The 115,343-nt window shown below is 44.6% G+C and carries 102 protein-coding genes and 1 pseudogene (1 of these 103 running past the window's edge); 39 read left to right on the forward strand and 64 right to left on the reverse strand.

Going from position 1 to position 115,343, the window contains the following annotated elements; all coding sequences use genetic code 11:
* Positions 1-4,239 (forward strand): Ig-like domain-containing protein (locus OH463_RS20975; protein ID WP_269992505.1); only part of this gene is annotated, 4,239 nt, incomplete at its 5' end.
* Positions 4,240-4,338: 99 nt separating this feature from the next.
* Here OH463_RS20975 and OH463_RS20980 read toward each other — a convergent pair.
* Both OH463_RS20980 and OH463_RS20985 read right to left on the reverse strand, forming a co-directional pair.
* Complete coding sequence (locus OH463_RS20980) at positions 4,339-4,731, reverse strand: hypothetical protein (protein WP_017190126.1); 393 nt, start codon at positions 4,729-4,731, stop codon at positions 4,339-4,341.
* A 205-nt stretch (positions 4,732-4,936) separates the two neighbouring features.
* Positions 4,937-9,337: an SslE/AcfD family lipoprotein zinc metalloprotease gene (locus OH463_RS20985; protein ID WP_269992508.1), complete on the reverse strand. Its 4,401-nt coding sequence runs from the start codon at positions 9,335-9,337 to the stop codon at positions 4,937-4,939.
* Between the two features lie 315 nt (positions 9,338-9,652).
* On the opposite strand from OH463_RS20985, the gene OH463_RS20990 reads away from it, so the two are divergent.
* Positions 9,653-10,042 carry an ATP-binding protein gene (locus OH463_RS20990; RefSeq protein WP_029788494.1) on the forward strand — a complete coding sequence of 130 codons (390 nt, stop codon included), beginning with the start codon at positions 9,653-9,655 and terminating at the stop codon, positions 10,040-10,042.
* A 28-nt stretch (positions 10,043-10,070) separates the two neighbouring features.
* Here the strand turns inward: OH463_RS20990 and OH463_RS20995 are convergent, their stop codons facing one another.
* The 16 genes from OH463_RS20995 to OH463_RS21070 all read right to left on the reverse strand — a co-directional run bounded on the left by OH463_RS20995 (position 10,071) and on the right by OH463_RS21070 (position 28,434).
* Positions 10,071-10,709 (reverse strand): sugar transferase, encoded by a 639-nt coding sequence (locus OH463_RS20995; protein WP_009701686.1) that lies wholly within the window; start codon positions 10,707-10,709, stop codon positions 10,071-10,073.
* A gap of 10 nt (positions 10,710-10,719) precedes the next feature.
* Complete coding sequence (locus OH463_RS21000; protein WP_050934950.1) at positions 10,720-11,919, reverse strand: glycosyltransferase family 2 protein; 1,200 nt, start codon at positions 11,917-11,919, stop codon at positions 10,720-10,722.
* Positions 11,916-13,028: a glycosyltransferase gene (locus OH463_RS21005; protein ID WP_269992511.1), complete on the reverse strand. Its 1,113-nt coding sequence runs from the start codon at positions 13,026-13,028 to the stop codon at positions 11,916-11,918. Before OH463_RS21005 ends, OH463_RS21000 begins: the two co-directional genes overlap by 4 nt.
* A 259-nt stretch (positions 13,029-13,287) precedes the next feature.
* A complete protein-coding gene (locus tag OH463_RS21010; protein ID WP_269992512.1) occupies positions 13,288-14,715 on the reverse strand; it encodes a GumC family protein in 1,428 nt (475 codons plus the stop codon).
* Positions 14,712-15,836, reverse strand: a complete 1,125-nt coding sequence (locus tag OH463_RS21015) for a glycosyltransferase (RefSeq protein WP_269992514.1) — start codon at positions 15,834-15,836, stop codon at positions 14,712-14,714. Before OH463_RS21015 ends, OH463_RS21010 begins: the two co-directional genes overlap by 4 nt.
* A 96-nt stretch (positions 15,837-15,932) precedes the next feature.
* A complete protein-coding gene (locus OH463_RS21020) occupies positions 15,933-17,318 on the reverse strand; it encodes an O-antigen ligase family protein (protein ID WP_049536036.1) in 1,386 nt (461 codons plus the stop codon).
* Positions 17,315-18,736 (reverse strand): lipopolysaccharide biosynthesis protein, encoded by a 1,422-nt coding sequence (locus OH463_RS21025; RefSeq protein ID WP_269992519.1) that lies wholly within the window; start codon positions 18,734-18,736, stop codon positions 17,315-17,317. Before OH463_RS21025 ends, OH463_RS21020 begins: the two co-directional genes overlap by 4 nt.
* A complete protein-coding gene (locus OH463_RS21030; protein ID WP_017190135.1) occupies positions 18,729-19,901 on the reverse strand; it encodes a glycosyltransferase family 4 protein in 1,173 nt (390 codons plus the stop codon). Before OH463_RS21030 ends, OH463_RS21025 begins: the two co-directional genes overlap by 8 nt.
* Before the next feature lie 10 nt (positions 19,902-19,911).
* On the reverse strand, positions 19,912-21,096 hold the full coding sequence (locus OH463_RS21035; RefSeq protein ID WP_047517273.1) for a glycosyltransferase: 1,185 nt from the start codon (positions 21,094-21,096) through the stop codon (positions 19,912-19,914).
* 152 nt (positions 21,097-21,248) lie between these two features.
* Positions 21,249-22,325, reverse strand: a complete 1,077-nt coding sequence (locus tag OH463_RS21040) for a glycosyltransferase family 4 protein (protein WP_269992525.1) — start codon at positions 22,323-22,325, stop codon at positions 21,249-21,251.
* The gene (locus OH463_RS21045) at positions 22,300-23,841 is read right to left on the reverse strand and encodes a sigma-54-dependent transcriptional regulator (protein WP_017190138.1); all 1,542 of its coding nucleotides are present in this window, start codon (positions 23,839-23,841) and stop codon (positions 22,300-22,302) included. The genes OH463_RS21040 and OH463_RS21045 overlap by 26 nt, the downstream gene beginning before the upstream one ends.
* A 213-nt stretch (positions 23,842-24,054) precedes the next feature.
* Entirely contained in the window at positions 24,055-24,438 is a 384-nt protein-coding gene (locus OH463_RS21050) for an Hpt domain-containing protein (RefSeq protein ID WP_009697758.1), read from the reverse strand.
* 12 nt (positions 24,439-24,450) lie between these two features.
* Positions 24,451-25,140, reverse strand: coding sequence for an AAA family ATPase (locus OH463_RS21055; RefSeq protein ID WP_017817416.1), 690 nt, complete (start codon positions 25,138-25,140; stop codon positions 24,451-24,453).
* Positions 25,140-27,239, reverse strand: a complete 2,100-nt coding sequence (locus OH463_RS21060; RefSeq protein WP_009697760.1) for an SLBB domain-containing protein — start codon at positions 27,237-27,239, stop codon at positions 25,140-25,142. The genes OH463_RS21055 and OH463_RS21060 overlap by 1 nt, the downstream gene beginning before the upstream one ends.
* Complete coding sequence (locus OH463_RS21065; protein WP_269992529.1) at positions 27,236-28,084, reverse strand: OmpA family protein; 849 nt, start codon at positions 28,082-28,084, stop codon at positions 27,236-27,238. The genes OH463_RS21060 and OH463_RS21065 overlap by 4 nt, the downstream gene beginning before the upstream one ends.
* A gap of 29 nt (positions 28,085-28,113) precedes the next feature.
* A complete protein-coding gene (locus tag OH463_RS21070; RefSeq protein WP_005445863.1) occupies positions 28,114-28,434 on the reverse strand; it encodes an STAS domain-containing protein in 321 nt (106 codons plus the stop codon).
* 316 nt (positions 28,435-28,750) lie between these two features.
* On the opposite strand from OH463_RS21070, the gene OH463_RS21075 reads away from it, so the two are divergent.
* Positions 28,751-29,593 (forward strand): DNA ligase, encoded by an 843-nt coding sequence (locus OH463_RS21075; RefSeq protein ID WP_005445862.1) that lies wholly within the window; start codon positions 28,751-28,753, stop codon positions 29,591-29,593.
* A gap of 7 nt (positions 29,594-29,600) precedes the next feature.
* On the opposite strand, the gene OH463_RS21080 is transcribed toward OH463_RS21075, so the two are convergent.
* Together OH463_RS21080 and OH463_RS21085 are read right to left on the reverse strand one after the other, a co-directional pair.
* Complete coding sequence (locus OH463_RS21080; RefSeq protein ID WP_269992531.1) at positions 29,601-30,617, reverse strand: DUF3080 domain-containing protein; 1,017 nt, start codon at positions 30,615-30,617, stop codon at positions 29,601-29,603.
* Positions 30,618-30,723: 106 nt separating this feature from the next.
* Entirely contained in the window at positions 30,724-32,094 is a 1,371-nt protein-coding gene (locus tag OH463_RS21085; protein WP_005445850.1) for an MATE family efflux transporter, read from the reverse strand.
* Positions 32,095-32,375: 281 nt separating this feature from the next.
* Here OH463_RS21085 and OH463_RS21090 point away from each other — a divergent pair, with 281 nt between their 5' ends.
* Complete coding sequence (locus tag OH463_RS21090) at positions 32,376-32,987, forward strand: riboflavin synthase (protein WP_005445847.1); 612 nt, start codon at positions 32,376-32,378, stop codon at positions 32,985-32,987.
* A 116-nt stretch (positions 32,988-33,103) separates the two neighbouring features.
* Here the strand turns inward: OH463_RS21090 and OH463_RS21095 are convergent, their stop codons facing one another.
* Together OH463_RS21095 and OH463_RS21100 are read right to left on the reverse strand one after the other, a co-directional pair.
* On the reverse strand, positions 33,104-33,298 hold the full coding sequence (locus tag OH463_RS21095; RefSeq protein WP_005427574.1) for a CPXCG motif-containing cysteine-rich protein: 195 nt from the start codon (positions 33,296-33,298) through the stop codon (positions 33,104-33,106).
* Positions 33,299-33,550: 252 nt separating this feature from the next.
* Positions 33,551-34,417: a fructosamine kinase family protein gene (locus OH463_RS21100; RefSeq protein ID WP_049536028.1), complete on the reverse strand. Its 867-nt coding sequence runs from the start codon at positions 34,415-34,417 to the stop codon at positions 33,551-33,553.
* Positions 34,418-34,641: 224 nt separating this feature from the next.
* Here OH463_RS21100 and OH463_RS21105 point away from each other — a divergent pair, with 224 nt between their 5' ends.
* From OH463_RS21105 to OH463_RS21115, 3 genes are all read left to right on the forward strand, one after another.
* Positions 34,642-35,610 (forward strand): response regulator, encoded by a 969-nt coding sequence (locus OH463_RS21105; RefSeq protein WP_009697765.1) that lies wholly within the window; start codon positions 34,642-34,644, stop codon positions 35,608-35,610.
* Positions 35,610-36,572: a GGDEF domain-containing protein gene (locus OH463_RS21110; RefSeq protein ID WP_005445843.1), complete on the forward strand. Its 963-nt coding sequence runs from the start codon at positions 35,610-35,612 to the stop codon at positions 36,570-36,572. The genes OH463_RS21105 and OH463_RS21110 overlap by 1 nt, the downstream gene beginning before the upstream one ends.
* A 309-nt stretch (positions 36,573-36,881) precedes the next feature.
* Positions 36,882-37,226 (forward strand): DUF3802 family protein, encoded by a 345-nt coding sequence (locus tag OH463_RS21115; protein WP_005445842.1) that lies wholly within the window; start codon positions 36,882-36,884, stop codon positions 37,224-37,226.
* Between the two features lie 33 nt (positions 37,227-37,259).
* On the opposite strand, the gene OH463_RS21120 is transcribed toward OH463_RS21115, so the two are convergent.
* On the reverse strand, positions 37,260-37,748 hold the full coding sequence (locus OH463_RS21120; protein ID WP_045489279.1) for an NlpC/P60 family protein: 489 nt from the start codon (positions 37,746-37,748) through the stop codon (positions 37,260-37,262).
* Positions 37,749-37,889: 141 nt separating this feature from the next.
* On the opposite strand from OH463_RS21120, the gene OH463_RS21125 reads away from it, so the two are divergent.
* The 7 genes from OH463_RS21125 (at position 37,890) to OH463_RS21155 (ending at position 42,630) form a co-directional block, all read left to right on the forward strand.
* Positions 37,890-39,908 (forward strand): methyl-accepting chemotaxis protein, encoded by a 2,019-nt coding sequence (locus OH463_RS21125; protein ID WP_050903651.1) that lies wholly within the window; start codon positions 37,890-37,892, stop codon positions 39,906-39,908.
* Positions 39,909-40,110: 202 nt separating this feature from the next.
* On the forward strand, positions 40,111-40,524 hold the full coding sequence (locus tag OH463_RS21130; RefSeq protein WP_045489285.1) for an NUDIX hydrolase: 414 nt from the start codon (positions 40,111-40,113) through the stop codon (positions 40,522-40,524).
* The gene (locus tag OH463_RS21135) at positions 40,514-40,930 is read left to right on the forward strand and encodes an NUDIX hydrolase (protein ID WP_047517261.1); all 417 of its coding nucleotides are present in this window, start codon (positions 40,514-40,516) and stop codon (positions 40,928-40,930) included. Before OH463_RS21130 ends, OH463_RS21135 begins: the two co-directional genes overlap by 11 nt.
* Positions 40,927-41,397: a hypothetical protein gene (locus OH463_RS21140; protein ID WP_269992540.1), complete on the forward strand. Its 471-nt coding sequence runs from the start codon at positions 40,927-40,929 to the stop codon at positions 41,395-41,397. The genes OH463_RS21135 and OH463_RS21140 overlap by 4 nt, the downstream gene beginning before the upstream one ends.
* Positions 41,398-41,486: 89 nt before the next feature.
* Positions 41,487-41,942, forward strand: a complete 456-nt coding sequence (locus OH463_RS21145) for a hypothetical protein (RefSeq protein WP_234352399.1) — start codon at positions 41,487-41,489, stop codon at positions 41,940-41,942.
* A 51-nt stretch (positions 41,943-41,993) separates the two neighbouring features.
* Complete coding sequence (locus OH463_RS21150; protein WP_005445835.1) at positions 41,994-42,374, forward strand: hypothetical protein; 381 nt, start codon at positions 41,994-41,996, stop codon at positions 42,372-42,374.
* Positions 42,375-42,411: 37 nt separating this feature from the next.
* Positions 42,412-42,630: a hypothetical protein gene (locus OH463_RS21155; protein WP_005445834.1), complete on the forward strand. Its 219-nt coding sequence runs from the start codon at positions 42,412-42,414 to the stop codon at positions 42,628-42,630.
* 6 nt (positions 42,631-42,636) lie between these two features.
* On the opposite strand, the gene OH463_RS21160 is transcribed toward OH463_RS21155, so the two are convergent.
* A complete protein-coding gene (locus tag OH463_RS21160) occupies positions 42,637-42,861 on the reverse strand; it encodes a DUF7661 family protein (protein ID WP_049536023.1) in 225 nt (74 codons plus the stop codon).
* Positions 42,858-43,676 (reverse strand): sterol desaturase family protein, encoded by an 819-nt coding sequence (locus OH463_RS21165; RefSeq protein ID WP_009697773.1) that lies wholly within the window; start codon positions 43,674-43,676, stop codon positions 42,858-42,860. The genes OH463_RS21160 and OH463_RS21165 overlap by 4 nt, the downstream gene beginning before the upstream one ends.
* Positions 43,677-43,859: 183 nt before the next feature.
* Between OH463_RS21165 and OH463_RS21170 the strand changes: the two genes are divergently transcribed.
* Positions 43,860-44,609, forward strand: a complete 750-nt coding sequence (locus tag OH463_RS21170; RefSeq protein ID WP_045481144.1) for a tRNA-uridine aminocarboxypropyltransferase — start codon at positions 43,860-43,862, stop codon at positions 44,607-44,609.
* A 172-nt stretch (positions 44,610-44,781) separates the two neighbouring features.
* Positions 44,782-45,690 carry an N-acetylglucosamine kinase gene (nagK, locus tag OH463_RS21175; RefSeq protein WP_005445828.1) on the forward strand — a complete coding sequence of 303 codons (909 nt, stop codon included), beginning with the start codon at positions 44,782-44,784 and terminating at the stop codon, positions 45,688-45,690.
* Between the two features lie 165 nt (positions 45,691-45,855).
* On the opposite strand, the gene OH463_RS21180 is transcribed toward nagK, so the two are convergent.
* The 6 genes from OH463_RS21180 to OH463_RS21205 form a co-directional block, all read right to left on the reverse strand.
* Entirely contained in the window at positions 45,856-46,122 is a 267-nt protein-coding gene (locus tag OH463_RS21180) for a DUF2960 domain-containing protein (RefSeq protein WP_005377584.1), read from the reverse strand.
* Between the two features lie 74 nt (positions 46,123-46,196).
* Entirely contained in the window at positions 46,197-47,975 is a 1,779-nt protein-coding gene (locus OH463_RS21185; RefSeq protein ID WP_269992549.1) for a bifunctional molybdopterin-guanine dinucleotide biosynthesis adaptor protein MobB/molybdopterin molybdotransferase MoeA, read from the reverse strand.
* Entirely contained in the window at positions 47,972-48,559 is a 588-nt protein-coding gene (gene mobA, locus OH463_RS21190) for a molybdenum cofactor guanylyltransferase MobA (protein ID WP_017190153.1), read from the reverse strand. Before mobA ends, OH463_RS21185 begins: the two co-directional genes overlap by 4 nt.
* Positions 48,537-49,256, reverse strand: a complete 720-nt coding sequence (locus tag OH463_RS21195; RefSeq protein WP_005445824.1) for an energy-coupling factor ABC transporter ATP-binding protein — start codon at positions 49,254-49,256, stop codon at positions 48,537-48,539. Before OH463_RS21195 ends, mobA begins: the two co-directional genes overlap by 23 nt.
* Positions 49,257-49,299: 43 nt before the next feature.
* Positions 49,300-49,998, reverse strand: a complete 699-nt coding sequence (locus tag OH463_RS21200) for an ABC transporter permease (protein WP_005445822.1) — start codon at positions 49,996-49,998, stop codon at positions 49,300-49,302.
* Positions 49,999-50,004: 6 nt separating this feature from the next.
* Positions 50,005-50,823, reverse strand: coding sequence for a substrate-binding domain-containing protein (locus OH463_RS21205; RefSeq protein ID WP_005445821.1), 819 nt, complete (start codon positions 50,821-50,823; stop codon positions 50,005-50,007).
* Between the two features lie 343 nt (positions 50,824-51,166).
* Here OH463_RS21205 and OH463_RS21210 point away from each other — a divergent pair, with 343 nt between their 5' ends.
* Together OH463_RS21210 and OH463_RS21215 are read left to right on the forward strand one after the other, a co-directional pair.
* Complete coding sequence (locus OH463_RS21210; protein ID WP_005445819.1) at positions 51,167-52,618, forward strand: sigma-54-dependent transcriptional regulator; 1,452 nt, start codon at positions 51,167-51,169, stop codon at positions 52,616-52,618.
* Positions 52,608-54,650 carry a sensor histidine kinase gene (locus tag OH463_RS21215; protein ID WP_027726806.1) on the forward strand — a complete coding sequence of 681 codons (2,043 nt, stop codon included), beginning with the start codon at positions 52,608-52,610 and terminating at the stop codon, positions 54,648-54,650. The genes OH463_RS21210 and OH463_RS21215 overlap by 11 nt, the downstream gene beginning before the upstream one ends.
* Positions 54,651-54,750: 100 nt before the next feature.
* Here the strand turns inward: OH463_RS21215 and OH463_RS21220 are convergent, their stop codons facing one another.
* Together OH463_RS21220 and OH463_RS21225 are read right to left on the reverse strand one after the other, a co-directional pair.
* Entirely contained in the window at positions 54,751-55,629 is an 879-nt protein-coding gene (locus OH463_RS21220; protein ID WP_269992556.1) for a mechanosensitive ion channel family protein, read from the reverse strand.
* A 2-nt stretch (positions 55,630-55,631) separates the two neighbouring features.
* Positions 55,632-57,977 (reverse strand): ATP-binding protein, encoded by a 2,346-nt coding sequence (locus OH463_RS21225; protein WP_252045055.1) that lies wholly within the window; start codon positions 57,975-57,977, stop codon positions 55,632-55,634.
* 400 nt (positions 57,978-58,377) lie between these two features.
* On the opposite strand from OH463_RS21225, the gene OH463_RS21230 reads away from it, so the two are divergent.
* Positions 58,378-59,970, forward strand: coding sequence for an ABC-F family ATPase (locus tag OH463_RS21230; RefSeq protein WP_005427581.1), 1,593 nt, complete (start codon positions 58,378-58,380; stop codon positions 59,968-59,970).
* Positions 59,971-60,254: 284 nt separating this feature from the next.
* Here OH463_RS21230 and OH463_RS21235 read toward each other — a convergent pair whose 3' ends face one another.
* Positions 60,255-61,079, reverse strand: a complete 825-nt coding sequence (locus OH463_RS21235) for a formate dehydrogenase accessory sulfurtransferase FdhD (protein WP_269992560.1) — start codon at positions 61,077-61,079, stop codon at positions 60,255-60,257.
* A gap of 327 nt (positions 61,080-61,406) precedes the next feature.
* On the opposite strand from OH463_RS21235, the gene OH463_RS21240 reads away from it, so the two are divergent.
* The 9 genes from OH463_RS21240 to OH463_RS21280 all read left to right on the forward strand — a co-directional run bounded on the left by OH463_RS21240 (position 61,407) and on the right by OH463_RS21280 (position 70,312).
* Positions 61,407-61,859 (forward strand): DUF3305 domain-containing protein, encoded by a 453-nt coding sequence (locus OH463_RS21240; RefSeq protein ID WP_009697781.1) that lies wholly within the window; start codon positions 61,407-61,409, stop codon positions 61,857-61,859.
* A complete protein-coding gene (locus tag OH463_RS21245; RefSeq protein ID WP_114091949.1) occupies positions 61,849-62,472 on the forward strand; it encodes a DUF3306 domain-containing protein in 624 nt (207 codons plus the stop codon). Before OH463_RS21240 ends, OH463_RS21245 begins: the two co-directional genes overlap by 11 nt.
* Before the next feature lie 310 nt (positions 62,473-62,782).
* Positions 62,783-64,444, forward strand: coding sequence for a 4Fe-4S dicluster domain-containing protein (locus OH463_RS21250; protein ID WP_050936464.1), 1,662 nt, complete (start codon positions 62,783-62,785; stop codon positions 64,442-64,444).
* Between the two features lie 9 nt (positions 64,445-64,453).
* Positions 64,454-65,086, forward strand: a complete 633-nt coding sequence (locus tag OH463_RS21255) for a TorD/DmsD family molecular chaperone (protein ID WP_269992563.1) — start codon at positions 64,454-64,456, stop codon at positions 65,084-65,086.
* 73 nt (positions 65,087-65,159) lie between these two features.
* The gene (locus tag OH463_RS21260) at positions 65,160-65,360 is read left to right on the forward strand and encodes a twin-arginine translocation signal domain-containing protein (protein ID WP_005427585.1); all 201 of its coding nucleotides are present in this window, start codon (positions 65,160-65,162) and stop codon (positions 65,358-65,360) included.
* Between the two features lie 10 nt (positions 65,361-65,370).
* Positions 65,371-68,226: a formate dehydrogenase subunit alpha gene (locus OH463_RS21265; protein WP_050937638.1), complete on the forward strand. Its 2,856-nt coding sequence runs from the start codon at positions 65,371-65,373 to the stop codon at positions 68,224-68,226.
* Between the two features lie 11 nt (positions 68,227-68,237).
* Complete coding sequence (gene fdh3B, locus OH463_RS21270; protein WP_005427693.1) at positions 68,238-68,846, forward strand: formate dehydrogenase FDH3 subunit beta; 609 nt, start codon at positions 68,238-68,240, stop codon at positions 68,844-68,846.
* Positions 68,847-68,859: 13 nt separating this feature from the next.
* Positions 68,860-69,912, forward strand: coding sequence for a formate dehydrogenase subunit gamma (locus OH463_RS21275; RefSeq protein WP_269992565.1), 1,053 nt, complete (start codon positions 68,860-68,862; stop codon positions 69,910-69,912).
* Positions 69,896-70,312 carry a membrane protein gene (locus OH463_RS21280; protein ID WP_005427687.1) on the forward strand — a complete coding sequence of 139 codons (417 nt, stop codon included), beginning with the start codon at positions 69,896-69,898 and terminating at the stop codon, positions 70,310-70,312. The genes OH463_RS21275 and OH463_RS21280 overlap by 17 nt, the downstream gene beginning before the upstream one ends.
* A 109-nt stretch (positions 70,313-70,421) precedes the next feature.
* On the opposite strand, the gene OH463_RS21285 is transcribed toward OH463_RS21280, so the two are convergent.
* Complete coding sequence (locus OH463_RS21285; protein WP_005445797.1) at positions 70,422-70,604, reverse strand: hypothetical protein; 183 nt, start codon at positions 70,602-70,604, stop codon at positions 70,422-70,424.
* Between the two features lie 120 nt (positions 70,605-70,724).
* Between OH463_RS21285 and cobB the strand changes: the two genes are divergently transcribed.
* Positions 70,725-71,456 (forward strand): Sir2 family NAD+-dependent deacetylase, encoded by a 732-nt coding sequence (gene cobB, locus OH463_RS21290; protein WP_009697787.1) that lies wholly within the window; start codon positions 70,725-70,727, stop codon positions 71,454-71,456.
* A gap of 444 nt (positions 71,457-71,900) precedes the next feature.
* Here the strand turns inward: cobB and OH463_RS21295 are convergent, their stop codons facing one another.
* The 5 genes from OH463_RS21295 to potA all read right to left on the reverse strand — a co-directional run bounded on the left by OH463_RS21295 (position 71,901) and on the right by potA (position 77,054).
* Positions 71,901-72,938, reverse strand: a complete 1,038-nt coding sequence (locus OH463_RS21295) for an extracellular solute-binding protein (RefSeq protein WP_269992568.1) — start codon at positions 72,936-72,938, stop codon at positions 71,901-71,903.
* Between the two features lie 251 nt (positions 72,939-73,189).
* Positions 73,190-74,221, reverse strand: coding sequence for an extracellular solute-binding protein (locus OH463_RS21300; RefSeq protein ID WP_005445792.1), 1,032 nt, complete (start codon positions 74,219-74,221; stop codon positions 73,190-73,192).
* Between the two features lie 106 nt (positions 74,222-74,327).
* Positions 74,328-75,098 carry a spermidine/putrescine ABC transporter permease PotC gene (gene potC, locus OH463_RS21305; RefSeq protein WP_005389180.1) on the reverse strand — a complete coding sequence of 257 codons (771 nt, stop codon included), beginning with the start codon at positions 75,096-75,098 and terminating at the stop codon, positions 74,328-74,330.
* Complete coding sequence (potB, locus tag OH463_RS21310) at positions 75,098-75,958, reverse strand: spermidine/putrescine ABC transporter permease PotB (protein WP_005441590.1); 861 nt, start codon at positions 75,956-75,958, stop codon at positions 75,098-75,100. The genes potC and potB overlap by 1 nt, the downstream gene beginning before the upstream one ends.
* A complete protein-coding gene (gene potA, locus OH463_RS21315; protein WP_009697791.1) occupies positions 75,939-77,054 on the reverse strand; it encodes a spermidine/putrescine ABC transporter ATP-binding protein PotA in 1,116 nt (371 codons plus the stop codon). Before potA ends, potB begins: the two co-directional genes overlap by 20 nt.
* A 401-nt stretch (positions 77,055-77,455) precedes the next feature.
* Between potA and OH463_RS21320 the strand changes: the two genes are divergently transcribed.
* The 4 genes from OH463_RS21320 to ttcA all read left to right on the forward strand — a co-directional run bounded on the left by OH463_RS21320 (position 77,456) and on the right by ttcA (position 80,854).
* Complete coding sequence (locus tag OH463_RS21320) at positions 77,456-78,253, forward strand: hypothetical protein (RefSeq protein ID WP_009697792.1); 798 nt, start codon at positions 77,456-77,458, stop codon at positions 78,251-78,253.
* A complete protein-coding gene (locus tag OH463_RS21325) occupies positions 78,246-79,082 on the forward strand; it encodes a glucosaminidase domain-containing protein (RefSeq protein WP_017190160.1) in 837 nt (278 codons plus the stop codon). Before OH463_RS21320 ends, OH463_RS21325 begins: the two co-directional genes overlap by 8 nt.
* 17 nt (positions 79,083-79,099) lie before the next feature.
* Entirely contained in the window at positions 79,100-79,762 is a 663-nt protein-coding gene (locus tag OH463_RS21330) for a DUF2987 domain-containing protein (protein WP_005445785.1), read from the forward strand.
* A gap of 198 nt (positions 79,763-79,960) precedes the next feature.
* On the forward strand, positions 79,961-80,854 hold the full coding sequence (ttcA, locus tag OH463_RS21335; RefSeq protein ID WP_009697794.1) for a tRNA 2-thiocytidine(32) synthetase TtcA: 894 nt from the start codon (positions 79,961-79,963) through the stop codon (positions 80,852-80,854).
* Between the two features lie 111 nt (positions 80,855-80,965).
* Here ttcA and uspE read toward each other — a convergent pair whose 3' ends face one another.
* From uspE to ccoN, 10 genes are all read right to left on the reverse strand, one after another.
* The gene (uspE, locus tag OH463_RS21340; RefSeq protein WP_005445783.1) at positions 80,966-81,913 is read right to left on the reverse strand and encodes a universal stress protein UspE; all 948 of its coding nucleotides are present in this window, start codon (positions 81,911-81,913) and stop codon (positions 80,966-80,968) included.
* Positions 81,914-82,094: 181 nt separating this feature from the next.
* Entirely contained in the window at positions 82,095-82,841 is a 747-nt protein-coding gene (locus tag OH463_RS21345) for an FNR family transcription factor (protein ID WP_005445781.1), read from the reverse strand.
* A gap of 90 nt (positions 82,842-82,931) precedes the next feature.
* Entirely contained in the window at positions 82,932-83,609 is a 678-nt protein-coding gene (locus tag OH463_RS21350; RefSeq protein ID WP_005445779.1) for a sulfite exporter TauE/SafE family protein, read from the reverse strand.
* 9 nt (positions 83,610-83,618) lie between these two features.
* Positions 83,619-83,783 carry a cbb3-type cytochrome oxidase assembly protein CcoS gene (ccoS, locus tag OH463_RS21355; RefSeq protein ID WP_005429857.1) on the reverse strand — a complete coding sequence of 55 codons (165 nt, stop codon included), beginning with the start codon at positions 83,781-83,783 and terminating at the stop codon, positions 83,619-83,621.
* A gap of 14 nt (positions 83,784-83,797) precedes the next feature.
* Positions 83,798-86,161, reverse strand: coding sequence for a heavy metal translocating P-type ATPase (locus OH463_RS21360; RefSeq protein WP_269992573.1), 2,364 nt, complete (start codon positions 86,159-86,161; stop codon positions 83,798-83,800).
* Positions 86,162-86,165: 4 nt separating this feature from the next.
* Complete coding sequence (locus OH463_RS21365; protein ID WP_005445775.1) at positions 86,166-86,642, reverse strand: FixH family protein; 477 nt, start codon at positions 86,640-86,642, stop codon at positions 86,166-86,168.
* Positions 86,643-86,731: 89 nt separating this feature from the next.
* The gene (ccoP, locus tag OH463_RS21370) at positions 86,732-87,706 is read right to left on the reverse strand and encodes a cytochrome-c oxidase, cbb3-type subunit III (protein ID WP_005429865.1); all 975 of its coding nucleotides are present in this window, start codon (positions 87,704-87,706) and stop codon (positions 86,732-86,734) included.
* A complete protein-coding gene (locus OH463_RS21375) occupies positions 87,706-87,879 on the reverse strand; it encodes a cbb3-type cytochrome oxidase subunit 3 (protein WP_005429887.1) in 174 nt (57 codons plus the stop codon). The genes ccoP and OH463_RS21375 overlap by 1 nt, the downstream gene beginning before the upstream one ends.
* A gap of 9 nt (positions 87,880-87,888) precedes the next feature.
* The gene (ccoO, locus tag OH463_RS21380; protein ID WP_009697800.1) at positions 87,889-88,509 is read right to left on the reverse strand and encodes a cytochrome-c oxidase, cbb3-type subunit II; all 621 of its coding nucleotides are present in this window, start codon (positions 88,507-88,509) and stop codon (positions 87,889-87,891) included.
* 11 nt (positions 88,510-88,520) lie between these two features.
* Positions 88,521-89,948: a cytochrome-c oxidase, cbb3-type subunit I gene (gene ccoN, locus OH463_RS21385; protein WP_005445771.1), complete on the reverse strand. Its 1,428-nt coding sequence runs from the start codon at positions 89,946-89,948 to the stop codon at positions 88,521-88,523.
* A gap of 256 nt (positions 89,949-90,204) precedes the next feature.
* Here ccoN and OH463_RS21390 point away from each other — a divergent pair, with 256 nt between their 5' ends.
* The 4 genes and pseudogenes from OH463_RS21390 to OH463_RS21405 form a co-directional block, all read left to right on the forward strand.
* Positions 90,205-90,561, forward strand: coding sequence for a hypothetical protein (locus tag OH463_RS21390; protein ID WP_017817440.1), 357 nt, complete (start codon positions 90,205-90,207; stop codon positions 90,559-90,561).
* Positions 90,562-90,674: 113 nt separating this feature from the next.
* Entirely contained in the window at positions 90,675-91,862 is a 1,188-nt protein-coding gene (locus tag OH463_RS21395) for an FIST signal transduction protein (protein WP_017817441.1), read from the forward strand.
* The gene (locus OH463_RS21400; RefSeq protein WP_038898070.1) at positions 91,852-93,582 is read left to right on the forward strand and encodes a response regulator; all 1,731 of its coding nucleotides are present in this window, start codon (positions 91,852-91,854) and stop codon (positions 93,580-93,582) included. Before OH463_RS21395 ends, OH463_RS21400 begins: the two co-directional genes overlap by 11 nt.
* Positions 93,583-94,007: 425 nt before the next feature.
* Positions 94,008-94,473, forward strand: a pseudogene (locus tag OH463_RS21405) (ISNCY family transposase); the annotation flags it as partial.
* A 119-nt stretch (positions 94,474-94,592) separates the two neighbouring features.
* On the opposite strand, the gene OH463_RS21410 reads toward OH463_RS21405, so the two are convergent.
* The 4 genes from OH463_RS21410 to matP form a co-directional block, all read right to left on the reverse strand.
* Positions 94,593-95,807, reverse strand: a complete 1,215-nt coding sequence (locus OH463_RS21410; protein ID WP_009697843.1) for an HDOD domain-containing protein — start codon at positions 95,805-95,807, stop codon at positions 94,593-94,595.
* 131 nt (positions 95,808-95,938) lie between these two features.
* Positions 95,939-96,262, reverse strand: coding sequence for a hypothetical protein (locus OH463_RS21415; protein WP_009697844.1), 324 nt, complete (start codon positions 96,260-96,262; stop codon positions 95,939-95,941).
* A 115-nt stretch (positions 96,263-96,377) separates the two neighbouring features.
* Complete coding sequence (locus OH463_RS21420) at positions 96,378-96,689, reverse strand: DUF3634 family protein (RefSeq protein ID WP_005446826.1); 312 nt, start codon at positions 96,687-96,689, stop codon at positions 96,378-96,380.
* Between the two features lie 10 nt (positions 96,690-96,699).
* Positions 96,700-97,149 carry a macrodomain Ter protein MatP gene (gene matP / locus OH463_RS21425; RefSeq protein ID WP_005446823.1) on the reverse strand — a complete coding sequence of 150 codons (450 nt, stop codon included), beginning with the start codon at positions 97,147-97,149 and terminating at the stop codon, positions 96,700-96,702.
* 211 nt (positions 97,150-97,360) lie between these two features.
* Between matP and OH463_RS21430 the strand changes: the two genes are divergently transcribed.
* Both OH463_RS21430 and fabA read left to right on the forward strand, forming a co-directional pair.
* Positions 97,361-99,001 (forward strand): Lon protease family protein, encoded by a 1,641-nt coding sequence (locus OH463_RS21430; protein WP_269992583.1) that lies wholly within the window; start codon positions 97,361-97,363, stop codon positions 98,999-99,001.
* 70 nt (positions 99,002-99,071) lie between these two features.
* Positions 99,072-99,590, forward strand: coding sequence for a bifunctional 3-hydroxydecanoyl-ACP dehydratase/trans-2-decenoyl-ACP isomerase (gene fabA, locus OH463_RS21435; protein WP_005390081.1), 519 nt, complete (start codon positions 99,072-99,074; stop codon positions 99,588-99,590).
* A gap of 171 nt (positions 99,591-99,761) precedes the next feature.
* On the opposite strand, the gene rmf is transcribed toward fabA, so the two are convergent.
* The 10 genes from rmf to pepN form a co-directional block, all read right to left on the reverse strand.
* Positions 99,762-99,935 carry a ribosome modulation factor gene (rmf, locus tag OH463_RS21440; RefSeq protein ID WP_005446820.1) on the reverse strand — a complete coding sequence of 58 codons (174 nt, stop codon included), beginning with the start codon at positions 99,933-99,935 and terminating at the stop codon, positions 99,762-99,764.
* 171 nt (positions 99,936-100,106) lie between these two features.
* Positions 100,107-101,879: a DUF3466 family protein gene (locus OH463_RS21445; RefSeq protein ID WP_269992585.1), complete on the reverse strand. Its 1,773-nt coding sequence runs from the start codon at positions 101,877-101,879 to the stop codon at positions 100,107-100,109.
* A 7-nt stretch (positions 101,880-101,886) separates the two neighbouring features.
* A complete protein-coding gene (locus OH463_RS21450; protein WP_017190182.1) occupies positions 101,887-103,806 on the reverse strand; it encodes an ABC transporter ATP-binding protein in 1,920 nt (639 codons plus the stop codon).
* On the reverse strand, positions 103,784-104,035 hold the full coding sequence (locus tag OH463_RS21455; RefSeq protein WP_009702647.1) for a glutaredoxin family protein: 252 nt from the start codon (positions 104,033-104,035) through the stop codon (positions 103,784-103,786). Before OH463_RS21455 ends, OH463_RS21450 begins: the two co-directional genes overlap by 23 nt.
* Before the next feature lie 18 nt (positions 104,036-104,053).
* Entirely contained in the window at positions 104,054-106,177 is a 2,124-nt protein-coding gene (rlmKL, locus tag OH463_RS21460; RefSeq protein WP_017190183.1) for a bifunctional 23S rRNA (guanine(2069)-N(7))-methyltransferase RlmK/23S rRNA (guanine(2445)-N(2))-methyltransferase RlmL, read from the reverse strand.
* A gap of 511 nt (positions 106,178-106,688) precedes the next feature.
* Positions 106,689-107,231, reverse strand: a complete 543-nt coding sequence (locus OH463_RS21465; RefSeq protein WP_017190184.1) for a cell division protein ZapC — start codon at positions 107,229-107,231, stop codon at positions 106,689-106,691.
* A gap of 169 nt (positions 107,232-107,400) precedes the next feature.
* The gene (pyrD, locus tag OH463_RS21470) at positions 107,401-108,411 is read right to left on the reverse strand and encodes a quinone-dependent dihydroorotate dehydrogenase (protein ID WP_017190185.1); all 1,011 of its coding nucleotides are present in this window, start codon (positions 108,409-108,411) and stop codon (positions 107,401-107,403) included.
* Positions 108,412-108,715: 304 nt separating this feature from the next.
* Complete coding sequence (locus OH463_RS21475) at positions 108,716-113,557, reverse strand: NAD-glutamate dehydrogenase (protein ID WP_005446807.1); 4,842 nt, start codon at positions 113,555-113,557, stop codon at positions 108,716-108,718.
* A gap of 199 nt (positions 113,558-113,756) precedes the next feature.
* Positions 113,757-113,975 (reverse strand): DUF2835 domain-containing protein, encoded by a 219-nt coding sequence (locus OH463_RS21480; RefSeq protein WP_005446806.1) that lies wholly within the window; start codon positions 113,973-113,975, stop codon positions 113,757-113,759.
* A 66-nt stretch (positions 113,976-114,041) separates the two neighbouring features.
* Positions 114,042-115,343, reverse strand: the 3' end of a protein-coding gene (pepN, locus tag OH463_RS21485; protein WP_269992588.1) for an aminopeptidase N. The gene runs 1,305 nt beyond the window's last position; 1,302 of the gene's 2,607 nt are visible here — the last part of the coding sequence; the start codon falls outside the window, past its right edge; the stop codon is at positions 114,042-114,044.

Here is a 115,343-nt window from a genome sequence, read left to right on the forward strand (position 1 = left end):
GCAGAGCAAGGTACCGTTGCAATCGTAGATGGTAAGTTGGTGTTCACGCCAGCTGAAAACTTCAATGGCGACGCAACGATTAGCTACACCATCTCAGATGGTCAGCTAACAGACGATGCAACGGTTGCGGTTACCATTAATCCAGTGAATGACGCCCCAGAATCTACGCCAACAACTGTGACTATGAATGAAGATGCGCAGGGCGCAGATGTATTGCTTGATTGGGCATCTTTCGGTGTGACGGATGTGGATTCTGCAGACGCTTCACTATCGATTCAGATTACCTCGCTGCCGACTGATGGATTGCTTGAGTATAAAGACGCTCAGGGTGATTGGCAGGCTGTTCAAGCAGATCAAGTTCTCGATAAGTCGCAGTTTGACGCTGACAGTGTGAGATTTACTCCGGAGACAAACGAGTCTGGTGATAGTAGCTTTGGTGGTACCAATGTTGGTGACCAATCTGGTCATTATGCTCAAATTGGATTTAAACCAACAGATGGTCAGAACGAAGGTCAAGAATCGACGCTAACCATTGATGTTACCCCTGATGCTGATGCGCCAACCTTGAGCACCGTAACGCCAGGCTTGTCGGTACCTCTGCAAGAGTTCAATGTTACGTCTTGGAACAACGTCGTAGTGGGTTCTGGTAATGGGCTAGGTGTCACAGGTCAGGTTCTTATCAATGCAATTGATGCTCTTGATTCTGCTAACGGTAATCAATCCACAACTTCGAATGTGCAAGATACGTCGTCTTATGCGACAGCCGCAAATGAAGCAGTACTTGTGACAGGATTGGTTTACCTAGAAGCGGGTACAAGCTACGACTTCACTGGTCGCGCGGACGATAGCCTTGCAATCACAGTTGGTGGGTCATTGGTCGATGAAGCTCGTTGGGGTAATGCTCAAGGTACAATTACGGGTGGTGCATTCGTACCTACTGTTTCTGGATTCTACCCGCTAGAGATTTACCATCACAATCAAAGTGGTCCGGGTAACTTCAACGTCGATGTTTCTATAAATGGTCAAGCGCCAGTTAACCTAAGCAATAGTAACTTGGTTGTGGTTAGTGATGTTAACGCGTTAGACGCGACTGATATCAGAACCTCTGCACTACAAGAAGTGAATGGTGTTGAAGTCTACGAGACCTACCAAGTGAACGAAGGTCCTCAAGATACTGCGATTCCTCTATCTGAAATTAGAGCAAATCTAAATGATACTGACGGCTCAGAATCGCTTGAAGTGACATTGAAAGGTATTCCTGTAGGCGCAGTGATCTCGGATGGCACTAACTCAATTACTATTGCTAGCGCGGATGCGGTAGATGTAACCGGATGGGCGCTAGACGGACTGACGGTGACTCCTCCTGCAGGTTCTCATGATGATTTCACTATCACGGTAACTGCGACAGCAACAGAAGAGTCTAATGGTGATACTGCTGATTCTACGGCGACGATCAATGTAGTTGTGCATGAAAACTTGCCAACGAATACAGCAAGTGATGTTGTTACAACAGACGAAGATCAGCAGTTACAAGGTAACGTACTGCTGAATGATTCAGATGGCGATAACGTTCTACTGGTTGACCATATCACGGTTAACAACACTGATTATGCGGTTGGTCAGACGGTATCGCTGAGCAACGGCACGCTGGTTGTGAACCAAGATGGTAGTTACACGTTTGACCTAGTAAAAGATTGGTCAGGTGACGTACCGACAATTACGTACACGACAAATACTGGAGCGACAGAAACACTAGATATTGACGTCGTAGCGGTAGCAGATAAGCCAACAATCAGTATCTCTGTGGGTGATATGTCGAAAACCGACGCGGTTGAGTCTAATCACAGCTTGGTAACATCGGCAACAAACAATACGCCGGCTCAGAACAAAGTCATCGCAGATGCAATTGGTTTAGATGGCGTTCAACAAGGAGTGAATCCGGTCGCGAATGTAGCCTTGGGTAGTAACAATGACACTTCAGATACTGATTCGTTATTTGTCGGTACAAATTACAACGACACCTTCTATGGTGGCGCTGGTGATGATGTCTTTGTTGGTGGTCGTCAAAATGACTCTTTCTACGGTGACGATGGAAGATCTACAACGCAATATGATGGTAAAGACACGGTTTACCTAACTGGTAACTTCAGTGACTACCAGTTTACGTTTAAGAACAACCATAGTGGCCAAGTTCCGTATTGGATCTTCCTAGACAAGCGTTCAATCGATTCAGAAAATGACAATACGGGCTTTGAGGACCGTGGTGATCACCTGTACGAAATCGAGCGCGTTGTCTTTGCGGATAAGGTGATTGAGATAAATAAAGATGGCACTTACGAGGTTCTACAAGATCGTTGGGTGCCGATTGAAGTGGATGTTGACTTAGCTGACACTGATGGCAGCGAGTCATTAGCTCAAACAGTCCTTGTTGATGGTCTACCTGATGGTGTTGAGTTGTACGTCAATGGTCAAGCTGTTGCGGAAGAGCCAAGCGGTGGCTATATCGTGAACCTCGATGCTCAAGGTCAAGCTAACTTTGATGTAAAAGTACCGTACGATTTTGAAGGTAGCCTGGACTTCCCATTAAGTGTCACTGCAACATCGGTTGAGTCATCAAATAATGACCAAGCGACTGAGACCGAATCGGCTCGAGTTTCAGTTCGCGATTACGAATACGTTACCGGTACGCACGGTGATAACGATATTACCGGTACAGCTGATGACGACATTATTGTTGGTGATGTCCAAGGTCTGCAGATTGTTGAGGGCGAGGATTACAACATTGCTTTTGTTCTAGATACTTCAGGCAGTATGGGGTATGACGTAGGTAAAGCAGAGACTGAGATTCAAACGGTTCTTGATACCTTGATCAGCAGTGCTACCGGTTCTCATTCGGGTAAAGTGAATGTCTTGCTAACAACGTTTGCAACGAATGATAAGTTGCTGTTGGAAGTTGATTTGAGTGACCCAGACGCTTCAACGAAAATCGCGACTGCATTTGCAAACAATAGAGACAATGGCAGTGGTAACACAAACTATGAAGCTGCATTTGATTCAGTGCTAGATTGGTTTGCAGGTAAAGATAGTGATGCAAATAACGTCACATACTTTATCTCTGATGGTACGCCGAACCAAGCTGACCACAATAGCGCTTATGATTTGGCTTCGATGACTAATGTGGTGATTGGTGCTGAAAATGGCAAAATTATTACTTTGGGAGACGTGTTACCAAGCGATTATCAACGTGGTGATGTTGTGACTTACAACAACCAAACGGTTATTGCGAGCAACACAGAGGTTTATTCTTTGTCGACTGGCGACCGCCTTGGCTACATGTACAGCAACACGGGTTACTATGACTACAGCAATAGTGTTACCGCTCAAGCTGAGAATATGTACAAAGCATTGGAAGAGTTTAGTGAAGTGCATGCGATTGGTCTTGGTAACAACTTGGACGCAAGCACACTCGAAAACTACGACTCAGACAATACAGTGCGAACCAACATTGATGTTTCACAGTTGGCTGAAGTTATCCTTGGTAAGGAAGTCGCTTTGCTTCAAGGTAGAGATGACATCGATAGTCAAGCTGGTGACGATATTATCTTCGGTGATGCAATTCGATTTGGTTCTAGTGATGAACAAGGTGTATCTGCATTACAAGAGTATGTTGCTGGTCAATTAGGTAAAGATGTTGGTCTTGTTACCGAGAAAGATGTTCATAACTACATTACTGACAACCAAGCTGAATTTGAGCAATCTCGTTCAAGCGACCGAGCGGATAACCTGTCTGGAGGTGAAGGCAACGATATCCTATTCGGGCAAGGTGGCTCAGATACGCTGGACGGCGGTATAGGTGATGACATCCTGATCGGTGGTTTGGGTAACGATATCCTTACCGGTGGTGATGGTGCAGACATCTTCAAGTGGGTGGATGTTGCAAATGAGACAGATACAGTAAAAGACTTCAATGCAAACGAAGACTCTCTTGATTTCTCTGACTTGTTCGAGGATCTATCTAAGGATGAACTTGGTTCGTTACTGGATGATCTGAAGTCGGGCGATCACACTGGCGATGTTGGTAATTACCATGTGGAAGTTACGCAAGATGGAGCAACAGACTCTAACTTGAGTATCTCTAAAGGTGGAACGACATTAGATATCCATTTTGATGGAGCAAGTGTTGATGACGTCACTTCACACCTGATTGCAAGTCTGGATTCTCAACTTAAAGATATGTAATCAAACCAACTGAAGGTATGAAAAAAAGGTCTAGCGCAATGCTAGACCTTTTTTGTTTTCAGTCAGGTATATGCCTTTATTGGCGTTTTCTGTGTTTTACTACAAAGTGTAGATGTCATGCTCTCGAAGCAGGTACAACGCGAAGCAAGCTGCGAGCATTGGCCACGCAGCAAAGAACAGCAGGTTGTTAAATGGGTCTAGGTATTTAGCAAATGAAGAAAAGGTTGAGCCAGCATGTAAAACTAAAATGGCGAGGTAGGTTATATTTTTCCATAAGCCAGCGACAAAAATCCCAATAAATACTAATTGGGCAAGCCCCATCGCGACAGAGATTCCACTTGAAATGTCTAAACCATAAAAGCCGGCAAATACTTTCATTGCGTGTTCTGGAACAAAGACTTTATCTAGTGCCCACATAATAAACACCAAGGCGATACTTAATCGCAATGCTAATAATCCTAGTCCTAATTTAAGTGGCAGTGTTTCTTTCATTTGGAGTCCTTTAAAGAGTAACGAATAAGTTCTCAATGGCAGACCGCGGTTTTTCTTATCTGATTACAACGGGATATGTAAATATTCGTAAATTGGTTATCTTGAGAAGCAGTCCGTACAGGGTAATCCCGCTTGAGCACTAAAAGTGCGATGAACAAAAAAAACCGACAGAGTCGAATTCTGTCGGCTTTTGATTTACTGCGGTTTACTTAACGGACAAATACTCAGAAGGGGATTTGTCTGGTTTTGGTAGTTTCATTGCCGCTACGGCGTTGAAGCCTGCTTGTGTTAAGCCACCAGAGTAATCAACACTGCCATTTGGTAAGTTGGCTTTAGTTTCTGATGGGTTCCACTTGCGGAAGTAATCCGTCAAATCGTACTGGGTTAAATAAGACGTACACGCCATCAGCAAATCGCCTTGGCTTAACTGGCTGCTCTGCGTTGAACAGTAGTTAATGCCTTGGTCACCAACACTGTCACCACGAGCTTTGCGGTGAGCCAACTTGAAGAAGTTCCAACCCTGATCTTCACCAAAAATGCTTGGTTTAGATGCTTGATTAGAGTACCAAGTGTCGATGTTAAAGTGATCTTCTGCCCAAAGCTTCAACTGACCGAACATGGCTAAGCGCATACCGACATCTGCCTCACTCCAAGCGTGACCTTCAAAGCGGTCTAGCCATAGAGGTGACTTAGATAAGTCACTTGCGATGCGGTCCATGTATGGCTTCGCTTCGCGTTGCTCCTGCATGTATAACGCAAGAATGTTGTTGGTCACCTCGGTTGAGCCAGCTACCATAAATGGTGCTGATGCTAAGTTATGACCCACTTCGTGCCATAGCAACCAATCATTCGTTGGGTTCGTTGGAACCACTGTCCATGTCGGCCAGTAGCTGTTGCTTTGTACTGGGTAACCAGAGTGTGCTGCACCAATAGAGATTTGCACATCATTCACAAAGCGGTGTCGGTTCGCTAAGAGAGCATCATAGGTAAATCGACGATGCTTGCCATCTTCCGTCACCAGATCGCGTCCGTAAAAGTCGCTTGCATGATTTGCGAAGGCATTCAGTTCAACAGCGAATTTAGGTACATCAGTTTCCTGTATGTTGTTGACAGGAGTGGTGTAGATGAAATGACCAGAATCGATTTCGGCAAGTGGTACGTCAGCATTGATGTTGTTTACCCATTTGCCATCTTTCCACCAAGATGCTTGTAGTACGCCGTTAAAGTTGAATGTCACCACGTCACCTTGAGCTGTTTCAAGAGGCTGGATGTAAATCAAACCACCATAAGGGACTTTAAAGGTTAATTGCGCCCCGTCATATTGGAAGGTCTTCTGAACGCGAGGTGGACGTTTCAAACTCAACTCATGATTCGCGCGCCCTGTCAGATCATCAACTAACGCCACGTTAATCGAAGCTTTTACGCCCCCGGAAATCGTCACATTTTCAAGTTGTGGAGCCCACAAACCTGTCGATTGCATACTGCCAGCGGTGCCAATTACGGTTTTGTTGTTAGTGTGAATATCGACACTAGCCGAACTTCCAGATTGCAATGGTCGACCTGGGTAGCCTGTCGTATCAACACTGATGTCTAAATCCCAGTATGAGCGACCTAGCATCATGCGAGTTAACGGTTTTTCCATCCAGTTTAGTGGGTAAGAAGGGTTAAGTTCGCCTGATTCTGTAATCATTGACCATTTAGCTAACTGCTCTTGTGTCTCTTGCCCACATGCACTTCCGCCTTGGTGAGTGTTATTGGTGTAACAGTTCAGTATTTCGACTGCGCGTTTGAAGCCAAGCTCGTCTTGTACGTCCTGTTTATACTCGTACTGTTCGTCATTCCATAGCCAAACTGATAGGTTGTCGTAAGTTGATGTTAACTCCGCTTGCGACAAGCGTTCACCAATCTCACCTTTACTACGGTAGTAAAGCTCGTGAGAGAATAAGCGATCAATGTTTGCACCTAGGTTTGCAGCCTTGACCATACTATCGACGACTTCAGGATTCATTTCGTAGCGAGTGAAGTCAGGACGGTGGTGGTTACCTCGGCTCGGAATACCATGACCTTTACGTACTTCAATACAGTTAACTTCGTATTGGTATTCGTCCTTACACAATGGCACACCAGGGAAGTTCTTTTGCAGTTCCGCGATGGCTGTTTGTTTCTCTTGCTCAGATTTCACCATGTGGAAGGCATAGCGCTGTTGCTCTTGGTCGCCAACAGTTACCTTGTACAACGGAATCTCAAGCGTTGGCATGTCGATATTACCCGGCCATGTGACGGTGCCATTGTCATTGATTTCAATTTTTGTGGTATCGGCATAACGCTCATAAACCACAAGATCGAATTCCGCCACTGTGTGTAGGTTAGGGACGTTTGGACCCGATGTACTATGACACCAATAGCTATCTGAACAAAGAGACTGGAAAGTCTTCGCAACGTTTGCACCGCCTACAGAGATGCCAGCGGCATCAGCTAAACGAGCGATAGGCTCAGGATTACTTGCCTCTAGAGCATCAAAGAAGATGATGTTGCCGCCGTTGTTTACATATTCGATCAGCGCTGTGACGTCATCTGCATCCAACTTAGGCTGTTGAATATCAGAAACGACGGACTTAGTATCGTAGCCATCGGTTTTAATCTCATAAGATTGAAGCAGTAATAGCGGAGTCGTCGTTGCATCAAGAGTGCTGAATGAACCACTATTTAGCAATTCCATATCACCAAGTTGGTAGCTTGGGTTAACGAAGAAGTCGTAGATTTGACCCTCTTTGCGGTCCCAACGGAAAGCGTGCCCTTTGCTGATGTTCGTTGCAATGGCAATCGAATCCTGTGATGCGTTTGGTACTAGCCAATTGATCAAGTTGCCGAACATCTTTTGCATGCTGCCGTTGTCGGTACGAGTATCTGCGTCTTGAGCAACTTGGTTGTGTGGTGTGCTGTAGCGACATGTTTGTTTCTCGCTATCAATGCCCAAATCTGCGCCTGCCCAGTAGTTTTCTGGACACGAGAAAATAGAGGTGTACATCGCGTTACCCAAGAACACTACTTTACCTGAACCAATCATACCCGCGGTCATGGTTGGTAAATTGAAGGTCGCTGTTTGTTTCGAGATTTTTTCCGGACGCAGCATCTTGACCGTCGATGTCTCATCAATGGTCGTCGCATCTACGATGTAAGCTTTCTTGTCTTTACCTGAGCCACGTGTCCAAGCGGCCTCTTCACCAAAAGGAAGCCAGTAACTGTTGTCATTACGTGGCATTAGCACAGGGAATGCTTCATTGGTTAGGTTGAAGTTACGCATTGCACGCGTATAACCAGAACCGCCCCAACCATGGTTATCATGGAAGATGTGCACGCTATCCACGCCTGCATAAATTTGATGCAGAGATTGCGTTACATAATTGCTCCCTGTAGCGCGAACGGTACGCAACATAGGTGCCGCAAAGCCTGACCACTGTGGTGCTTGTTTCAACTGTCCATCGATGATCTGCGTTAAACCTTGGCTAAACTGTGCAGCAAACTCATTTGGCGTCGTGAAGTTAGTACCTTCAATCTTTGCGCCGTTTGGTAAGCTAAGGTTGATCAGTTCATTGATTACGTTAGGGTACTGCGCAAATACCTGACGAACGTTATCGTTGATCTCAATGTTGCTGTCAGTCTGAATACCATAACGATGAACAAACGCCTCTAGGTTTTGTTTTACCAACGGATTGTCACTTAAATCCGCAAGTTGGTAATTCACTTTATTGCCTTTAACTTGCCCGAGTGTGAAGGTATCGATACCAAAGATCAGGTTCTCGCCCCATAGGTATTCAAACTCGCCGTTTGCATCTGTCATACCACGGGCAGAGTGGCTGAAGAACTCAACACCGGCAAGGGGGTGGCCTTGCGAGTCCGTCAAGCGACTTGTCGTTAGTGGCTTGTTTGCAGCGCTTGGCTTGTATTCATAAGTTGCTTCGGCGTTGGCAGAAACAAACGACCCGGTTAAGTTGTTACTTGCACCTGGGGTGACTTCTGGCTGAAGCTCTGGATCAACGTGTGCGCTTGGTTGCTCACCCTCATTCGCGACACTTGGATTGAGAAACTCATCAATCGCCGCTTGATCTTCGCTTAGATACAGGTCTTGGATATCGTAGCTGTTGATTTCATCTAAACACACTTGTGTATCTTGAGTAGGGCATGTGTCGATCTTGTTTAACAGCTTAGTAGCATTACTTGCGTGTTTACCTAGCACATCTTTAAGATCATACGCTTGAGTTAACTCAGATGGTTGTGAACCTTCACGTGTTTGTTCTGGCACTAGGTAGTTGAACGTACCTAGAGTAATACCACCAAATTGACAGGTGAATGTGCCTTCAGAGGCGGTATAAGTGAAGTAGCCTGACTCACTGATATCCTGACCATCACACTCAAGATCACCGGTTAACTGTTTACTATGAATAAACAGTTTACCTTGATACGTGGTTACACCTATATCTGGTTGATCTGGCGGTAAATCAGGTTCAACAGTCGGTGGCGTGGTATTTGTTGAGTTGTTGCTTTCATCGCCACCGCAGCCAAACAGCAGCGAAGCGACAAGGATTGAAAGAAGACTTCGTTTCAAAGACTAAACCCTTATGAAGTGCCATCGTCATTTGGATGGCGAGTTGGTTGAGAGTTACTTTATTTTAAAGCTCAGAGCTATCGAGATTATGCTGTTAAGTAATTAACTTTTAGTAAGTTTTTAGGGCTCGATAAATGCGCGCGCATTCTAGTTTTAAAAGCGGCAGGAGGGAACAAAAAGATTAGCTTTGTATTGAACAAATTTTCACAACTGAGGGTGGGATTCACAGAATGAATAAGCCTAGTGGTTAGTTGGACTTTCTTTTCTGCAAAAATAGCGTACAGTTTGCTGGTTTTTCACTGAAATCATCCGATCATGACCAACGCAAAACTCCTTCTTATTCGTGGTTTACCAGGCTCTGGAAAGACAACGCTTGCTAAGAAATTGTCCAAACAGCTCAAAGCGAAACACTTTGAAGCTGACATGTATTTTGAGAATGAAATTGGAGAATACGTTTTTGATGGTACCAAGCTAGCGGATGCCCATGAATGGTGTTTTCAACAAACCCGTAAGTGGCTTAATAAAGGTAAGGTGGTGATTGTCAGCAATACCTTTGTTCGTCACTGGGAAATGAAGCGCTATCTAAAGTATTGTGAGAAAAAGCAAATTGAAGTGGAAGTACAGGTGTGTCGTGAGCAATATCAAAGCATTCATGATGTGCCATCAGCGACGATCGAAAACATGCGTCGCCAATGGCAAGAATAACGTTTTAACCTCTTTTGGTCTCAGAATACTACTGACCCCTGCCATCGATCATGACAACCAGTGTTTTGCTCATAATGGCGATGTCCATCGAAATCCACGAGTAAAATGAGCTTAGGCTCAATGCGTAGCTGTGGTCGAAGCCGACTTTACGGCGAACATCCTCAATACATGAGTCGTAGCCTTGATTGACTTGTGCTAACCCTGTGATGCCTGGTAGAACACCGTAAGTGCGTTCAACAAAGTAAGGAATCTCATCTTCTAGCTTTTGGTAAAAAGCAGGGCGCTCAGGACGAGGACCAATCAACGACATTTCACCTTTTAGCACATTGAATAACTGTGGCAGTTCATCTAAGCGTGTCTTACGTAAGAATCGACCGACAGGTGTGATTCTTGGATCATTCTCTGAAGCCCATACCGCGCCAGAACGTTGCTCCGCATCGACATACATAGTGCGAAACTTCATGATTTCAAACAGCTCCATCTTGTCTGGTGTACAACGACCCACACGAAGCTGACGATAAATGACAGGTCCTTTTGAGTTGATCGTGATTGCCATTGCAATGATTGGCATGGCTGGTAGGGATACAAGCAAAATAAGCATTGAAACCACAACATCGAAAGCGCGTTTTGCTAAATGAATATTTGAGTCATAACGTGAAGTCTTCATGATACTTTCCTTATTGATTAACGCGCTTCCAGCGACCATTTTCCATTCCTAGAAGATAGCGAAGCCCGCCTGCGAAGTTTGCTATGTGTCCGACTACTATGTAGTTGATCAACTTGAATGGCTTAAACAAATTGAACGCTGGGATTAAATAAGTGATGAGAGTGATTGAGTAAACGGCTAACTGCGCTACGAGTAGAGCTTGAAACGTAGGGTATTCCATCAACAATAACGAACTCACGAAACACATGATCATTAGGTAAGGAGTCGCAAGACGCAGTACCTTTCCTGATAAAAATGCAAATGCAGTGCCACGATAGCGGGGTAACAGCAGCTTTTTAAGTTTCAAGAACTGCTGCATATTGCCTGCAGAGATGCGTAGACGTCGTTTGAAGTCAGAGTTATCAGAGCTTTCTTCTAGCTCAAGAGCCAGCATCCTAGGTTCATAAATGGATGCATAACCTTGTAGTACGATACGCATTGGTAAAATGAAGTCATCGTTAATGATCTCAGGTTCGAGCGGCGTGAACAGTTTGGTTCTAAATGTATAGAACGCGCCGTGAGAACCAATGGTTGAGCCAATCAACGACTCTTTGTATTTCACATTAGATTGGTACTGCCAGTAAGCTGCTTCACCTTGGTTTTGTGTCGCCATGATTTGATAAGTCGCATTGACTACACCGATATTCTCATTTTGATAGTGTTGGCTCGCTAGCAGTAAGGAATCACAAGAGACTAGGGCAGAAACATCACTAAGGACGGTAATCTCAGTGGTTATGTTTTTCATTTCAGAGTTGATGAGCGTCACTTTGCCACGATTGATTGCGTGGTCTCGAATGATGAATAAAGTGTCAGCACAGATCGCTTCTTGAATGGTGTTCTGTGCTATCTCTGCTGTGTTGTCGGTGCATCCATCACAGGCAATGACAATCGTTAATTTATCTCTCGGATAGTCAAGGCTTGCAAGGTTTCGGATCTTTTCTGCGATCCATTGTTCTTCGTTGTAGGCAGGTACAACGATTGTCATCGTAGGTAAGATGCAGTCGTTTTTGGATGCTTTGTAACAACGCTCTTTTACCGTTGCTTTCTTCGCTACCTTGCGCTGTTCACTACGTGTTGAAAGCCAGTTCAGAACAAGAGGGTAGCCAACGTGATGGTAGACAATTAATAGCGCAGACAAAACGAAGCCAGTGGTCCAAAGTAAATCAATCATAAGTTCTCTCCTTGAGCTAACATCGCGTAGCGGTTAACCATATTGCGGATATCGAAATGCTTAAGAATATGGGCTCTAGGCGAACGCGGTATTTCTGATAAATGCTGTGATAATGCATCCGCTAGAACGGGAACTTTATTTGGCTCAACCAATGCGCTTGTTTGTGGGCATAGCGTCTCTTTTACCGCACCAACATCACTAGCAATGCAAGGGACGCCGCAGGCTTGTGCTTCTAAGGTTGAAAGTGGAAAACCCTCTTGAAGTGAAGGTAGACAAAAGACATTTAAGCTTTGGTAAAAGTGCGGCATGTCACTAACCAAGCCCAAGAACGTTACCCTGTCTTCCAGTCCCAAAGTGCGTACCTGTGCTTCTAATAGCTCTCTTTGGCTACCGCTTCCTGCAATAGCAAGGTGTGTATGTGTTGGTAGATGTGAGAAGGCTTTGATTAGGATCTCTTGCCCCTTAACGGCTTCTAAACGACCTGCTGTTCCGACAATGAACTTATCAGTGGGAAGCGAAAAGCGCTCACGGGCTTGGTTTTGATTACCATTGGTGAACTTTTCACAATCAATCCCATTATGAATGGTGCTGACTCGAAGATAGCCTAGCTTGTTGGTTATTTGGTCAGCGACAAACTCAGCGTCTGCAACAACTTGGGGGCGAAGACTCTTGAGTAATACTGTTTGTAATCTAGCTGCTTTTTGGTTGTTTAAGTGCCAAGCATCATGCTCCGTGTGGATTAAGGTTTTAATGCCTAGCAATCGTGTCGCAATCCCGCCATACAGCAAGGGACCGATATGGTGAGTATGAACGACATTTGCGTTGAGTCTTTTGAGTATATGTTTCAATGTTCGGAGTGTGGTTAGGCTAAAACCTGGCGCTTTATCGAGAAAGCAAAGTTGGTCTCGGTAATCCAACAACTTACTCCAATGACGAAGTGCAACCGTTTTGTTCCCCTCAAGACTAACCACAAAAACGGAGTCTTCTGCTTTAGCAAAACGAAGCATCTCTAGTACCAGAGTTTCTAATCCGCCGGGGGCGAGATGTTGGACGACGTGTACAATCACATTGCCGTTCTTGGTTGAGGTTCGAGTGTCTGAGTTTTCCATTCCTGAGTCCTCGATATATTTGTTTTTCTACATGTTGACTTGTGCACGCTATGTGCCAAAAATTAAAGTAATTAAAAACAACAAGTTAATGATTTGGACGTGCTGAACATCAAAATGAGAAAAGAATATTCTCATTTTGAAATTCAGAATTAACGGATGAAAGAAATTTCCAGCTAATTGCTTGATTTAATGGGAATGGGGATGAGAAAGCACTCAACGAACGAGTGCCTTCACATGATGCTGAAATTTAAAATTCTGGCTAGAAGATTACTTTAGGGATAGTGGTAATCACGGGGACGCCCAAGTGTTGTTCAAGGGATTTTCGTGAGCGAATCGAGTTATCTGCCAGTTCCGCAATGGTTGCTAATCCGATACCTAATCCAGCACCACCAATGAACCCTAAGATAACGAACATAAAAGCGGGTAAATTAGCTGGAATTGTGGGAGTGTAAGGCTCATCAATGACTTTCACGCGTTTATTTTCTTCAAATACACCCAAAGAACCGGTGAGTTGGGCCATTTCATAACGTTCAACCAGTTCTTCGTACAATTGGCGTTTGACTGTCACATCTCTTGCCAGTCGATTGATTTCAGTTGCGGTGCTACCAAATCGATTCGCATTGGTTTCTAACTCTTGAATCATGCTTTGCAGACTCGCTGTCTCTTCTTGAAGCGATTCATATCGACCGCGCATGATTTGCAATTGATGGAGCTGAGAAACAAGCAGAGGTTGCGCATCACCAATATTGCTTACCGTTGCGGTGCTGGCGATATCCCAAAGCTGGTTACTGTTCATCTCAGGTTGTTTTGAGTTGAGTAGAACGGCGCGCTCTTGTTCTAGGCGATTCAATTCTCGCAATTTACCTTGGACCATACTGTGCGCTTCTGTGTACTTGGCACGAAGTAGGGTTAGTTCACTGCGGATCTCGATGATTTGCTCTTCAATTTTACCAATCACTGGGTTGGTCTTAGAAAGTTGTTGGTCCAAGCTGCCCAAGCTGCGTTTTACACCAGCCAGTTCGGCTTCTTTCTCTGCCAATGTCTGCTTTAGGCTCGCTAAACGAGTCAGGCTTTGTGCCTGCATCTCTGGTGTTGCGTGCGAATAGGCGTTTTTGTATTCGGCAAAGGCTCGCTCGGCTTTATCCAGTTCTTCACGACGTTTATCAATATGCATGGTAAGAAAGTGGCTTGAGTCTTTAATCGAAGATCGCTCTGGGGCAAGCAGTTGTTCTACAAAATGATCGCTGACGGAGCCAAGTATATCTTCCATACCTTCAGACTTACTGCTGGTTAACTGGATTTGAATGAAGTCTTTACCAAGCTGTTGCACCGTGAGGCGATTGGCAAGCTCTTTAATGATGGACTCTTGTTCTTTCGGTCCCATGGTGTCATCAATCAAGCCTTGTTCTTGAGCAACCGAATACAGCACATGGCGGCTTTTCAATAGGGTACTTAACGCGCTCAAGCGATCTTTCAGCATGGTTGAGACGGCAAGATCTTCGAGGAATGGATTCATCTTGGCTGTTTCTTGAATCAGCATACTAGTGTGCGCCACATATTTCGTTGGCATCATTTTACTGACGACAAAGCCTAAGATAGGCAATACCAACATAGGAATAACAATCAGATAGCGGCGTCGCCATGCACCATGCAGTAATAAGGTGATGTTGTCTCTTAAATCGTTCATAACGCCCTCACTAATCGCTCAACTTGACGTGCTCTTGATTGCCAACTTTGTTGTTGGATGATCGAGAGTGACCCCTCTGGTGGTGGGAGTAAGTGATTCAAGCTCGCACGAACATCATCCACATCCGCCACAACATGCAGCATGTGTTGGTAGGGCTTAAGTGCCGGGAAAGCCGTACTGATGACCGGTGTTCCTGTGGCGAGGTATTCCAATAGTTTAAGTGGATTACAGGCTTGAATCTGTGCGTTATCGACGAACGGCAGCCAACTCGCATCCCAATGTTGTGAGTAGCTAGGTAAATCTTGATGTGCTCGCGGACCTAGGTAATGGATATTGTTTCGTTGTGGCAACGGGTTGTGAGGAAATTCATTTGGACCAATAAAGACCAAATCCCAATCCAGGGCTTGATCGGCGACTTGTTCTATTAAACGGTAATCCAACCATTCTGATAGGCTGCCGTAAAAACCCAGTACCTTACGACTATTGCTTGGCATATCTTGCGCTTTCGCCGTTGGCTCTGAAAACAAACTGAAGTCCACACCATGCGGTAGAGTCACGGTTTTCTCTTGCGGAAGCTCCGCGGCAAGCTTATCGCTGGCAGCCAAAATAAGGTCTGCGTTCTCAATCAAGTCAGCTTCATGTTCCAAAATGGTTCGATGATCGACACCCGCGAGTGCGCCAAAGTCATCACCACAGTAATAAACAATGCCTTTGGTACTCATTTCTCGACAAATATCCACAGCGGTAGGCAGTGACGTCCAAAAAACGGCATGTTGAAAGCCGAGCTCATTCAGTTTTTTGCTCAGTTGATGTTTCATCATTTTCGTCGCGACGTTACGTGCCCATTTAGATTTGGGAGCAGGGATCGTCAGCAAAGTGATGGTGTGGATGTTTGAGACATCCTCTTGGCCGAAAGGCGTTTGAACCTTGTCTTGTTGTTTGAATGATCCAGTCAGTTTGGTGACGAGGCGTTTAGCGTCTTTTGGTGTGAACTTTGGTTGTCTCAAGCCGATCGAGTTGACCCAAAGAATACGATGGTTGTTCGCTAGGTGCTTTATCAGATGTTGAGTGGAAGATGGCAAGCCGCCGAAGTCTTCTCCAAATACTACGATATCTGTCATCGTTCTCTCCTTGAGCCAATTGATTCGTTGTTGTTACTCAAAGACGTATCATGATGCGTGCCAAGGGGCTAAGTTTCATTAAAACAATAGGTTAGGTTATTTCTTGATTTGAGAGGGTGACGGTTTCTCATTTTGACAATCAGTTTGAACGATGCGATTTATCACTATGGTTAGCGCGGCAAGTATATAAATCGGCCAAGTAAATCCTTGGGTGAGAAAGGTCCCCGACACTATGGTGCCAATAAGTCCGCTCAATACGGCGTTTGCACCTACAGAAAGCGTGAAGTGGGACTTTTCAGTCAGAAGTGAGATTGAACTTAATGACGTTTTGACCAGAGAAACAATCAGAGTAATGAAAACCGCTAAACCAACAAAACCGGTTTCAGCCAGTACACCAAACCAAGTACTGTGCACCGCGTGGTTAATGCCATCCCAATGCGGGCTATAGAAGAAGTAGTTGTAGTAGAAGTTCTCTAAACCAACGCCGGTTATCGGATTGTCGAGTGCCATTTTGAAAGCCGCTTCCCAAGCGTACAAACGTCCCATAGCAGAGGCATCAATACCGGCTTCTGCAGCACCCCCCGATGCTCGCCCGGAGATCCCTGCAACAGCATAAAGAATCAAAGCTGCGACCAAACCTAGAAAGACAACCAATGCCTTACTCTTGATGTGTTTGAACGCGAAATAGGCGAAGACTGAGAGTGCTCCCAATAAGCCACCGCGGCTTTGTGTCTCAAGGATCGACATAAACAGGATGATACAAGTGAGCAGTGCAAAACCTCGCAACCACATCGACGATCGTTTCTCGACCAATTGGCTCACCGTAAAGGCGAGGGGGAACATCAAAACCAGCGCTAAGTCATTGGGGTCACCTAATACCGAGCCAAACGAACGACCAATCGACACACGCGTTCCTTCGACAATATCAATACCGTTGGTGGCGTTATAAAGAGCAACGAGTCCGACCAACAACCCAGCAACGATAATTGCTTTTGACATTTGTGCGAGCTGTTTGGGTGTGGTGATAAGCCAAGTGATCGCCAGTGTCATCACAATGATCTTCCAATACGTATTCTTAAATACGGTAATCGCGATGTCGCGCGCAGAGGCGAACACAATACCGATGATGACTAACGCCCAAAAGATGAACAGCCACTTTAAAGAAGGGTGCCAAAAGACCGATAGCTGACGACTGATCAATAGATGAAAAGATAACGCGCCAAGTGCGCCTAAAGACAACAACAATGGGATTTTGAAGTTGTAGATAACGGGAAACGCTTCGTGGATTCGAAAGAAAGAGAAGATGACGAACAGAGTCACCAGCCAAAAGGTTTGGTTGAGGACAAACAAGATGGCAAGCGGAGCAAAACAAATTGCGACAATTAAAATTGGATGCGGTATCACTAACCACGCTAAAGCGATGACCACAGTAACGGTTGTCGCAGCGATGATTTGGGTTGGTCTCACATCCGTGGCATTCATAACGTCACTCTTTTCGCTTCCGTTCTTAACCTCATCATAAGGTTATTGCGTGTTTCCTTAGACATGTATCGGAAGGCGATGCCAGCAAATAGTGTGCATGTCAGAATGCAAATCACAATCGCACTTCCGATGGATTGAGTAGAGTAAAGCAGGAACAGTGCCACTCCTGAGATGATTTGTAATGCGACCATCAAACTTAGGTGGAAAGGAAGGTACATGCACTGTTGTCCAATCACGAACGTCATCGCCAGTTTGGTGAGTTGGGCATAGTAAAGCGCGATGAATACGCCATAGATACCAAGGGAAGAAAGCGCAAACAGAAGAGCAATTGCAACACCAGCGGCAACGACGTTAATTCCTAATAACCAACGAGTGCGACGTTTGTAAAGAATCGCAATGTTCAGCAGTTCACTCCATTCTTTTATCATGGCGATTGGTAGAAGGAATAATGTGTAAAGCGCAGCTTCTTGGTATGTTTCTGGTAAAAACTGGCTGATCATAATGAAGGCAAGGGTTGCGACCAACACCGTGAGTGCCGCAATATAAATCATACCGAAGTGAGAAATCCGAACGGCTTCTTTACCACGATTACGCTCCAGATACGCGAAGCGACGTGGCATCCACCACATACCGAATGGCTGAACCAAAATACACATGCCAATGGCAAATTTAACCGCAATTGCGTACACCCCAAGTGTTGCCAGTGAAGCATTAGCGCCGATGAACCAACGCTCAGCACCGTTCAAGCAAAACGCAACTAGCGCAGACATCATGACAGGGATACAGTAATGCAGGTGTTGTTTCGCGAGCGCTATGTCAGGCATAGCGACTTTGTATTTATTGATAATGTGCAACCACGTAAATTGGATTACGGCAGCAAGCAGACCACCAAGCAACACAGAAATGACGTGTGGGTGAATCAATAAAGCGGCAACAATGAACACCACTTGAAGAACGGTGACGGTCACCATCACGCTGAGAAGAGTTTTTGCTTTATCATCTTGCATGCGCAGCCAAGCAGTACCGATACCAATCGCGCCTTCCAAGATAATTGCGAACATTAGCACGATAAATTCAAGCTGAGAAAACGGGCTAGGAATCGGGGCAGCTAAAATCGCAACCAGTAGAACTAAGCCAATCGCCGCCGCAATCCAAACGGAAAGCGAGTAGATCTGGTTGAGCATGGTCACTTTCTTCTTGCTGTCTTTCTCCACGCCGACAAAGCGGTATAGCGCTTCGTGCATTGCCATGCTCGCCAGTAGCGCAGTAACGACACCAAAAGAGGTCAGTAACTCGAGTTTGCCCATTTGTTCTGGCGAGAGAAACTGAGGAAGCACTGGCAGCATAATTAAGCTGATGCTTTTGTTGATCACCAACGCAATGGCGAACAACGACATGTTGGTCATGGCTTTAGACATGGTCATATCCTTTGACGTTGTCACGCTTCTTTGCGTTTTGTTGTTCTTTGCTTGATGGATCTTTGCAAAGCTGCTGGGTAATAGAGAAGTAACAACGTTCCGCTGTATATAAGCGAGCAACGTGCAGTGCCTCTAACCCCATGGTCACTTTCAACCATGGCGATTCATTCAACAGGACAATTGCATTGTGCAGAGATGCGGCGTCTTTTGGTGTGTACTTGATGCAGTTTTTCCCGTGAGTTAGTACTCGATCCCAATAACTGTCATCATGAGGAATCACGACACACATACCAGCGGCTAACGCCTCTAAAATTGATAACCCAAACGGTTCGTTCTCACTGGTCGACACAAACACACCACACTGTGCTCGTAGCTCGTCAAGGTTGTCTGGCGATTCGTGCCATTCAATGTTTGCCTGAGTGAAATTTGGCTGTGAGCATTCAACGCCTTCGATGTTGGGTTTGATGTAGCAAATGGTTGCATTTAGGTGGCATGAGTCGTCCAGTTTCATCGCATCGAGCAATAAATCCACATTTTTCCATTTCAATAGACTTGCGGCCCAAAATACGCGATTAGAAATTGGGTTTGCTTGCTTTGGTGAGCGCTTTGAAGAAAGACCATTGACGAATGATGCAGTATTTAGAGTTGTCCAGTAGCGTTCAACGGCTGGCTTAGGCATTTTTAGGTAAGCCATAAGAGCATCGATCATAGAGGCGCGCGTGTTTGCGAGATAATGAATGGCAGCCGCTTTTACTAAGCAGTAGCCAGATGAGCGAGACACGCCCACAGGGCCATGCACCATTTGTACGATAGGTTTGCGATTGAACAGACGAAGCAAGTACATGGGCATGTCGTTGTTTGGTGAAGACAAGCCCATAAACCAATCGAGTTTCGGTAGCTTGAGCGTCACCAGAATCAGTTGAACTAGGTAAAAGCAGTTCATCAGCCAATAAGCGATACCATGATGAGACGTGATTGGAGATCGCTTGATTTTCAATACCTGTACGCGAGGATTTGAGCTGAGTGTTGAAATCCAATGTTCTGGATTTGTCGTTGCGATATAGCTAATCACGTCACGTTGGTCACACTGTTTAATCAACTCAGCGTTGGCAATTTTCGAACCGCCTTGCATTGGGATAGCGTCAAACATCAATACACGTTTCATGGTCAGCCCCTTAGTTGATGTTTAACCAGCGCGAAATGGGTTTCATGCAGTGGGTGACGGGCATTGGTGTTGGTTCTCTCTGCAAGAGCTCATCGCGGTAAATGTCTTCAATCGCTTTGACTGAAGCAGAAACCGTCAGATGCTGATTCGCGTGTTGATGCGCATTCTCGGCTAGCTTATTTCGTAGCGGCGCATCTTGAATCATCTGCTGAATTGCATTTAACAGACTCGCCATACCGTGATTGGCGAACAATAAGGCACTGTGGTTGTGCTCAAACAACTCCGGGATACCACCTGTTTTTGGTGCGATGATTGGTAGCTTTGCTAGTGCCGCCTCACCAAGAACAAGACCAAACGCCTCTTCGTAAGCGCCACTCATGAAGGCATCTACGTTACCTTTCATCCAGTCTCCGGCGTTATGTTGTTCACCAACAAAATGCACACGATCCTCCACACCCAAATCTATGGCTAACTGCTTCAATGCGACACGTTCTTCACCATCACCAACAATCACCAAATGTGGATTATGTTGATGGTAGTTGTGCATACGCATAGCTTGGATTAAGCGGTCAAAGCCTTTGCGTTTAATGAGAGAACCAACCGAAATAAAGGTGAACGCTTGCTGGGGAATACCCAGACGATCTTTAACATTGATGGGTGCATCGTGACTCTCCAATGACACACCGTTATGAACGACATGAAGGTGTTCTTCTGGGTAACCATCTTTGAGAATCTCGTGACCCACATCTTTACTCACGCAAATCAATTTTGGAGAAAGGTGCAGACCCAGTGAGAAGCGGTCACGCAAGGTGTAGTGGCAGTGTAGTTGCGTCACCAAAGGGATGTGGTTCATACGAGCGGCTAGGCACATCCATTGGCACGGACCACCACTGTTTACATGGACAAGGTCAATGTTGTGCTTTTCGATCAATGCCGTGCCTTGTTTGATCAAATCGTTCCAACCGCTGATGTCCCAGCGAGGCGTGTTCCAACCTCCAACAAGGCTGAAGTTTGAATGTTCCGCTTCGATGCCTAGAGATTGGCATTTCTCAATCAAAGGTTCGCAGTTTGACCAAACAATCGGTTGATACTGGTCGCGGTCAATGTTTGTGATGAGGTCAAGCAGTACGACTTCGCTACCGCGAATCCAGTTATCACCATAATGAACGTAAAGAATGCGTTTTGGAGTAGTCATCGTCGTTACCTCGGTTAGCCAATCTGTTTGAATTAGCTATTGCAACCGAGATGCCAAAATATGCCATTAGTTTAACTATTTGTTTTTGAATGGAAAGTGATACATAGGTGAAAACTTAGCGCGAAACTTCTCAATTTGAGAATGGATATGCATCAAGTATGATTCTCAATTTGGTAGCGTTCAATCAGAATAGGAATGATGTTGCGGGAGGAATAGTGATCTTTGATGGTCTCAATCGCTTTGTGACGCATTGGGTATTGTTCGCTATGGCTCATTCCCAACCAGTGATTAAGTTTGTCAGTTAGTGCGGGAATATCATAAGCGAGGAAGCCATTGTGACCATCTTCGATGAGGTCAGGAAGGCGACCAACGTCAAGGCTGATCACAACGATACCTCGGGCCATCGCTTCTAACGCCGCCATTGGCAAACCTTCATAGCGTGATGAGATGACAAGAGCGCTGATATTGCACCAAACGGCATCCATGTCATTTTGATGACCGTGAAATATCACGTTGGCTGGTGCGTTTTCTATCAGTCTCGGCTTTTCTGGACCGTCACCATAAATAGAGAACTCAATATCAGGAATATGACGGGCAATACCAATGAAGCGGTCTGCACCTTTTTCATGACTGAGGCGACCCACAAACGCGATTTGTTTATAACGACAATGCTGATTGGTAATCGATACAAAGTTGTTCAATAGCTCTGATTGAGATGGAATCTTACTTTGAATGGTTTGGCTAACGGCGAAGCAATGATCAGAAAGGCAAGCTGAGTATCGATCAAGCCAATCATAAAGCCAGACTCTACCTTTCGGTGTTTCTCCTGCATGAAATGTCGATATGAGGCGAGGGAAGGTTCGAGTAAATAACTTTGCGCTTCTGGCTAACAGTGCCGCTTTGTAACCATGGGTGTGAATGACGCTGGGTTGATGCTCAGCCACTGCACCAGTAATTTGTTTTACTGGAATGGTTTTTGACCGTTCTGACTTTGGGCATAGGTGCCACAAATAACTCACTGGTATTTGAACTTGGTTTAATTTGTCGATAAGTGTTGGTGGTGGATCGTATTCCACCACCAACACAACTCGTACGTTAACATGAAAGGATTGCAACCCAGTAGCGAGTTCGACTACATGGCTTTCAATGCCACCGTAAATGCGGCTATCCAGCAGGATCCAAACTTCGCCTGCGACAGGGATCTCAAGATTGTTCGAGATTAGCTTCATCCGCTTCCCACGCTTGTTTTTTGCGGTAGACCGTAGATGGGCTCAGTTCCAACATCACCGCCGCGTTAAGCACGTTACCATCACAATAAGCTATCGCATTTTGAATGGCTTCGCGTTCCACTTTCCACATAGGGCGGATCGTGCCATCGGAATTAAAGTATGGTGACGCTACTGGTGTGACAGAGGCTGAGGGCACCAGACTACTCTCCTCAGTAGCAACTGGCATGCTTTCTCGCTCCGAAGTACTCAAGTTAACAGTGCTTGCAGGTGGATTCTCTAAAGGAGAAAAAGATGAATCGTTATAGCGTGCATCATGTTCTATTGTTGCGCTACGCTCTTTCGCCGGTTTGCGAGTCAGTTGAGCGGGCAAATGTGCGAGCGAAACTTTGTCTTCATTATTCAATACCACAATGTTACGAATGATGTTTTGCAGTTGGCGCACGTTGCCAGGCCAGTCGTAATGCTTAATCACATGTTGCGCTTCGCTGTCGATATTGTTGAACTTCTTCTTGTCCTGTTTGGCGTATGTGGTTAAGAAGTGTTTAGCCAGCGTGACAATGTCACTACCACGTTCACGAAGTGGGGGCATATCAATGGGGACAACGTGCACACGATAATACAAGTCTTCGCGGAAACGACCTTCTTCCACTTCGGTCAATGGATCTCGGTTGGTTGCACAGATAATCCGAACATCCACCTTCATCTCTTTGGTGCCACCGAGCGGGGTGTAGGTTCCTGTTTGCAGAAAACGCAGTAACTTTTTCTGCATTTCTAATTCCATCTCGCACAATTCGTCGAGGAACAGGGTTCCGCCGTGGGCTAGCGTTGCGGCACCTTTACGGTCTGTGGTTGCACCGGTAAATGCGCCTTTAACGTGACCGAAAATTTCACTTTCCATCAAATCGCGAGGGATAGCACCACAGTTAATCGCAATGAAAGGTTTGTCTCTGCGATCGCTTTGTCTGTGAATGGCTTCTGCACACACTTCTTTACCTGTACCACTCTCACCAACGATAAACACGCTTGCAGAGGTTGGAGCAACCGCGTCAATGGTTTTATACACAGCTTGCATCGGTAGGCTAGAGCCAATAAAACCGTGGTAGTTGTGGCGATCGAAGGTTGATTGAATGTTCTCGACGAGATTTTCTAACTTCGCGCGTTTTAAATGTAAAGCAACGGAAGTTTTTAGGCGGTCTGCGTTGATGGGCTTCTCTAGGAAATCTTCCGCACCTTTCTGAATCAGATTGACCGCGAGATCGACGCTGCCGTGCGCCGTTGCGATGATGACAGAGGTCGGGATCTCGTTTTCATTGATCCAATCCAATACGTCTTCGCCTGACATGTCAGGAAGCTTTAGATCGAGAATAATGAGCTGTGGTTTGCTGCGCTCAATAAATTGAATCGCCTCACGCCCCGTTTCTACATGGAAGATATCGTAAGGCTCATCCTTGACATACTGCTTATAAAGTATGGCTAGTGAAGTAGAGTCTTCTACCAGTAACACCCTTGGTCTCATAATCCGTTCCCAACTTTCTTCAATTCGTTGTTTTAATGTGTTAAGTCGGCTTGAGGTTCATGCAGTAATGATGAATTTGTTTTTCTTACCTCAAGCTGATGGCTTCTTTTCGATTCTCATTTTGAGAATCTTTATATTTAAGTATTAGCATATGCTGTGAGGATTGCAGAAAATTCTATATTTTTTAGTCAATTAAATTACTTATTTTTACTTTCAGTCTTCGAAACCTTGTTCTTTTCTTTGGGTTAGCGCAATAAAAGACTGCTCTGCAAGCGCAGGTAATGACTGGCAAAGTTCAAATGCGCGTTTTATGTCGCCTTCTACACAGTGTTTTTCGATGGTACGAGCGTGACGCGATAGAGTCCGGTTTCCGAGGGCGAGTGCCGAGCTACCAAGCGTGTGGACTTCAAACTCCATAATTTCCTTATCTTGCTCATTGAGCGCTTGCTGGATTTTTTCGACCCGCTCGCGTGATTCCTCAATGTAGTGATCGATTAACGTGGGCATGATTTCCGCACAGGTATCTTTGATCATTTGTTGAAGAATTAATTCGTCGACTAACTCTTGCTCCAACGTGGTGTCAGTTTGAGTATTCATGGTGCGCACTCCCTATAGAGTAAATAATTCGCTGTTCTTTATTTGTTGAGATATTTTCGCTTTCAGCTTCTCTGGCAAAAAGCGCAGTTTCTTCACCTGACGAATCAGTTCGTCCTTTAAACCCGCGTTGTGCTTCATGTTGAGAACTGCACCTAAAAGGTTGGCATTACTTGCTTCTAACAGTGCTTTAGCTTGGTCTATTTGGCTTGTCGTTGTGGAGCCGTAACTGGCAACCAATACGCAAGTATCACAAACTCCTGCCACCACTTGAGCTGGGATATTACTGCGGTTCATACTCAATAGTGGTGAGGTATCTATGACCACTCGGTCGTATTGCTCAAGCCAAGCCTCTATTGCTTTTGTCAGCATGGCTGGGTCTCGGTAGGTGAGTTGCGTGCTTGCCATAGAAGGTACAGGCAGACCAACAAGTGTTTGATGGTCTTCTTCACGAGCGATAAGTTGTCCGACACCCTCGGTCTCTTCATCAAATGCGTGCACAGTACGATAGGCTGGCTTAAACAGATTCAAATCGACATAAAGTGTTTTATGACCCGCTAAAATCAAACGTTCTGCCAGTGCAGATGCGACCGACGTTACCCCGTCTTCAGATTGGCATGCAACCACACCGATAGATTTGTAGCCCTTGAGTTCACTTTGAAGGTAGATTTGCTCAATCTCAGCATGTGTTGCAGGAATAGTCATTACAGCGCTCCTATTAACACTATGGTGGTGGTGATTTGTAGCAAGTCACGCAAGCCAGCACGGGCTTTTTCAGCAAAACTTTCGTCTTTATGTGGAACGTAAATCGTGTCACCCGCACGAATTACAGGCAGGTCGTAAATATTGGCGGTTTTGCTGAATTCAACCAAGTTAAACACGCGCGCCTGACCTTGGCAGCAAGACATGTTCACCACACTGATCTTCTCAACGTAAGCGCTGTCACTTGGTCCACCAGCTTCAGCAAGCAGATCGAGAATGGTCATGTTGTCATTGAAGACATAACGACCTGGTGCGTGTACTTCACCCAGTACGCGAACTGTGGACTCTTTAGAGCGATCTAGCCAGTTCTTGTCTTTTTCTGGAATGTAGATGGTATCGCCGGGGCGCACATCTGGCAGAATCGACTCATCACCAGTTTCAAAGTAAAGCGACAGGTTGAGTTTGCTTACTTTGGCATAACCCAAACCACGATGTGTCACTCGGATGTTGTGAATATCGGCGTCTTTCGTTGGACCATCTGCCGCAGAAAGAATATCTAAGAAATGCATTTCAGTCGTAAAGCGGTAACGACCCGGAGCGTTGATCTGACCAAACACGTAAATCGACGCATCAGAGCTTTGACTTACCCACTGTGATTTGTTGTCTGATGGATCGTCTGGTAATGCATGCACACGAACTACTGTGCCTGCGGATACACTTGGTAGCTTAGAATGTGGCGATCCTTGTAGAATGTATTTATCCAAATCAAACTTGGTCACTTTACCGTTGTTAGAGATTTCAATCTTGCTGGTGTCCGCACGGCGAGTAGGGCCGCCCACATGGGCAATCAAATCGATTAAGTCCATTTCGTCTGACCATTCGATACGACCAGGACGAACCACTTCGCCCATCACGGCGACTGCGCGACTTGGTGCTACTTTCAGCCATGATTTTTCATTCATGTCCGTTTTCTCAGGGACGAAGATGGCATCACCCGGACCCACTGCGGGCACTCTCTGATTCGACAACCCTTCGGTATGAGCTGTTAAATCGAAATTGATTACGCCGCCATCGGCTTTGATGACGCGGATTTGGCGAGATTCAGCAAAACGCGTTGGACCACCTGCGTTAGCAAGGATGTCCATGAAACTCGCGCCTTTTTTGCCTTCGTAGGCACCAGGATGAGCCACTTCACCCATCACGTAAACCACGTTCGCACCGGCTTTGATCTCTTCTTCCTGTTTTGGCACAAAGATGGTTGCACCCGGTAGGATCTCTGGCAGCAAGCTTTGGTCACCTGTATCTAGGTAGCGCTTAAGGTTAAACATAATAGGCGTGTTGTTGGTAATAACACGGATTTGCTCAACACTGGCATAACGAGTCACGCCGCCAGCGCGCATGACCACATCAACAAGGGTCGTGTTAGGTTTGTAGGTAAACGAGCCCGGTGCGTTTACTTCACCGAAGACTTTAATCGCACGAGCAGAATCAGCGCTGTCACCTGAGTTTGCCAGTTTCGCAGCATCGAATTCTTGTTCGATATTACCAACCAAAGGTGAGGCAGGGACGAAGAGCACGTCTAATGATTCTAGGGCTGGTAGTTTTGAATCGTCCCCCGTGTCGAGAAAACGTTTGTAGTCGAACTCAATGCTCTTGTTACCACGTTTTACGATGATTTTATCAAGTTGAGCACCGGCACGTAGACCGCCAGCTTCATAGAGGAACATCTGAATATTTGAGCCCGATGGAAGCGTGTATTCGCCCGGCTTAACCACGTAGCCTTGTACTGAAATTAGAAGCTGTTGCTGTTTGATGAACACGCGTGCGTTGCTTACATCGCGGAATACAGTTTTAAGGTTGTCGGTGATGACGTTCTGAAGTTGAGTCTCGTTGTAACCCGCAACAAAAACGGGACCGATTTCTGGCAGATTAATGCGGCCACGTTTATCTACTTGAAAGCCTTTGTTTAGCGATGCTTCGCCTGGAAGGTTAATTTGCACCAAGTCACCGACTTTAACCACATCATCTTCCGCTGCCCACGTTGTATTAAAGGTGATCAAACACAACATTAGTAGGGTGGTGATGGCTTTGAGGATTCTCATAGTGTGCCTCCCATCTCTGCGCTTGTGTCAGATTTAGCGTTTAGAACTTCAATGCTCACGCGACGGTTCGTCAAACGAACTGCAGGAGTTTGTCCTTCGTAAAGGGGGAGTGTTTCTCCTACAGATTTGGTTTGCACACGATCTGAGGTGATTCCGAAGACGTTGAGGTAGCGTTTCACTTGCTCTGCTCGGGCTTGTGCCAACTTTTGGTTGTATTCTGGTGTGCCTGTTGCGTCTGCGTGTCCGGTTACAACCAATGACAAAGAAGGGTGATCGCGGAGAATATACGCCGCTTCAGCAAGATGCCCCATGTATTTAGGGTTGATTTCCGAGGAGTCTACAGCAAATTGATTGTCTACGTTCAGTAAGTCATAGATGTCAGCAACGATATTGAGGTCACTACGTAGCGCTTCGATATCTTGTGGCGGTTTACACGTGGTTTGTGACAGAACGTAATCGAGTTGTTGCTCAAGCTGATTTAGGCGACGGCGTTGAATCACGATGTCATTGGCGGCATCAAGAAGCAATCCTCCTTCCAATTCACGTGCGATGCGGTTTTGTTTTTCAAGCGCCTGTACCACGGCCGCGGGAAAACACCAGCGCGCACCCTCCTGAATTAACGCGTCCAAATGCAGCTTGGTTAGTTGCCAATCAAAACGTAAACCGTGCTCAGGTCCAAGAGGCTCGTCTGGCATTACTGGTGAAAACTGATAATTCTCGATAGAAATATCTTGGTAGCTTTCCGCCATGCCACCCTGACCGTGATCGGGGTAGTTGAACGTCGAGCAACCAAACATGCCGACAACGAGACCGCACAACACGCTTTGTCGTATAAGTTTCACCATGCCAACCTCCGTATTAACCGGTATTTTTATTAATGACCTTTAGAATTGACCGGGATAGCGTGATTGATACGCAACAGGCTCATGATTTCTAATGGTTGTCCCGATACATTTTCAATACACATACTGCGTTCACGTTCAACTAGGCGCTTATATAAATAAACAATGGCACCAATCCCTGAAGAATCAAGAAATTGGACGTGTTGCAGGTTGATTTCCACTTCCTTGTGATCGTCACTGTGGATCACTTCATCGATTTGGTGCTGGGCTTGACGACAACCTTTGGCGTCGAGGTCACCGAAAAACTCAACCATCAATGTATTGGGTGCAGTTTCTTGTTTGCGCAGTTCCATGTTCCATTCTCCGTTCTCATTATGTCCTGATTTGAATAGAGCAGAGAATGTGCCAATAAAAAATATCAATATAAACAGTTGGTTAATCGAGGTACTGAGACGCTCTTATTTTGAGAATGGCTTTCTTCTCATTTTGAGAGTCAAAAAAGACAAAGGCGGCAAGCATTTGAAAGTGCCAAATCTGTCTGATCTTTATGTGTTAGATTGCACTTAATTGCTTATTGGTGTTGTTCTTGATCGTAGATTGGTAAATGTAAGTTGGGTATTTGAGCTTAGTACGGTTCAATAGAGATGCTTTTTTGTACAAGGTTCCCACATGCCATTAAGAATGACATTGATTGCCCTCGCTGTAATTGCTTCCGCCCAGCCTCATGCTGATCCAAATTTACAACCACCTGTTTCACTCGCTGATTCCTACCAAGATGGAATTGATGTTTCCCAATATTGGTATAGTGAAAAGCTCGATGGCATTCGTGCTTACTGGACGGGACAACATTTAGTGACACGAAATGGAAATCGTATTTACGCGCCTGATTGGTTTATTCGCGTCTTGCCTGATTATCCCTTAGATGGGGAGTTATGGGCCGGGCGGGGCAACTTCCACCTTGTTCAACAAACCGTGTTAGATAAAACCCCAATTGAAAGTGCATGGCAACGTATCGACTTTATGTTGTTTGATATGCCTTATTCGGCGGGTGACTACAGGAAGCGTTACTACAACATTCAAGATTTGGTATTTGCCATCGACGCACCTCATATTAAGTATGTTGAGCATCGTGCGATTCAAGATGAGAAACATTTGTTCGAACAACTTGACCAAATTTCGCAATCTGATGGTGAAGGTGTGATGTTGAGAAAGGTATCAAGCCGTTATCAGGCGGGAAGAGGCAGTGATTTACTCAAGCTTAAACGCTTTGAGGATGCTGAAGCGACGGTCATCGGTTATAAGCCAGGAACAGGGCGATTGTTAGGGATGATGGGGGCGGTACTGGTAAGGTTAGCTGACGGCACAGAGTTTTACATTGGCAGCGGTTTTACTGATGACGTGAGGAAATCCCCGCCAAGAATTGGGGCAACGATTACTTTCCGATACAACGGTTATACGCATAACGGTAAGCCAAGATTCGCGCGATTCTTAAGAGAGCGAGTGCCTCATTGATGATGCTCTATTGGCTTCCCACTTGAACACCACATCTTTTGAACAAACTTTTCCAGAATTGCACGTGATCCATGGTCTGAAGTCTGAACTGCTCATGTGCATTTTCAATTCCGTAACTTGCACCGTGCGCCGCCATTCTCTGTTCGACTAAGTTGATTCCACCGTCAAGTTGCTGATAGGTACTATCGACAAACGCCATGTATGGTTGAACCTCGGCGACATAAATGGACTGAAAGACGTTCCTCAAGTAACGAAATTGCGTGGTATCACGATTCGCACCGCAAATTATTTTGTCTTGGTTTGCTTTAAGCATTTGCGTGGTTTGTTCTAGCCACTGGGTCGCATCAATGAGTGTGTAATAGAGTCGACCAACAAGGCGTGTTTTTTCAATCTCTTCTTGATAATTCACTATGGTTACGTCGGGTAAGCGCGAAAGGGTTCGATAAGGTGTTTGATACATCTCGTCCAGCGCAAGGAAAGCGTCTCGCACATGGGCGACTTGGTCTTTACTGTCCAACGGCAACCATTCAGAGCCCGTAAGTTGTTTGCGCATCGCATCGCTGGTAAGCAGCATATTGTCGAGGTGTATTGTTAGATGATGCCATTTCTGATCGTACAAGCCGTTAAGCTTTGCACTTTCTTCATCACTTAGAGGGTAATCACTCAAACAGCCATTCAACGTTCTAAGCAAACTCGTTTGGTAATCGAAGTCATAAAAAGCATCTTGGACCTTACCCAGTTGCGAGTTCTTTTCTGCGAGCAAGTTAAACAGACCACATTGGCGTAATTGGTAGCTTTCTAGCAAACCAAGTGATAGGCGGGGGAGCTCTTGGAATAGCTCTCTTTTATCAGGAATGGTAACGGCAGGAGAGGCTTCTAGTTGAGATTCTGATACATCTAACACATTCGCCAGGCGTTGATTGTATTTTTCGAATACAGCTTTCTCCGGGTTAAACCATTCGTTACACCCACCGAGTAAGATTGTCGTTAGCAAAAGCACCGTAGCAACAAGTGAACTTCTCACAGCATTTCCTTTTTAATCACTCAGATAAGTATACTTTGTGACACGCGGGAGAGATCAAAAAAGCCAGCGAGTGCTGGCTTTAATATTTGGGGCGTTGAAGTCCGAATTATTGCTGAGAGAAGTTCAGTTGTACTTCTGGATCTTGGCGGTGCATCCAACGTAGACGAATACCTAATAGGAACGCCGCTGAAGAAAGACCAATGATAAAGCCTAACCAGAAGCCTTGAGCGCCCATTGGTTCCACAATCCAATCTGTACGTCCGAGCACATAGCCGATTGGCAAACCAAGCAACCAGTACGCGATAAAGGTACGATTGAAGATAGCACGCATGTCTTTGTAGCCGCGCAGAGCACCGGCCGCTATCACTTGCACCGCGTCTGTACATTGGTAGATTGCTGCAAACAGCAATAGCACCATCGCCAATTCAATTACCTCTGGGTTATTGGTGTAAAGCAGGGCAATTTGTTCACGGAAGATGACAGTTAGAATCGCTGTCATCATAGCAAGCGCAAGACCCACCATGACACCTACGCGAGAAGCAACACGAGCACCATCGACGTTTTCTTCACCCAAACGGTGACCAACGCGAATACTTACTGCCGCACCCACGCTCATTGGTAACATAAATACCAGCGAAGAGAAGTTAATTGCGACTTGGTGTGCGGCAACAATGATCGAACCTAGTGGCGAGACCAAAAGTGCAACCACAGCAAACAGGGTAACTTCAAAGAATAACGCCGCAGCAACCGGAAAACCCAGTTTGAACAAGCGAATCTGTGCTTTTAGTTGAGGCTTGTGGAACTCACCAAACAGGTTGATGCTTTTTAGTCGAGCAGACGTCGTCACGTATAGAAGCAGCAAGCCAAACATAACCCAGTACACAATTGCCGTAGCAACACCACAGCCCACGCCGCCAAGTGCCGGCGCTCCGAATTTACCGTAAACGAAAATCCAGTTCAGTGGGATATTTAGCATCAAGCCAATAAAACCAATCACCATCGCTGGCTTGGTCAGAGACATACCGTCAGTAAAGCTACGCAAGGTTTGGAACAACAAGAATGCAGGTACAGCAAAAATCACGGCGTGAATGTAACCCACCGTCTTTTCTGTCATAGCGGCTTCAACGTCCATAAACCCAAGAATGAACTGCGTTTGGAATAGTACGCCGATAATAGGAATACTGATAAGCAACGCAAGGACAATGCCTTGTTGGATCTCAAATGGGATTTTAACGCGTCGACCAGAGCCGTTCAGCTGAGCGACTACTGGTACAAGCGCCATTAATAAGCCCACACCAAACAGAATTGATGGAAGCCAAATACTTGCTGCCACAGATACCGCCGCCATGTCGGTCGCGCTGACGCCACCAGCCATTACGGTATCCACAAAGCCCATGCCTGTTTGCGCGACAGAAGCGATCAACACAGGGGTTGCTAATTTGATAAGACTCGATGCTTCTTCTTTATAGCGATGCACGAAATACTCCAGAGCGGAACAATATGTTGTAAAAGAAATTATTTGAAAAGATAGAGAGCGCTTGAGGACAAAAGACGTGATGAACTGATCTGATGGTTGATTTTAGTCACTATAAGGTGAAAAAATGCCTCGAAGGAACTCCGCGCAGATGATAAACAATTGTATGCTCAGATACCATACCCACAAGATGTGGATTTTTGGTTAATTGATAGACGATTATAAAAATCATCTGCGGACGTTTGTCTTGGCTATCAGTCGCTTCTAAAAAATAGGTAAAAAGTATGTTTACAGGAATCGTTCAGGGTACGGCTAAAGTCGTTCATATCGACAAGAAAGATCGTTTTCAAACTCACGTTGTTGAACTTGAAGGCGCGCTAAGTGAAGGTCTTGAAATTGGTGCCTCTGTTGCGCACAACGGTTGTTGCCTTACAGTAACGAAAATTGAAGGATCGCAAATCAGCTTTGACCTAATGCAAGCGACGCTAGCGCTGACCAACCTTGGCGAATTGACAGCAGGCGATAGTGTGAATATTGAGCGCGCTGCTAAGTTTGGTGATGAGATCGGCGGTCATAGCATGTCAGGGCACATTAGCTTAATGGCAGAAATCGCTGAAGTGATTGATACACCAAACAACCGCACGATTTGGTTTACGCTACCACAAGAATCAATGAAATACGTACTTGCGAAAGGGTACATTGGTTTAGACGGATGTTCGCTCACGATTGGTGAAGTCGAAGACAATCGTTTCTCCGTTCATTTAATTCCAGAAACGTTAGAGAGAACCCTATTCGGGCGTCGCCAAGTCGGTGAAAAGATCAACGTAGAATTTGACCCACAAACACAAGCGATTGTTGATACGGTCGAGCGTGTATTAGCAGCGAAGCAGCTTTAAGTCTGTAAGAAATAGCGAGCTTGGTTTATCGAGGTAGTCAAAATAAACGGACATAAATAACAAAGGAGCACTTGTGGCTCCTTTTCATATTTCGATTGGGGGGGGGATTTGCGTAATTACTCGTAATTGTCGTCGATGAACAATTCAACTTTCTGCTGCAATTCATCAACTTTCATATTGAGATGAATGGCATGACAGCAAGCCGGACAGTCATCATAGAACTCTTGGTTACCGTTACTTGCATCAAGGGTGATGCCGATTGAGTGCCCACAATGGGGACATTTCACATGTCTTTCAGTGTAATTTTGCATACATAAACTCCTAGTATTGCAGGGCTTTTAATACTTTGTTGTTTAGAAAATACAGCCCTTAGTTACTCGCTTGCCTCTTAGGGTTAGAGATACAACGTAAGCCGAGTTACTTAGAATATTAGGCGCTATGGTTGCTAATTGAGTCGAAATAAGTACAAAAGTTGACCCCAAACCCAACGTTGGACTTGAGGTCATTATCTAGGGTGATATGCGTCGAAAATTTACACTCAGTAATGATCTTTCCCTTCCAAATCAATAGGAAATTATCTTCTTAATTATCGATTGCGCTTGCTCAAGATAATGCCCGCCGAATAGGTTGCAATGATTCAAGATGTGATAAAGATTGTAAATGTCTTTGCGTTCTTGATAGCCGAACGGAAGTGGCGCAACTGATTCATATCCTTGATAAAATTCAGGTTGAAAACCGCCAAATAGCTCGGTCATAGCAAGATCACATTCTCGATCTCCCCAATAACAAGAAGGGTCATAACAAATAGGACCAGCGGGTGTGAGCGCCACATTGCCGTTCCATAGATCACCATGCAGTAGGGAAGGTTGTGGGGAGTGATTAGCGAGAAGCTGTTTCACGACGTCAATAAAGTCATCGATGTCTACCAGAGAAACGCCTTTCTCTTTAAGCAGTTGTAACTGCCACCCGATGCGTTGCTCCGCGAAAAATACTGACCACTTTTTATGCCATTGGTTTGGCTGAAGTGTAGAGCCTATGTAGTTGTCTGTATCGAAGCCAAATTCTTTCTGTTCACCCCATAAATGCAGGCGCGCTAATTGTTCACCAAATTTAAAGCTGTTATCGCTATCTTCAAGCGTTTTAGTGGGAAGGAAATTGAGGATGATAAAACTGTGCGTTTTGGTTTTACCGACCAAAACGACTTCTGGGACAAATAGAGTAGAGGTTTCGCGCAATAGGTGAAGACTTTCTGCTTCTACTTCAAAATTGGCTAAGAAATCCCGATCATTAATTTTGACGAAATAGCGCTGCTCTCCGTCATTGATCATATAGCTTTCACTGATGTCTCCACCGGAAAGTTTTACCTTCTCGGTGATCTGATATTCGAACATCAAGGTATCAGAAAGCTGCTGCGATATTGCTTGCCACATACAAAACCTCGCTTATCTATTTGACCAACAATAGTTTAGGATAAACGGCGGAACATTGACGCGCAGTTAAGCAAACTTCGACAATAATTCTTCCGCATATAGTAGAAAATGTTTATAAGTGTGAATCACGTCGCCTATAACCCTATGATTTATCGGCTTAACATATGGAGCTAAAACAGCACAGCTAGTATTATTATTTTTTTGACTTTAGTTCCATTGGTGGCATGAAAATACTGATTTGTGATGACTCGGCGGTCGCACGAAAGTTGATTACCCGATCCATCGTACAAGATACATCATTGCACCTACTCGAAGCCCAAGATGGTCACGAGGCATTGAAAATCCTAGCGGAACAAAATATTGACGTTTTGTTCCTCGATTTGACCATGCCAGTCATGGATGGCTTCGAAGTACTAGAGTCCCTGCCTGTTAGTCAATACCAAACCAAAATTGTCATCATTTCGGGTGATGTTCAGCAAGAGGCTAAACAACGCTGCTTAGATCTTGGGGCGATGGATTTCATTGCTAAACCATTATCCGAAGAACAGGTTATTCCTCTCTATGAAACGCTCGGTCTTCATTATGCCGTTAGTGCTCACACTGAAATTGAACCTCAACATACGTTAGAAGTTACGCCGTTAGCAAAGTTCCGTGAAGTTGCCAATATTGCATTAGGTAAGGGCGCTGCAATTATGGCGGACCATCTACGTGAGTTTATTCAATTGCCGGTCCCTCACGTTGGTCCATTGTCTTACGGTGAATTACATATGACGCTGGTGGATGTGATTGGGCGAGACAGCTCAGTTGCGGTGGCACAAAGGTTCGTAGGGGGAGGTATACACGGAGAGGCGTTGGTTTGTCTGCGTGGTAAAGATATCAACCAAATCGGCGAACGACTCGGATACTTACTTGAATTCACGCCACACAACGAAATCATCCTTAATGTGTCGAACTTACTGGTGTCTTCATTCCTAACTTCTCTTGGGAGCCAGTTAGACAAGCAGTTTTCGTTACGCCAACCAGGAATCATAGAGAACATTACCCCTTACAGCGAAGAGAAAAACGAATCTGGTGAACTCTTTACCATTGAATACACCTACATGGCAGAATCACTCGATTTTGAGTGTGAAGTTCTGTTTTTGATAGATAAATCATCCGTAGACATCATCTATGACATCATGGAGCTAATCTAATGTCCGAAATCACGCTGGACATAGCAGACTTTCACTGGGTTACCCAAATTCTGGATACCATGGACTCTGGGCTTATTGTCCTCGACCAAGACTATAAAGTCTGCGTTTGGAACAGCTTTATGCAGTCGTACAGTGGTATTTTGTCGCAAAACATTCTCGGAGAGTGTTTATTTGACCATTTTGAAGATCTTCCGAGAAGGTGGTTAGAGACAAAACTCAAGACATCAGCAGATTTAGAAACACGTTCATTTTCTAGCTGGGAAAACCGACCATACCTTTTCAAGTTCAACAACTTTTCTCCGGTTTCTAACAGCAGCAATTTGATGTTCCAAGACATTGTGATTACGCCATTGCGCTCGTTGTCAGGTGAAATTAGCCATATTGCAATTCAGATTAATGATGTTTCAGAAACGGCGCGTAACCGTATCCATTTGAGAGAAACTAACCAACACTTATCGGAAATCAGCCGTAAAGATGGTCTCACTGGTCTATTTAATCGGGCTTTTTGGGAACAATCTCTGAAGGACGAATTTGCGCAACTTAAAGTGATTGAAGGGGCGAGCTCGTTAGTGATCTTTGATATCGACCATTTTAAAAAGGTCAACGATACCTATGGACACCACACGGGAGACGAAGTGATTCGTCGTACCTCAAGCTTGTTACGTAAAACGGCACGTAGCAGCGATGTATGTGGTCGTTTTGGTGGTGAAGAGTTTACGGTTTTGCTACCACATACTAATCAAGAGCAAGCTTGTTACTTTGCAGAACGTTTAAGAAAGCGAATTGAACAAGAAATCGTGAAAGTTGAAGACTTTTTGATTAACTACACGATCAGTATCGGCGTTTGCGAGTATAAATCGTATTTCGAAAGCCACACACAATGGCTTAAGAGTGCCGATGCTGCGTTATATCGCGCTAAAGAAAATGGTCGAAACCAAACTTGTAGTCATGAAGACGACTAGGGGATACTAGGGATTGTTGAACTTTTGTAGTTAAATTTTATTCGAGATAAAGGCGTTTTAATCGCGACGAGAGGCTTGTCGCCTAGTCATTTTAAGTAAATGCCTCTGCCTTGTATAAATAACTCACAAACTGCTGAAAGCATCAGCTCGAAAGGTGAACAGTACCGAACTCAATTGGTTGAAAACCATCCAGTTAGTGCGTCAACTCTCATTAATATGAAATAAGTTAATGAAATTTTCTCGGCATGTCTTACTATTGAAACTATTTCGCTTTCAGCTTCGAAGGCTTGCATTAAACGGAGAAAAACAGTGGTTGTAGAAACCGATGGATATCTCGCTCTAATTGAGCACTTGTCACTTAACTTAGATATTTTCACGTCTGAAATCGGTGACACAGGATCAGAAAGCATTGAAGATGTTGTGACTGACATGGTTGCATCGAACATCATGGCGATATTCGAGCAAAACCCAGAGTTGCATTCAAGCGTGCGTTTTAAGTTGCTAAAAGAGGCAGATGCGGTCGTTGAAGATTTGGGTGAAGTACTTGCGGGAGTATGGTCAAAGAAAGCGACGAATGAGCAGATTGCCTTTTTGGATGAGTACATCGCATTAGTTAAAAACCTGTTTGATACCGCGGTAGCGACCTACGACTGATTCTCTTCTTGCGTCATTCAAATTCAAGAAGAGTTACATTGTAACTCTTCTTACTTGCCAAAATTTCGATGCCCAATATGGGTTGTCGATTCTCGAAATGATCACGCCTTTTGAAGTAGAAGCGTGCATGAACTGTTTGTTCCCAAGATAAATGCCCACGTGGTATGTGCTTCGTTTGGTTTTGAAAAATACCAAATCACCTTGTTGGGCGTCCGACCAACTCATTTCAACACCTTGTTTAGACTGTTGGCGGGTAGTACGCGGCAGCGACATTTTGTATGCCTCAACAAACGCTTTTTGAACAAAAGCTGAACAGTCGATGCCTGACTTTTTAGTTCCACCTAGTCGATAAGGCGTGCCTTCCCACTCATTATAGAATTGGTACAAATCCTGATTGTCGGACAACAGCTGATTGACGGGCAGGGAGGCGTTGACTTGTGTTTCTGGATCTGGACCTGACGAGCACGCACTGAGTAGCACACTGATTATTAAAGGAAAAAATAAATGACGAACCTTGCTCACTGGTCATCTCCATGACTTAAAACTGAAATATTAGCGTCATAATCAACACCTAGTATGGGCTGAAAATCACGTTTTTGTCTCACTTATGTGACGAAAAAGCGGACACGTTGATTCAAACTCAGGAAAGAACATCCATTGATTATGACAAAGCGCAAACGTTTACGCCTTTCTTTTTCACTGATTCAAACTATCAGTGCAACATTTCTAACTATCATCGCACTTGTTATAGCCCTTTCTGTCTCAAGTTTCAAAGGAGTGGAGCAGGTGGGTGACCAATTTAATGCCTTGTCTCAAAAAGCGTTACCAATGGCAATGGCAAACGCGACACTCACAAGGAACGTGTTGGAACAGGTGAAACTGCTTAATTATGGAATGCAAATAACCGATCCTAATGAACTTCCTTTGATTACATCTCAAATCGAAGAACTGGCAAGTCAAAGCGACGACCTAATCGAGCAAACGTCCGGCGTTGCTGATCATCTCTCCAGTATGCTCCAAGGAAATGTCGCAGAACTTCATCAAATCACCAACTCCATTTTATCCAAACAGTCTGCGGTGATTCAGATGCAAAGTGACATTAACTCGGCTGTTGGCGGGTTTCGTTACGGTCTTAGCTCGATTGGACCTGAGATGAACCGCATCAGTTCATTTCTTAGTAACGAAAATCCTGAATCGAGTGATGCAGCAAATCGTTTTATCGCTTCTGCAAGTTCAATGGAAAGCACTTTTTTGGTCATGATGATGCAAACTGAGCTAGGAAAAGCGGAGCGCGAATACAAGGAGATGCGCAATCGCATCGCTGGCATCAATCTCGCTTTTGGTGATTTCAAAGAATGGCATCCAGAAGTTAATGAGTTTGCTAGTCTCATTGCGCCTTATGAAATGGTACAGGCGGGCTTCAAGGACGATGGTGTACTCCGTTTAATATTGGCAAAGTTGGAAAGGAGTGAGCAGCAAAAAGCTGAGTTTCAACGTGCCTCTCAGCTTTCAAATGAAACCATGTATTTACTCGATCAAGTGTCTGATGCGGCCTCCGCTTTGATCAAAGAACGTGAAGCCGTGGTCCAGAAAACAATTAAAAACGTTATTTTTATGGTGGTTACTGCCGCTGGTGTTATCTCTCTGGTTATCCTCGTAACGTGGTTTGGTCTAAGAACGTGGATTAATCGAGGTCTTAGAAATATTCTGAATCGTTTGTCGGCATTAACAGAGCATGATTTTCGCGACAAAGCTCAAGAGGTAGGTCCGTTTGAACTCAAAGAAGTCGCACGCAAGCTCAATCTTGTCATCGACTCAACACACGACTCTATTTCTACCGTGACTCGTAATTGCGATATCTTGTACCAAACTGCAGAAATCAGCCACGGTGCTGCTGAGCAAACAAATCAAAGCTTAACCACGCAAAATGAAGCGTTAATGAGCATGGTGACGACGATCACTCAGTTAGAAGCGTCGATTCGGGAGATTGCATCGGTCACTAATGCTTCGTCTGAAGATTCGTATTTAGCGACGGAGCATACAGTGAAAGGTGTGAGTGTTGTGGAACAAAATCGCCTGCGTTTGGAATCACTAGAGAGCTCTCTCAACACAAACGAACAATCTATGATGGAGCTCGATCTGCGCGTAAAACAAATTCGTGAAATGGTTGACATGATCAGTGGCATTGCTGACAACACTAACTTACTTGCGTTGAACGCAGCGATTGAAGCAGCGCGTGCAGGAGAGCAAGGAAGAGGCTTTGCGGTCGTTGCCGATGAGGTTCGTAAGCTCGCCAGTGATACCTCGCAGCAAACCACCAATATTCGTGAAATGATGAATGAGTTAGTTATCGCAGCGGATCGTTCTCGGAAGGCTGTGAATGATTCACGTGAGGAAATGTCTTCTGCGTTACAGTCAAGTCATCAAGTGAAATCTACCTTTACTGAAATTAATGAAGCGGTTCAGCTTATCCAACAACGTGTCGACCAAATTTCTGTTGCGACAGAAGAGCAAGAACGCGCTACCGCTGAAGTTTCTCAAGCTATCTCACACCTTTCTGAGCAAGGTGAACATACCAAACTTCAGTTGGAAGCCATGGTTGAGAGCTCGGAACAAGTCGCAGACATCGCAGGGCATCAACAAACGATGCTGCATAAATACGAACTGCTTAAAGTGAGTTGATCCAACATTAGGTAAGAGCAACCGAACTACGACCAAAGGCAGGGTAATCGCTCTGCCTTTTTAATTTTCGACTCCAAGAGTGAGTGACCTAAATCGCAAATTGATTAACGATACGGGAGTAATGTGCCATTAGCATTTGTTAATGCTTTGTTGTCAACTCAGGGTTGTTAGAATATTCCGTTAAATATAGGGAGTGCGATAAATGCCAGAGCGAGCAAGTTTGATATTAATAAACGATCACCGAGAGGTTTTATTGATTGAACGAGTGAAGGGCGATAGACACTATTGGGTGTTTCCAGGCGGTAGTGTAGAGGATGGAGAAAGTCTTTCTGAAGCGGCGAAACGCGAAGCTCTAGAAGAGACCTCTATAGAACTGACATCGCTCAAATTTGTGTTTCAGAATCAAAATCAAGGTCGACAGGAGCATTACTTCTTATCACATATCGGCTCAGCTACCCCAACGCTAGGTAATGGTCCCGAGCAACAAAGGCAATCGGTTTCCAATCAATATATTCTGAGATGGGTGAGTTTTACTGAGCTAGCCGTGCTTCCTCTCTTTCCAGTAGAAGCGAAACAAATATGCCTTCAGAGCGAGGAGGTACTCTTTGGTCGATAAAGTATGTCCAGTGGTATTAAGAGACCAAAATAACGAGATTCTTCTTTTCAAACATCCTCTTGCAGGCGTTCAGTTGGTGAAAGGCACTGTTGAACCCCTCGATTACGACTTCTTAAGTGCGGCAAAAAGAGAATTGGCAGAAGAGTCGGGGATTGAACTGGTCAATCAAACAACCTACTTAGGGGCTTGGGAGAGTGGGTTTCAAGAGCAGATTTGGCATTTCGTTTTGTGTGAATGTGAAGCGTTGCCGGAACAGTGGGTCTTCCACACTCAAGATGATGGTGGGCATGATTTTGAATTCTTTTGGCATAAGGTGACAGAAGACATTTCTTTTCGTGCGCACCCTGTTTTTCAACATGCTTTAGAGCAAGTTCGTGAGTTTATTCGTCTTGAGGCAATGAAGTGAACGTTGGAATCGGTAATCACACGAATGCTGAGTTGTTTCAAGAACTCAAAGAACAACATATTCAATTCAATCAGTTTGCCTTACAGCTGTTTGAAGACCAAATAATACAAACCAAACAACGTGGCCAGACATTGTCTGTATTGGTAACAACGCCTTCGGAATTAAGGGCTCCTTTTGGAGCAACGCTGGCTGAGCTTGTTGCTCATGCAGCTCTGAAAGGGCTAGAGCCTTGTCCGCTCGCCGTCGCATCATACTTGTTACTTCAAGGTATTTCGCTCACAAAAGATGAATACATAATGCTCGCTTCTTTGCCTCTTGCTCAGGAAGAGACCTATCCCAGAGGTTTATATCTGCGCAAGTGGGATGATGGTGTGTGGCTAAGAGGTTATCGATGTGAGGATGCCTTTATCTTTCCGCCTTCGATGAAGTTTTTGTTCATTGACTTAAAAGCACCACAAGAGGGATAACTTTGACCTACGTTTACCATCGCGTACCAAGCAACTTGACGGGAGACCGATTGAAACCTCTTAACTGCTTGAAAGCGTCACACCCGAACTTGTATCAACAACATGTCAAGAAATACGAGTATCGCCCGCAAGCTCTAAAGCGTCGTGTTCATGGGTTGGATTGTTATTGGAATGACGTGCTTCACTTTACACCGATTCATCCGGGCAAGGTACTAGAGGGATTGAGAAAGAGCGGCCTTGAGACGACAACGCTAGGTCGTTGGTTTCGGTTTGATGTGAGGGAGCTTGGCTTTGATAAAACCAATACCGTGATTTTCTGGTCGCCCAATCAAGAATTTGGTGATTGGAAAGAATCAAAAGAGGATTTTATGCCTTACAAAGAGACCGAACTTTTACAACTCAGCGAACTTCCGAGCAAAACGCTATGCTTTTATCAGGAGCGAATTCATAAGGAAGAAGTGCCATTGTTATTCTTTCGTACCCCTCACGTACTGTTTAAAGGCTCTGTCGGTCTCAAAAATGGTCATGAAATTACAATTGTTTAGCTGACTTCTATATGCTTTGCGCATTCATTCAGATAAGGAAAGGAAACGATAATGGATAAATTCGTAGTGTTTCTCCTATGCCTTTGCCTGACAGTAGGTGGCGTTATTCACCTTTACGACAATATTGTCGATGGCTTTTTGCCTTACGATTTTGCCCCAGGCTGGTTAAACATGTATTGGAGTGCTTTGGGTCTCTTAGATTTGCTTGCCGTGTATTTGTTGATCAAGCATCGACGGACCGGGCTGGTTTTAGTTTTATTGATTATGTTAAGTAGCGTAGGCTTTAACTCGTATGCACACTATGGATTGGGTATCTTCGAGAGCAGTGGACAACTGCAATGGCAAACGTTGCTATTAGGATTTTCTATTGGGGTATCAATTTGGTTGTGGAATTCGCAAAAGAATCGTCACTCTCGTCAGATATTCCGTTAACTTTTTGACATTACTTATTTTTCAACAGGGAAGTGTTATGGATAACTTTAAGGAGCTGGCGAGCTTCGGTATTTTTGCTGCGCTATCAGGCTTTAGCTTTGGTGCCATCTTTTTTGGTATTGCATTTGTATACGCAGCAATAAATAAACAACAAGACGTGAGTGTACTCGCCATCTCATCGATTATTCTGGGGATTATCGGCTTGTTTGTCGGCGTCACTCAATCAAACAAGAAACGTAATTTGATTAAAGCCTAAAGATTTCTATTCAATCCTAAATACACTGGGGTGAGTAGCGGTTGCATGTTCGTGATACATATCATCGAGGTAGGTCAGCAACTCATCTTCTTCTAGAAATGGCGGCACTACCAAATCTCTGATTGGGCGCTTTATCGATGTTTCTGAATCGATATAAAGCGTCCAAACCCCATCTTTGCATTCCGCAAGCATGACTTTTCCAAACACATTCACTTTCATTGAGCGGCTCATGAGGAAGACTTTTCTTTGTAACGAAATGGCTGGGTAATCAGTTTATCTAATCTTTGCTCGTCTTTGTCGCGAATCTCTGGAACACCAATCACAACATCATCATGTCCTAACTCCGGTTGAGCTCGATATGTGCCAAACAAGCGATCCCAGATAGACAAGAAGAAGCCAAAGTTTGAATGTGTCTCGCGCACGATGACTGAGTGGTGAACGCGATGCATGTCTGGTGTCACAACCAACTTACGTAACGTAGCGTCCCAAGGCAGTGGCAGCTTTGCATTGCTATGGTTAAACATGGCGCTGGCATTCAATACGATTTCAAACACAACGATGCCAATAGGAGAGACGCCTAAAGTAAACACAGCGGCGATTTTTACCACCATAGAGAGAATGATTTCTATCGGGTGGAATCGTGTCCCAGTTGTGACATCGATATCCAAGTCAGCATGATGCATGCGGTGAAGCTTCCATAGCGGTTTAACTCGATGGAAGACTAAATGCTGTAGGTAGATGATGAGATCGAGTAGCACAACGGTTATCAGCACATTTAACCAAGTCGGGAAGGCAAGAGCATTGAGTAGGCCCCAATGGTTTTCATAAGCGATGATGGCCGCTTGAAAGGCTGCAATCGGCATAACTATGGCAATAACGACACTATTTAGTGCGACCAATGTGAGGTTGTTAAACCAGCGAAATGAACGGTCGACAGTCAGCTGCTTTCTCGGTCGCTTGTTTTCCCACAAGGTGCACAGTAACAAAACACCAATGAAGATGCTGAGTCGTAGCCAAGAAGGGTCGTTAAATGCAGTTTCGGGCACACTAATTTCCTTGTTTGATTCGCTTATTTGTTAAGACCTTAACACTCCACCGTATCTTTCACCGAGAAGAAAGGAATGTGAATGTCCGTCCGTTTACGAGCATTTCTTGAGACTCACTGGCGATGCAAGTAGAATCGCGCTCTACTTTATACATGCACTTATTCCAACTGGCACTTTCTATCCATGAGAATCCACGCTTTCCATCGTTTATACCAGCACCGTCAATCTATCTCAACGAAGCCGTTTAACGCTCGTGGCTGTAAAGTGGTTCGCTGTCCATATTGTCAGGTTTCTGAGCAATATTGTTTGTGCGACATTCAGCCTAACATCGAATCCAATATTGCCTGCATGCTGATCGTATCGGAAAACGAAGTGTTCAAGCCGAGTAATACCGGGCGTCTAATTGCTGATACGATTCAAGAGACCTACGTGTATCAATGGAATCGTACTGAGCCTTCTCAAGAGATGTTGGCACTACTAGAAAACGATGCTTATCAACCTGTGGTTGTCTTCCCAGCAGATTACGTGGATGAGCCTGAACGTTTGTTAGACGGTTTGAATCCGGAGCGTTTGAAGGCACCCGATGGTTCGGACAAAAAGTGGTTACTGATCTTCATTGATGGCAGTTGGCGTGAGGCACGTAAGATCTTCCGCCGTTCCGAGTTCTTGAAGTCTTTGCCTGTGCTTTCTATTGAACCGGAATCATTGTCTGAATACATCATGCGCCGCTCGGACAATGAGCAGCATCTGTCGACAGCAGAAGTGGCGACGTTAGTATTCAAACAGGCAGGTGAAGAGCAAGCTTCGGAGTGTCTGCAATTGTGGTTTGAAGCCTTCCGTGAAACCTACATGCTGACGAAAACTCGAGTAAAAACCGACTGGTCTCGCCCGCATCTGAAACGTTTCAAAGAGTGGGCTAAAATCGAGAGCTAACTCTAAGGAATGAACTTTTGTTGATGGCTTGTTGTTCAACTGGCTTCAACGAGGGGATAAATCTGCATTCCGTCACGGTTTGCAGGCGTACAGATATGGATAATGCCTAAAGTTTATCTTTTTGACTCCAGCATATTTTGGGAGTCGTTTGAGCATTTTAGGAGAGAATTGCATGTATTACGGCTTTGATGTCGGTGGCACTAAAATCGAGTTTGGTGCGTTTAACGAAAAACTTGAGCGTGTAGCAACTGAACGTGTACCAACACCAACAGACAACTACGATTTGCTGGTAGAAACCATCGCAGGTCTGGTTAACAAATACGATGCGGAATTTGGTTGTGAAGGTACGATTGGTCTTGGTCTTCCTGGCATGGAAGATGCGGATGACGCAACTGTACTAACGGTTAACGTACCTGCCGCAAAAGGCAAACCACTTCGTGCGGATCTGGAAGCTAAAATCGGTCGCAGCGTAAAAATCGAAAACGATGCAAACTGTTTCGCGCTTTCTGAAGCATGGGATGAAGACCTTCAAGACGAACCATCTGTACTAGGTTTGATCCTTGGTACGGGTTTTGGCGGCGGCTTTATCTACGAAGGTAAAGTATTCTCTGGTCGTAACCACGTTGCGGGTGAGGTAGGTCATACACGTCTTCCTATCGACGCTTGGTTCCACCTAGGCGAAAACGCGCCCCTACTAGGTTGTGGTTGTGAAAAGAAAGGTTGTCTAGATAGCTACCTGTCTGGTCGTGGTTTCGAGCTTCTTTACGCGCATTACTATGGCGAAGAGAAGAAAGCGATCGATATCATTAAGTCACACGCAGAAGGTGAAGCAAAAGCGGTTGAGCACGTTGAGCGCTTTATGGAGCTTCTCGCAATCTGCTTTGCGAACCTGTTTACTGCGACTGACCCACACGTTGTTGTACTAGGCGGCGGTCTATCTAACTTCGAACTGATTTACGAAGAGATGCCAAAGCGTATTCCTAAGTACCTGCTTTCTGTCGCGAAATGTCCAAAGATCATCAAAGCAAAACACGGTGATTCAGGCGGCGTACGTGGTGCTGCGTTCCTAAACATCAAATAATCGTCTGAGTTTTCGGTAAGCGAAAATACATAAGGCCTATATTGAAAGCCTCGTTTTCCTTTATGGTGAAACGGGGCTTTTTACCTATAGAGTACGAACAAAAAGAATAGGTATAAAAAACTCGCGACGAATCGCGAGTTTTTATTTTGGTCTGTGTCGCTTGGCTTATTTGTTCTTTTTACCTACGCCCAAGTTCTCTTTTTGAGCTAGGGTGATTTTGCTAAAGCCTAATTTTCTGAAGTAGTTATCACGGTAGTTGCGCACTGCTTTAGTGTCAGACACTGCTTCGATTTGTTGCTCCATCTTTAGGAACTCAGTGATGTCGATACCTTCTGCTTCTGCAACCGCTTCTTGAATGTTGCGGTGTTGCTGGTACGAGAACGTCAGTTCTTTGTCTTGGTCTTTGTAAGTGTAAAGAATGGTGCGAGCCATAGCTGTCTCTCTGAAAAGTTTTTCTGTCATCAATAAAAAGGTCAGACGTGCTGACCTTCTCATTTTTAGTTGGGCTAGATTCTGCCTTGAAGTGGGATAATTGTCACGCTTTCTCCCGTTTTTACTGTATCAACAGCAGGGGAGATTTCGATCAGGCAGTTTGCCTCGCTCATTGAGCGCAAGATACCAGAGCCTTGTTTACCCGTTGTGCGGACCGTTAGACGACCTGTTTCGTCGAGTTCGTAGATACCGCGACTAAACTCGGTACGACCTTGGCGAGAACGGAGGTTTTCTGTGGCAATGGCACTGACTTTGAGTGGCTTCCAGCCTTGTTCACCTTGCATCTTACGCAGCGCAGGCTCAACAAAGTTGATGAATGAAACCATCACGGCAACAGGGTTACCCGGCAAACCAAAGAAAGGTTTATCGTTGATTTGACCGAACGCAAGCGGACGACCAGGACGCATGTTGATACGCCAGAAATCAATTTGCCCCAGTTTGTCCAATGCCAGCTTAATGTAATCTGCATCGCCAACGGATACGCCGCCAGAAGTCATCACTACGTCGGCTTGCGCAGAAGCATTTTCGAGCGCTTCAATCATCAACTTCTCGTTATCTTCTAGAATTCCGAAATCCAAAATTTCACAGCCAAGTTTCTCTAACATGCCCATGATAGTGAAACGGTTTGAATCGTAGATTGAATTCGCTTTCTGATCTGTACCTGGCGCTTGCACTTCGTCACCGGTAGAGAACACAGCAACTTTCAACTTGCGGAACACATTGGCTTCACCAAAGCCAAGAGAAGCAATCATGCCCATCTCAGGGGAGGCTAGGCGAGTGCCTGCGGTAAACACATCGCTACCAATTGCTAAGTCTTCACCCGCTTGGCGAACGTTTTGACCGGTTTTGATGCTTGCACCATTGAACGTGACTGTATCGCCATCCTGTGTTGCCTGTTCACGCATAACAACGGTATCACCATTGATAGGTGTTGGGGCGCCCGTCATGATCTTAACCGCTTGACCAACTTCCAGAGGTTGATCGTAAGCGTGACCCGCCATCACTTCAGCAACCACTTGGTAGTTGTCGCGCTCGATGTCATCACCGCGAATAGCGTAACCATCCATCGCTGAGTTGGTGTATTGCGGCACGTTAACTGGTGACACCACGTGGTCTGCTAGCACACGACCATATGTATTTTCAATCTTGCACGCTTCGGTTTCAGCAACTGTGTTCACCAAAGATAGGATCTTTTCTTGTCCTTGAACGACAGAAAGGAAAGCCGGAGAAAGGGTATCGCAGCAAGCACCTTCTTTCTCTTTACTCTTTGGTGCTTTCGCTTCTTGAACATACTGAATAACGAACTGGGCAATTGCTTCAAGATCGTTGATGTTCATTTGTGGCAGTTCAGATTCCAATTCGCCGCTGTCTGAAGCAATCGCGATGATGTTTTCATCGTTTGGATAAAGCCAAGGCTTGCCGACTTCTTCACGGTGCAATTCGATCTTAGGAAAGGCAATGTTTTTGCAGCCTTCCACTAGAACTACGTCTAGCTTGTCTTCATCAAATCGCGTCAGTAGGTAATCAAACTCAGATTCTGACTCTGGTGTTTCTGTCATCAGCGCGAAGCGGTTACGAGAAGAGATCAGCATTTGCGATGCGCCTGCTTTACGTAGGCGGTGGCTGTCTTTGCCCGGTTGGTCGACATCGAAGTTATGGTGTGCGTGCTTTAGCATACCGATGCGTAAACCTGCTTCGGTCAACTTTGGTAGTAATGCTTCAAGTAGCGTAGTTTTGCCCGTACCAGAGTAGGCAGCAAAACCAAGAATAGGGATGTTTAGCGTGTGTTTCATGATTCAAGTTGTCCAAATTGCGCCAATTCTTCAGGCGTATTTAAGTTGACGAAACAGTTTGGTGAGTCGCTAAAGTCAACGTAACTGGTGTTGCACTCTTTGTAGAGTAGGATGATCTTACGATCGCCACGTTCTAAAAACGCGGTCAGCTTTGGCAGTACGCGCTTGTGGTAAAGCGTGAAGACAGGCTGCTGGTGGTCGCCATCATGAGCAACCAAAATATCGGTGTCTTCTTTTACTGCATTGCAAAAACGTTCAACAAGATCAGTGTTGATTTGTGGGCTGTCGCAAGGGACGAAGCCAACCCAATCGGTTTCTGCATGAACCAAGCCCGCGTGGATACCGCCCATCGGACCTGGGAAATCTTTAAATTGATCGCTGAAGACGAAACCAAACGCACGATAGGCGTCTTGGTTTCGGTTCGCATTGATTAGAATGCGCGGTGTTTGCGGAGATAAACGTTCGATAACGTGTTCGATGAGTGGCTTCCGATTCAGTTCGATCAGACCTTTGTCTTTTCCACCCATACGGCTGGCTTGACCACCAGCCAAAATGACCCAACTAGTTTGTGTTGGCTGAAGCATATGCGTTCTCTTGGGATGTTTCTTTTGGTATGACATACAAGAGTGGAGACTCTATCAAAGTCTTGTCTTTAATCCACCACTGTTTTTTACATAAATCCGTCAACGCGTTCGCTTGGTGGCTAGTCACAACAATACTAGAGCCACGATCAAGCAGATCTTTTGCCATGATAACCAAACGTTCAATCGACTCTTGGTCGAGAGAGGCACTTGGTTCGTCCATCAACAAAATCGATGGTTTTAAAATCCAAGCTCGTGCCATTGCTACGCGTTGCTTTTCACCGCCGGACAATACAGAGATGTGTTCGTCGGCTAAGGTTTCTAACCCTACCATGCGCAGCGCACTAATAACTTGAGCTCGCTTATCTTTTGCCGTGTCTTGTTGATATTTAACTCCATAAACGACGTTTTCGTACACAGTGCCGTCAAAAAGGTAAGGAGACTGATGGAGATAAATCACGTCAACACGACCATTGCGACGCGTCCACTTCTTCAACCAAGTATCTTTCGGTGCCACCACTTTACCCGTTGAAGGCTTGAGTAAACCCGCAAGGATCTTGAGTAGGGTGGTTTTACCAACGCCATTGTCACCTTTTAGGTAAATCGCGTCGTTGGGACCAATGGCTAATTCAGGGATGTGGAAAAGCACACGCTCTTTAAAGCGCATGGACAATTGCTCGGCGGTAATTTTTATAGTCATAATTCACCCTTACATTGGGTCGATGGCGAGTCGATTGCTTGCTTCATGTTCTTAGATAGCCTTTGCCTCTCATGCTCGATAAGAGGAAGTTGAGCGCTAACGCTAACGATAGTAATACAATTCCTAATGCAACTCCTTGCGCAAAAGCACCTTTACTACTTTCCATAGCAATGGCAGTCGGAATATTACGGGTTACGCCCATAATGTTGCCACCAACCATCATTGAACAACCTACCTCTGTGACGATTCGTGAGAATCCCGCAATGATAGCCGCCAATAAAGGAAAACGTGTCTCCCAGATCATAGTAGCAGCGATACGAGGTATTGACGCTCCTAACGTAATCGCCGTTTCAACCGCGCGACGGTCACTCGATTGAAGCGCACCGTGCATCATAGAAACCAGAACCGGAAAACAGACGATCATTTGTCCTAAGATCATGGCTTTTTGCGTAAACAGCATTTGCCAATCACCCAAAGGTCCCGCTCTCGATAGCAGCATGTAGAGCAGCAGCCCGATTACGACTGTTGGCACCGCCTGTAAGGTGTTCACAATGGACAGCAAGAACCACTTACCACGAAAGTCGGTGTAGGCGAGGACAAAGGACATCAAAATAGACGGCAATACCACCAAAGATATTGCCGTAATAGAAACACTAAAGGAGACCGCAACGATCTCCCATAGGTCTGCATCAAAATTCACCAGTAAGCGCAAGGCTTCTAGTGTTGTATCAGCAAGATTCATATTGCGTTATTTGGTCTCAGCATTCGCAACGAACAATTGTTTACCATTCAGACGGAAGCTGTTGATCAGCTCTTGACCGTGCGGATTTACTAACCAGTCACTGAACGCCTTCGCACCTTGGTAATTGATGGTTGGGTAACGCTCTGGGTTAACCAAAATCACTTGGTATGGGTTAAACAGTTTTTCGTCGCCTTGGAATAGAATCGCAAGATCCAATTTGTTTTGGTAAGCCAACCATGTACCACGGTCAGTCATGGTGTAGCCTTGCATCTCTGAAGCCATATTCAGAGTAGGACCCATACCTTGACCTACGCTGCGGTAGCCACCAAAGTTTGGTTCCATCTTAGTTTGCGCCCAAATGCCCAATTCTTTTTTGTGTGTACCGGAATCATCGCCACGAGAGATGAAAGTTGCATCTTTGTTTGCGATCTCTTTGAATACGTCGAGTACGGATGCATCATCTTTCACTTGTGCTGGGTCAGACTTAGGACCAACGATAACGAAGTCGTTGTACATCAGTTTACGTGGAAGGACGCCGTAGCCATTCTCAACAAACACACCTTCTGCTTTAGGAGCGTGTGTCATTACCAAATCAACGTCGCCGTTTTCACCCATCTTCAGCGCTTTACCAGTGCCCGCCGCGATGATATCCACTTTGTAGCCAGTGTCTTTTTCAAATTGAGGAAGTAGGTAGTCCAGTAAGCCAGAGTGGTAAGTACTTGTTGTTGTTGCCAGGCGAATGTGTTCGCCATCTTGAGCTGAAAAAGCAGAGTAGCTTACAAGAGTGATTGACGTTGCAGCTAGAGTCAGCGCAATTTTTTTCATTTTAGTTGTTTCCTTTCCAATGATTCTTTGGCTTCTAAAGTCTTGGGTTACTAAAGAAGTCGCCAGAGCGTCATAGCGCGCTCATATCACAAGTCACCTTAGGGTGAGGGAGCGAGAAGCGATGATTACGCGTTAATGTCTCCCGCATCCTGAGACCACTTGGACACTCTATATAGCAAACAAGATGCCAACATTTTACAAGCTCAAAATGTTTGATTTATGCGCTAATTCATGGACTTATTTGCATAAAAATTTGCGTTGGTACAAAATGTCGCACTTTTTGTAGGGTATCTCTGTTTAAACTTGGTACACTCTGTCCCATTCAAATCCAACTGGGGTAAATATGTCTACTCAATCCCATATTAGTACAAACCAACAATACAACGCTTTTTCAGTACTGGTCGTTGATGACGAACTCGGTATGCAAGCCATCCTTAAAAAGGCTCTGGGCAAGCTGTTTTCTCAAGTCGATACAGCGGGCAGCATTGAAGAAGCGGAAGAGCTACGTAACTCACGCCACTACGATTTGATTCTGTTAGATATCAACCTGCCGGGGCGTTCAGGGATTGAATGGGAAGAGGCGTTTGAAGATGACGACAAACGCGCGGATGTCATCTTTATGACAGGCTACGCGGATTTGGAAATTGCGATTCGAGCCCTACAGCTTGGTGCATCGGACTTTATCCTCAAGCCGTTTAACCTAGAACAGATGCTGAAAGCGGTCAGTCGTTGTATGGATCGCCGTTTGAACGAACGCATGCAATACGCGATGAAGCGTGACTATCAGCGTCACAACACCTCAGAGATTATTGGCGGTTCGGAAAAAACTCGCCAGCTCAAACAACTGATCACTCAATTTGCGCCGTCTCGCGCATCTGTCCTAGTGGAAGGTGAGTCGGGCACCGGTAAAGAGTTGGTAGCGAGAGGCATTCACCAAGCAAGCGGTCGAACAGGTCCATTCGTCCCACTTAACTGTGGCGCGATTGCACCAGAGCTTTTAGAGAGTGAGTTATTCGGTCATACCTCAGGGGCTTTTACTGGCGCTAAGAAATCTCGCGAGGGTCTTTTCCGCGTAGCCAATGGCGGCACATTATTCCTTGATGAAATCGGTGAGATGCCTTTGTCCATGCAAGCGTCACTGCTACGCGTGTTAGAGCAGCGCACCATTCGCCCGGTTGGTTCTGAGCGTGAAATCAGCATTGATGTTCGTATTGTCGCGGCGACCAACCGCAACCTGCAAGAAGAGGTCAACAAAGGTAACTTCCGTAGCGACCTTTACTACCGTTTGAACGTGCTGAAGATTGAAGTTGCCCCTCTACGTGAGCGTAAAACAGACTTGTTTGAACTGGTTCCATATTTCAGCAATATGCTGACCAGTGAGCTGGGTATGCAAGCACCGAAGTGGGCGCATGAAGATATGGAAGCGATGAGCGAATACGAATGGCCAGGTAACATTCGTGAACTTAAAAACCTCATCGAGCGTTGTATTTTGTTAGGTAAACCACCTGCGCATCACTGGCGTGAACTCAATGGCGGTCATGCTTTACCTAATGTCTCCATTACCGTGTCACACAGTGAAGAATTGCCAACCTTCAAAGAAGGCAAAGAGTTCTCTGGTGAAGGCTATCCAAACACTTGGACACTAAAAGAAGTGGAAAAAGCGCATATCCAACAATTGGTTAATTTGCACGAAGGCAACAAGTCGGCAGCAGCTCGAGATTTAGGAGTGGCACGAAAAACGCTAGAGCGTAAATACAAAGAGTGGGATTCTGAGGACGAGGATTATGCCGAGTAGTAGTTGGCAGCAACACAAAGGATTGTCTAAATGGACGTACCGATTCAAAACCATGGTGCGTTATCGACTGTTGATTTTGACATCTGCGCCAATCTTTCTAACGCTGATAGCCCTTATTGGCATTACGATCTATTGGTCGATTCACTATACGTGGCAAAACGCATTGTTAGACGTTTCGGAGCGTTTGGGTGTCGCGAATAACAGCATTACGCTGCTGCAACAAAAGCAGGCGAACTACGTGAAATCGTTCGCGGATTCTTATGACTTCCGTACCCGAGTGAATCAAAATGTCCCACAAGCAGAGCTGCAAAAATGGGTGACTGCGCAGAAAAAACGCTACGGTTTGGACTTTTTGTCCTTTCAACGTGTTAATTCGATGGAAAACAAATTCCGCTTTATGGATTTAACCAAGCGCGAATCTTTCTTCGATGTTCTCGACAGAAAAGAGCTGGAAAAGCTAGACCCCGAACTCGCCAAACGTGCTGAAGTACCGATTCTAAAGAATGGTGGAGTGGAAGCGCGTGGCTTGGTGAGCCGAACTGTGATCCCAGTTTACAGCCAACAGAACGACTTAATTGGCTTCTTAGATGGCGGTTTGCTGCTTAACAACAGCACGGTATTGGTCGATCAAATTCGTGATCTTATCTATTTGAGTGATAACGACACCCTCCGTCCCGTGGGGACTCTGACGGTATTTTTGGATGATCTTCGTGTTAGTACTAACGTTCCCTTAGACAGTGACCAACGTTTAGGTCGCGCTATCGGTACGCGGGTGAGTTCAGAGGTATACAACAAGGTATTGGCGGAAGGTGAGCAATGGGTCGATCGCGCGTTTGTTTACGATGCTTGGTATATCACCGCTTATCAACCAATCAAAGACCAGTACGACAATGTCATTGGTATGCTCTACACCGGTTACTTGATGTGGCCATTCGTCAAAGCGTATATGACAAATATCGTTGAGATCAGCTTGATTACCTTAATGTTGCTCTTGGTTTCTGGCGTGATGGTATATCGTGGCTCTCGTGATCTATTCCGTCCAATCGAGCGCATCTACAAAGTCGTGAAGCTTGTCCAGTTGGGTAAAGAAAAGCGTATTGGTCCATTAGGGCTGGATGAACATCACGAGCTCGCTCAGTTAGCGCGTCAGTTCGATAACATGCTTGATGCTTTGGAAGATCGTAAAGTCGAGCTGAAGAACTCCGCCATGGAGCTGGAAGGTAAAGTTCAACAACGCACGGCGAGTTTGAAAGACAAAACTGAAGAGCTTGAACTTCATATTCAACTGCTTAACCAAACCCGTGACAAGCTCGTCGTCAACGAAAAGCTTGCCGCACTAGGTGAGTTGACTGCTGGGATCGCCCACGAGATTAACAATCCAACAGCAGTGATTCTGGGTAACGTTGAATTGATTCAGTTTGAGCTAGGTGAAGAGGCAAGCCGCGTTCAGGAAGAGATTGATGCGATTCACGCTCAAATTGACCGTATTCGTAATATCACGCGCAGCTTACTGCAATACAGCCGTCAGGGCGGTGTACAAGACGAAATTACGTGGCAGCACGTGAATCCAATTATCGATGAGAGTATTACGCTGGTTAAAACCGGCACTAAAAAGCGCGACATCGATTTTGTCACCGATTTACAAGCCCATACCTCGGTCGAGATCAACCGCCACCACTTGCTGCAGATTCTGGTGAACTTGCAGATGAATGGCATTCACGCGATGGACGGCAAAGGCAAGCTAACCGTCGTGAGTGAAGATTGGATTGAAGACGGCGAACTGAAAGGTGCCGCGATTCATGTCACTGACGAAGGTTGCGGTATCAAGCCAGAAAACTTGAGTCGTATCTTCTCGCCATTCTATACCACTAAACGCGACGGTACTGGGCTAGGGCTTTCTGTTTCGCAAAGTATTCTTAGTCAAACAGGCGGCGAGCTAAAAGCTGAATCGGAATGGGGCAAAGGCAGTACGTTCAGTATCTACCTGCCAAAGAAAGCCGAGCTACTGCTTGAGGTAACGAATATCGCTTAATCGGCGATTCCAATTCGTAACGCGCAAAGAAAAGGGTCAGTGTAAATCACTGACCCTTTTTGTATCTGTCCTTCTCTAAAGGCAAGAGGAATACGTCGAATTAACCGGTATGCACTGCAATCTTCGGAGGATTGATACCGTGCTTCTTGAACTCTTTCATCACACGTAGAGTAATGTCGGTTTCAAACAGCTTCTCGTAGGCGGTATCCACCACATAAGCCTTACACGTTAGCTGAATCGCCAAGTAGTTATCCGTAATGGTCTGCTTTACAAGAACCGTTACTGGCTTAGGTAGGTGAATATAACGGCTTGAAGACGCCGCTTCCTGAATCAAGTCACGCGCTAACGTAATGTCTTCATTCATGCCCACATAAAATGGAATCACTACCTGCATATCCAGCGCACCATAGTTACCGCTGACCACAACTTCACTCAAGAACTTGTTGTTTGGAATCGTAATGATGTCATCGGTTAGGGTACGCATTCGCACAGAGCGCAAACCAATCGCAATAATATCGCCGTAGTTACCTTCGAACGTGACGCGGTCACCAACTTGGAACGGGCGATCCACCATAACCGTCATACCTGCGATGAAGGATGCGGCTAGGTCTTTCAATGCGAAACCAACCGAAACCGCTAACGTACCACCAATCAAAGCAAGGATTTGATCGTTAATACGGAAGCTCATCATAAACACGACAGAGCCAGCGGTTAAGTAGATAAAGAACTGCAAGAAAGATTGAAGCTTTTGCAGCACCATGCGGTATTGCACGAACTGGCTACCAATGCTTTCTACCATTGAGTTCATGAACTTAAGCAATAGCCAAGTCGATGCAATCACAATGATAGAGAAGAACACGCCGCTCCAGCGAATTAGGCTGGCAATCTGCGAGATGTTATCCACACTCGCGATCTCTTCAGTCGCCAATGCAGAGGTGCTTAATAGCGATAACGCTAATATGGTGAGTAGTTTTTTCATCGTTATTTCACCAATAAATGTTGACGGTCGAGAACGTTGGTAATGTGACGGAACCAGTGATCCGACACGCGAGCTTTGTCTTCGCTCCACTCAATAAAGCCGCGGCTTTGGAAGTAGCGCAGAGTACCAATCACTTCCGCAATACTCAGCTGAGTACACTCAGACAACTCTTCCGGCGATGCCACCTCAAGCTGAACAATAGAACGCAGCACGGCAAGCATTGGCTTCGGCATTTTCTCTAGTTCTTGAGACTCTGGTGCATGGAACAATCGAACCACCACTTGTTGCGTCTCTTTATCCTGACGCAGAGACAAGCGGAAAAAGCGCAAGCCAACCGTCGGGTTACCATCAGAGTAATGCCACAGAATACGGTAGAAACCTTGTTTCGCACGTTCTTCTTCCGTGATGTCTTCTTGATCCCATTGCTTAGGTACGACAAGACCATCAAACGTTACTGGATTCTCAATTTGTTGGTTAATACGCGTATCAAACAGCGCAGACAGTTGTTTTTCACTCCAGCGCGGCATAAACGCCACCCAGTCAAACAACAAACGTTCGCCACGAGCACGATCTACGAAACGCCAACTTGCTTTCTCAATCGCCATGACAACGCGGTGGTTTTTCTTAGAGCGGCGAAGTAGGTTAGTCAGTTTAATCAAACCGTTTAAACCTCCTACCATTGGCTTAACCAAGCGCTGGGCGTTATCAACCGCGATAAGGTAAGGCGTGTCACTTTTACGTAAATGCGCAAGAACCTGAATCTCAGAGGCGTCTTCTTCCAACCCAAGTTGTAGAGCCAGTTCTTTTAGTAGTTCACTGTAGCCTGCATATGGGCAGTTTAGATAAAGCGGTTTGGCGTTCTTCACTTTGTTCAGGATCGTACGAAGGAAGGTCGTTGTACCAACGCCACGTTCACCAGAAATTACACATACCGCAGGACTATCTGTCAGCAGGTATTTAGACAGTTGCTTGACTTCGTCTGAGGCATACTCGACCAACTCGCTGTCTTCGCTACCAGGAAGAATATACTCGAATGTTTGCTCGCCTTTGATTCTTACTAGGTTGGTATCACCGCCTTTGTTACCTGTTTGTTTGGCAACTTCGATGCGGAACAAGTATGCCAACGCTTGGCTAAACATGGTGTAGTTAGACAGCATTGCGACAATACGGTGTTTGAAGCTATGCAGCGTAATCCACACGGCACATATAGCCGTACCAATGATGCTTAGAAACAAGGTGTCTTTACGACGAATAGACCAGTTTACCCACACAGGACGATCAGAGAGCTTCTCCGCGACTTCAAATACCTTTTTACGCCATAGGCGCAATACCGACAGCGTCACCAATACAAACCAGAAGAACAGCGCGCTGTAGATCCACGAGTAGATGGTGCCTTTACCCAGCGTACGAATCGAGATTTGAAGAATTACGCCAGCAACAATAGCGCTCCAAACGTAACGACGAATGGTCGAAAGGCGTAGGGCAATTACTTCTTGGCTAGTGCTGCGACTGTTGCGATAAGCAAACTCGAGAATAAAGCTAATCGCGATAGAACCACCTAGAACCCACCAAGTGAAGATTTCTAGAATGATCAAATGCTGCAAGCTTGGGATTTCTGATAGCACCCGAAGAGAAAGCGTAATAGCAATCAACCAAGCAATTGCTCTGTGCGCACGACTGATATACCAAATCAAACGAACCCAGATAGGCGGCTTTGTGATGTTATCTAGCTGCGTTTCGCGGAATAGAGTAATGATGCGCTTGCTGTTAGTTAACCACCAGACCAGACCGAAATAGATAAACAACACTTTGATGCCAGCCCAAACAACCGGAATCGGTGAAATCAGAATTTCTTTAATCAGAGATTTGAAAGAACGAATCTGGAAGAATACCAAGTACTCGACGTTAAGCTGAGTTTGACGCCACTCTTGCTTAAACTGCGTGACACCATAAGGACCGAAACCAGTCAGTTTATCGTGCGTGATGGGGTCAGTAAGCTCTAATAAACGCTCTTTACTTTGTCCTAGGCTGTTAACCGTAAGGTAACTGGATTGTGTCTCAAACCACTCTTTGTCTTCACCAGAATTGCGGTATGTCTTTAGGTGTTGATCAAAGATAAGGGTCTGTTTGCGCTGCTCATTCATTACTGCATTGAGCAGTTGGTTGACCTTACGTTTGTCTTGGTCAGACATAAACAAAGGCTCTGGCAGCTTATTGATCTCCTGAGTGATCTCTTGCGCTACAGGCAAGACTTGAGGCTCAGGTTGGAATTCGTACTCCCACTCAGCGTGAGCAGGTAAAGAAAGCACGAGACCGACTAGCATTAAAATGCGCGCCATGAAATGCATAAAATTCTCTTAAAACTTAGAAGGTTAGAGTTAGTGTAGTTGCTTTATCGCGATATGCGAGTTTTACCCAATGACCGTACGTTTAGTTTCGATTCTTTAATAGAGACTGACGCTTAATAAAGGAATAACGTACGGAATTGATAAAAGGGGACGCACTATAAACCCAATTTCATGGGGTATGTCAATGGTTAGTCATGACGGATTTATGTCTCAGTTTTGAGTCGGTTAGAGTGAGAACACTTAAATTTAGCAAGGTTTATGTTAGCCAAATCTCAAAAATCAGTTCGCTAAACAGTGCTTTTTCTCATTAATTAATAAAAACAAAACTTGAAGTGTGTAGCCTTAAGCAGTAACGTTGCGCGGTTTTTCCCAATAAACTTGAATTGCTAAGGTAAAGGTTTTGATTTCCACAGCGAATATTACTCAACAATTTGGCGCTAAGCCGCTATTTGAAAACATCTCAGTTAAGTTCGGCGAAGGTAACCGCTACGGCTTAATTGGGGCTAACGGTTGTGGTAAATCAACCTTTATGAAAATCCTGAGCGGTGAGCTTGAACAAACAAGTGGTAACGTAAGCTACGATCCAAACGAGCGCGTTGCAAAACTGAACCAGGACCAGTTCGCATACGAAGAATTCACTGTAATCGATACAGTAATCATGGGTCATAAAGAGCTATGGGAAGTGAAGCAAGAGCGTGACCGCATCTACTCACTTGCTGAAATGAGCGAAGAAGACGGCATGAAAGTGGCTGACCTAGAAGTTCAGTTCGCGGAAATGGACGGTTACATGGCAGAAGCAAAAGCGGGTGAGCTTCTTCTTGCTGTAGGTATTCCAATGGAGCAACACTTCGGTCTAATGAGTGAAGTTGCACCGGGTTGGAAACTTCGTGTGCTTCTAGCGCAGGTTCTATTCGCAGACCCAGACGTTATGCTTCTTGACGAACCTACCAACAACTTGGACATGGACACTATCCGTTGGTTGGAAGACACGCTAAACGCACGTAACTGTACAATGATCATCATCTCGCACGACCGCCACTTCCTAAACTCAGTATGTACGCACATGGCTGACTTGGATTACGGTGAGCTACGTGTTTACCCAGGCAACTACGATGAGTACATGACTGCGGCTTCTCAAGCTCGTGAACGTCTACTAAACGACAACGCGAAGAAGAAAGCACAAATCGCTGAGCTACAAACGTTCGTTGCACGTTTCTCTGCAAACGCATCGAAAGCAAAACAAGCAACATCTCGTGCTAAGCAAATCGACAAGATCAAACTGGACGAAGTAAAAGCGTCTAGCCGTCAAAACCCATTCATTCGTTTTGAGCAGTCTAAAGAGCTATTCCGTAACGCTCTGATTGTTGAAAACCTAAGCCAAGGTTTTGAAGACGACCTGTTTGCTAACTTCAATGCGATTTTTGAAGTTGGTGAGCGTGTTGCAATCATCGGTGAGAACGGTGTGGGTAAAACAACCTTGCTAAACACGCTTGCTGGTGTACTAGAACCACGTACAGGTGAGTTCAAATGGTCTGAAAACGCGAACATCGGTTACTACGCGCAAGACCACGCACACGACTTCGAAGAAGACCTAAACCTAACGGATTGGATGGGTCAATGGCGTCAAGAAGGCGATGACGAGCAAGTGGTTCGTAGTTTCCTAGGTCGTATGCTGTTTGGTCAAGATGACATTAAGAAGTCTGTAAAAGTACTGTCTGGTGGTGAGCAAGGTCGTATGCTGCTTGGTAAGCTAATGATGCACAAACCAAACATGCTGCTGATGGACGAACCAACCAACCACATGGATATGGAATCGATCGAATCATTGAACACGGCACTAGAGCAGTACAAAGGCACATTGTTCTTCGTATCGCACGACCGTGTATTCGTAGACTCGCTAGCAACACGCATCATCGAAATCCGAGATGGTAAAATCACAGACTTTAAAGGTACTTACTCTGAGTTCCTAAAATCTCGTGGTATCGAAGGCTAATCCTTCTTCCGAATAAAGAAAAAGACCTCATTGCGAGGTCTTTTTTTATGTCTATTCTGTGTTAGTGCTAATGCTTTGCTAGCGCTATATTGTGGCGTTCAATCCTTAAATTGCCTCATTAGATAAGCATAAATCCCAACGAGCCCGAAGGTAATGATCATCGAAACGATGATGCCGCTTGGGGTGAGTAGATAATTCCACAGCTGATCGTTGTTCATAGTTCACATCCTTTGTGAATCCACATGATGACTTAAGTCTAACTCATTTGGTGAATTAATGATGAGTTATTGAGTTCCCTTCACGTCAAAATCAATCTTCTCTGCACCAGTGAAGACTTGGAAACGTAAGCCTTTCGCACGAGCGATAGTAGTGATGCCAAACTTTTTCGCCAGATCCAAACCCATTTGAGTTACGCCCGAGCGAGAAAGTAAAACAGGGATACCCATCTGCGCTACTTTAATCACCATCTCTGATGTAAGGCGCCCCGTTGTGTAGAAAATTTTATCTTCACCCGTTTCTTGATTAAGCCACATTTCACCCGCTAGCGTATCAACTGCGTTGTGACGACCAACATCTTCCACAAAAGACAGCACTTCGTTGCCTTTACACACGGCACAGCCATGCACAGCGCCCGCTTTTTTGTAGGTATCGTTGTAATGCGTTAATGCTTCAAGCGCCGCGTAGATTTCAGATTGCTTCAGCGGCACTTGTGGCACTTGGTAATCTTCAAGCTGCTTCATCACGTTGCCATACATAGTGCCTTGACCACAACCAGACGTCACCGTCTTCTTCTTCAGCGCGCCTTCTAAGTGCTCAGTATTTTCTTTGGTGATAACCGCAGCTGAGTGCGTTTCCCAGTCAATAATGACCGATTCAATCGCTTCAGGATCAGACAAGAAGCTCTGGTTCTTCAAATAACCCAACACAAGCGCTTCAGGACGAGAGCCAAGCGTCATTAGCGTAACGACTTCCTTCCAGTTCAACATCACCGTAAGAGGGCGCTCACAGGCGATTTGCTTAGTTAGCTTCTCACCGTATTCGTCAAACACTTCTACTTCGATGGTCTGTAGGGGATTTTCACTGGTTTTAATAATGTTTGGTTTTACCACAGTCATGTCCTAATGAATGAGAGAGCCGATACACGCTCTCATTAATGGGTCTATTCGTCTTAACGCTACAACAAAGCAATTCTCATTCCAAAATAGCTGTTATAAGGAAAATTGCGAGGCATTGCTTCGATTCTGGATTAATTCTGCGATATCGCAGCAATGACACAGGTGCTAATTTGAATTTCTACTAGTTTTGAACTTATGAGCTTAGCGAAGGTAAGGCTTAATCTGGCGCGTTTATTGCTTTGTACCGCTAAAATGGTTGAAAGCAAAGTACAAAATGTCCTTTTCTGTCTTAAAGCCAACATAGAACAAACTGGGTGAGTTATGTCGGATAAGAAACAGTTCGAGAAAAATGAAGATTCATGGTCGATAGGCGTGGATCTTGTAGAGCATGAGATCAGTACCGGTATTTGGGTCACGACCCAATGGCAACTGACGGGATTTGAAATTAACCCAACCGAAGACACTCAACACGTGTGCTTGCTGCAATTGCACAAAGACGAGCGCACCGATTACCGCTTTAACCTGAGCTCGCAACAACCAAAGCTTTTTTTGGTTATGGATAATGTCGACTCTGGTGATACACCGACGATTCAATTGCTTACGGCGTCTCAAACTGTCGCTGCGCAATATATGGATGGCGATAACCTAGTATTATCTAATGATATGCCGTTAGCTATTCAAGCTTGGATGGAAGCCTTTATTGGGCGTCACGGTGAGTTGTTAGAAGTAAGACGCAAGAAACGCAAAGGAGCGGGCAGAGCAAATGGCAACTAGTTTTTTTAGCCGTTGGTCGAAACGTAAGTTAGAAGAAACCACTGCAGAGCCTTCAGACGCTAAGGTTGTGGACTCTGTTGAATCTACTGAACCAGAAACCGCACAAGCTCATGAAGAATTAAGCACTGAAGCGCAAGCATTAGCTACTGAGGCTTCTGCGACAGAGACTGAATCTCAACAGGCATCAAACGAAACTACTGATCCTGAAGAGATGTCCGTAGCGCAGCTATTAGTGTCTGAGGCTTCAGAGAGCGTTAAGAAAGCCGCACTGCGTAAGATGTTCTTGTCAGAAGAGTTTAACGTTCGCGATGGTTTGGATGATTACGACGATGATTACAGTAACCTCAAGTCGCTTTCTGAAGGGGTGGCTGAAACACTTCGTGATTGGGTGAAAGAGAAAACGGAAGAAGAACCAGCAGAAGAAACGACACAATCAACTGAATCTCATGAAGAAAGTGATATTGAATCGGCTGATGTAGAACTTGCTGAAGGTGCCGAAATTCCCGAAGAACAAAAAGAACTGGATATAAACACAGTATCTAATGAAAGTGATATTCTAGAGACAAAACTAGCCCCTGAAGAGGTGGGACAAAATATACCACACAAAGAATAGGTACATTTTGACTAAACGCTCAATGAACCGGCTGAGACAAAATGTCCCAGTCGGTTTTTTTATCCCTACAATTTCTAAGATAAATAGCTAACCTATTGAAAATTAGCTGATATTTAATTGGCACGACATTTGCTATCTGTTGCTCATTACCATTCTTGTTGAAGTTAGACCATTTGCCCAACAGGCAGTGATAACCCGGGTGGGACTACCTAAAAGGGGTAGTTACTGACGAGTTAATCAGCAGAATCGCCTGCGCTAACTACAATGAAAGATGGAAGAAACTATCCATGCGTATAAATGGAACTGAGCAATGTTGAAACAACTATTAGAACAAGCAACTTCCAATAACGGTAAAGCGCGTCTGTATGCGTTTGAAAATACTGTAGAGTTGACCAACCTTATTCCACCAACGGTGAGCTACGAGAGTGGCGGCAATACACTGATTGTTGGACCGACTGCCATCATTGAGAGTGCAGCCGCGCAGCTATCTCAAATGAACAGCCTGACACTTCTTTCTACAGACGGAGAGAAGGGCACCAATCCAGAACTGTACTTTGCAAACTCAGTTCAGGTTTCTGGTTTCCTAGGTACGTTTGAAGTGCTTATCGAAAATAACGGTCTAGCAAGCAACCTAGCAAAAGTCGCTATCAATAGTGATTGTTTCGATGTTGTTCTCGATCTTTGTCTAAGTAGCTGTATGTCAGAAGAGGTTCCGGTTCCGGGTTACTACCCAGTAGGGCGCGGTTATCCAAAACTGGCAGAAGCGCTAGAAGAAATCCCAACATTAATGGGTACGTTTGATAAGCCAAAGTTCTTCCGTCTGGACACTGATCTATGTGCGCACAGTTCTCGTGGCGTGAAAGGTTGTGAGCGTTGTGTGGATGCTTGTCCTGCTGGCGCACTATCAAGTGAAGGTAGCGATAAAACCGGTCACCGCATCGAGATTAACCCATACCTATGTCAGGGCGTGGGCACTTGTGCAACGGCTTGTCCGACAGAAGCGATTCATTACGCGCTACCTAATCCTGAAGATACGCAAAAATTCATTGAACGCACGTTAGCGAACTACGAGCAAGCGGGCGGTCTGGATCCTATCGTTCTTATCTGTAGTTCTCGTCACGAGACTTACAACGTGATGGCATTGAAAGCGCTACCAGATAACGTTATTCCAATTGTGGTTGAAGAGCTTCCTTCTATCGGTATCGATACATGGTTCGCCGCTCTAGTTAATGGCGCGACGCAAGTGCTATTTGCTGCTTCTCGTTTTATGCCTGCAACCATCATTCGTGTTCTAAATAACGAAGTAGGTATCGCTCAAGAGCTATTGGATCAACTTGGTATCGCAAAAGAAACCATCGATATCCTTTACTTGGAATCGCTTCGAGAAGGTCCTCCAACACTATGTACAGATTCATTCGACCTTGCCCTTGGTGATCTTCAAGGTAACAAGCGTCAACGTCTGTTTACTGCGCTGGATGCGATGTCTTCTTCTCGTATTCCGGTTGAGAACATTGTTGAACTGCCTGCGAACGCGCCTTACGGCAATGTTTCTTGTGAGAGCAAAGATTGTACGTTGTGTATGAGCTGCGTGGCGGTTTGTCCAACACGTGCACTTCATACCGATGGTGAATCTCCATCACTTAAATTCGTTGAACAAGATTGTATTCAATGTGGTTTGTGTGAAAAGGCATGTCCAGAGAAAGTTCTGACTCTAACGCCACGCATGAACTGGGTGAAAGAAGAGCGCCAAAAAGCGGTTGTGATTCACGAAGAGAAAGCTGCGGAATGTATTCGCTGTCATAAGCCATTCGCACCTCAGTCTATGATCGACATGCTACAAAATAAGTTACGCGGTCACTCTCATTTCTCTGATGAAGCGGCGATCAATCGTATCGCGATGTGTGAAGACTGCCGTGTGATCGACATGTTTGAGTCGATGGCAGAAGACCCAATGAAACAACTGAAATACTAGGAGCTCGCAGTGGATACACAACGAGAACAAGAACAAACACTGAGAACAGAGATCTACTTGGTTTTGTCTGCGCTTTTCCGTAGCGCACCAAGTGAGGACATGATCGAGTTCCTGACTTCTCTAGAAGTTGAACCATCAGAAAGCGCAATGCAAAAAGCGTGGATTGCGCTTCAACAAGCGGCGAAAGATTCCAACCGCGAAGCGCTAGAAGATGAATACCAAGATCTTTTCATTGGTATCGGTCGTGGTGAAGTGATGCCATTTGGCTCATGGCACATGACGGGTGCAATGATGGAAAAACCACTGGCTGAAATTCGTCACGATTTGGAACTGCTTGGTTTCGAGCGCGATGAAAATGTGAAAGAGCCGGAAGACCACATCGCGGCACTTTGTGAAGTGATGTCGATGCTAACGGGTGAAGAAGAAGATCTTCAACAAGCGGTGTTTAACAAACACATCGCACCTTGGTTCTGCTCTTTCACTCAGCAATTAGAAAACGCAGAGAGCGCGAACTTTTATAAGCCAGCAGCTCAACTGTGTGAGGCGTTCTTAACACTGGAACAAGTGCGCTTTAGCGTGAACACCAAAAGCAGTAAGCACAAATTAAAAATTGATGTGAAAAACGTCACTGATTACGAGTAATCGAGCAGTACTTGGTCATATCGATAGAGGGGCAATAGCCTCCAAAGATCTACCGTAAGGTAAGGAAGCAATGATGAAAGATAATAAAGAAATAAACACAAGCCGTAGGGATCTCCTGAAAGGCTTAACGACTGCAGCCGTAGCTGGTGCGGTTGTCGCTGGAACAACAAAAGTGGCAAGCGCTTCAGAAACGGTTGAGCCTTCTGAAAAAGACGTGAAGAAGAAAGGGTATCGTGAAACTCAACACATTCGCGATTACTACGACACACTTTAGGAGATAACGGATGAAACTTGTCAAACGCTCCGACAGTGTGAGCAAAGAAACCAATCAGCTTGGCGTTTCTCGCCGTGCATTCATGAAAAACACCTCGCTTGCTGCTGGTGGTGCGGTTGTAGGTGCAAGTCTTTTTGCACCGGGCATGATGAAGAAAGCACAAGCTAAATCGGTGGATCCAGAAGCGAAAACAGAAGTAAAACGTACCATCTGTTCTCACTGTTCTGTAGGTTGTGGTATCTACGCTGAAGTTCAAAACGGCGTGTGGACAGGTCAAGAGCCTGCATTCGACCACCCATTCAACGCTGGTGGACACTGTGCAAAAGGCGCAGCACTGCGTGAACACGGTCACGGTGAGCGTCGTCTGAAATACCCAATGAAGCTTGAAAACGGTAAGTGGAAGAAGCTTTCTTGGGATCAAGCGATCGAAGAAATCGGTAACAAGGTGATGGACATCCGCAAAGAGTCGGGTCCAGATTCCGTTTACTGGTTGGGTAGTGCAAAGCACAACAACGAACAAGCGTACATGTTCCGTAAGATGGCGTCGCTTTGGGGTACCAACAACGTTGACCACCAAGCGCGTATCTGTCACTCAACAACCGTAGCAGGTGTAGCAAACACTTGGGGTTACGGTGCGATGACCAACTCTTTCAATGACATGCACAACTGTAAGTCGATGCTGTTCATTGGTTCAAACCCTGCAGAAGCGCACCCTGTTGCGATGCAACACATCCTAATCGCGAAAGAGAAGAACAACTGTAAGATCGTTGTTGCGGATCCTCGTCGTACTCGTACAGCTGCAAAATCAGATCACTACGTATCGCTGCGTCCAGGTTCTGACGTTGCGTTCATTTGGGGTGTGCTATGGCATGTCTTCGCGAACAACTGGGAAGATAAAGAGTTCATCCGTCAACGCGTATTCGGTATGGATGAAATCCGTGCAGAAGTAGCTAAATGGACACCAGCAGAAGTTGAGCGCGTAACTGGCGTTCCCGAGTCTGAAGTTTACCAAACAGCGAAACTGCTTTCTGAAAACCGTCCTGGTTGTATCGTTTGGTGTATGGGTGGTACTCAGCATACGACTGGTAACAACAACACACGTGCTTACTGTGTACTTGAGCTTGCGCTAGGTAACATCGGTAAATCGGGCGGCGGTGCAAACATCTTCCGTGGTCACGATAACGTACAGGGCGCAACTGACCTTGGCGTACTATCTGACACGCTACCAGGCTACTACGGTCTATCTGAAGGTTCATGGCGTCACTGGTCAAAAGTGTGGGAAATCGATTACGAGTGGGTGAAAGGTCGTTTCGATGACAACGCTTACGGTGGTCAAAAACCAATGAACAGTGCAGGTATCCCTGTATCTCGTTGGGTGGATGGTGTGCTTGAAAACAAAGACAACATTCGTCAACGTGAAAACATCCGCGCCATGTTCTACTGGGGTCACGCAGTAAACTCTCAGACTCGTGGTCCTGAGATGAAGAAAGCGATGCAAAAGCTGGATATGATGGTTATTGTTGACCCATACCCAACAGTCGCAGCGGTAATGAATGATCGTACTGACGGCGTTTACCTGCTTCCTGCAACGACTCAGTTCGAAACACACGGCAGTGTGACAGCATCTAACCGCTCACTTCAGTGGCGTGATCAGGTTATCGAGCCATTGTTCGAATCTAAACCTGACCACGAAATCATGTACCTGCTAACTAAGAAGCTAGGTTATGAAGATCTGCTGTTCAAAAACATCCGTGTTGAGAACAACCAGCCAGTGATCGAAGACATTACTCGCGAATTCAACAAAGGCATGTGGACCATCGGTTACACAGGTCAAAGCCCAGAGCGTCTAAAAGCGCACCAACAAAACTGGCACACATTCCACAAGACATCTCTGGAAGCAGAGGGTGGTCCTGTGAATGGTGAGACTTACGGTCTACCTTGGCCATGTTGGGGCACCCCAGAGATGAAACACCCAGGCACACACATTCTGTACGATACGTCTAAGACGGTTGCAGAAGGTGGCGGTAACTTCCGTACACGCTTCGGTGTGGAATTCGAAGGTCAAAGCCTACTTGCTGAAGACAGCTACTCTAAAGGCTGTGAAATCAAAGACGGTTACCCAGAGTTCTCTGACAAGCTAATCAAACAGCTTGGTTGGTGGGACGACCTAACGGCTGAAGAAAAAGCAGCAGCGGAAGGTAAAAACTGGAAAACTGACCTGTCTGGCGGTATCCAACGCGTAGCAATCAAGCACGGTTGTATCCCATTTGGTAACGCTAAAGCGCGTGCGATTGTTTGGACATTCCCAGACCGCGTACCGCTACACCGTGAGCCGCTATACACGCCACGTCGTGACCTTGTAACGGATTACCCAACTTGGGACGACAAAGAAGCTATCTTCCGTGTACCAACGCTTTACAAGTCTATCCAGAAAGAAGACAAGTCTGGTGAATACCCAATCATCTTGACTTCTGGTCGTCTGGTTGAGTACGAAGGCGGTGGTGAAGAGACTCGTTCAAACCCATGGCTTGCTGAACTTCAACAAGAAATGTTTGTTGAAGTGAACCCGAAAGACGCAAACGATCTTGGCTTCAAAGATGGCGATGACGTTTGGGTTGAAGGCGCAGAAAAAGGTCGCATCAAGGTGAAAGCGATGGTCACTCGTCGTGTTAAACCGGGTCTGGCGTTCATTCCGTTCCACTTCGGCGGTAAGTTCGAAGGTGAAGACCTACGTTCTAAGTACCCAGAAGGTACGGACCCTTATGTTGTTGGTGAAGCAGCCAACACGGCAACCACTTACGGTTACGACCCTGTTACTTTGATGCAGGAAACTAAAGTAACCCTATGTAACATTCGTAAAGCGTAAGGAGTCTGACAATGGCACGAATGAAATTCCTATGTGACACCAAACGCTGTATCGAGTGTAACGGCTGTGTTACTGCATGTAAGAACGAAAACGATGATGCGCTTGAGTGGGGTATTCAACGTCGCCGCGTAGTAACACTGAACGACGGTGAACCAGGCGAAAACTCAATCTCTGTAGCTTGTATGCATTGTACAGACGCGCCTTGTATGGCGGTTTGTCCAGCTGACTGTTTCGAGCACACAGAAGATGGCATCGTCCTTCACAACAAAGATCTTTGTATCGGTTGTGGTTACTGTCTGTTCGCTTGTCCATTCGGTGCGCCTCAGTTCCCGAAACAAGCATCGTTCGGTGAGCGTGGCAAAATGGACAAATGTACTTTCTGTGCAGGTGGCCCAAACACAGAACCAGGTTCTCTAGAAGAGCGTGAGAAGTACGGCGCGAACCGTATTGCTGAAGGTAAGCTACCTATGTGTGCGTCACTTTGTTCAACAAAAGCACTGCTAGCGGGTGATGCAGAGAAAGTTTCTGACATTTTCCGTCAACGTGTGGTTGAGCGCGGTGCGAAAAACGCAGGTTGGACAGACGGTAACGATCTTTCTTACGACGCAACTAAAAGCTAAGTAGGAGAGACACATGTTAAATACTCTTAAACGTGCGTCTCTTGTAATGCTGTCGATGATGACAGCATTACTGCTGACCTTTGCGATGCCAGCGTCTGCGCAAGAAAACACATCTCCAGTGGTACAACAGGAGATGACGCAACTTGCAGGTGCAGACTTTTGGCGTCAGGTCAAAGAGGGGCAAGAAGGCTATACCACGTCGAAATCAGCGGAACACGGTGTGCTGATCAGTACTCCGGGTGAGACTTGGTACATTCTTAAAGAGAAATGGATGTCTCCTGCGGGCGCTGTCGCAATTTTCGGTAGTATCGCAATGGTTATCATGGCTTACGTATTCGTTGGTCCTCTGATGCTAAGCAAGCCACGTACTGGCAAGAAGATGAAACGCTGGTCTCGACTAGACCGCGCACTACACTGGAGCATGGCGTTTACCTTCTTAACGCTGGCATTCAGTGGCTTGATGCTGGTTTACGGTAAGCACTTCTTGAAGCCGTACGTACCAACTGAGTTCTGGGGCTTCATCGTCATGTTGGCGAAGCAGTACCATAACTACATGGGTCCGCTGTTCTTCATCTTGCTGATGTTTGTTCTACTGAAATGGTGGCGCAAATCTATCCCTAACATGACAGACATCCGTTGGTTCATGAAAATGGGCGGCATGGTAGGTAAACATAAAGGCACGCACCCATCGGCTGGCTTCTCAAACGGTGGTGAAAAGGCGATCTACTGGTTGCTGATCTTCTTTGGTGCTATCGCTGCAGTGAGTGGCTTAATTCTGGACTTCCCAATTTTCGGTCAGACTCGTCGCCATATGGAGTTGTCTAACCTTGTTCACGCGATTTCGGCACTGATTCTAATCTGTGGTTTCATCTTCCACATTTACATCGGTCTATTCGGTATGGAAGGTGCGCTAGAGGGGATGGTCACTGGTGAAGTTGACGAGACATGGGCGAAAGAGCATCACGATCTTTGGTATGAAGAAGTAAAATCCAAAGAAGCGATGGGCGAAACAGATACGGTACAAACGGAAGCAAAAGGAGCAAAAGCGAATGAACAAACCTCATAACGGGATTTGGGTTGCGTACATCCTGAGCTGTTTGACCCCGTTTACGTTTTTGATCTCAGGCGTTGTCGCAATCATTTACGCTGGGTACCGTTTGGATAAAGGCGAAGACAGCGACGTAGTGAACTCGCATTACTACGGTTTGATTCGTACTTTCTTCCTGTACCTGACATTCTTTGTTGTTCTGATTGTAACGGTAGCAACATCAAATGGTGTGTTGATTGGTGTAAGTGATTACTGGATGCATAGTACGTTGCTAGACTCTGTTGCGTACTTTATTCCTTGGATTGGTATGTTGTTTGCTGCGTTGGCAATTCTTGTGTGGTTCCTACGCATGTACCAGGGTATGAACCAACTGCGCAATAACATGCCGCACAGACCGTCTACAGGTCCAAACCTGTAAATTCAATGGCTTTATTGAAGAGAAAGCCAGAGAAAAACAGTTTGTAAACATGCAAAACCCTCGACACAGTTCGAGGGTTTTTTATCTCGTCTTTATAGGGAATACTGATTTAACAGTTTCCTTTTTTCGCTTGTCCCGGCGGACAGAAATCACCGCCATGAACAGGGTGACCATTATCCTTGTCATTGGTGCTCACTTTGACTTTTACGTCATCGACCTCACCTTCAATATTGGTGATCTGACAGCCAGCCAAAGTTCCCAGTAAGATAAGGACAAGAGATACACCTCTCATTGCTTTGCCTCTCAATTTATCATTCTAATCATGACCACTACGACCATGGTCTAATCCATATTACTACTGTTGTTATTCTATCGGTGTTAAGCTAATGAAAAAGAACAACAAGGATAGGTTATGAATTTCCCTTATAGAAATATTGTAGTACTTACTGGCGCTGGCATCTCGGCTGAGTCTGGTATTCAAACATTTCGCGCTCAAGATGGTCTCTGGGAGAATCACCGCATTGAGGACGTTGCAACACCCGAAGGGTTTGCTCGCGATCCCGATCTTGTTCAATCGTTCTATAATCAACGTCGAAAAAAACTACAGGGCGAAGATATCAAGCCTAATGCTGCTCATATCGCGCTAGGGCGCCTAGAAGAGCAGTTGGAAGGTAAAGTGACTATCATTACTCAAAACATTGATAATCTGCATGAGAGAGGCGGTAGCGCCAATATTATTCACATGCACGGTGAATTGCTTAAAGCGCGTTGTAGTGAATCTAATCAAGTCATCGAGCATTCAGAAGACATTGAAACTGGCGAATTATGCCACTGCTGCCAGATTCCTGCTCAAATGCGTCCACACATTGTTTGGTTTGGTGAAATGCCACTGCGTATGGGTGAGATATACGCGGCATTGGAAGAAGCAGACTTGTTTATTTCTATTGGTACATCTGGCGTGGTATATCCAGCCGCAGGTTTTGTACATGATGCAAAGATGCACGGTGCACATACGATTGAAATTAATTTAGAGCCAAGTGCCGTCGAGAGTGAGTTTGAAGAGAAGCGTTACGGTAAGGCAAGCATCGAAGTACCGAAGCTTGTTGACGAGATTCTTGCTCTGGAAAACGAACCTAGCGCTTAAAAAAGAGTTAACCCCAAAATCTAACAAAGGCATCGAGTGATTCGATGCCTTTTTGTATACCCAAGTGACTTCAAGATGCAGGATTCAGAGCGTTGTCATTGATTCGAGAACAAGGAAAACAACGCAGTGTAATAGCCAGCTCTTTCCAAGTTGTTTGACGCAGCAATCGGGTCAATGACACGCTCCCAAAGGGCGAGCTGCCTTGGCTTGTATACTTTGTTGCCGATTCTTGATTTAGACCCACTAAACCTTTAAATCGCCGCCGCGTCTACAAACCAAGTCAGTCTCGCTGAACCTAGCATCTCGAGGTTACTTGGGTATATCTTGAAACTTTGTATTCTGCCGCTTTGTAATTCGAGCAGTATAGATTGAGATGCAAAGCACGATCTTCAGATACAAGAAAAGCGACCGAAGCCGCTTTTCTAAACTATTTCGACAGACTGATTAGTTGTCTACTTTTAGCTTTTGGAAGTACTCATCGTAAAGCACGCTAGTTTCACCAACTTCGTCTTGCCATGTACCGCTGTCCATCACTTCTTGTGGTGGGAAGATGCTTGGATCGTTAGCAAATTCTTTCGGTAGTAGATCGTGAGCTGTTTTCACTGGAGTAGGGTAACCAATCTCTAGTGCAATCTTAGCTGCGTTCTCAGGGCGTAGTAGGAAGTCGATCATCTTATGAGCTGCATCAACGTTCTTAGCACCCGCTGGAATTGCGAGGCTATCCATCCAGAAAATAGTGCCTTTCTCTGGCCAGATGATATCGATGTTCGCGCCTTCTTGACGAGCCATGTAAGCAGAACCGTTCCAAAGCATACCAAGTGATACTTCACCTGCTAAGTATGGGTTCGCTGGGAAGTCTGAATTGAATACCAATACGTTCGGCATTAGCTTTTTCAGCTCTTCGTAAGCGGCTTTGATCTCGTCTGGGTTAGTGGTGTTTGGTGAGTAACCAAGCTTAGTCAATGCGATGTGGAATACTTCGCGAGAATCATCCATTAGCATTAGTTGACCTTCCCACTTGCTATCCCAGAAGTCATCCCATTTAGTCACAGAAGACTTATCTAGCATATCAGCATTGATACCAATACCGGTCGCACCCCAAATGTATGGGATAGAGTAGTTGTTGTTCGGGTCGAACGGCTTGTTCAGGAAGTTAGTGTCTAGATCAGCAAAGTGAGAAAGTTTCTCTTTGTCGATCTTTTGCAGCATGCCTTCTTTACGCATTTTAGATACGAAATAGGTAGACGGTACTACCAAGTCGTAACCAGAACCTTGAGTTTTCAACTTCGCGTACATGCTTTCGTTAGACTCGTACGTAGAGTAGATAACTTTGATACCAGTTTCTTTTGTAAAGTCTTCAAGAACTTCGTTTGGAATGTATTCCGACCAGTTGTAGAAATACAGTTCTTGATCAGCAGCCATTGCAGGGGTAGCGATTAGCGTCGCCGCACACAGTGCGCTTGCGTAGAATTTACTTTTCATTTGTTTTCCGTTTTGTTCAGCAACAGGACAAATCAATACTAGTAACAAATAACGATTTGAGCCAAATTGCGATAAGCACAATCCTGTTTATCTGAGCCACGAAAACCAGCATTAGGGTCAAAATAGAACGTAATGCTTGAACTCGAGTCAAATAAACCTAGCAACATACAATTATATCAGTCAATTACAAAAATAGGCAGCGTATTGCTGCCTATTTTCATTTAGTAGATGGCTTATTAAGCAAGATCAGATCATTGACCCGCTTTTAGCTTCAGGAAGTAGTCTTCATACTTCACTGTCATGTCGCCAACAGAGTCTTGCCATTCAACACGGTCAAGGTCTTCTTGAGAAGGAAACAGTGGTGCAACGTCTTTGAATTTAGCGTTAGATTCTGCTACCGCTGTTAGGTAACCCGTGTCCGCTGAAATTTGCTCTGCGATTTCTGGACGCAGTAGGAAGTCGATCATCTTGTGAGCCGCTTCTACGTTCTTCGCGCCAGAAGAGATTGCGAAGTTATCAACCCAACCGATGCCGCCTTCTTTAGGGAATACAAGTTTCAGGTTCATGCCTTCGTTTTGAGCAGCTGCTGCGCTACCGTTCCAAAGCATACCAACGCCAACTTCGCCAGACATGTATGGTGCGCCTGGGTTGTCAGAGTTAAATACTAGAACGTTTGGCATTAGCTTTTGTAGTTCTGCGTATGCTTCGTCGATTTGTTTTGGATCCGTAGAGTTACCTGAGTAACCCAGTTTGCGTAGTGCAATGTGGAACACTTCACGAGTGTCGTCCATCAGCATTACTTGACCTTCTAGCTCTGGCTTCCATAGGTCAGCCCAGCTTTGGAAGTCGTTTGGATCATACATGTCTGCGTTAACCGCTAGACCTGTAATCGCAACAACGTGTGGAATAGAGTAGTCGTTATTTGGATCGTAAGGCTTGTCTAGGTAGTTTTTATCTAGGTTGCCGAAGTTTTTCAGCTTAGTCTTATCGATCTTTTGTAGCATGCCTTCGTCACGCATCTTCGCTACGAAGTACGTAGAAGGTACCACTAGGTCATAACCTTGGTTATGAGTTTTTAGCTTTGCATACAAAGTCTCGTTCGACTCGTAAGTCGAGTAGATCACTTTAATGCCAGTTTCTTTGGTAAATTGCTCTAGGATATTACTGTTGATGTAAGGACCCCAGTTCATAAATACCAATTCTTTATCGTTCGCTGCCGCTGTACCAGAGAACAGAGAAAGCGCACATGCACTACCAGCTAATAGAGTAGCCCATTTTTTCATTGACGTTAGCTCCAAACCAAACGTTGTCCAATTAATTTTGGACGATAGATAGAAAAACAGAATGGCATGTAACCATTCTGTTTCGTGATGTTAACGGGTGCGGATTTTACTTCACTTTTTCTCTTGCTAGCAACTGAGAAATTACTACCAGAACCAAAGAAACAATCAGCATGACCGTTGCTAGGGCGTTCACTTCCGGTGAAATGCCCACCTTAACCATTGAGTAAATCTTCAATGGCAAGATTTCGTATGTTGGGCCTGTTACAAACGAGCTGATAATTACGTCGTCCAAAGACAGCGTAAAGCTCAATAGCCAACCTGCAGCAACCGCTGGTTTAGCAAGAGGAAGGATGATCTGTTTCAAGATAACCCATTCGCTTGCACCAAGGTCTTTTGCAGCTTCCAACATTTTCACATCAAAGCCATTTAAGCGGCTGTACACTGTTACCACAACGAACGGTAGACAGAAGGTGATGTGAGCAATCAATAGAGTAAAGAAGCCAAGCTGTGCGCCCAATACAAGGAACAGAGCAAGTAATGAAATCGCCATGACAATATCTGGAGACATCATTACGACAAACAGCATGCCGTTTACCGCACCTTTACCTTTGAACGAGTAACGGAATAGGGCAACAGCCGTCAAGCTACCAATAATGGTTGCTGCTGTCGCTGAGAATACCGCTACGTTCAATGAATGCCATGCAGCCTGCATTAGACTGTCGTTATTTACTAAGGTTTCGTACCATTTCGTGGTGAAACCGCCCCATTTCATACCAAATTTGTTGGCATTAAATGAGTTAACAATTAAGACGATGATTGGCAGATACAAAAATGCATATACCAGCGCCATAAAGCTAAATCTAACTGTGCGTCCCATTAGTCTAGCTCCACTTTCTTATTCAATAGTTTGCCTGCTCTGTAGTAAGCGTAAAGCATCACAGCCATTGCGAAGGTGAGGGCGATACTGGTCGCGGCACCAAATGGCCAGTCACGAGCGTTCAGTACTTGGCTCTTAATTACGTTACCGATCAGTAGGTTCTTCGCGCCGCCTAGAAGGTCAGATATGTAGAACATACCTAGTGCTGGTAGTAGAACCAACAAACAGCCACCGATAATGCCTGGCATTGTCAGAGGCAAAATCACTCGTGTAATGGTTTGAAACTTGTTCGCACCAAGATCTTTTGCTGCCTCGATGTATGTGTTGTCTAGTTTCTCTATTGCCGAGTAAAGCGGCAAAATCATAAACGGAAGCAAGATGTACACAAGACCAATCATTACTGCTGTTTCGGTATACATTAAACGCATCGGCTTATCGATGATTTCCATTGCCATCAGCGACTTGTTCAAAATGCCTTGAGTACCTAGAACAATCTTTAAGCCGTAAGTACGGATAAGGGAGTTAGTCCAAAATGGCACAATCACCAAGAACAACATGAACGGACGCCATTTTTCAGGCATTTTCGCTACGATGTAAGCAAATGGGTAACCAATCACCAAGCACAATAAGGTTGCAATGATCGCCATGTAGAAAGAGTGCATCAACACTTTTGCATACAGAGGATCAAGCAGGCGAAGGTAGTTGTCGAAAGTAAACGTTAATTCAATTAGGTTCGCTTCATCACGCGTCAAGAAACTCGTACCGATAATCATTAGGTTTGGAACTAACACAAACAGTGTTAGCCAGCCAACGATTAGGGTAATGATCGCGTTCTGAAGATTAAGCTTCTTGCTTATCATTTAGTACTACCTCCCAGCTCTCAACCCAAGTAATAGCGACTTTCTGGCCGAGTGAGTGGTCCACATCTGGATCATCTTCGTTAAAGAATTCGCTTACCATCACGCGCATGCCTGAATCCAACTGGATAACTGAATCAAGCGTCATACCTTTATAGGTACGTTCTGTTACGTGACCTACGATGCCTTTTTCTTCAGACTCTTTGATCTCTTCGATACGTAAGTCTTCTGGGCGAAGTAGTACTTGTAGTTTCTCACCTGCTTGAGCTGCTTGATCGTAGTAAACAACAGATTCAACGCCTTCAATTTCTGCTCGGATGCGTTTCTCGTCGATACGCTCTAGCATGGTTGCGTTGAATACGTTGATCTCACCGATAAAGCGAGCAACAAATAGGTTCTTAGGCTCTTCGTAAATCTCACGTGGGGAACCATCCTGCTCGATAACACCGTCGCGCATAACAATAATGCGGTCAGACATCGATAGGGCTTCTTCCTGATCGTGTGTAACAAAGATAAAGGTAATACCAAGTTGACGCTGAAGCTGTTTAAGCTCGATTTGCATTTGCTTACGTAGTTTGTAATCAAGTGCAGATAGAGATTCATCTAGCAGCAGTACTTTTGGTTTATTAACAACCGCGCGAGCGATCGCGATACGTTGTTGTTGACCACCAGAAAGTTGGTGAGGCTTACGCTGTGCCATTTTTTCTAGGCGAACCATGCGTAGCGCTTCCATAACTCTTGGTTCAATCTCAGCAGCAGGTGTTTTCTGCATGCGAAGACCGAAAGCAACGTTTTCAAATACGGTCATATGAGGGAAGAGTGCATAACTCTGAAATACCGTGTTGACGTGCCTTTGCTCTGCAGGAACCTGTGTTACATCTTGGTCATCTAGTACGATTTGACCGTTGTCTGCCGTTTCAAAGCCCGCGATCATGCGTAAAACCGTTGTTTTACCACAACCAGAAGGACCAAGAATTGTCAGAAACTCACCATGATTAACATCCAGATTTAAATTACCGATGATTTCCTTACCATCGAAACTTTTGCTAATACCAGATAGACGAACTACTGGCTTTCCTGCTTGCTGTTTAGCGTTCAACGTCTGTATTTCTCCCACGTTCAAATTGGGGTGTATCCAATTGATGTGACATTAGTCATTCACTTTTGAGGCGCGCATCATAATCACCAAAATTGTGAAATCAAAGCATTTTCTTATCTTGAAACAGAAAAAATTTTGCAGGCAAAAGTAAACATTCCTTACCATACTGTTTTTGTAGGGGTATTTACATTTCAGCTATACATAAGAAAGGCATTAATTTCTTGTGCAAATGTTTTCAATTTCATAGATTTGCGAGTGGTTAATTATCGACCAAATAGCAGATATTGCAAGTATTGAGGCCGACTTATGATTTTAGACGTGCAAAGATTTCTTTATAATGACGCCCTTATTAATTAACTGGTTTTCCAGAAAAAATTTTACAAGTTAGCCTTGGATAAAATATGAACAACGATTTTGAGAAAGATTTCAATCTTGGAGGGAGTGTAGAGCGAGCTCTTTCTGGCAAGTATGAACTAAAAGCAGCAGCCGTTTTTAGCGAAGCTTGGCGCACAACCATCCAACAGTTTTTGTCCTTCTCGCCAGCGATTATTCTCCTCCTATTCGTTCAGCTGGGTATTTTCTATATTGCACTTCAACTTCAACTCGGAGATCCAAGTGTTATCTTGGATGCGCTTCAAAACCCTGAATCTTTTACTACAGATATCGTGTCCGCTATTTATGTCGCTAACTTCAGTTATGAAGTGATCAGTGCGCCGATTTATGCTGGTATTAGTTTAATGGCAATGAGCCACGTGGCGGGGTTGAAGACAAAGGTACGTCATGTTGGTAAAGGCCTTCAATTTACGGTTCCTGTGATTTTAGCAACACTATTTAGCCTGATGATGCAGGGTGTTGCTGGAATGATTTTCCCTTTGTTATCGCTATACCTTTCTTTAGCATTTAGTCACTCTATCTTATTGATTTGTGAGAAAAGAGTACCACCAATGCAATCGCTTTTATTGTCTCTTCGAGCCATAAACAAAAAGCTTTTTGTTGTCGCAGGGCTTTACTTAGGCGTGATGTTGATGTTTATTGTTGCTGCAATGTTCTACGGAATTGGCTTGATCTTCGTGTTACCGTTCTTCTTCCATTTGAAGGGAATCCTGTACCGCGAAATGTTTGGTATCAAGTTGAAGATCGTAGCGACGCAACAAAACGATAACGATCACGATGGTAACTCTCAGGTGTTTGATGCCTAAATCTTTAAAATCTATGAGTTTACGAGTGGCGGCTATCACAATAGCCGCCACTTTTGTTTCTATTGGTCCTTATTTGCACTATGACCGTGAGTATCGCAAGGCGATTGATCCGCAAGTTGTGCATGGACCCGTTTCACACCCAGATTTGTCGCATCTTCCTTATATTGGTGACATTCCGGATTTTAACTCGATTAAGGACACGAAAGATAAGAAGACGGCATTCTTCGACTTTCTTCGTCCGAAAATCGCGCTAGAAAATAAGCGCATTGAAAAAGAACGTGTATTCCTAACGTCTTTGACGGTTGGAGAGATTAGTTCAGAGCAAACATCCTATGCCGAGCGTTTGGCTGCACTATATTCTTATCCTTTGAAAGATGGAGCGGTCACACAAGCTTGGCTGGATGAAATGCTTAAGCGTGTCAATGTGTTGCCGGAGGCGCTGGTGTTAACTCAAGCTGCCAATGAATCTGCGTGGGGTACTTCTCGTTTTGCTAAACAAGCAAACAACTTGTTTGGTCAATGGTGTTATAAGAAGGGCTGCGGAATTGTCCCTGCAAAACGTGGCGCTGGTAAAACGCATGAAGTAGAGAAGTTCGATACTGTTCAAGAATCTGTACATGGATACTTTATGAATGTGAACCGTAACCGCGCGTACGCAGATTTACGAGACATTCGTGCGAATTTAGCAGGGAAACACAAGGATTTGTTATCTGTGGCGACAGCATCGGAGTTGACTCATGGCTTGCTTGCGTATTCTGAACGTGGCATTGCCTATGTTAATGACTTACGTGCGATGATTCGCCACAATAACGCTTACTGGACACAATAAAAGAAATAACGGATCGGATGAAGAAGTTAAGCCTAAGTTTACTAGGCAGTGCGGTACTGGTCTTAGCATCGCCTGCAACTCACGCGCAAGAATACATGTTTACGTATTCCAAGCTCTACACACAATTGAAGAACAATGCGAAAGAAGGGCACGATGACGTTAAAGTCGGTGTGTTTTTTGTGGATGCAGATACCAAGCAACTGTGTGAGATAGAAAAAGCATGGATGGAAAAAGAAGAGCATTACGAAGAGTTTGTGATTCCAGCTTCTAAAGAGCTTCCAATTCCGATCGATAAGAACTTAAAGTCTGCGAACCCGCTTGTCTTCGTCCAAACACCAAAAGATACTCGATGTGATTATTCTTTAGTTGTAATGACCAAAGAACCATTACAGGGTAACGTATCTTACGAACAACTCACGCCTTTGATGCCTCAAATGCAAGCATTACTTGAAGATCTAGGCGGTATGTTTGCTGGTTGGTTTACACCTCAAGTACAAGGTGTGACGATGGAGTTTGCTGATGCTCTTAATGATACGATTACCTTCTCTAATGGGACAGAGAAAGCAATCGTGGATGGAAAAGTTCAAGTTGCACTGAGCGAAATTGGTGAAGGTGGGCACATGACACTCCCTCAACCAACAACTCGTGTATTACCTTATCTTCCCAACGCAAAAAAATAAGCGTTAAGAAAAGCAAGAAGGGTCGCAACTGCGGCTCTTTTTTATTTCCAACGTACTCTCACCATTTTTTCACACTATTTATTGACGACTCCATCACACAAACATTTAATCCTGCGCAAAAAGCTCGTATAATCCACGCCCCAAAGAAACCCATGTTAGGAAGCCCTGGTCGATTTATCGGCGATGTGAGAGCCCGCAATGAACCAAGTAGATACAAGAAAAGAAACCCTAGAATTCAACAAGCTTCAGAAACGCCTAAGAAGAAATGTTGGAAATGCCATTACTGATTACAACATGATCGAAGAAGGCGATGTTGTAATGGCATGTATTAGTGGTGGTAAAGATTCATTTGCAATGCTTGATATCCTGCTGAATCTACAAAAGGCAGCACCAATCAAGTTTGAAGTGGTCGCAGTTAACCTTGACCAGAAACAGCCAGGTTTCCCTGAGCACATTCTCCCAGATTACTTTGAAACGCTGAACATTCCTTACTACATCGTAGACAAGGACACTTACTCAGTCGTTAAAGAGAAAGTGCCAGAAGGCAAAACGACGTGTGGTCTATGCTCACGCCTTCGTCGTGGTACGCTTTACTCGTTCGCAGAGAAGATCGGAGCGACTAAATTGGCACTTGGTCACCACATGGATGACATTGTAGAAACAATGTTCCTGAACATGTTCCATGGTTCTCGCCTTAAAGCGATGCCGCCAAAACTTCGTTCAGACGATGGTCGCAACGTTGTGATTCGTCCTCTTACTTACTGTCGTGAGAAAGACCTGATCAAATACGCAGAACACAAAGAGTTTCCAATCATTCCTTGTAACCTCTGTGGCTCTCAAGAGAACCTTCAGCGCCAATCGATTAAAGCAATGTTGATCGATTGGGACAAGAAAACGCCTGGTCGCGTAGAAGCGATCTTCAAGTCAATCCAGAACGTAAGCCCAAGCCAGCTTGCTGACCGCGAACTGTTTGACTTTGAAAACCTTCCACTAGATCGTGAAGGTAACCGTGAAGAATACGAATTCAGCGAAGCGATTGTGTCTTCGACGAACATTGACGAGTCAATGTTTATCGATGTCACCAACATTTGATTCTAGGAGGCTAAGTTAGCCTCCTTTTTATTACGTGTATAACGCAATGATAGACATAAAAAATCCCCCAGTTATTGGGGGATTTTTATTTCTGGATAACGTTACAACTTATTAAGTCGCCGTATTTGGATCAAGTGGACTGATATAACCGTTTGGTTTCAATGCCAGTACGTCACAATTGATCTTATCAATCACATGCTCAGCCGTGTTACCAATAAACACTGCAGAAAGCCCTGTGCGTCCGGTTGTACCAAGAATAACCATTGCCGCATTTAGCTTTTCAGCCGTTGCAGGGATGATGTCTTCTGGTAAGCCTTGCTCAACGATAGTTTGCTCTTCATCCAGTCCGTGTTTTTGGCGAAGCGCTTTCATTGCTGTTAAGTGATGACCACGCACTGCGTCGGTATACGTCGTTGGGTCAAACTCAGGCAATTCGATCGTGATATTCGCCGGTGTAACCGGATAAGCATTAACAAGATACGGGTCTGCATCAAGACGATTAGTGATTTCTTTTAGACGCTCGACCATCGAATCGTTCAAGTCAATGTGCGTAGGGTTTTCAGAACCAACATGGACAGAAGCAAGAATCTTCGCATGCTCTGGCCAATCAGCATTTTTAATCAAAAGTACAGGGATAGGGCACTTACGCAACAAATGCCAATCTGTAGGAGTGAAAATGACGGATTCTAGAACATCGTGTTTACGCGTTCCTTTAATAACGATGTCGTGACCGCCAGCAAAGACTTCAGCAATGATCGCTTCATAAGGGCGATTATGCCAAACAACACAAACATCAAAGTCGAAGCTATCGTCTAAATACGGTTGGGCTATCTTACGCATCCATTGTTCACGTTGGTGGATAACACCGCGACGCATAGCATCTCTTTCATCGACCGACAGCATTGAGGTCATGTCATACGAAAAATCGTAGATTGACAGAAAGAAAGTGATTCGGCTTCTGGATACACTTTTTCGAGCGAGTTGAACTGCTCTTGCAAGTGCTGGCTGCTCATCATTATTGATGTCAGCAACAACAAGGATCTTACTGTATATACTCATATCTAAGCCCACTTATTATTGTAAAACCAAATACTGAATATAAGGTAAATCAGTATATTGGAGTACACAAGGTACATTTTTACTGTAGCTCAGTTTGGGGAAGAATTTGAGGACTTTCGAAGGGATTTTGGAAGAAATATGATGTAGCTCATTTTCGAGCTACATCAATTGATAGGGCAAATTAGTCTTTGCTGACGCCAGCAAGTTCCATCAATGCATCGTGATCTAAGATGGTGATGTACTTACCTTTTACGCTCAGTATTTCAGATTTCTGGAAGCGACCAAGTAGGCGGCTGATGGTTTCAACTGTTAGACCGAGGTAGTTACCAATATCACCACGAGTCATGGTTAGACGGAACTCTCGAGGGCTAAAACCACGTTGCGAGAAACGTGTTGATAGGTTGTAAAGGAAAGCCGCAAGACGTTCTTCAGCATTCTTTTTAGAAAGCAGAAGGATCATTTCTTGGTCACCTTTAATTTCGCTACTCATTAGACGCATGATCTGCTGACGAAGCTTAGGCATTTTGCCTGATAGGTCATCAAGGATTTCGTAAGGAATCTCACAAACCATTGAAGTTTCAAGTGCTTGAGCAAAACTTGGGTGTAGATCGCCCGTAATTGCGTCAAAACCTACAAGGTCTCCTGCTAAGTGAAACGCAGTAATTTGCTCATCGCCTTGTTCTGTAATGGTGTAGCTCTTAATTGTGCCAGAGCGGATAGCGTACAGAGATTTTAGCTCATCACCTGCTTTAAAAAGCTCTTGGCCTTTTTGAATTGGCTTTTTACGCTCGATGATTTGATCCAACTGATCCAGTTCAGACTCGTTTAGAGTGAACGGAATACACAGTTGGCTAATGCTACAATCTTGGCAATGAATCGCGCAACCACCTGATTGGATACGCTTTGTTGCAGGTTTTTCAGAAATCATAACAACCTTTCACTATTTGATATACATCAATATTTTATCACCGCTTACTTCTAAAGGGTAGCAAAAAAATGATGGAAAACGACTTTGATGCTATATGAAACCAAGCATTCGCATCGCGCCGGCGGCAGTATACATGCCATAGCTTATTAGGATTAATGCAGAGATGTTTCTAAATATTAACGATTTTTGCAACTTCTGAAAATGGCTCGCACCATATCCGATGGCAAGCATTGATGGAAGAGTTCCGAGACCAAACGACAGCATGATTAGTCCGCCGTTTAAAGCGTCTCCTGAAACTGCAGACCAGGTTAACGCCGAGTATACTAGTCCACACGGTAACCAGCCCCAAATAAAGCCAAATGGAAAGGCATACATTGGGTGCTTCAGTGGCAACAAGCGTTTTCCTGCTGGAGAGATGAACTTCCAGATATGTTGACCAGCTTTCTCAATAACAAGCAGTCCTTGCCACCATTTTGCGATATATAGGGCGACTAAGATCATGAAAAGCGCGGCGACAAATCGAAGCCAAGCGAGAGACTGGGTTAAACCGCTCAACTCTGAAAGACCTGATATAGCACCACCAACAATTGCGCCAATTAACGCGTAGCTTGCGAGTCTGCCAACGTTATAGAAAAGGGGAATAGAGGAAGAAGGTTTATTGTTCGGTGCGCCCATGGAGAGTAGAGAGGCGATACCGCCACACATTCCCATGCAATGACCAGCCCCAACGAGACCGATCATAAATGCACCAATAAAGTCTGGGCTCATAAAATAACGCTATTGTTTTTTATTATTTGGTTTTTCGTCTTCATCAAGAAGAATGTTGTGACCTTGTCGCTCTAGATCTTCAAACTGGTCGCTACGAACAGCCCAAAGAAAAATAGCAACGGCGACACAGACCAACACAATGGCGATAGGGATTAATATGTAAAGACTTTCCATGTTTGATCTCTCACTTACTTCTCTTTAAGCAGTCGCAACGAGTTGGATACAACGATAATAGAACTCGCTGACATACCGACTACGGCGACGTAGGGGGCGACTAAGCCTGCAACAGCAAGCGGCAAAATTAGCAGGTTGTAGCCCAAAGACCAAGCCAAGTTTTCTCGAATTATCTTTCTTGTACGTATTGCAAGCAACCTTGCTTCTAATAGCTTTTCTAAATTATCGCCTAGGAGCGTCATATCTGCAGAAGCTTTAGCGACGTCCGTACCACCACCCATCGCTACAGAAAGGTGCGCACCAGCCAGCGTAGGCGCATCATTGATGCCATCGCCAACCATCATGGTGATATCGTCTTGATCTAGTCCTTTAAGATACGCGAGTTTGTCTTCTGGTTTTGCCGATGCGATCACATGGTCGATACCCATTTCATCTGCAACAGGCTGGGCATTTTGTAATGAATCGCCTGTCAATAAGGTAGTTGTAATACCAGCGTCAGCAAAGCGTTGGATGAATGCTTTACTCTCTTTACGAATGGGATCTCGGTAGTAAAAGGTCGCCACATGTTCTTCGTTTACAGAAAGATACACAGCATTGCTTTCATCTCGGTTTTCACCAACAACAAAATTAGCACTGCCAATTTTTACTGTCTTGTTGTTCCAAACACCTTGAATACCAGAACCAATGACGTTTTGAACCTCATCGACGTAGATATCTTCGTGACCAAAACCAGAAAATGCTCGTGCGATAGGGTGATTTGCATGCGCCTCAAGTGCTGCTGCAAGAGCTAATGCCACTGACTTATCTAACTCAGCTAAAGTTTTGGTTTCACTAATCTCGATATCGCCTTTAGTCAAGGTGCCGGTCTTATCCACGACAAGATGATTAATCTTACACAGCGTTTCGAAAACATGCCCTTTACGTAACAAGATACCAAAGTTACCCATACGAGAAGTTGCACACGTTAACGCGGTTGGTGTCGCTAGAGATAGGGCGCATGGACAAGTAGCAACCAGAACAGAGAGCATAATCCAGAATGCATCATCGGGTTTAGTTTGGTGCCAGTAGAACCAAGTCCCTGCAGAAATGATTAGAATTGCGCCAACAAAATAGCGCGCTACTACGTCGGCAATTTCTGCGATTTTTGGTTTGGAATGTTGGGCTTCATCTTGAAGACGAACGATATTAGAAATCATTGAATCTGCTTTAGAATTCGTCACTTCAAGTTCGAACGATTCGTCTCCATTTAATGTTCCCGCGTAAACTGTATCTCCTGCTTTCTTAACTACGTGAACAGATTCGCCGGTCAGCATCGATTCATCGATATGGATACGACCAGAAATCACTTTACCGTCGGCAGGAATATGTTCGCCAGGAAGAACGCGAATGCGATCGCCAACCTTTAGGGTTTTCACCGGAATTTGTTCACCGTCTAGTGTTGTCGCTATTGCAGGGATTAACTTAAGAAGGTTACCGCTAGCCGCAGCTGCTTTGCGACGAGCGCGCATTTCTAAGAATCGACCGACCAACAAGAAGAAGGTAAACATCGAGATAGATTCAAAGAACACTTCGCCTTGCTCAGTCACTGTTGCGACTAAGCTCGCCACATAAGCAAAAATCAGCGCAATGGAAACAGGAACATCCATACCAAGGGTTCGACCTTTGATACTTCGCCATGCATTGAGGTAAAAGGGAAGTGCTGAATAGAGCAGTACAGGTGTTGCGAAGATTAAGCTTACCCATCGAAAGTAGTTTTTAAACTCTGGCTCCAAATCGCCAAAAACTTCCAAATACAATGCTACTGCAAGCATCATTACTTGCATGGTTGCAAGACCTGCGATACCTAAACGATAAAGGTACTGTTTCATCGTATGGTGGTAGGCAGCTTCTTGCTTGTCTGCCTCAAAAGGTGCTGCTTTGTAACCAAGCTTGTGAATCACTGATAGTAACTCGCTCAGACGTACTTGTGTCTTATCCCATGCAAGTAAAGCTCGGTTAGTGGTGGTATTTACACGAATAGAAACCAATCCTTTAACGCCGGAAACTTGCTTTTCGATCAGCCACGCACAAGCAGCGCAGGACACGCCTTCTAAAGAAAGGGTTACTTCAGAAGTGTTCTCGTGGTTACGAACGAACTCTGACTGAACGTCCTCATTGTCATAATGGATGAGAGCTTGGAGTTGCTCGGGGACTAGATCCGCCTTTTCTGCTGGCGCAGTTCGATATTGGTAATAGGAGACAAGACCACTATCAACAATGGTTTGCGCCACCGTTTCACAACCCGGGCAACACATGTCGCGAATTTCACCTAATATTTCTACTTTGAAATCCGTGTTGGCTGGTACATCTTCACCACAGTGATAACAGGATTTACACATAGGCTTACTTCATTAATGTTGTTGGTTGTGCTGGGAATTCGACGCGACCTTGAATCATCCATTCTTTGTTATGCGGTTCAAGCTCAACGAACCAAGGACCTTGAATAGAGTTTTCTGGCGTTAAACGATAGTTACCTTTCGCATCAGCAGTAAGTAGCTTAGTGAAATCACGGTCTGGCAATGTACGGTGTGTGAATGTCGCTGTTAGTGCAGGGAAGTGCGGTAATTCACCTTTATTGAAAGAGATAACCACTGTGTTGTTATCAGACGAAACAGTAGCGTTAAGACCAAGGTCACGAGCGACATTCATTTTACTGATATCGATATTGATGCCTTTGCCTTTTTTATAGTAATCCTCGGCGACCAAAGAAACTGAGTTATTGGCGAATACGACCACTGTAACGATTGTCCATACCACAACAGTTAGAGGCAGGATGATCAGGAACCACGGCCAAAATTGTTTATACCAAGGCTTTACCATAAAAAAGTTCTCAACAGCTAAATGAAAAAATGTAAGGCTTTAAATTTAAAGGAAAGACAGCCCCTATGAAAGGGGCTGTTATTGAAATGTTACTTATTGTCAGAGTTGCTTAAACTCCAGACGTATGCCGCGACAAGTTGAACTTTGTCTTCGCCTAGGATGTCCTTCCAAGCAGGCATTACACCAGAGCGACCGTTCATAACTGTTTCTGTTACTGCAGCGCGTGAATCGCCGAATAACCAATCTTGGTCAGTTAGGTCTGGTGCACCTACAGCAGGGTTACCTTTACCATCGGTGCCGTGACAAGCTGCACACACAACGAAACGAGCTTTGCCGGCTTCCGCTTCACGTGCGTTCACTTTACGACCAGAAAGGCTTAACGTGTAGCTTACGACTTCTTGAACACCTTGTTCACCAAGTGCATCTTTCCACGCTGGCATCTGACCGATACGACCTTGCATGATAGTTGTAACGATAGCCGCTGGCTCACCGCCGTATAGCCATGCGTCGTCAGTTAGGTTAGGGAAACCTTTTTGACCACGAGCATCAGAGCCATGACATTGCGAACAGTTCTGTAGGAACAAACGTTGACCAACTTTAATTGCTTCAGGATCTTGCGCAATCTCAGGGATAGGGCGTAGACCATCTGCGTTGTGAGCAAGTGCGCGGAATGCTTCACCGAAGTATGCATCAGCATCATCTAGCTCTTTAGCGTATTGGTTAAGTTGCTTGTTTTCTTGTGCTCGTGCGATGGCTTCTTTCGACTCTTCCAACGTACGTACAGTTTGATCTGAACTCTGCCAGTTTAGAACACCTTTGAAGCTACCTAGACCTGGAAATAGGGTCAGGTATACAGCAGCAAACACAAACGTGCTCACAAACAAGTATGTCCACCATTTTGGTAGAGGGTTATTAAGCTCGCGAATACCATCGTACTCGTGGCCCATGTCTTCCCCTTCCTCGACGCCCATTTTGTCTTTAGCGCACCAAGTCAGGAGGATCGCACAGCCTACTAGCGTACCGACAGTAATCACGATAATCCAGAGACTCCAGAATGTAGTCATTACTTCTTCACTCCTTGGTTATTTGGGGTCGTTTGTTCTTCGTCAGCAAACACCAAGTTAGCATCTTCCTCAAAGCGTGCTTTACGCTTCTTACCAAATGCCCACCATACGATGCCAATAAAACTAGCGAAGAGCACAACGGTATAAATACTATGAATTGTACCGAAATCCATATGACCCCCTTACTTCATTGCATGACCAAGAGACTGAAGGTAAGCGATGATTGCATCCATCTCTGTTTTACCTTCTACTTCTTTAGCCGCATTCGCGATTTCTTCATCCTTATAAGGGACACCGAACTGGTCACGGAAGATTTCTAGTTTCTTCTGTGTCAGCTTGCCGTCTAGTACGTTCTCTTCAAGCCAAGGGAAGCCTGGCATGTTTGATTCTGGTACTAGCTCTCGCGGGTCAATAAGGTGAACACGATGCCATTCGTCAGAGTAACGTCCACCTACGCGTGCCAAATCTGGACCTGTACGCTTAGAACCCCATAGGAATGGGTGTTCCCAAACGCTCTCACCAGCGACAGAGTAGTGACCGTAGCGCTCTGTTTCAGAACGGAAAGGACGAATCATCTGGCTGTGACACACGTTACAACCTTCACGGATGTATATGTCACGACCTTCCATTTCCAGAGGAGTGTAAGCTCGTAGATTTTCTACAGGCTCCGTCGTTTGCTTCTGGAAAATCAGAGGAGTGATTTCAACAAGCGCACCCCAACTGATTGCAAAGACGATGAAAATAGCCAACAAACCGACATTGCGTTCTAGGATTTCGTGGCGATTATTCGAATTATTACTCATTCTTTAATCTCCTATGCCGGTTGAGGGATAGCTTTTAAGCTTTCTTTAGGCGCAGTTACCGTCTTGTACGTGTTGTATGCCATTAAGAACATACCTGATAGGAAGATGAAACCACCTAAGAAACGTACGAAGTAGAACGGGTAAGATGCTTCTACAGATTCTACAAAGCTGTATGTTAGTGTGCCGTCAGAGTTAACTGCGCGCCACATTAGACCTTGCATTACACCTGAGATCCACATCGCTACGATGTAAAGAACAGTACCGATAGTCGCCAACCAGAAGTGAACATTGATTAGGCTTACAGAGTACATACGCTCTTGACCAAATAGACGAGGGACAAGGTGATATACAGAACCAATTGAAACCATTGCAACCCAACCTAGTGCACCAGAGTGAACGTGACCAATGGTCCAGTCTGTGTAGTGCGATAGCGCGTTTACTGTCTTAATAGACATCATTGGACCTTCGAAAGTAGACATACCGTAGAAAGACAATGAAACGATTAGGAAACGTAGGATAGGGTCGTAGCGAAGCTTATGCCATGCGCCAGACAGCGTCATGATACCGTTGATCATACCACCCCAAGATGGAGCAAATAGAACCAAAGACATCACCATACCAAGAGACTGAGTCCAGTCAGGTAATGCTGTGTAATGCAGATGGTGAGGACCAGCCCAGATGTATAGGGAAATCAGTGCCCAGAAGTGAACGATAGATAAACGGTAAGAGTAAACAGGACGTTCAGCTTGTTTAGGGACAAAGTAGTACATCATACCTAGGAAACCAGCGGTCAGTAGGAAACCTACCGCGTTGTGTCCATACCACCATTGAACCATTGCATCCACTGCACCAGAATAAATCGAGTACGATTTACCAAGTGACACAGGGATAGCCATGCTGTTCACGATGTGAAGTACTGCTACTGTTAGGATAAAGGCACCGAAGAACCAGTTAGCCACGTAGATGTGAGAGGTATTACGCTTGACCAATGTTCCAAAGAACACGACTGCGTAAGATACCCATACTATCGCGATTGCGATATCAATAGGCCATTCTAACTCAGCATATTCCTTACCAGAGGTTAAACCTAAAGGTAGGGTGATTGCTGCGGCTAGGATAATTGCTTGCCAACCCCAAAAGGTGAAGGCAACGAGTGGGCCACCAAAAAGACGTGTTTGACAGGTGCGCTGAACAACATAATAAGATGTTGCGAACAGAGCACTGGTACCAAACGCAAAAATTACCGCATTAGTATGCAATGGACGTAAACGACTGTACGTCAACCACGGCGTATCAAAGTTTAGCTGTGGCCAAACTAACTGAGCGGCAATCAAAACACCAACAGCCATACCAACTATGCCCCATAAAATGGTCACAAGGGTAAATTGGCGAACGACTGTATAGTTGTAGTTTTGTTCAAGCTGCTTTACTTGGCTCATTTGCATGCTTCCAATTTCTAATTAACTACACTTTACTTCCAACACGACTTGCGTCGTAACACCACCCAAGTAAACTCTAGAATTCAAGTGTTATCATCACTTTATTTCCATTGCTGACTTTAATAAAAAGTGGCATTTTCAGCGTGACACTATACTTGAATTAACATTTCAATGACAGAGTAGTAACCTTACAAGACCTCTGGAAATCATTTTTTATTTAAAAAGTTTGAAGTTTGTAACAAGGATATTAGGAATTATGGCCGCACAAAAGTTAACAAAGGCGAGACTTGCACAAATCTTAATCACGCTCAGTCTTTTAATCGGTGCCTTTTTCTGGCGCACCTTTACTTATGAGACGAGCAAAGAGGTGGACTGTTCACAAAAACAACGATGTGATGTAACAATTGGTGTATCAAAAATCACTATAAATAAGACTTCGAAAGGCTTTTCAATCGAAAGCCCAGAAAATCGCAGTATAAAAATTGATCTAAATCAATCTGGTGAATTTATTAATCTCAACGATAAATATCGAGACATCAATTGGAATAGTATTTCGGAAACAAAAGCGATTAATATCAAATTAAATGAAAATATTGTCCAAGTTCATTTATAAATCTGATCTGACGCGAGATAATTGCATCTTGTTTATGCAATTAATGCTTTCTTGCCTAGCAGTAAAAATTTGCAGTGGTATAACAGTAAAGTGATAACCAATAATAAAACCGTATGCAGTGCCAATCATTATTTACTCATATCACCGACGAATATTTAGCGATAGAAGAATTTCGCTCTGAACTCAGTGAGGAGAATCTCTCACATATCATTTGCTACTACACTGAAGAGTACGACTTCAGAGCAATTCAGTACGCATTCTCCGACCTGTTTCCTGACATTCCATTCCATGGTGCTAGCTCATGCCAAGCTATCATGACTAACCATGGTTACCATCAAGGTCCTACCATTGCGATACTCGCGATCTATGACTCAGGTTTACATTCTTACGGGACAGGAATTTCAACTTATAGTACGGATATTGAATCCAGCGTAGACCAAGCGCTGAATATGGCTTTACTTCATGCAGATAGAGTAGGTGAGGTTCCTAACTTAATTCTCTTACATGCGACACCTGGGAATGAAGAATCTGTCATAGAATGCATTGACAGTCGGTTCGGAACATTAGTCCCAATCATTGGTGGTTCTGCTGCTGACAATAACATTGAAGGCAATTGGTCAATTATTACCTCTCAAGGGTACGAACAAAATGGCGTGAGCTTAACGTTGTTTTACTCCTCACAGCCGGTCGATATCGCATTCAGCGCAGGACACTCGCCAACAGGGATAACTGGTATTGCGACGAAAACGAAAGGTCGCATCTTACTCGAGATAGATAATCAACCTGCTCTCGATGTATATCGAGCATGGACAAATCATCAAGAAACACAAACTGATAGAGAAAGCTTCCTGTTCACTAACTCAAGTGCATATCCGTTAGGGCGCATCGCGGGTCAATTGTATGAGAGACCTTATTACAAACTCTCACACCCGATAAGAGAAACTGAACAAGGTGGCATTGAGCTTTTCACCGATATTGAAGAAGGCGAAATGCTAACGTTGATGCAAGGTAGTCGCCAGCATCTTGTCGCAAGAGCGGCGAGAGTTGTGAACGCTGCATTCAATCAAAAGTTAGAGGAATCTCGAAAAATAGGGGTGATCAATATCTTTTGTGCTGGTCCTATGTTGCACTTAAAACAGGACATCAACAGTGTTTGTGAACAAATTAATCAGGAATTAGAGAACCTGCCTTTTATTTGCCCGTTTACTTTTGGTGAGCAAGGAAGATTTATAGGTGGTGAGAATGGACATGGAAACCTGATGATATCATCAGCGATATTCCATAAACCTTATGAAAGATAAATATTTAGAGATATACCAGCAGGAAGCGTTACAAGAGGCACTTGTCGAACTCAAAGAGGCAAGGCAACGTGAGAAGTTATTGGCTGATGAAAACAAAGCCATTCTGTCAGCAATCTCTGCAATGAGTGAAGCTCGAAACCGTCACGAGATTTTCTCTGGTCTAAACAGTGTTCTAAAGAAGTACATTGATTTTGATGACTTCATCGTCATTACCCGCGACTGTAATAGACAAAACTTCAAGACGCTATTATCAACAAATAGTGTTTTTGATAGAGCAGATTGGTTACCGGGTAACGCGTCGGAAAGGGCGCTTAATGGCGAATGTATTTTGTTGTTCGAGCCGATGCGATTAAAGGAGTTTGAGAGCTTAAACTCCTTTATTAAAAGCCACGTGAATTCAATGCTACTTACGGGCATTCGATCTGAAGTAACCCAGACTATTATCATCCTTGTTGGAGCTCAAAAAGGTCACTTCAGTATTGAAAACAAAGAAACGTTAAGGCGTTTTAGACCCTTAATTGAAAGGGCTGTTATCGATATTGAAACCAAAGAGAAGTTACAACGTATCGTTGAGGTGAGGACGTCTCAATTAGCACGGGCTAGAGAAGAAGCAGAAAGAGCTAACCAATCGAAGTCTGAGTTTTTGGCCATGATGAGTCATGAAATTCGAACGCCTTTGAACTCAGTTCTTGGGATGTTAGACATCTTGAGACAATCAACTTTAACCGATGCCCAGTCAGATGTATTGAACCAAATGGAATGCTCTGCAGATTTGCTATTGGCGATTATCAGCGACATTTTGGATTTATCAAAGATAGAGTCAGGAAGCTTCCATTTAAATGAACAGTGGACAGACTTAAGTGACGCGGTAACACTAATTGTTTCTCAACAAAAACAAGTGGCTACAAGCAAAAGTTTGAGCTTTGACCTACACTGCAATCTAGATAGAAATAAACAGTACTGGATTGATTCTACTCGTATATCGCAGGTGCTTTTTAACTTGATTGGAAACGCGATTAAGTTTACAGACTTTGGAGATGTGCATGTTTCTGTGCTAGAAAGCAATGGTGAAATCATCATATCTGTTGCAGATACTGGGATAGGAATCCCTCAAGCTAAAATTGGTCATCTGTTTACAGCTTTTCATCAAGGCGACAGCTCAATTACTCGTCGATTCGGTGGTACCGGGCTTGGACTTGCCATCACCAAACACCTTGTTGAGATGATGCGAGGTTCAATTTCTGTAAAAAGTGAAGAGAGAGTCGGCTCTCATTTTACAGTCAAAATCCCGGTTCTTACCAGGACTAACCAAGAAAGACCGGTAAAGATAGAATCAAATCAGCCATCAAAGTCGACCAACATTTTAGTCGTGGAAGATACTGAATCTAACCAGTTAGTGATAAAGCTTATTCTGAATAAACTCGGGCACAATGTATTTATTGCCAGCCACGGCGCGGAAGCCTTAACGTTTTTGGAGCAACAAACACAAGACATCGATATCATTTTAATGGATGTGTCGATGCCCGTTATGGATGGCATTACAGCGACAAGACTTATCAGAAAGAAAGGAATCAAAACACCAATCATTGCATTGACTGCACACGCGCTTGAGAGTGATAAAGCGACATGCATGAAAGCTGGCATGGACGGATTTGTATCAAAGCCAGTTCGCAGACAGGATATCTACGAGGCGATTCATTCATTAGTGGAGATCGCGTAGCGAATTAATGTAGATCTTAACAATCGTAAGATTATTAAGATCTATATTAAGTATTTTATGGTAAATCGCGATTATGTTTAATGACACTCATAAAAAGCCTCATATTTTAAAATCTGAGAGGGATAGGAGCCCAAACGAAGAAAGAATTGGCGTACGTTGATATTCTATTTAACATAATATACATAATGCGCACTTGGTGTGAGGTTAAATTGGCGTTCTGAATGCTGTGTGGTAAAAGCCATTAAAAATGAGATTTGTACATCCTTTAAGATTTGATGGCTTGATAATAGACCATTGTTATTAATGAACTTTTATTGGATGCTAATGACTAATCACCACCTTTACATGCGAAAGCACCTTTGTTTTTTGCAAATCTAGTTGAGCTTTTTTACCAATGCTCAGTTGTTTTCACAAGCATATGAGATTTGTTGTTAGGAGTCGACGCGGCAGACATCCTTGATTTGAGTGTTCGCCAAGTTCAGAGGCTTATGAATCGCCTGAGAGAATTCGGTGCTGTAGGATTGAGGTAAGCCAAGTAATAACCGCTATCCCAGTGACTACCGAGACACAGTTTTAAAACTGATTCGTGATCACTATTCTGATTTTTCTCCAACACTTGCCAGAGAAAAACTAACGGAGTTACATAGTCTTCCAGTATCTAACGAGACCTTACGAAGTTGGATGATTGCAGATGGTTTATGGACACCGCATTCGCAACGCAAGCCTAAAGTTTACCAACCTCGCTACCGACGTGATTGTTTAGGCGAGCTCGTTCAAATTGATGGCTCTTACCACGATTGGTTTGAAGGACGATCTGACAAATGCTGTCTATTAGTCTTTATCGATGATGTGACTGGACGTTTGATGAACTTACAGTTAAGCATTAGTGACGTCGTAACCTTGTGTTCTTCAACAATACTGAGGTGTCACTTGTTTATTCATTTTCTTATGACATTAAAAAAGCGACTGGTTACAGTCGCTTTGAGTTTTTTTGTGACACTGTGACTCTTTTACATCATAAGAGTCATCTTTCCTGGAGCACTCATTCTAATTGATGACAATGCTTCCCCTGATATCTGGACGTTAGCAAACCAAAATGGTTTGTGCTTTTCTGCAAACACTTCACTTCTCGATAAGTTATCATAGATTGCATATGCCCTAGCCTGCGCTAAAGCTGCTCCATAGACACTGCGCTCTAAGATGGGTTTGCTTTCGATGTCTTCAAGAACAGCAACTTTTATATGTTCTACATTCTTCGACCAGTGAAAGTTTTCTAAAAGTCTTTTAGTCACCAGAGCTTCCATATCGACAATGACTTTAGGCAAGAAAGCGGAATTTGGTCGGACATCGGCACAGGCATAATACTCATCTTTCCTGTTCGTTTTTCTATAGTTCAGCATGACTTCAATGAGTGCGTCTTCAAACGTATCTGTGAAGTGATTAATCAATACGATGCTACCTAAGCTACGAAGCGTTCCGATCAAAACACCACAATCGGAATCTTGAACATCTGCCGATTCCAATCGCATTTTGGTGACGTTGGCAGTCAAAACCAATTGTTGCCAAAACTTGGGAGTCAGGATTTTAGTATTATTATCTGACCATCTCATCATTGGGCGCGCCATTAAAACCGGGAATAGCTTACGGCAATTTTCAATTCCAAGGCGCCCAATCGCGACTCTTGCATCTGAACTAGTTTTAGCCGCACTCCCTCGCTCACGCAGTCTTGAGTTCTCAATCAGATCTATAATCGTTGAGCTTAGCTGATGGCTATTGTTAGCCAAGTCTGTCAGTTTTGAAAAGCTTAGAGATGGAGAATAGGCAAACGATGCGAATAACTCAAATGCGGGTATATTGCTCGATAATTTATCAATTGGAAGCGTTTCAAGCTTCTTCATTAACATTCGATCGGCGACTTTCGATACATCGCTGATGACTTTTTGCAGTGTTTTCTGCTTGTCTTCCACGATTTGGCGTTTTTCTTTTACTCGCTCTTGTTCGCACATGAGAAGTATTCTTTGGTTGCGCGTGATTCTGTCTTCTTCACTAAAGATCACATCGTCACAATAACGCCCCTGTAAACTGAGGAGCTTATCCACTTGTGACTGATCCACTTGGTGGTTCATACTAGCTAGCCACTTGGCATGTCTAAGTTCGACTTCTTTCGATACTTTGACCGCGATGTCCATTGCTTCTGGTGTGTAATTTTTTTGCGTGAGCAACAAACTGATATTCCTAACGTTGTTTTTATTTTCCTGTCGGCAAGTTTATCTATAAAGACACATGCAGTAAATGGAATGTGATATTAATTCCACTTATAAATGAATAATAATTATCGAAATATTATTAGTGAATGCTAATTGCCCGTTGTTATGTGTAGTCGTATGTACTTTTCAGAGAATTTATAACGATAACGTTTGCCAATTTTCACATTTGATTTGGTGAACTGACATACGCGTTTATCACCACTTCCTTTAACTCTCTTGATCGTTGCACTCTTGCCTTTGTGTTCCATTTCAATCATCAAGTCACAATATCCGTGGTAACCATCAAATGCCCTATCTGTTTTCTTCTGAAGCTCCGCTTTGATTTTTTTCGCTACAGGATTGATTTCTGAGTCGTCAGCTATAGCAACAGAAATTCCAAATAAAAAGCACAAAAACGTGACAGTGTATCGCATGAAGTTCCCTTTCAATTCGTAAAAGGTGAAACTCTAACTCACTGACTTTGCTGATATAAAAATGGGACACATTAAATGCGTCCCGTTTAACACGAATAAGTAATTGATAGTTTTCTTAAGCTCGCTTTTTACCTTTGGTGGACTTAAAGCCTTGGTGAGGAAAAACGTTTCTAATGCGTTGTTGAACTTTTTTCGGCACGTCTTTGGAAAAGGTTAAGCGCATACCTGTACGTTGGTTATAGACTTTCATTTCGCCATCAAACGGAGAATGCTCAGCGATGTCTTGCAGGTTGTGTTTAAAAGAAGGCGGTATGTGACCTTTCACCTTCGATATTTGCCCTTGTTCAAACTTAACTTTTAGGACAGGTCTATCTACGGCGATAAGCCAAAAAATGACAACAGCAGCAATCAATATTACGTAAAGCATTTGATACTCCTTAGCTAGAAAGCAATTTACTCAAGTCTTCTTTCAGCGACGATACCTTCATACTGGCTTTTTCACTTCGAGATGCCTCTGATAACAAATACTCAATAGCATCGGATAACGTACAGCCTAGCTCGTTCGCTCGATTGGAGAGTTTTTCCCACACTCGATAATCTAGATCGATGGACTTTTTCTTCGTGTGGACTTGTTCTGCATTGAAGTGACGTTTACGCTTAGCACGGATCGCTTGCTTCAGCTTATTATCAAGCTCTTCAGACATGTGGTTTTCAATCCAAGTAAGAACTTGGGTTGGCTCATGCTCAAGTTTACGAAGTTCGGCAATTGCGGCATCGGCTTCGCTCGTATCGATGTATCGGGTAACGGCTTCACCATCCTTCCACTTTTTGATGAGATACTTCCATTTCCAACCACATTCTAAATTTTCAAGCTGTTGATATTTCATCCTTCTGACCCTCAATACACTTATGGTGACAGCGTAACCCAAGTGTGCAGATTCGGCAATTAAAACTCATAAAAGTATCGATGTTGATCACTCATTTGTCGAAGGTTTAATCAACTGAATTTGCAGAATTTTTGGATTGGTCAAATTGTCGCTAGGGAGTTGATCGTCGTTTCGCTATAATGCTTGCAAGACTAAATTATGATGAATTTGAATGAACCAAGTTAACTGGCAAGATGTCACCCCTTCTTTCGAGCAGTACGAAGAGATTTTAAGTAAAGCCACTTCTCTACCGATTAAGCCCTTTATTGACCTTCAGCCTAGGCTTGAGGCGACCATTGACCGATTTACTCGTGTTCAAGGATTAACCCGTATTTTATTAGTGAATTGCACTGATAATGCGCTTTATCGTGGTTTCGTCAGCGAAGTATTGAAGAATAAGTCGTCAGCGCCTGTTGTGACAGTTGAGTCACTCGATGCCAAAGAGTTATTTGATCGCTACAGCGTGAATCAAGATGGTCAAACGACATTTGAGTCTGGCTTTCTGTCTAAAGCAGATGGCGGTTATCTTGTTGTTCCTGCCAACTTAGTGCTTGCAAACGCTGTGCGCTGGCCAAGCATTAAAGCAGCAGTTCAAGGTGGAAGCTTTGCTCCGATTAACCTTACACCAAATCGAATTGCGTCATCGCCTTTTGCACCACAAGACTACGATGTAAAGCTGATCATTACAGGCGATCGAAACCAGTTAGCGGAAATCGAATATGTCGATGAAGACTTTTCTACAGGTCTGACGATGTATACTGAGGTTGAAGAAGATATCCACTTATCTCAAGAAAACCTAAGTAAATACGTTGGTTTGGTCAATTGGATTTGCCATGAATACCAACACCCTGCATTGAGTAACGAAGCCTTCCGAAGATTAATTCTTGCCGGCATGCGCTATACAGAAGATCAACACTATCTGCCTCTCGGTGTACTGTGGCACAACCAGCTGTTAGGTCTTGCTGGCCAGTATTCAAACTCATCGAGTATCGAGTTTGACGATATTGATCGTGCTATTGATGATAAATATTACCGTGAATCTTACCTACCACAACGTGCTGTGGACGATATTCTTGATGGACAAGTGATCATTGAGACGACCGGCGAACAGGTTGGGCAAATTAATGGTCTTACAGTGATTGATATGGCCGGACACCCTGTCTCCTATGGGGAACCTGCGCGTATTTCTTGTGTTATTCACTTTGGTGATGGTGATATTTCAGACGTCGAACGCAAAGCAGAACTTGGCGGCAACCTACATGCTAAGGGCATGATGATCATGCAAGCGTTTGTGAGTTCAGCACTGAATCTTGATGAACCACTACCATACTCCGCTTCGATTGTATTCGAGCAATCATACAGCGAAGTCGATGGAGACAGTGCCTCCTTAGCAGAGCTATGTTGTTTGGTGAGTGCCTTGTCAGAATCTCCAGTGAATCAACAGATCGCGGTTACTGGTGCAGTGGATCAATTTGGTCGCGTGCAAGCCGTTGGAGGCTTGAATGAAAAGATTGAGGGCTTCTACCAAGTATGTAAACACCAAGGCTTTACGGGAGAGCAAGGTGTGATTATGCCTAAATCTAACCTAAAACATCTCGCGTTACATAAAGATGTCATACAAAGCATTAAGAATGGTGAGTTCCATATTTGGTCAGTTTCTACTGTTGATGAAGCGATTCCCATTCTTATGTCTAAACCATTTCGCGGTGAAGAAGACAGCATCATTGGTAAAATTGCCGAACGTATTGAAAACTTTGAAAGACATGAGCATCCAGAAGGAATTGTGGAGCGCATCAAAAACTGGTTTGTCTAGTACTGATCGGAGTTGTTTAGCGTACACGTGTTCACTAAGATGCAGCTATCAAAAATTGGAGTAATTGATAATGCAAAACAAACGTGATTCTTACAACCGTGACGATCTTCTCGCTTCTAGCCAAGGTGAGCTATTTGGACCAGGTTACCCTCAGCTTCCTGCGCCAAACATGCTAATGATGGATCGTGTTACTAAAATGTCTGAGACTGAAGGCGATTTTGGTAAAGGTTTGATCCTCGCAGAATTGGACATTACTCCAGATCTTTGGTTCTTTGACTGTCACTTCCCTGGTGACCCAGTAATGCCTGGTTGTCTTGGTCTTGATGCTATGTGGCAGCTTGTTGGCTTCTTCCTAGGCTGGGTTGGCGGTAAAGGCAAAGGTCGAGCTCTGGGTGTTGGCGAAGTGAAGTTTACGGGTCAAATCCTACCAACAGCGAAAAAAGTAACGTACGAGATCCACATGAAGCGCGTTGTTAACCGCAAATTAGTAATGGGTCTAGCTGATGGTCGTGTATGCGTAGATGGTAAAGAAATCTACGTAGCAAAAGATCTGAAAGTGGGTTTGTTCCAAGACACTTCAAGCTTCTAATCTCCTACTCTGAAGTATTTATCAAGGCTCCTATCAAAGGAGCCTTTTCTTTATCTTATGGCATTTAGTTTAGACACACGCGTAAATTGCTACATTTAAAAACATCCGCTTTAAACGCAGAAAAGGCTCTTAACGAGCCCTTTCAAATCCTTCTGTTTGTATGTGGAGAGTTTATTTGTAGAGACCAGATTGTCTTTCATCTCTGGCATCACGCCAACCACCTAACCAATATGACCGAGCATCAATTTGTTGATATGGGCAAGCCTCTTGAGACCTTCCATTCAACCCAGCTTTATAGCCTTGAGATTGAGCTCGTTCTAGGCGATCACGCTTTTGTCTCTTCATAGTTAATTCCTCATACAGGTCCATTTACAAACGTACTACTGTTATTGTGAAACTTTGATGGAGTTTTTATGACTCCATCTACAAGAATCGATCAAATTGCGCATTTTCTCAAGGCATAAAAAAAGCAGAGACTCATTTCTGTGAGCCTCTGCTTGATTTAAAAATTACTGACTATTTTCTACGGAACCCGAATAGACCCAGCATGGTCAAAGCCAGCCATCCTAGACCAGCGCCTTGGCGTTCCGCAGCTTCCTCTTCAACACTGCGTGATTGAATATCAGCTTTAGTTGCACCTGGAATCGGCTTAAGCTTGACGGCAACGATTTTCTCTTCACCATTACTACAGAAAGAGTTGTGAGCTGTTGTGTCATAACCGCCTGCACACTTCATTGCTGTCGCTGAGATAACGCCGGCATCGTTGATATCTGAAGCGCTAATGATACGGAACTCGTTGTTGCTGTCAGAAATATCTCTGGCGCTTGCGCTCTGATCGTTTGCACCGTTGGTGAGATCGTCGAGGAACCATGCTTTGCCATCGAAGATTTCTTTAGCACGCTCACTAACTGTTCCACCTTGAGCATATGGATAGATAAATCCACGTTTACGGCGAGGTTTACCCTCTTCTTCGCGAGTCTTCTCAGCGTCTAATTGACCAACAATCTCATTGTATGAGTTGATGCCACCCATTTGACCGCCAGCACCGCTAAAGAATATACCAGAAGTTGGGTAGAAGGCACTTACTGAACTGCTAGTCACATTATCAACAATGAAAAGGCGATTTGGAGCAGAACCTGTTGGCATTAGATAAAGACCCGAACGTTTGGCTTCGCCAATTGCAACAAAATTTGCGTTTACGTCAGTTAGACGTGAGTTGGTATGAACCGTATCGCCACTGATTCTTTGTTGCGCGCCATCAACTTCTATATTTTTCCACGTGGAGCCAACTACTGAACCCTCTTTCGCCAACGTTCCCACGAACACGGTTGCGTTCATGTAGTTGTTGTCATTATCGTAGGTATTGTAACCAACACCGTACACAGTAGTTCCATCCTCAACTAAGCCACGCATACTTCCTTGCGCTAAACGTTCACCATCAATATAGTTCCCACTTGGCCACGCGATTTGACTTACAGTACCAGAATCATCCCAAATAGCTGCTTTGGAAGTGTGGTGTGTTCCATTTTCGTTGCTAGCTCGTTCTGAAACACTACCGACCGTAAATTTACCATCAGTACGCCACGCTCGACTCGCGACAACGACAGCAGTGTCTGAGCTTGGTTCAATTTTGGGGATTACAGGAGCAACAACCGTATTTCTAGTTTCTAAATTCGAAGGGTCGGAACTACTAACAACGCTCTGATTACCAACTGGTTTACCATCAGCAGTAAGACTGTTAATGATATTGTTGTACTTATTGGTGTACGCTGCAGAATCAATAGTATTAGGTGTATCACCCTCGACGTAAGCTAGTGCATTTGAAGTAAAGTCTTTACTAAAAGCCTCTTTATTCCAAGGACTCCAATGGACTGATGCCCATGATTCACATGTTGAGTAACGACGTTCGTTCGTACAGTATCTTTCAAAGTCATCGAACTCTTGTACGTAAAAGAAACCCGAATCCATCGCAAATGGCACTTCTTCACGGTAGCTAACGCCGTCGACTTCTTGCCCAGTTGAGATTGGGGTTACTCGCGTTTCAAGCGCAAGTTTAAAGTGCTTTGAGTCACAATCTGCGCCTTTGTCAAAACAACCCAGCGCGAAAGGTTTTCCTGTATCAGGATTATTATCCACGTCACCTTGTTGAATTGCGACACCGTACACTGTTTCCGTAGTGACGTTTTCAGGGGAAACTTCAACTACTTGATACAGTGCTGCATTGGCATTCATTGCCGTACCGACCATCATAGCGATGGAGGTTAATTTGAATTTGTTACTACAATTCATCGAATTCTTAACTATCCTGTTGCATTGCTTCGAGTTCTTCCCATCTCTCGAACGCGATTTCCAACTCCTGCTCTACCGCAGCGAGCTGTTCCAATACCGGTTGAGTCTGCTCTACAGATTTAGTGAAGAACTCTGGGTCGTTCACTTGTTCTTGTAGAGTCTCAATATCCGCCTCTAATTGTTCTAGTTTAGCTGGAAGAGCCTCTAATTCTCTTTGCAGCTTATACGATAACTTCTTCGAATTGTTCTTAGGTTGCGTAGTTTTGGGAGTTTCCTCAACCACTTTCTCTTTCTTCGCTGCTTTTTCAACCTGACTGCGCGAAGCAAGAACTTGATCACGCTGCTGTTTTGCGTCGTGATAACCACCAACAAACTCTTCGATTATGCCGTTACCTTCAAAAATCCAACTGGTCGTCACCGTATTGTCTACGAATTCACGGTCGTGGCTCACTAACAGTAACGTCCCCTGATAATTGGCAAGCATTTCTTCTAAAAGTTCCAACGTTTCGATGTCCAAATCGTTGGTAGGTTCGTCAAGAATAAGCAAGTTGTTAGGTTTCAACAAGATACGAGCCAGCAACAAACGGTTTTTTTCGCCTCCAGACAAGGCTTTTACTGGCGTGCGAGCACGTTTTGGTGCAAACAAGAAATCTTGTAGGTAGCTCAATGCGTGACGCTGACGCCCTCCAACCATCACTTCTTGCTTACCATCTGCTAAGTTATCAATAACCGTCTTTTCAGGATCAAGAATTTCACGGTACTGATCGAAGTAAGCCACTTCGAGCTTTGTTCCACAATGAAGACGACCGCCTTGCGCTGATAATTGCCCTAATAGCAACTTGAGAACGGTACTTTTACCACAGCCGTTAGGACCAATCAGTGCGATTCGATCACCACGCATAATGTTGAAGCTAAAGTTATCAACGATTTTTTTGCCTTCAAAAGCAAAAGAGACATTCTCAGCTTCAAAGACGATCTTACCTGAGCGTGAAGCATCGTCGATGTTAAGGTTAATTTTACCCTGAACCTCACGTCTGTCACGACGTTCTTCACGAAGCTTTTTAAGGGCACGAACACGACCTTCGTTGCGTGTACGACGTGCTTTAATGCCTTGGCGAATCCACACTTCTTCCTGAGCTAGCTTTTTGTCGAACTCTGCATTTTGCATTTCTTCGACACGAAGCATCTCTTCTTTGTCATTTAAGTATTGGTCATAATCACCAGGGAAAGAAGCGAGTTGTCCGCGATCGAGGTCAACAATGCGTGTCGCCATCGATTTGATGAATGCACGGTCGTGGGAAATGAAGATGATCGAGCCTTTGAAGTCCTTTAGAAAGTTCTCTAACCATTCGATGGTCGTTACATCAAGGTGGTTAGTTGGCTCATCAAGAAGCAATACATCAGGGTCACAAACAAGTGCACGAGCGAGAGCGGCTTTACGTTGCCAACCACCCGATAGATCAGTCAGTTTGGTTTCAGGGCTTAGCTTTAGCGCGCCAAGTACATTCTTAACACGATCATCAAAGCGCCAAGCGTTAAGGTGATCCAACTGTTCTTGAATCTTAGCAAGACGATTAATGTTCTTTTCACTTGGGTCCTGAGCGACAAGATCGAGAAGATCATGATAGATCTTCAACTGCTCACCGATTTCAGCTAAACCACCAGATACGTATTCGTAAACTGTGCCTTCTTGATTGCGTGGTGGATCTTGTTCAAGTCGAGAAACAACGACGTCTTGGGTGATTTGAATCTTGCCATCGTCCAACAAAATGTCGCCAGCAAGCACTTTCATTAACGTAGACTTACCTGCACCGTTGCGACCAACTAAACAAACGCGTTCATTTTCTTGAAGAGCGAACTCTGCTTTGTCTAGTAATGGGTGGTCGCCAAATGCAAGTTGTGCGTTATGAATGGTAAGTAATGCCATTATTATCCAACCAATGTTTGAGTTTTTCTAAGTCAAACGGCCAGTTCAACTCAGAATCTTGATATTTTAATACGGGAATTGTTACGCCGTAACGAGAAAAGAGAGCATCGTCGAACGCTATGTCGACGATGTGTGTTTGTTCGGCGAGACCAATCTGACTAACGAGGTCAAACGCCATCTCGCAGAGATGGCATCCTTCAGTGCTGTAAAGCGTTAGCACGTTCAACATCCTTTTACTGTTCCGTCCCTATTCGGCGTGAGTAACCAACCAGCAGTTGTGAATCTGTTTGTTACGAGAAAAATCCAATGGCAGAGTTTGAGAAGAAATGTTCTGCGCTTTTAAGCCCAGTTCTGCAAGCCCTGCTTCGTCCATCTTGAAGTGACGTTTGTTGTTCGAGAAAACAATCGTACCGCCAGCACGCAACAGACGCTTAAGGTTTGTCATTAGCTTAATATGATCGCGTTGTACATCGAACGACGTTTCCATGCGTTTAGAGTTAGAGAACGTCGGTGGGTCAATAAAGATAAGATCATATTCACCTTTGGCGTTCTCAAGCCACTGGAGACAGTCAGCTTGCTCAAAACGATGCTGGCGACCAACACAACCGTTTAGCTGCATGTTGTCTTTCGCCCAGTTGAGGTACGTGTTAGACATATCTACCGTAGTTGTAGAACGCGCTCCACCAACTGCAGCGTGCACTGTTGCACTGCCAGTGTAAGCAAACAAGTTAAGGAAATCTTTACCCTGTGCCATTTCGCCAAGACGACGACGAGTGATCTTATGATCCAAGAACAAGCCCGTGTCTAGGTAGTCATGAAGGTTTACGATCAGCTTCACTCCGTACTCGTTTACTTCAAGCGTCTCTGAAACTTGACCTAATTTTTGGTACTGGCTACGACCCTTTTGCTTCTCACGAACTTTAAGTACTACGTTATTCGCTTCTACACCTGTTACCTGAATCGTTGCACGGATGATGTCCGTTAGACGGCGCTTGGCTTTTTCTTCAGGGATATTCTTAGGTGCTGCGTATTCTTGAATCACAATTTGATCGCCGTACACGTCGATCGCTACATTGTATTCTGGAAGATCCGCATCGTAGATACGGTAACAGTCAAGTTTCTCTTTACGTGCCCACTTACCAATCTTGCCAATGTTTTTCTTCAAACGGTTTGAGAAGTCTGGTGCAATTTGAACATTAGTGTCCGCACCTTTCACTTCATCAACGCTACGCTCTGCAATGCTGTAGTTCTTTTGGTGACAAGGTAACGCGCCATTGTTCAATTTGAACTGTTTGTCCGCACGCATACGAAGACAGCTTAGTAGCTCGTCTGAACTTGAGAAGATAGAAGCTTTACAACCGCCAAACTCTGCTTTTAGCTGACCACCAAATGCTGTGTATAGCGCGATCAGACCAGGTTCAGTGCCAAGACGCTCACCATAAGGCGGGTTAGAAACGATAACGCCAGATTCGAAACCAGCCGGACGAGTAATGGTTGCTGCATCGCCTTGTGCAAATTCAATCAACTCTTCAACACCAGCTCTACGAGCGTTGTCTCGTGCAACCTTCAATACTTTCGGGTCGTTATCGAAACCGAAAAACTTAGCGTCAACTTTTTTGACACCGCGTCGAGCTTGTACATTTGCCTCTGATTTAATCTCTGCCCAAAGCTCTGGTTCAAAATCTTCTAGCGCTTCAAAGCCCCACTGTTTGCGCTTAACGCCTGGTGCCATATTGGCTGCCATCATCGCTGCTTCAATCAGCAACGTACCAGAACCACACATTGGGTCTAGAAGTGGTTGTGAACCATCCCAGCCACAACGCATTATGATTGCTGCTGCAAGCGTCTCACGTAGCGGAGCTCGACCTGATTCTGGACGGTAGCCACGTTGATGAAGACCACTACCCACCATATCCACACCAAGAATAGCTTTGTCTTTGTGCAGACGAACGTGAACGCGGATATCAGGGCGTTCTTTGCTAATGTTTGGACGAGGAAGCCCTTTCTTCTCAAAGCAATCTACGATGCCGTCTTTTACTTTCATTGCACCGTATTGGCTGTTGCGGATTTCACGGTTCGTACCATTGAAGTCGACCACAAAGCGCTTTGAACTATGGAACTGGTTTACCCAGTTGATTGAAGACGTCGACAGGTAAAGGTCCATGTCGTCGTTACAGGTAAATTCCGATAAAACACGTACAAATCGAGACGCCAAGCGGCTCCACAAACAGCAACGGTAAATCTGTTCATTCGTCGCCTTAAATTTAACGCCTGCCTGTACTGGTTTGGCGTTTTCAATGCCTAGTTTAGTCAGTTCTTCAACAAGCAAGTTTTCCATGCCGTTTGAAGTTACCGCGAGATATTGATTCATAGTGTTCTTTCGTCGATAAAAAATGGCTTTGATTATACCTGACTTTACGATCAATGCCTCGTTTTTAAAGGCATTTTTACTTTATTAGCTCAAACAGTCGCCAATCTCATCTGTTGAAAATCAAAACACAACACATCTACAAACAGAATACGTCTCTTTATCACTTTCTAGTAAAGACAAGCATCATAACGAGAGTGAATACTTATTTACATCATTTTTGGTCTATACCAGCTATTGATTTTGCGTGTAATTAACTTACAAAATGAGCGTATAGGGGAACAAAAGGTGAAATATTAGGCGTCTGGTTGCCTAAATTAAGGAAACGCTAAAATGAAAAAAGTGGAATAAAAGTGAGCTACTTCATATCTGAGATACAAAATAGCCCTCACCTAGGCATGTATTTGGCGTGCACAAGAGGAGATATTCAGAAAATTCTAGGCAAAAAAAATCGACCTAATGAGGTCGATTAATGCAAACAAAGGAACGAAAATAAAGAAAAATCAAAAGGAAATTAACCCACCATCGCCATTGGTGCCATCGTGAATAAGTGATTGGCACACACCATGCGATCGTGCATTACTTTAATTGGTTGCCCAAATGGCAGTACTTTGTTGCCATCAAGTAGAAATTCATCCTGCCCTACGTAAGCACATAGGCTTGATGTTTCACCTGGTTCTAGAACGATGAATACACCTTCTGAATATCGATTTGTTAGGAAGACCATATCCCCTTCTTCTGGCTCATGTCCATCGCATTGGGCGTCGAAGAACCAGCTCTTCGGTTGAACAGGTTTATGAAAGCGTTTTGCAGCTACGCAATAGAGCGTAAGTTCGGCTTGACGGTATTCGTTGATGTCGAGACAACGGATTCGTTCGTTGTACGTTTGAAACGCGCTTGCGTCATCAACAGTGAATTCATTGTCTGAGAAGGCACAATTGACCAACAGCTTACGGCATAGATTGGTTTGGAAAATCATCTCCTCCCCCAAATCCAGCATTAGGCAAGCTTTCTGCTCGTCAAAATACCAATTCCATTTGTCGCTGGGTTTAAGCATTATTCCGTTCTCTTGTTTGTGACTAGTTAATCAGTAATAAGAGGTAAGACGCTTAATTACCTACTCATGATTTTTAAATTTTACAAACGAACGGGCAAAAAAAAAGAGGAAACGAATTCCTCTTTTTTTAGTAACAAGCGTCGATTTCTCAACGATTTAGCGATTGCTCTTATAGATTTTTAACAATATCGCGTACGAGACCTGGTCCGTGGTAGATGAAACCAGTGTAAACTTGAACAAGTTGTGCACCTGCCATCATTTTCTCTTTCGCTGCAACGTATGAGTCAACACCGCCCACACCGATTATCGGAAGTTTATCGCCAAGCTCTTCATGAAGTTTACGAACAACTTCTGTTGAACGTGATTGAACCGGACGTCCGCTTAGACCACCCGCTTCGTTCGCATGTTTCATGCCTTCAACGACTGTGCGATCAAGCGTTGTGTTTGTTGCAATCACACCGTCGATGTTATTCTTAATTAGCGACTCACAGATCTGGCTGATTTCGTCATCGCTCAAATCCGGTGCAATTTTTAGCGCAAGTGGTACGTACTTACCGTGCTTTTCTGCAAGTTCTGCTTGTTTCTCTTTGAGTTCAGATAGCAATTCGTCTAGCGCTTCACCGTACTGAAGTGAACGAAGCCCTGGTGTATTTGGTGACGAGATGTTCACGGCGATGTAACCGGCATACTCGTACACTTTTTCCATACAAATCAGGTAGTCCTCTGCCCCTTTCTCAATTGGTGTATCTTTATTTTTACCAATGTTGATACCAAGAATGCAGTTGTATTTTGCCTTTTTCACATTCTCAACCAGATGATCCACACCTAGGTTGTTAAAGCCCATACGGTTGATGATACCTTCCGCTTCAACTAGGCGGAACAAACGTGGCTTGTCGTTACCTGGTTGCGGACGAGGCGTAACAGTACCAACTTCGACAAAACCAAAGCCCATAGCGTCAAACGCTTCGATACATTCGCCGTTTTTGTCCAAACCAGCAGCAAGACCCACTGGGTTACGGAATGTAAGCCCCATGCATTCTACTGGACGATTTGGTAATTGTTGACGATAGAAAAGATCGAGAGGAGTGCCGTTAAAGCGTTGGAAGTTTTTGATTGCAAGATCATGTGCCTTTTCGGCATCAAGTTGGAAAAAGCCAGTTCTGGCTAGACGGTAAAGCATTGTGCCTCCGAAAGAAAAAAGCCCCGTGTAAACGGGTCAATATTATTTACTGTTTTTCAGTGCAATTCAATGAAAATGAGTGAATTCAGCAAAATAGTATGTCTCATTTTAATTTTGTTCATAAAAACAGTTGATTAGCACTCTATTCTCTATACAAAATTGCTAGCTTTTTATTTAAAAGCAAACGATTTCATGCCAGGAAAACTCAAATTTCACGTTACGGCGTCACTTGTTGTGTGGAGTTATAGTGATTTGAACATAAAAAAGCCCCGCGATTGCGAGGCTTTTGCTAAAGTCACTTACCCTATTCGTTCGAAGAACAGTTCAGGTTAAGTAGAACCAATTCTCGAAGTGCAACAGAGAACTTAGCGAACTCATGAACGGAACCAACTTTGAATTCATTTAAGATGCTCTCCCAACGATGCAATGACAATTCATTCGTTGTCATCCAATCTTCGAGTGCTTGCATCACGTCTAGATCTTCTGTTGAGCAGCCGCAAGTTAGAACTTGAGCAGTCAATTGACGTTGTTGCCAATCAAGATCCTCACGGAATGCTGCACGGGCAAGAGCTTGCCAGTTATTATCAACCGCTTGGCTATTGATCTGTTTCAAGAACCAGTGAAGTGATAAACGGTCACCTAGATTAAAGTAAAGCTTCGAGGCTTGTTCAACCGTTTTACCCGTTTCGCTTGCTACTGTTGAAATATCCAGTGCAGACTGTAGGCTAGAGAGACGAGCTACGTGGTGTGCCAGTTTCTCCTCTACTCCGCGCTCAATCCATTTCTGAGCAAGTTCGTTATGCTCTTCCACTTCTGATGCAACTAGCATGGTGTCCAGCGTTTCAGTAATAGTGTGAACATCGTCTTTATATAGCGCAACGAGCTCGGTTACTGTGCTCTTACCGCTGCGATTGCGAAGTAACCAACGAGAGATACGGCGCAATGCGCGACGTACATAAAACATGATCTCATACTGTGCTTCTGCAGTTGCAACGTTATCGAGTGCACGAGTTTGCTTAAGAATATCTTCCAGTTCGAAGATCTCACGTGTTGCACTGTAAGCGTTCGCAATATCAACGACACTCGCGCCCGTCTCTTCTTGAAGACGAGTCACGAAGTTACAGCCCATTTCATTAACCATTTGGTTTGCTAGCGCTGTTGCGATGATTTCAGCACGCAGCGGGTGGTTTACCATCTGATCTTTGTAGTTACGGCGTAACTCACTTGGGAAATAAGCAACTAACTGTTTTCCATGGAATTCATCATTTGCAATTTCGTCAGCAACCAATTGTTCTTTCAGAACCATCTTACCGTAAGCTACTAGTACTGAAAGTTCAGGACGTGTCAGACCAAGACCTTGTTTCTCTCGCTCAATCAAGGTTTCATCGTCTGGAATGTACTCAAGAGCACGATCCAAGTACCCTGCTTTCTCCATTGTATGGATAAAGCGGATTTGCTCTTTAACGATGCCAACACCTTGCTGTTCAGTCACCGAAATAGACTCAGATTGACGGTATGCATCGTCCAATACGATTTCGCCCACTTCGTCTTCCATCGATTCAAGAATCTGGTTGCGTTGTTTAACCGTTAGATCGCCATTCGATACTAAACCATTCAAGAAGATCTTAATGTTCACTTCGTTGTCCGAACAGTCTACGCCACCAACGTTATCTACAAAGTCCGTATTTACACGACCGCCTGTGCTTGCGTATTCGATACGACCAAGCTGAGTCATACCTAAGTTACCGCCTTCACCAACTACTTTCGCTTTTAAATCACGTCCATCGATACGGAGTACGTCATTTGCACGGTCGCCAACATCAGTGTGTGTCTCGCTGGAAGCTTTAACATACGTACCGATACCACCATTCCAAAGCAGATCCACTTCCATTTGCAGGATCATCTTAATCAGATCGTTTGGCGCTAGAGACGCTTTCTTCGTGCCCAGCATTTTTTGGATTTCTGGCGTTAGTTGGATCGATTTAGAGCGACGAGAGAAAATACCACCGCCCTGCGAGATCAACTCGGCGTTGTAATCTTCCCAGCTTGATCGTGGGAGATTGAACAAGCGATTACGCTCTTCCCAGCTGGTGGCTGAATCCGGATTTGGATCAATGAAGATGTGCATATGGTTAAACGCAGCTTGTAGACGAATATGCTTAGATAGCAGCATACCGTTACCAAATACGTCCCCTGCCATATCACCCACACCAATTGCTGTGAAGTCAGTGGTTTGACAGTTGATGCCCATTTCTCGGAAGTGGCGTTTCACCGATTCCCAACCACCTTTCGCAGTGATACCCATTGCTTTGTGGTCATAACCGTTAGAACCACCTGACGCAAACGCGTCACCTAGCCAGAAGTTGTACTCATCCGATACAGAGTTCGCCAAATCAGAGAATGTTGCTGTACCTTTATCGGCGGCAACAACTAAGTATGGGTCGTCTTCATCGTGACGCACTACACTCTTCGGCGGAATAACTTCGCCTTCGATGATGTTATCGGACACATCGAGAAGCGCGCGAATGAAGCGTTTGTAACAACGTTGACCTTCAGCGAAGATTTCATCACGGTTAGTTAGAGTTGGCTGACGTTTACATACGAAGCCACCTTTTGCACCCACAGGAACAATAACCGTGTTCTTAACTTGCTGTGCTTTAACCAGACCAAGAATTTCAGTACGGAAGTCCTCTTGACGATCCGACCAACGCAAACCACCACGCGCGACTTTACCGCCACGTAGGTGTACACCTTCAATATCAGGTGCGTAAACGAAGATCTCAAACGCAGGCACTGGCTGAGGAATATCTGGGATTTCGCTTGGCTTCATCTTCAATGATAACCAAGGTTTAGGCTGCTTATTTTCGTCCAATTGGTAGTAGTTAGTACGTAGCGTTGCCGTGATCATTTCCATGTAGCGACGGATGATACGATCATCATCTAGGCTTTCAACACGATCCAGTTGCTCGGTTATTTTCTTGATAAGATCGTTCTGACCTTTCTCGCTGCCTTTGTGTTTTGGATCGAATCGTTTGGCAAACAAGTTTACTAGACCCGTTGCCAAATCTGGGTAATGGCTAAGGGTATCTTCTATGTATTGTTGGCTGAATGGGAAACCAACCTGGCGCATGTAGCGCGCGTATGCACGAAGAATTGAGATTTCACGACCAGACAGTGAAGCGCCTAGTACCAAGCGGTTGAAGCCATCACTCTCTAGGTTACCTGCCCAAATCGCTGCGAATGCTTGTTGGAAACGATCGCGAGCTTCACGAAGATCAACGGTCTTGTCGCTCTTATGCAGCATTGAGAAATCTAGGATCCAGAATGTTTGACCATTGTTGGTTTCGATCTCATAAGGCGATTCGCCGATCACACGTAACCCTAGGTTTTCCAACATTGGCATCACGTCGGATAGGTGAATTGGCTCGTCGCGGTGGTATAGCTTCAAGCGAACTGCTTTCGATTCAGCCGCTTCTTCTTGCGGACGATAGAACAACATGCCGAGTTTGTTGTCGTCGCTTAACGCTTCTAGACGTTCGATATCTGCAACCGCAGAACCTGGCATCATGTCTTCTTTATATGAACGTGGGAATGCGCTCATGTACTCTTTCGAAAGCGGAAGACCTTTGCTTTCACCAAAGTTAGCAATGATAGACTCTTTTAGGCGGTCGTCCCATGAAGTCGATACTTCCATTAAGTTCTGCTCAATCTTTTTCACGTCTACATCAATGTTGTTATTGTCTACACGAACAATGTAATGGGTTCTCGCCAACGGGCTTTCTGAGAAGAAGGTTGTGAATTCAACCTCTTGTTCACAGCCAAAGTACTGCTTAAGAATGCGTTGCGTTTGACGACGAAGCTCTGTGTTGTATCGATCTTTTGTCACGTAAACCATACAGCTGAAGAATCGACCAAACGGGTCTTTACGAACAAATAGACGTAACAAGTCACGATCTTGCATTTGCACGACGCCCATCCCCACTTCCAATAACTCTTCTTCACGAGCTTGAAGTAATTCGTCACGTGGGTAGTTTTCTAGAATGTTGTGCAGGGCTTTGTACGAGTACGATCCGTTACGGTAACCACTCGCTTCTAGAATACGATCCACTTTCTCGCGGATCAGAGGAATACTTTGTACGGCTTGGTTGTATACAGCAGAAGTGTAAAGACCTGTGAAACGGTGCTCACCAATCACTTTGCCGTTCTTATCGAATTTCTTAACGCCAATGTAGTCAGTGTAAGCTGGGCGGTGAATACGAGATGCTTGATTGCCCTTAGTGATGATCAATGCGTAAGGCTTTTTCGCTTCTAGGCGCGCAGAGTCGGACAGTTCAGAAAGCTTGATGCTACGAATGCGATTGTCATCGGCAAAGAGACCAAGACCTTTCTCTTTAACAGGTTGCAGCTCAGTGTCACCATTGACGCTAACAAGATCATACTCTTTGTAACCCATGAAGGTGAAGTTATGATCCCCTAACCAACGTAGGTATTCGATCGTCTCATCTAAACGATCAGTCTTCATCGAAACTCGATCTTTGTTCTTTTCAAGATCATCAGTAACGATCTTAAGTTTATCAACCATTTGTTTCCAATCATCAACCACTAAACGCGTGTCAGACAAAATGGTCAGTAGCTCATTTTTCAGCTCTTGCATTTCACCTTTACTGGTTAAGCGGTCAACTTCGATATGGAACAGAGATTGAAGAACACCACCCTCGCCATTAACGTCCGTCACTTGCCCTTTTTTATCGCGTTCTAGTTGCGTTGGGTTGTTGAGCATCAAGTGAGAAACAAGGTCAAGTCGCGTTAACGCCATCTTGATGGAATCCACCAAAAACGGGCTGTCCGGAACAACAATTTCAACAATAGTGTGTGTTGATTGCCAACCTTGGCGGCTGACAGTTGGGTTGAATACCCTGACAGAAATGTCTTCTGGTTTCTTTTCATTGACATGATGCCACAGACTAACAACGGCACCATATAGGTCGGATTCGTTTCGCTGAATCAAGTCATCATCAGCAATGTTACTAAATAAGTGTTGAGCAAGTTTAGTTACAAGCGGTTGGTGAGAAAGCTCGAGTTTGTCTTGAATTAGTTGGTATACCTTTTCAAGCAGAACCGGCACTACATTTTCACGCGCGGTCATATTCACACTCCACATTAGAATTGTTGTTTTGTAGGGGGACTTAACTTCGGGTTTTAGCCTCGAAACTAAGCATAGGTAATGCATGCACTTATTGTAAAAGCATAATTACAAATGTTTAACAAAAATTCGCAGTGGTAGGAGGTGAAATGTTTGATTATGTGACTAAGATTCCTGTTTAACTCACTAGGAATATCAGGCATCACAGAGTTTCTAACTTTAGAAACTTATTATTTTGGTCAGTTGTGAGTCTAAAACGACCTCTAATGCCTAATTGACTAAGAAATGGTCGAAATTTTGATGCATCTAGTTGCACCCTCAAACCATTGTCAGTAATGACTTGTACAGAACTTGCGGCACCAGAGTAGTGTGAAAGAAATGTTTGATAAGAGATGTTGAGAGAGAAGTAATACTGGTTCATGAAAATGGATTGTTGTCAGAACAAAAAACTAGGGTGATCGTAATGACCACCCTATTCTTTTGTCGATTATTCGTCTAGTGCTTTAGTCACTTTTTCGAATAAGTCTTTCGCTAGATTGTCCATCGCTTTAAGCTTTTCAAGCTCTGCACGAATAAGCGCTTGACGACCTTCATCGTATTTACGGAATTTCAATAGAGGATCGATCATGCGGGACGCCACTTGTGGGTTACTATCATTCAACTGACGAAGGATCTCACCAGCAAATTGGTAGCCAGAACCAGATTTATCATGGAAACGTACTGGGTTTGCGTTCAAGAACGAACCAATCAAACTGCGCGTGCGGTTCGGGTTCTTCAAGCTAAACGCTTCGTGGCTCATGGTTTCTTTTACTTTCTCAAGTGCGTTCTCAATCGGGTTGCTGCCCTGAAGAACAAACCATTTGTCCATAACCAGACCATCGTGCTTCCACTTGTCGCTGTAATCCGCCATTAACGCTTCACGACATTCAAGTTGTGCACTGTTCGCTGCACTCATCGCCGCAATTGTGTCGGTCATATTGTTTGATGATTCATACTGCGCTTTTGCTAGCTCGTTACCCTTTTCAGTGTAAGCTAAGAACTGCAAGCACTGGTTGCGCAGAGCGCGTTTGCCAATCGCTGCATGGTCAATGCTGTATTCTGTTTGGTTCAATGCGTGATAAGTAGCACTCAGTTCATCTTCTAGTTCTTTAGAAAGTGACACTGTAATGCTATTCAGTACCGTATCTACCGCATCAATATCAATCTGCTTGTACCAACCAGTGATTTCGTTGATGGAAGGCAGAGAAAACACTTGAGCAATAAATGCAGGTTCAAGGTTTGCATCTAGTAACACGCCACGGAATGCATCGATTAAGTCTTCTGATAGCTTAACCTCACCACCCGCTTGAACGTTAGTTACGTTTTGACGAATGTATTTCGCTAGCAGCATTTGGCTTGCATCCCAACGAGCAAAATCGTTCGTTGCGTGCTTCATCAAGAAAATCAGTTCATCATCGCTGTAATCGTATTCCAATTTAACCGGTGCAGAGAACTCACGAAGCAATGATGGTACTGGTTGTTCTGCAACATTTTCGAATACGAAAGTCTGCTTGTCTTGCTTCACGTCCAAAACGTTGTGTACGGATTCACCGTTGATAACCAGTGGAATCACATCGCCATTTTGTGCGTATAGTTCAATATCGAATGGAATATGTAGCGCTTGCTTTTCTGCTTGGTCGTGCGTTGCTTCAGTAAATTGCTCAACCGTTAACGCGTAAGTTTTTGCTTCAGCGTTATATTCGCTGTTTACGCGAAGTGTTGGTGTACCCGATTGGCTATACCATAAGCG

It is taken from the genome of Vibrio sp. NFR, assembly GCF_027587095.1.
Taxonomy (GTDB): Bacteria; Pseudomonadota; Gammaproteobacteria; order Enterobacterales; family Vibrionaceae; genus Vibrio; species Vibrio harveyi.

Coding starts and splice junctions, on each gene's coding strand:
- OH463_RS20980 (WP_017190126.1), bottom strand. CDS start 4,731: ATGAAAGAAACACTGCCACTTAAATTAGGACTAGGATTATTAGCATTG.
- OH463_RS20990 (WP_029788494.1), top strand. CDS start 9,653: ATGACCAACGCAAAACTCCTTCTTATTCGTGGTTTACCAGGCTCTGGA.
- OH463_RS20995 (WP_009701686.1), bottom strand. CDS start 10,709: ATGAAGACTTCACGTTATGACTCAAATATTCATTTAGCAAAACGCGCT.
- OH463_RS21000 (WP_050934950.1), bottom strand. CDS start 11,919: ATGATTGATTTACTTTGGACCACTGGCTTCGTTTTGTCTGCGCTATTA.
- OH463_RS21005 (WP_269992511.1), bottom strand. CDS start 13,028: ATGGAAAACTCAGACACTCGAACCTCAACCAAGAACGGCAATGTGATT.
- OH463_RS21010 (WP_269992512.1), bottom strand. CDS start 14,715: ATGAACGATTTAAGAGACAACATCACCTTATTACTGCATGGTGCATGG.
- OH463_RS21015 (WP_269992514.1), bottom strand. CDS start 15,836: ATGACAGATATCGTAGTATTTGGAGAAGACTTCGGCGGCTTGCCATCT.
- OH463_RS21020 (WP_049536036.1), bottom strand. CDS start 17,318: ATGAATGCCACGGATGTGAGACCAACCCAAATCATCGCTGCGACAACC.
- OH463_RS21025 (WP_269992519.1), bottom strand. CDS start 18,736: ATGTCTAAAGCCATGACCAACATGTCGTTGTTCGCCATTGCGTTGGTG.
- OH463_RS21030 (WP_017190135.1), bottom strand. CDS start 19,901: ATGAAACGTGTATTGATGTTTGACGCTATCCCAATGCAAGGCGGTTCG.
- OH463_RS21035 (WP_047517273.1), bottom strand. CDS start 21,096: ATGACTACTCCAAAACGCATTCTTTACGTTCATTATGGTGATAACTGG.
- OH463_RS21040 (WP_269992525.1), bottom strand. CDS start 22,325: ATGAAGCTAATCTCGAACAATCTTGAGATCCCTGTCGCAGGCGAAGTT.
- OH463_RS21045 (WP_017190138.1), bottom strand. CDS start 23,841: ATGAGACCAAGGGTGTTACTGGTAGAAGACTCTACTTCACTAGCCATA.
- OH463_RS21050 (WP_009697758.1), bottom strand. CDS start 24,438: ATGAATACTCAAACTGACACCACGTTGGAGCAAGAGTTAGTCGACGAA.
- OH463_RS21055 (WP_017817416.1), bottom strand. CDS start 25,140: ATGACTATTCCTGCAACACATGCTGAGATTGAGCAAATCTACCTTCAA.
- OH463_RS21060 (WP_009697760.1), bottom strand. CDS start 27,239: ATGAGAATCCTCAAAGCCATCACCACCCTACTAATGTTGTGTTTGATC.
- OH463_RS21065 (WP_269992529.1), bottom strand. CDS start 28,084: ATGGTGAAACTTATACGACAAAGCGTGTTGTGCGGTCTCGTTGTCGGC.
- OH463_RS21070 (WP_005445863.1), bottom strand. CDS start 28,434: ATGGAACTGCGCAAACAAGAAACTGCACCCAATACATTGATGGTTGAG.
- OH463_RS21075 (WP_005445862.1), top strand. CDS start 28,751: ATGCCATTAAGAATGACATTGATTGCCCTCGCTGTAATTGCTTCCGCC.
- OH463_RS21090 (WP_005445847.1), top strand. CDS start 32,376: ATGTTTACAGGAATCGTTCAGGGTACGGCTAAAGTCGTTCATATCGAC.
- OH463_RS21095 (WP_005427574.1), bottom strand. CDS start 33,298: ATGCAAAATTACACTGAAAGACATGTGAAATGTCCCCATTGTGGGCAC.
- OH463_RS21100 (WP_049536028.1), bottom strand. CDS start 34,417: ATGTGGCAAGCAATATCGCAGCAGCTTTCTGATACCTTGATGTTCGAA.
- OH463_RS21105 (WP_009697765.1), top strand. CDS start 34,642: ATGAAAATACTGATTTGTGATGACTCGGCGGTCGCACGAAAGTTGATT.
- OH463_RS21110 (WP_005445843.1), top strand. CDS start 35,610: ATGTCCGAAATCACGCTGGACATAGCAGACTTTCACTGGGTTACCCAA.
- OH463_RS21125 (WP_050903651.1), top strand. CDS start 37,890: ATGACAAAGCGCAAACGTTTACGCCTTTCTTTTTCACTGATTCAAACT.
- OH463_RS21130 (WP_045489285.1), top strand. CDS start 40,111: ATGCCAGAGCGAGCAAGTTTGATATTAATAAACGATCACCGAGAGGTT.
- OH463_RS21150 (WP_005445835.1), top strand. CDS start 41,994: ATGGATAAATTCGTAGTGTTTCTCCTATGCCTTTGCCTGACAGTAGGT.
- OH463_RS21155 (WP_005445834.1), top strand. CDS start 42,412: ATGGATAACTTTAAGGAGCTGGCGAGCTTCGGTATTTTTGCTGCGCTA.
- OH463_RS21160 (WP_049536023.1), bottom strand. CDS start 42,861: ATGAGCCGCTCAATGAAAGTGAATGTGTTTGGAAAAGTCATGCTTGCG.
- OH463_RS21170 (WP_045481144.1), top strand. CDS start 43,860: ATGAGAATCCACGCTTTCCATCGTTTATACCAGCACCGTCAATCTATC.
- nagK (WP_005445828.1), top strand. CDS start 44,782: ATGTATTACGGCTTTGATGTCGGTGGCACTAAAATCGAGTTTGGTGCG.
- OH463_RS21180 (WP_005377584.1), bottom strand. CDS start 46,122: ATGGCTCGCACCATTCTTTACACTTACAAAGACCAAGACAAAGAACTG.
- OH463_RS21185 (WP_269992549.1), bottom strand. CDS start 47,975: ATGAAACACACGCTAAACATCCCTATTCTTGGTTTTGCTGCCTACTCT.
- mobA (WP_017190153.1), bottom strand. CDS start 48,559: ATGCTTCAGCCAACACAAACTAGTTGGGTCATTTTGGCTGGTGGTCAA.
- OH463_RS21195 (WP_005445824.1), bottom strand. CDS start 49,256: ATGACTATAAAAATTACCGCCGAGCAATTGTCCATGCGCTTTAAAGAG.
- OH463_RS21200 (WP_005445822.1), bottom strand. CDS start 49,998: ATGAATCTTGCTGATACAACACTAGAAGCCTTGCGCTTACTGGTGAAT.
- OH463_RS21205 (WP_005445821.1), bottom strand. CDS start 50,823: ATGAAAAAAATTGCGCTGACTCTAGCTGCAACGTCAATCACTCTTGTA.
- OH463_RS21210 (WP_005445819.1), top strand. CDS start 51,167: ATGTCTACTCAATCCCATATTAGTACAAACCAACAATACAACGCTTTT.
- OH463_RS21215 (WP_027726806.1), top strand. CDS start 52,608: ATGCCGAGTAGTAGTTGGCAGCAACACAAAGGATTGTCTAAATGGACG.
- OH463_RS21220 (WP_269992556.1), bottom strand. CDS start 55,629: ATGAAAAAACTACTCACCATATTAGCGTTATCGCTATTAAGCACCTCT.
- OH463_RS21225 (WP_252045055.1), bottom strand. CDS start 57,977: ATGCATTTCATGGCGCGCATTTTAATGCTAGTCGGTCTCGTGCTTTCT.
- OH463_RS21240 (WP_009697781.1), top strand. CDS start 61,407: ATGTCGGATAAGAAACAGTTCGAGAAAAATGAAGATTCATGGTCGATA.
- OH463_RS21245 (WP_114091949.1), top strand. CDS start 61,849: ATGGCAACTAGTTTTTTTAGCCGTTGGTCGAAACGTAAGTTAGAAGAA.
- OH463_RS21250 (WP_050936464.1), top strand. CDS start 62,783: ATGTTGAAACAACTATTAGAACAAGCAACTTCCAATAACGGTAAAGCG.
- OH463_RS21260 (WP_005427585.1), top strand. CDS start 65,160: ATGAAAGATAATAAAGAAATAAACACAAGCCGTAGGGATCTCCTGAAA.
- OH463_RS21265 (WP_050937638.1), top strand. CDS start 65,371: ATGAAACTTGTCAAACGCTCCGACAGTGTGAGCAAAGAAACCAATCAG.
- fdh3B (WP_005427693.1), top strand. CDS start 68,238: ATGGCACGAATGAAATTCCTATGTGACACCAAACGCTGTATCGAGTGT.
- OH463_RS21275 (WP_269992565.1), top strand. CDS start 68,860: ATGTTAAATACTCTTAAACGTGCGTCTCTTGTAATGCTGTCGATGATG.
- OH463_RS21280 (WP_005427687.1), top strand. CDS start 69,896: ATGAACAAACCTCATAACGGGATTTGGGTTGCGTACATCCTGAGCTGT.
- OH463_RS21285 (WP_005445797.1), bottom strand. CDS start 70,604: ATGAGAGGTGTATCTCTTGTCCTTATCTTACTGGGAACTTTGGCTGGC.
- cobB (WP_009697787.1), top strand. CDS start 70,725: ATGAATTTCCCTTATAGAAATATTGTAGTACTTACTGGCGCTGGCATC.
- OH463_RS21295 (WP_269992568.1), bottom strand. CDS start 72,938: ATGAAAAGTAAATTCTACGCAAGCGCACTGTGTGCGGCGACGCTAATC.
- OH463_RS21300 (WP_005445792.1), bottom strand. CDS start 74,221: ATGAAAAAATGGGCTACTCTATTAGCTGGTAGTGCATGTGCGCTTTCT.
- potC (WP_005389180.1), bottom strand. CDS start 75,098: ATGGGACGCACAGTTAGATTTAGCTTTATGGCGCTGGTATATGCATTT.
- potB (WP_005441590.1), bottom strand. CDS start 75,958: ATGATAAGCAAGAAGCTTAATCTTCAGAACGCGATCATTACCCTAATC.
- OH463_RS21320 (WP_009697792.1), top strand. CDS start 77,456: ATGAACAACGATTTTGAGAAAGATTTCAATCTTGGAGGGAGTGTAGAG.
- OH463_RS21325 (WP_017190160.1), top strand. CDS start 78,246: ATGCCTAAATCTTTAAAATCTATGAGTTTACGAGTGGCGGCTATCACA.
- OH463_RS21330 (WP_005445785.1), top strand. CDS start 79,100: ATGAAGAAGTTAAGCCTAAGTTTACTAGGCAGTGCGGTACTGGTCTTA.
- ttcA (WP_009697794.1), top strand. CDS start 79,961: ATGAACCAAGTAGATACAAGAAAAGAAACCCTAGAATTCAACAAGCTT.
- uspE (WP_005445783.1), bottom strand. CDS start 81,913: ATGAGTATATACAGTAAGATCCTTGTTGTTGCTGACATCAATAATGAT.
- OH463_RS21345 (WP_005445781.1), bottom strand. CDS start 82,841: ATGATTTCTGAAAAACCTGCAACAAAGCGTATCCAATCAGGTGGTTGC.
- OH463_RS21350 (WP_005445779.1), bottom strand. CDS start 83,609: ATGAGCCCAGACTTTATTGGTGCATTTATGATCGGTCTCGTTGGGGCT.
- ccoS (WP_005429857.1), bottom strand. CDS start 83,783: ATGGAAAGTCTTTACATATTAATCCCTATCGCCATTGTGTTGGTCTGT.
- OH463_RS21360 (WP_269992573.1), bottom strand. CDS start 86,161: ATGTGTAAATCCTGTTATCACTGTGGTGAAGATGTACCAGCCAACACG.
- OH463_RS21365 (WP_005445775.1), bottom strand. CDS start 86,642: ATGGTAAAGCCTTGGTATAAACAATTTTGGCCGTGGTTCCTGATCATC.
- ccoP (WP_005429865.1), bottom strand. CDS start 87,706: ATGACTACATTCTGGAGTCTCTGGATTATCGTGATTACTGTCGGTACG.
- OH463_RS21375 (WP_005429887.1), bottom strand. CDS start 87,879: ATGGATTTCGGTACAATTCATAGTATTTATACCGTTGTGCTCTTCGCT.
- ccoO (WP_009697800.1), bottom strand. CDS start 88,509: ATGAGTAATAATTCGAATAATCGCCACGAAATCCTAGAACGCAATGTC.
- ccoN (WP_005445771.1), bottom strand. CDS start 89,948: ATGAGCCAAGTAAAGCAGCTTGAACAAAACTACAACTATACAGTCGTT.
- OH463_RS21390 (WP_017817440.1), top strand. CDS start 90,205: ATGGCCGCACAAAAGTTAACAAAGGCGAGACTTGCACAAATCTTAATC.
- OH463_RS21395 (WP_017817441.1), top strand. CDS start 90,675: ATGCAGTGCCAATCATTATTTACTCATATCACCGACGAATATTTAGCG.
- OH463_RS21400 (WP_038898070.1), top strand. CDS start 91,852: ATGAAAGATAAATATTTAGAGATATACCAGCAGGAAGCGTTACAAGAG.
- OH463_RS21415 (WP_009697844.1), bottom strand. CDS start 96,262: ATGCGATACACTGTCACGTTTTTGTGCTTTTTATTTGGAATTTCTGTT.
- OH463_RS21420 (WP_005446826.1), bottom strand. CDS start 96,689: ATGCTTTACGTAATATTGATTGCTGCTGTTGTCATTTTTTGGCTTATC.
- matP (WP_005446823.1), bottom strand. CDS start 97,149: ATGAAATATCAACAGCTTGAAAATTTAGAATGTGGTTGGAAATGGAAG.
- OH463_RS21430 (WP_269992583.1), top strand. CDS start 97,361: ATGAACCAAGTTAACTGGCAAGATGTCACCCCTTCTTTCGAGCAGTAC.
- fabA (WP_005390081.1), top strand. CDS start 99,072: ATGCAAAACAAACGTGATTCTTACAACCGTGACGATCTTCTCGCTTCT.
- rmf (WP_005446820.1), bottom strand. CDS start 99,935: ATGAAGAGACAAAAGCGTGATCGCCTAGAACGAGCTCAATCTCAAGGC.
- OH463_RS21445 (WP_269992585.1), bottom strand. CDS start 101,879: ATGAATTGTAGTAACAAATTCAAATTAACCTCCATCGCTATGATGGTC.
- OH463_RS21450 (WP_017190182.1), bottom strand. CDS start 103,806: ATGGCATTACTTACCATTCATAACGCACAACTTGCATTTGGCGACCAC.
- OH463_RS21455 (WP_009702647.1), bottom strand. CDS start 104,035: ATGTTGAACGTGCTAACGCTTTACAGCACTGAAGGATGCCATCTCTGC.
- rlmKL (WP_017190183.1), bottom strand. CDS start 106,177: ATGAATCAATATCTCGCGGTAACTTCAAACGGCATGGAAAACTTGCTT.
- OH463_RS21465 (WP_017190184.1), bottom strand. CDS start 107,231: ATGCTTAAACCCAGCGACAAATGGAATTGGTATTTTGACGAGCAGAAA.
- pyrD (WP_017190185.1), bottom strand. CDS start 108,411: ATGCTTTACCGTCTAGCCAGAACTGGCTTTTTCCAACTTGATGCCGAA.
- OH463_RS21475 (WP_005446807.1), bottom strand. CDS start 113,557: ATGACCGCGCGTGAAAATGTAGTGCCGGTTCTGCTTGAAAAGGTATAC.
- OH463_RS21480 (WP_005446806.1), bottom strand. CDS start 113,975: ATGAACCAGTATTACTTCTCTCTCAACATCTCTTATCAAACATTTCTT.